Raw genomic sequence first — 110848 nt, forward strand, 5'->3', positions numbered from 1 at the left:
GGGCAAGCGCAACTCGCTCGACGCGCTGTGCGACCGCTTTGGTGTCGACCGTTCGAACCGTACCTTCCACGGCGCCAAGCTCGACGCGCAGCTGCTGGCCGACGTCTACATCAACCTCACGCGCGGGCAGGACGCGCTGCTCATCGACGTAGCCGCCGCGGAGCCTGTGCAGGGCACCACCGTGGTGGCTGTCGACCTGAGCCAGTTCGAGTTGCCGGTGATCATGGCGGCCGAGCATGAGCTCACCGCACACGAGGCCGTGCTGGTCCAGCTCGATAAATCGAGTGGCGGCCGGACGCTGTTTCGAGAAAACGTCTGAGTTTCTTGAAAGCAGCTGAAAAGCTATGGCATAATCTGAGGCTTCGCAGAACGCGATACGTTTTCTAGGCACCGAGGCAAAAAGCAGCGGTGCCGAGGGCGGTTAGCTCAGGGGTAGAGCACAGCATTCACACTGCTGGGGTCGGAGGTTCGAAGCCTCCACCGCCCACCAATCAAAAAGCGACCTGGATTTCCAGGTCGCTTTTTTGTTTTGTGCGCCGAGAGGGGCTTCGGTTCGCCTCTCTCTCTGCTTCTCTATCCGTTGACTACTTCGCGGTGCCGAAGAGGTCGCCGCAGTTGTCGCACGCGAAGTACAGCTTCTGCTCTGCGCACTGCACCGAACCCGTCGCGCCGGCGCGGATCTGCCAGTCGCACGATTTGCCCTGCCTCACAAGCGTGCCCTCGGCGTAGCAGGGTGCCAGTTCGTAGTTGTCGTGCAGCGTCTTGTAGTCGACCTCGCGTGCCTTCGAGAAGAACTCGCGCGCCTGTCCATGGCTGCGTGGCACGTCGGAGCTGCGGCAGGTGGCCGGCGAGTCGGAGTGGAAGTCCGCAACGTAGATGTTGCTGAAAGCGGTGTCGCGAGTCGTCGCGCAAGAGGAAAGCAGCAAGGCCCCGATTGCGAGACCCACCGCGCGGAGTCTCACTTCCATATCGCCGAACTCGCTTCGCCAGGGTTCTTGTACGACACCGTCGGATGCCGGTAGACATCTTCCGGCTTGAGATTGAACTGCGCATACAGCACCTCGATGAGCCACTGCAGCGAGCTGTTCTGCGCAGCGGTCACGGCCTCGTAGTTCTTGTCGTCGATGTGCATGCCGACCAGCTCGATGCCGATCGAGTCGCTGTTCACCGGATAGCGGTCCGGATACGGCTTCGCGCGCTCGTGCGCGTCGATGGCGTTGATCTGGTTGACCCACGACATCGCCAGCATCTTTGCCATTGCACCCGTGTCGCAACTGCTCTTGTTGATGGTCAGGCACTTCGACTTGATCAGCTTGCCGACGTGATAGCAACGCGCGAGAACGCTCGCCGTCTGGTAGATCTGGCCGTTCTTGTCGATGAGGAAGTGGGCGCCATTGCCGCCCGCCTGGTAGCCGTTGAGGCTGGATTCGGCGGTGCCCGAGTCGGTCTGGTGAACGACGATGGCGAGCACGCTGGGGAGGGTGCCGTGTTCGATTCCCGGTGATCGTCGCAGGATCACCTTGGGGTCGATCAGCATCCCGTTTGCATCGATGGTGGACATTTCTCTCCCTGAAGAAAGTGACGCGATGACGGTCGCCTGCCGTGCTCCGGCAGCACGGGCCAGTACAACACATCCACCGTCGATGCCCAAGTCGCAGGAAGTAGTAACGCGACCTCCGGGCGACGATCCTGCAACAGTCGTCATTACCGTGTCACGAAGCTCGTGTTGCCCGTTGTCGGCCCGCGCCGACGGCAGATGCAGCCCGCAGCTGTCGAATTTCTCGCACCGATGACCTAGAACCATTTGGAAAGGAGCGCAGCCATGGCCACTCATCCCGACATTCCACCGCCCGTCGCGCCCGACCTGCCCGTCGAGCCCGACGAAGGACCCGAGACGCCGCCCGACGAGCCCACCGATCCCGAGCCGCCCCCGTCCGCGCACTGAGATAGCGAAGCTCCCGCGCAAGCCGCGCTAAGCTCGCGCGATGGACGAAATTGATTGCGCCGTCATCGGCGGTGGTGTGGTGGGCTTGGCAGTGGCACGCGCCTTGGCGCTCGCGGGCCGGGAGGTGCTGGTGCTCGAATCCGAAGGAGCCATCGGCACAGGAACGAGTTCGCGCAACAGCGAAGTCATTCATGCCGGCATCTACTACCCGCAGGGCTCGCTCAAGGCGAAGCTGTGCGTCGAGGGCAAGCAGTTGCTTTACGCCTACGCGGCCGAGCGCGGCGTGCCACACCAGCGCTGCGGCAAGCTGATCGTCGCCACCTCGCCCGAGCAGGCCGGCCAGCTCGAAGCCATCCAGCAGAAGGCGGCGGCGAACGGCGTCGATGACCTTGTCCTGCTCACGGCACAGCAGGCCATTGCGATGGAGCCGCAGCTGCACTGCGTGGCTGCGCTGCATTCGCCCAGCACCGGCATCGTCGACAGTCATGCCCTCATGCTGAGCTTGCTGGGCGATCTGGAGAACGCGGGCGGGATGCTGGCGCTGAAGTCGCCGATCACGCGCGCGGAGTGCGGTGATGGCGCCATCGTGCTGGCGGCCGAAGACGGCACCGTGCTGCGCTGCCGCAGCGTGGTCAATGCGGCGGGCCTCGGGGCCCCGGCATTGGCCCGGCGCTTCGAGGGCCTGCCGCCGTCGTCGGTGCCGAAGGAGTACTTCGCCAAGGGCAACTACTTCACCCTGTCGGGGCGTGCGCCGTTCGGCCGGCTCGTCTACCCCGTGCCCGAGCCGGGCGGGCTGGGCGTGCATCTCACGATCGACCTGGGCGGCCAGGCCAAGTTCGGGCCGGACGTGCAATGGGTTTCATCGCCCGGCGAACTGGTGGTGGATCCCTCGCGCGGCGAGGGTTTCTACTCCGAAGTCCGCAAGTACTGGCCCGCGCTGCCGGATGGCGCGCTGATTCCGGGCTATGCGGGCATGCGGCCCAAGATTTCGGGGCCCGGCGAGCCGGCCGCCGACTTCATGATCGACGGGCCCGCATCGCACGGCGTGCGGGGGCTGGTGAACCTGTTCGGCATCGAGTCGCCCGGCCTAACGAGCAGCCTGGCCATCGGGCTGTACGTCGCCCGGCTGCTGGCCGAGGCATGACTGCGGAGGGGTGCAGGCGTCAGCCGATACCCATCGTGCGACAAAGTCTGCACATCTGTAGCGCCTGAGGGCCTTTCGAGCCTGTAACATGACAGCACGCCACTTGCTGGCGCGAAGCCGCCGGCGCGGTGCCGGTGTCATCACGGAGGAAAGTTTCCAATGAGTGCATCCCAAAATCTTGAAGCGGCAGCCGAAGACATTGCAAGCGACGTGCGCGGCGTGCTGGCGAGCAAGGACCTGGATTCGGTTCCCCACATCAAGGCGCTGCGCCAGCGCATCGACACCAAGCTGGCCATCGCACGCGAACTCGCGGCGGAGAAGAGCAAGCTCGCCGCCAAGAAGGCCCGCGAAGCGGCCAGCTCCGCCAACGCCTACGCCCACGACGAACCATGGCAGATCGCCGGCGCCGCATTGGCCGTCGGCGTGCTGGTGGGCCTGCTGCTTGGCCGCCGCTGACCCGGTAGTGCACGGCAGCAGCGGCGTTCCCGTTCACCCGGGCATGACAGGGGCCAGCCGATGAGGCTGCTCTCCCTGTTCGGACTGAACGCCCGCATCCGCCGGCTGCGCATTGCCGCGGCCGAGGGCGCCCTGGCGGCCGAGGACCGGGTGCAACTGCTGCGCATGGCCTGGGAAGACGAGAAGCAGCGGCTAAAGCTGATGCTCGTCCTCGGCCTGGCCGTGCTGGGGCTGACCACGGTCACGGTGGCTCTGCTGTCCGTGGCGGTGGTGGTGAACTTCTGGGACACGCCTCACCGCGTCACCGCCGCATGGTCGGTGGCTGGCGTATGGATCGCGCTCTGGCTGGCGGCAGTCATCGGGCTGCTGCTGACCCTGCGCAATGCGTCCAACAGTTTCGTGCCTGCTCGCCGGGAGTTCGAGCGTGACTGGGCCTGGGCCCAGGAGCGTTTCGGCCTCGGCAAGGACCCAGGGGAGGACAAGGAAGCACCGCGCCGCGTCCGCCGTCCGGCCACGCGCGAAGAACTGCTTGCTCGCATGGAGATCCAGCGCCAGCGCATCGCGACGATGCAGGGCGGACGCGAGACTCAGCCCGCGCCCGAGGCGGATGCCCCTCCGCCCAACGAGTCCGCCGCCGCGGCCGCGCTGCGCATCGCGCGTGCGCACCCGGTGGCCACCGGCGTCGTCGCGGCGGCTGCCGTGGTGGTGATCCGGCCGAAGCGTCTGCTGCGCTGGGCTGCGGTCATTGCGCCAGTGCTCTGGCGCATGCGCTGAGAGACTGAAGAGAAAAGGCGCTCAGGCCTTGCTGCCGCGATCGCGCAGCAGCGCCTGGGCCGCTTCGCGGACCAGCGCCGGGCCGCGATAGATCAGGCCGGTGTAGATCTGCACCACGTCCGCGCCTGCGGCGATCTTCGCCTTGGCATCGGCGCCGCTGAGGATGCCCCCCACGCCGATGATCGGAAAGTCCTTGCCCAGCGCCGCACGCAGCTGCGCGACCACGCGGTTGCTGGCCTCGCGCACCGGCGCGCCCGACAGCCCGCCCGCTTCCTCCGCGTGCGGCAAGCCCTTTACCGCATCGCGCGCCAGCGTGGTGTTGGTGGCGATCACGCCGTCCATGCCGTGGCGCTTGAGCGTGGCGGCGATCACCGAGACCTGTGCTTCGTCGAGGTCGGGCGCGATCTTCACGAAGAGCGGCGATCGCTTGCCGCCATGGCGCGTGGTCAGGGTTTCGCGCCGATCGGCCACTGCGCCGAGCAGGGCGTCGAGGGCTTCGTCGCTCTGAAGCGAGCGCAGGTTGGCGGTGTTGGGGCTGGAGATGTTGATCGTCACGTAGTCGGCATGCGGGTACACGCCGTCGAGGCAGGCCAGGTAGTCGTCCACCGCGCGCTCGATGGGCGTGGCGGCGTTCTTGCCGATGTTGAGGCCCAGCAGCATCGGCGACTTGGCACTGCTGGCGTTCTTGCGGAAGCGTGCCTTCTGCACGTTGGCCAGGAAGGCGTCCAGCCCCTCGTTGTTGAAGCCCAGCCGGTTGATCAGCGCGTCGCGCTGGGGCAGCCGGAACATGCGCGGCTTGGGGTTGCCCGGCTGGGCCTTCGGCGTCACCGTACCGACCTCGACGAAACCGAAGCCCATGGCGGAGAAGGCGTCGATGCAGCGGGCGTTCTTGTCCAGCCCGGCCGCCAGGCCCACGCGGTTGGGAAAGGTCAGGCCGGCGAGCTCGACGGGATCGTCGACGCGCGGTGCCGAATAGGCGCAGGCCAGGGGAGTGTTCTGGGTGCGCGCCAGCCCGTCCAGCGTGATTTCATGGGCGTGTTCGGGGTCGAAGCCGAACAGGAAGGGGCGGGCCAGGCCGTAGAGCGAGGAGGGCATCAGCAGGGGCATCGGATAATTCGGGGCTTCAATGAGCCAAGGATTGTCCGTGATGACCGCACCCGCCTCCCCAACCCCCTCCAAACCGCTTTCCCAGGACGAACTCAAGGCCCAGGTCGGCCGTGCCGCGCTGGCCTACGTGGTCAAGGGCGAAATCGTCGGCGTCGGTACCGGATCGACGGTGAACAAGTTCATCGACGCGCTGGCCACGATCAAGGACGAGATCAAGGGCGCCGTCTCCAGCTCGGTCGCCTCGACCGAACGCCTGCGCGCGCTGGGCATTCCGGTGTTCGACAGCAACGAGGTTGAGGAACTGTCGGTCTACATCGACGGCGCCGACGAGATCGATCACCGCGGTTTCATGGTCAAGGGCGGCGGCGCCGCGCTCACGCGCGAGAAGATCGTCGCGGCGCAGTCGCGCAAGTTCGTCTGCATTGCCGACGAGTCGAAGCTGGTGCAGGTGCTGGGCGCCTTCCCGCTGCCGGTGGAGGTGATCCCGATGGCCGCGCAACGCGTGATGCGCCAGTTCGCGGCCATGGGCGGCATCGCCCAGGTGCGCGAGAAGGACGGCCTGCCGCTGGTCACCGACAACGGCCAGCACATCGTCGACGTGACGGGGCTGCGCATCACCGATCCGCTGGCGTTCGAGTCGACCGTGAGCCAATGGCCGGGCGTGGTGACGGTCGGCGTCTTCGCGCACCAGAAGGCCGACGTGTGCCTGCTGGGCACCGCGGCCGGTGTGAAGACGATGGAGTTCGCGGGCTGAGGTTGAAGCCCAGGCCGTGGGGGCCTAGAACTTGATGCCGGCCGGGTTGCTCGGCGTCGGCTCGCTCGAGGCCGGAGGCGGTGGTGCGGGTTGCGCGGCCGGGGCGGGCGCTTCGGCCCCCCGGGGCGCCGGCGTCGCTTGCGGGGCCACCAGCGGCCGGACCGGGCCGTTGCGGTAGCCCGCGGGCAGGCTGTTGCTCTTGGGATAGCCGGCCGCGTCGAGGTACTGCGACCATTCCACGTCCGAGAAGCCCTTGAGCTGCTGCGAACCGATCGTCAGCAGCGGCAACGCATTCTGGTTGCTCAGGCGCTGCAGGGCTTCGATGTCCGCGTTGCTCTTGACGGTGCGCTCCTCGAAAGGAATGCCGCGCGTCGTGAGCAGGGTGCGCGCCGCGCCGCAGGGGCCGCATTCGTCCCCGCTGTAGAGGGTGACGGGATAGCGCTGCGCCACCTGGCGCAGTTCATAGGGCAGGCCGGCGGCGTTGGCGCCGGAAGGGGCCGTCGCGCCTTGCTGGCCGGCCGACGCCGGCTCGGTGCTCGCGCTCGGGGCGCGGTCGGAGAAGGTGACCTTGCCGTTCTTGTCCACCTGGCGGTAGATGGGTTGCGCCATCGCGCCCGCGGCAACGAGCACGAGGGCAAGGCCGGTCAGGCGATGCAATGGTGAGATTTTGTAAATCGTATGCATCGCCCGAGTATCGCAAGCTTCAGCGCCGCATCAAGCGGGCTGGGCCTGCGCCATGCCCTGGTGTCGCAGCAGCGCATCAAGCTGGGGCTCGCGGCCGCGGAACGCCTTGAACGAGTCCATCGCGCTGCGGCTGCCGCCAGCCTCCAGGATGGCCTGGCGGTACTTGCGGCCGGTCTCGATGTTCGGCTCGCCGTCGGCCCCCACGGTTTCCTCGAAGGCCGCGTAGGCATCGGCGCTCAGCACCTCGGCCCACTTGTAGCTGTAGTAGCCGGCCGCATAGCCGCCCGCGAAGATGTGGCTGAACGTGTTCGGTGTACGGCTGAAGGGCGGCGACGGCATCACCGCGACTTCGGCACGCACGCGGCCCAGCAGGGCCATCACTTCGCCGGGCCTGGCGGTGGCGGCGTGGTACTCGGTGTGCAGCAGCATGTCGAACAGCGAGAATTCGATCTGGCGCAGCGTCTGCAGGCCGCTCTGGAAGTTCTTCGCGGCCGTCATCTTGTCGAAGAGGGCGCGCGGCAGCGGCTCGCCGGTGTCGACGTGGGCCGTCATGTGCTTGAGCACGTCCCACTCCCAGCAGAAGTTCTCCATGAACTGGCTCGGCAGCTCGACCGCATCCCATTCGACGCCGCTGATGCCCGAGACGTCGCGCTCGTTCACCTGGGTGAGCATGTGGTGCAGGCCGTGGCCGAACTCGTGGAAGAGGGTGGTCACGTCGTCATGCGTGAGCAGCGGCGGCTTGCCGTCGACGCCGCTGGCGAAGTTGCACACCAGCTGAGCGACGGGCGTCTGCAGCACGCCGTTGTCGGGGCGCAGCCAGCGGGCGCGCACGTCGTCCATCCAGGCACCGCCGCGCTTGGCTGCACGGGCGGAGGGGTCGAGGTAGAACTGGCCGACTTTCTGGCCGGCGCGCTCGATGCGATAGAACTCCACGCTCGGATGCCAGGTGGGCGCCGAGTCGCGGCGGATCGACACCTCGAACAGCGTCTCGACGATCTTGAACAGGCCGGCCATGACCTTCGGCGCCGGGAAGTACTGCTTCACCTCCTGCTCGCTGAAGGCATAGCGCGCCTCCTTGAGCTTCTCGCCGATGTAGCTCCAGTCCCAGGGCTGCGGATCGGTGATGCTCAGCTGCTCGGCCGCGAAGACGCGCAAGTCGGCAAGGTCGCGCTCGCCGTAGGGCTTGGCCTTGGCAGCGAGGTCGCGCAGGAACTTCACGACCTGCTCGGGCGACTCGGCCATCTTCGGCACGACCGACAGCTCGCCGTAGTTCTTGTAGCCCAGCAGCCCGGCTTCTTCCTCGCGCAGCGCGAGGATCTCGGTGATGAGGGAAGTGTTGTCGAAGGCCGTATCGCCGAACTCGCTGGCTCGCGTGACGTAGGCGCGATAGAGCTTCTCGCGCAGCGCGCTGCTTTTGGCGAACTGCATCACCGGCAGGTAGCAGGGCATCTTCAGCGTGAGCTTGTAGCCCTCCTTGCCGTCGGCCTCGGCGGCCGCGCGCGCGGCGCTCACCACGTCCTCGGGCACGCCTTCGAGCTCACCGAGAGCGGCGTAGTAGGCGAAGGCGTCGGTCGCGTCGAGTGCGTTCTCGCTGAACTTCTGGCTCAGCTCGGCCAGGCGTTCCTGGATGTCGGCGAAGCGCTTCTTGGCCTCGCCCTGCAGCTCGGCCCCGCCCAGCACGAAGTTGCGCACCGCATTGCTGTGGGCCTGGCGCTGCTCGGCATTGAGCGTCGTGGCGTCGATGGCCTTGTACTTGGCGTACAGGCGCTCGTCGGAGCCCAGGCGGGTCCAGAAGGCGGTAACGCGCGGCATGGCCTCGTTGTAGGCGGCGCGCAGCTCGGGCGTGTCGGCCACGGCGTTGAGGTGGCCGACGGCACCCCAGGCGCGGCTGAAGCGCTCCGAAGCCACGTCGAGCACCTTGGAGATCGCGTTCCAGTCAGCGGGAAAGTCGGGCGCGGTGACGGTCTGCAGCGCGGCCTCGGCATCGGCCAACAGTGCATCGACGGCAGGAGCGACGTGCTCGGGCTTGACTCGGTCGAACAGCGGGAGATCGGTGAAATCGAGAAGCGGGTTGGTCATATGGGGGATCCTGTTCGAACGTGGCGAGACCATTTTTCGGGGGCCACCGCGGAACCGGCTCTGCCGGGCCGCCGGTGGCGCCCCTCGAGGGGGAGGCGGCTGCACGAAGTGAGCAAGCAACGGGGTGGTTCTCATGTTGCGGCGCGCTCGGCCGCTTCAAGGGTGTTGACTAGCAGCATGGCGCGCGTCATCGGGCCGACGCCGCCGGGCACGGGCGTGATCCAGCCGGCCACTTCCTTCACGCCGTCGAAGTCGACGTCGCCGGCGAGCTTGCCGTCGGGCCGGCGGTTCATGCCCACGTCGATGACGACCGCGCCAGGCTTCACCATGTCGGCGCTCAGCAGGTCGAGCTTGCCCACCGCGGCGACGATCACGTCGGCCTGGCGCGTGATGGCGCCCAGGTCCTTGGTGGCGCTGTGGCAGATGGTCACGGTGGCGCTCTTGGCGAGCAGCATCATGGCCATTGGCTTGCCGACGATGTTGCTGCGGCCGATGACCACCGCATGCTTGCCGCGCAGGTCGTAGCCGATCGATTCGAGCATCTTCATGCAGCCGTGCGGCGTGCAGGGCCAGAAACCGGGAGCGCCGGTCATCAACGCGCCGGCGCTGGCGACGTGGAAGCCGTCGACGTCCTTGGCGGGCGAGATGGTCTCGATGACTTTCTGGCTGTCCATGTGCTTGGGCAGGGGCAGCTGCACCAGGATGCCATGCACCTTCGGGTCGTCGTTGAGCGTGCGGATGCGGGCCAGCAGGTCGGCCTCGCTCATGTCGGCGGGGTAGGTCTCCAGCGTGGCGTCGAGGCCGGTCTGCGCGCTGTCGTTGACCTTGTGCTTGGTATAGACCTGGCTGGCCGGGTCCTCGCCCACGAGGATGATGGAAAGGGCAGGGTTCACGCCACGGGCCTTGAGCGCCGCGGTGCGGCCGGACACCTCGGCGCGGATGGTTTTGGCGAGGGCGTTGCCGTCGATCAGTTGGGCGGTCATCGGTTTCGATTTTCCAAGTAAAAACGCCCGCTTTCGCAGGCGTGGGGTTCATTCGTCGCTATCGGGCGGATAGCTGTTTCTAGGCCTTGGCTGCTGGCGCCGCCTGCCCCAGCGCGATCTTGAGCAGATCGGCCACGGTGTTGGCGTTGAGCTTTTCCATGATGTTGGCGCGATGCGCCTCGACCGTCTTGATGCTGATGCCCAGGTCGTCGGCGATCTGCTTGTTCAGGCGGCCGGCGACGATGCGTTCGAGCACCTGCGCCTCGCGGCCCGTGAGCTTGGACAGCAGCGCGTCGCGGCTGGCCGACTGCTGGTGCTGCGTGAAGGCGCCGCGCGCATGTTCGAGCATGCGCTCGACCAGCGTGACGAGTTCCTCGTCGTTGAAGGGCTTCTGGATGAAATCCATCGCGCCCTTCTTCATGCTGTCGACGGCCATCGGCACGTCGCCGTGGCCGGTGATGACCACGATCGGCAGCGGGGAGCGTCGCTCGATGAGCCGGTCCTGCAGTTCAAGGCCGGTCATGCCCGCCATGCGGATGTCGACGATCAGACAGGCGACTTCGCGCGGGTCGTATCGGGAGAGAAAGGATTCGGCGGAATCGAAACAGCGGACTCTGTAGTCCTTGCCTTCGAGCAGCCATTGCAGCGAATCGCGTACGGCTTCGTCGTCGTCGACGACATAGACCGTGCCCTTCTTCGGAATCAAACTCATGCAGGTACCTTTGCCTCGTCGCTAGCTACGGAACTGATAGCGTCCAACACCGGAATCCAGAAGGAAAAACGGCATCCGATCACATCCGGGCCATTGTAGATGTTCTCCGCCTGCATCCGGCCGCGGTGCGACTCGACGATGGTGCGGCACAAATTGAGCCCGATGCCCATGCCCTCGGGCTTGGTGGAGAAGAAGGCTTCGTAGAGCCGGTCCATCACTTCCGGGGCCAGGCCCTTGCCGGTGTCCTGCACCGAGAACTCGATGGCGTTGTGGCCCTCGATCACCTTGGGCAGCACGCGCAGTTCCACGCTGCGGCGCGCCAGCGGGCGGTCGGCGAGGTCGATGGATTCGGCGGCATTCTTGAGCAGGTTGACCATCACTTGCTCGATGAGGATGGGGTCGACGCGCACCACCGGCAGCCGCGCCGCCACGTAGTGGTTAAGGCGCACGTTGCGCCGGCGCAGCTCGATGCCGGCGAGCTCGACAGCCTCGCTCACCATGGTGGCCACGTCGGCCGGCGTGCGGTTGGGCTCGCTGCGTTTCACGAAGGAGCGGATGCGCTGGATGATCTGGCCCGCGCGCTGGGCCTGCTTCGACGTCTTCTCGAGCGCGGCGAGCAGGGCGTCGTTGTCGATCGACTGGCCCTTGATGCGCGACATCATCCCGTTGCAGTAGTTGGTGATGGCGGTCAGCGGCTGGTTGAGCTCGTGCGCCACGCTGGAGGCCATCTCGCCCATGGTGATGAGGCGGCTGGCGGCCTGGGCCTTGTCGGCCTGCGCGGCGGCCTGCTCCTCGGCGTCGCGGCGCGGCGTGATGTCGGTGGCGATCACCAGCTGCGCGAGGCGGCCGTCCACCCAGGTCAGGTAGCGCGAGCGCACTTCGAGCCACTTGCCGAGGTGGGGCACGAAGATCTCGTTGTTGGCGGTCTGTGCGGCGGTGAGGGTGTCGATCGGCAGGCCGGCGTACGGGTCGACGTCGTCCAGGCCCTCGTCGTGTGCGTTCGACGCCGGCACGCCGGCCTGCGCGACCATGCCCAGGTGGCCCACGGTGTCCGAACCGAACCAGAGCCGGTACAGCTTGTTGGCAAAGAGCAGTTCCTCGCTGCCGATGGGGGCCACCGACACGGCCGCGTCGAGCGCTTCCAGCACGGTGGTGAAGCGCTCGTAGGAGGCCGAGAGCTGCTCGCGGATGCGCGTGGGCTCGGTGATGTCGGTCATCGACGTCATCCAGCCGGTCTGGTGGCCGCGCGCGTCGATCAGCGGCGACACATAGAGGCGCGCGTTGAACACGCTGCCGTTCTTGCGCTTCACCCGCACCTGGAAGCCGCCGGGCAGGGCGCGGCCATGCAGCTCTTCTTCGAGCCGCTCGTTCATCACCTCGCGGTCTGATTCGAGCCAGTAGGGGAAGGGCGGCGACTGGCCGACCAGTTCTTCCTCGCTCCAGCCGGTCATGGCGCAGAAGGCGGCGTTGACGTAGGTGATGCGGCCCTGCAGGTCGAGCACGCGCATGCCGGTGAGCATGGAGTTCTCCATCGCCCGGCGGAAGTTGGTCTCGGCCACCAGCCGCTGCTGCGCCTGCAGCCGCCGACGCGTGTGGCGCCAGGTGCCGATCAGCATCCAGCTGGTGAGCACGCTCAGCGCGCAGACCAGCCAGAAGAGCCCGTTGCCGACCACGCCCTGCGAAGTGCGGTAGGCCTGAGCCCGCAGCACCAGCGCATTGCCGACGGGCGACACCGGCACTTCATATTCGTTGGTGCGCTCCGACCAGGGCAGCAGGCGCGTGCCGCTTTCCTTCAGGTTGGCGGTGTTGCCGGCGATCACATGCCCCTTGGCGTCGAGCAGCGACACCGCGTAGCGCGCCTGCACCTCGGACGGCATGCCGTAGCGCAGCAGGCCGTCGACCGAGAACTCGCCCAGCACCACGCCGGCGAACAGGCCCTGGTCGAAAAGGGGAATGTGCAACTGCAGCATCGCCGGCGGGTCTCCGCCGGCCACGGGCTGCGAGAAGACGGGCTGGCGCAGTTCGCGGGCCAGCGCATAGTTGCTCTCGATGTCGCCAGGGCGCAGCACGTCGCCGATCAGGTGCTGCTGCGCCGGGTGCACGCTGGGCGCCGCGTAGCCTGCCTTGAAGCGGCGGCGGTCGTCGATCCAGGTGATGGTCTGCAGCTCTGGGAACTGGCTCACCAGCGACTCGGCGCGGCTGGTGAATTCGATCGGGTCGATCTCGCGGTTGGAGGCGTCGCGCGCGATGCGCATCAGCTGTTCCTGGCGCTCGAGCAGCCGCAGGCGCATGCGCTGCTGCGCGTACTCGACGTCGCGGCGCACCGACTCCTGCTCGCGCTCGACCTCCTCGGTGCGCAGGTACCAGAAGGCGGAAACGATGGCGGCAAGGAACAGCAGCACGGCGGCCATCGGCGCGAGCATCGCGACCGCGTCCTGCAGCACCGGTGTCTGGCGTCGCCACCACCTGCGCCACCAGGACAGCGGCGAGGCGTTCACGGCACTGCGGGCAACCGCCAGCGGGGAGGAGAGAGGCATGGGGCGGATTCTAGGCTTGCCCCCTCGGCTTGCCATGTCCCGTGCGGACATCCGTTCCTGCTCTGATTTCTTTCGAATTTCACATTGAAAAATCAATGAGCACTATTTGAAATTGCGATGTTTCTATGAGAAACTCCGCCGCGTTCGCTGCACAGCGCACTTAAATTACTGCCACAGCCCTAAAAGGAGACACAAGCATGTCGGCAAATCCCGAGAACCTGTTCGGCTCGGCCGCTAACGACGCGGACGCCCAGGAGACCCGTGAATGGATGGATGCACTGTCTTCCGTCATCCAGAGCGAGGGGCCTGAGCGGGCTCACTTCCTTCTCGAGCAGCTGCTCGAACATGCCCGCCAGAACACGGTCGACATGCCGTTCTCGGCCAACACCGGCTACGTCAACACCATCGAACCCTCGCAGGAAGCCCGAAGCCCCGGCAACCTCGAGATCGAACAGCGCCTGCGCGCCTACATGCGCTGGAACGCGATGGCCATGGTGGTCAAGGCCAACCGCCACCATCCGGCAGAAGGCGGCGACCTGGGCGGCCACATCGGCTCCTTCGCTTCGCTGGCCAGCATGTTCGGAGCCGGCTTCAACCACTTCTGGCACGCCGAGAGCGAGAACCACGGCGGCGACCTGCTCTACATCCAGGGCCACGTTTCTCCAGGCATCTATGCCCGCGCCTATCTCGAAGGCCGCCTTTCCGAAGAGCAGCTGCTGAACTTCCGCCAGGAAGTCGACGGCAAGGGCCTCTCCAGCTACCCCCACCCCAAGCTGATGCCGGAGTTCTGGCAGTTCCCCACCGTGTCGATGGGCCTGGGCCCGCTGATGGCCATCTACCAGGCGCGCTTCCTCAAGTACCTGCACGCACGCGGCATCGCCAACACCGAGAACCGCAAGGTCTGGGTCTTCTGCGGCGACGGTGAAATGGACGAGGTCGAATCGCTGGGCGCCATCGGCCTGGCTGCGCGCGAGAACCTCGACAACCTGATCTTCGTCATCAACTGCAACCTGCAGCGCCTGGACGGCCCGGTGCGCGGCAACGGCAAGATCATCCAGGAGCTCGAAGGCGAGTTCCGCGGCGCCAACTGGAACGTCGTCAAGCTGGTCTGGGGCAAGGGCTGGGACGCCCTGCTCGAGAAGGACCACGACGGCGCGCTGCGCAAGATCATGATGGAGTGCAACGACGGCGACTACCAGTCGTTCAAGGCCAACGACGGCGCCTACGTCCGCAAGAACTTCTTCGGCCGCGATCCGCGCACGCTGAAGATGGTCGAGCACATGACCGACGACGAGATCTGGAACCTGCAGCGCGGCGGCCACGATTCGCAGAAGGTGTATGCCGCCTTCCACGCCGCCCAGAACCACAAGGGCCAGCCCACCGTGCTGCTCGTGAAGACCGTCAAGGGCTTCGGCATGGGCAAGATCGGCGAGGGCAAGAACACGGTCCACCAGACCAAGAAGCTCGGCGATGAGGACATCAAGGCCTTCCGCGACCGCTTCAACATCCCGATTCCCGACAGCCAGATCGCCGAGCTGCCGTTCTACAAGCCGGCCGACGACACGCCGGAAATGAAGTACCTGCACGAGCGCCGCAAGGCCCTGGGCGGCTACCTGCCGCACCGCCGCGTGAAGAGCGACGAGAGCTTCACCGTGCCCGCGCTCGACACCTTCAAGGCGGTGCTCGAACCCACGGCCGAAGGCCGCGAGATCTCGACCACGCAGGCCTACGTGCGCTTCCTCACGCAGCTGCTGCGCGACAAGGCGCTCGGCCCGCGCGTCGTGCCCATCCTGGTCGACGAGGCCCGCACCTTCGGCATGGAAGGCCTGTTCCGCCAGGTCGGCATCTACAACCCGCACGGTCAGCAGTACACCCCGGTCGACAAGGACCAAGTCATGTACTACAAGGAAGACAAGGCCGGCCAGATCCTGCAGGAAGGCATCAACGAAGCCGGCGGCATGTCGAGCTGGATCGCTGCCGCCACCTCGTACAGCACGAACAACCGCATCATGGTGCCGTTCTACGTGTACTACTCGATGTTCGGCTTCCAGCGCATCGGCGACCTGGCATGGGCTGCCGGCGACATGCAGGCGCGCGGCTTCCTGCTGGGCGGCACCTCGGGGCGCACCACGCTGAACGGCGAAGGCCTGCAGCACGAAGACGGCCACAGCCACATCCTGGCCAACACCATCCCGAACTGCGTGAGCTACGACCCGACCTTCGCGCATGAAGTCGGCGTGATCCTGCACCATGGCCTCAAGCGCATGGTCGAGAAGCAGGACAACGTCTACTACTACCTCACGCTGCTCAACGAGAACTACGCGATGCCCGGCCTCCAGCCCGGCACCGAAGAGCAGATCATCAAGGGCATGTACCTGTCGAAGCAGGGCCCCACGCTGAAGGCCAAGGCACCCACGGTGCAACTGCTGGGCAGCGGCACGATCCTGCGCGAGAGCTTTGCCGCGCAGGAACTGCTCGAGAAGGACTGGGGCGTGTCGGCTTCGGTGTGGAGCTGCCCGAGCTTCAACGAACTCACCCGCGACGGCCAGGACGCCGACCGCTGGAACCTGCTGCACCCCGACCAGACTCCGCGCGTGCCCTTCGTGGCCGAGCAGCTCGGCGCCACCACCGGCCCGGTGGTCGCATCGACCGACTACATGAAGGCCTATGCCGAGCAGATCCGCCCCTTCATCCCGAAGGGCCGCAACTACAAGGTGCTGGGCACCGACGGCTTCGGCCGCAGCGACTTCCGCAGCAAGCTGCGCGAGCACTTCGAGGTCAACCGCCACTACATCGTGGTGGCGGCGCTCAAGGCGCTGAGCGAAGATGGCACCGTGCCGGTGGCCAAGGTGGTGGAAGCGATCAAGAAGTACGGCATCAATGTCGACAAGGTCAACCCGCTCTACGCCTGATCCCCAATCAACAACCAATCAACGAACGAACGGCGCCTGACGGCGGGAGACAACGATATGGCAGCAGTGGAAGTGAAGGTGCCGGACATCGGCGATTTCGATGAAGTCGCGGTGATCGAGGTGCTCGTGAAGGTGGGCGACACGGTGAAGGCCGAGCAGTCGCTCATCACGGTCGAATCGGACAAGGCGTCGATGGAGATCCCGTCGTCGGCCGCCGGTGTGGTCAAGGAACTGAAGGTCGAAGTCGGCAGCAAGGTGAAAGAGGGCTCGGTGGTCCTCGTGCTCGAAGCCGAGGGAGCGGGTGCCGCGGCGGCTCCGGCCCCTGCGCCTGCAGCGGCTCCCGCGGCCGCCGCGCCTGCGCCGGCCGCGGCTGCGCCCGCACCGGCCCCTGCTGCAGCTCCGGCGGCTTCGGGCCCGGTCGAGGTCAAGGTGCCCGACATCGGCGACTTCAAGGACGTCGCCGTCATCGAAGTGCTGGTGAAGCCGGGCGACACGATCAAGGCCGAGCAGTCGCTGATCACGGTCGAGTCGGACAAGGCCTCGATGGAGATCCCATCGTCGGCCGCCGGCGTGCTCAAGGAACTCAAGGTCAAGGTCGGCGACACGGTCAACATCGGCGACCTGATCGCCGTGCTCGAAGGCGCGGCCGGTGCGGCCGCACCGGCGCCTGCGCAGGCAGCGGCAGCCGCAGCTCCTGCAGCCGCCACGGCGAGCGCTCCCGCCCCGGCAGCCCCGTCACCGGCGCCCGCAGCAGCAGCCCCGGCCCACAACCCGACGGCCGCTCCCAGCGGCAACCTGCCGCATGCCTCTCCCTCGGTGCGCAAGTTCGCCCGCGAGCTTGGCGTGCCGCTCGAGGAGGTCAAGGGCTCCGGTCCCAAGGGCCGCATCACGCAGGAAGACATCCAGAACTTCACCAAGGCCGTGATGAGCGGCCAGGCCAGCACCAAGGCCTCGGCGGCCAAGGCGCCGGCCGGTGGCGGCGGTGGCGACGGCGCGGCGCTGGGCCTCATCCCGTGGCCCAAGGTCGACTTCACCAAGTTCGGCACGGTCGAGCGCAAGGAGCTGTCGCGCATCAAGAAGCTCAGCGGCGCGAACCTGCACCGCAACTGGGTGATGATCCCGCACGTCACCAACAATGACGAGGCCGACATCACCGAGCTCGAAGCCTTCCGCGTCTCCACCAACAAGGAGAACGAGAAGTCGGGCGTGAAGGTGACCATGCTGGCCTTCGTCATCAAGGCGGTGGTCGCGGCCCTGAAGAAATTCCCCGAGTTCAACACCAGCCTGGACGGCGACCAGCTCGTCTACAAGCAGTACTACCACATCGGCTTCGCGGCCGACACGCCCAACGGCCTGGTGGTGCCCGTGCTGAAGGACGCCGACAAGAAGGGCATCCTGCAGATCAGCGCCGAGATGGGCGAGCTCGCCAAGAAGGCGCGCGACGGCAAGCTCGGCTCGGCCGACATGCAGGGCGGCTGCTTCTCGATCAGCTCGCTCGGCGGCATCGGCGGCACGCACTTCACGCCGATCATCAACGCGCCCGAGGTGGCCATCCTCGGCCTCTCGAAGAGCGCGATGAAGCCGGTGTGGGACGGCAAGCAGTTCGTGCCGCGCCTGACGCTGCCGCTGTCGCTGTCGTACGACCACCGCGTGATCGACGGCGCCCTGGCTGCGCGTTTCAACGCCTACCTGGGCCAGGTGCTCGCGGACTACCGTCGAATCCTCCTATGACCACGGTAGTGGCCGTCCGCAAGGGCGGCCAGGTCACGATGGCAGCGGACTCTCTGGTGACCTTCGGCGACACGCGGCTCTCGCACCGCGCCGAGACGAACCAGAAGATCTTCACCGTCGAGGACGCGGCGGGCACCAGCCTGTTCGCCCTGGCCGGCGCCGCCGCGCACTTCCTGGTGCTGCAGCACGCGCTGGCCGCGCAGCCGCGCGAGCAGCTGTTGTTCGGCAGCAAGCACGAGATCTTCCGCACCTTCACGATGCTGCATCCGGTGCTCAAGGACTCGTTCTTCATGCAGACCAAGGAAGACGACCACGAGCCCTACGAGTCGAGCCAGTTCACGATGCTGATGGCCAACCACAGCGGCATCTACGGCATCTACAGCTACCGCGAGGTGTTCGAGTTCAAGGAGTTCTGGGCCATCGGCTCGGGACGCAGCTTTGCGCTCGGCGCCATGCACGCGGCCTATGACATCAAGTCGCGCAATTCGCGCGACGTGGCGGAAGCGGGGATCGCCGCCGCCTGCGAATTCGATCGCAATTCGGCCCCACCGGTCGACGTTCTCACACTCAAACTGAAAGTGTCCAAATGAGCGAACAACAAATCAAGGTGCCCGACATCGGCGACTTCGACGAAGTCGCGGTCATCGAGGTGCTGGTCAACGTCGGAGACACGGTCAAGGCCGAGCAGTCGCTGATCACGGTCGAATCGGACAAGGCCTCGATGGAGATTCCGTCGTCCGCCGCCGGCGTGGTGAAGGCACTCGCGGTGAAGGTGGGCGACAAGGTCAGCGAAGGTTCGGTGGTGCTGACGCTGGAAGTCGACGGTGCCGCGGCACCCGCGCCCGCCGCGGCTGCGCCTGCCCCGGCTGCTGCCGCTCCCGCGGCGAAGGCTGCAGCACCCGCACCGGCCCCTGCCGCGCCGGCCGTGGCTGTGTCCAGCTACGGCGGCAAGGTCGACGTCGAGTGCGACGTGATCGTGCTCGGCGCCGGCCCCGGCGGCTACTCGGCCGCCTTCCGTGCCGCCGACCTCGGCCTGAAGGTCGTGCTGATCGAGCGCTACGCCACCCTCGGCGGCGTGTGCCTGAACGTCGGCTGCATCCCGTCGAAGGCGCTGCTGCACGTGGCTTCGGTCATGGACGAGGTCAAGCACTTCGCCGACCTCGGCGTGAGCTTCGGCGCGCCCACGGTCGACCGCGCCAAGCTGCTCGGCCACAAGAACAAGGTGGTGGGCAAGCTCACCAGCGGCCTCACCGCCATGGCCAAGATGCGCAAGGTGACGGTGCTGCGCGGCGTCGGCAACTTCATCGACCCGCACCACATCGAGGTCGAGGAAACCTCCGGCACCAGTTGGGACACCACCGGCAGCAAGCAGACCGTCAAGTTCCGCAGCGCGATCATCGCGGCCGGCTCGCAGGCCGTGAGCCTGCCCTTCATGCCGAAGGACCCGCGCGTGGTCGACTCGACCGGTGCGCTGGAAATGGGCACCGACCCCAAGCGCATGCTGATCCTGGGCGGCGGCATCATCGGCCTCGAAATGGGCACGGTGTATTCCACGCTGGGCGCGCGCCTGGACGTGGTCGAAATGCTCGACGGCCTGATGCAGGGCGCGGATCGCGACCTGGTGAAGGTCTGGCAGAAGATGAACGCGCCGCGCTTCGACAACATCATGCTCAAGACCAAGACGGTCGGCGCCGAGGCCACGAAGGAAGGCATCAAGGTCACCTTCGAGGGCGAGAACGCTCCGAAGGAGCCGCAGGTGTACGACCTGGTGCTTCAGGCCGTGGGTCGCAGCCCCAACGGCAAGAAGATCGGCGCCGAGAAGGCCGGCGTGACGGTGAGCGACCGCGGCTTCATCCCGGTCGACATCCAGATGCGCACCAACGTCCCGCACATCTTCGCCATCGGCGACATCGTGGGCCAGCCCATGCTGGCGCACAAGGCGGTGCACGAGGCCCACGTGGCGGCCGAAGTCATCGCCGGCGAACTCAAGGGCGACAAGGAGCTTTCGAGCGCGGCCTTCAACGCCCGCGTGATCCCGAGCGTGGCCTACACCGACCCCGAAGTGGCGTGGGTCGGCCTGACCGAAGACCAGGCGAAGGCCGAAGGCATCAAGGTCAAGAAGGGCCATTTCCCGTGGACGGCTTCGGGCCGCGCCATCGCCAACGGCCGCGACGAAGGCTTCACCAAGCTGCTGTTCGACGCCGAGACACACCGCATCCTGGGTGGCGGCATCGTGGGCACGCATGCCGGCGACATGCTGGGCGAGATTGCGCTGGCCATCGAGATGGGCGCGGACGAAATCGACATCGGCAAGACCATCCATCCGCACCCGACGCTGGGCGAAAGCATCGGCATGGCGGCGGAAGTGGCGCACGGCACCTGCACGGACCTGCCGCCGCAGAAGAAGGGCTGAGAAGCCGAAAAGAGCGCCCGTCGATCGATCGGGCGCCCATAAAAAATCCCGCCTAGGCGGGATTTTTTTCGTCCTTGATCGGGAAGCGAGGCTCAGTTGCCGGTGTTCGCGACGGCCGCAGCCTTCACTTCGTCCGCCGATCCGCCCATCACGCGGCGCGCGCCGTCGAAGCGGCGCTGCCAGTAGCTGCCGTTCATGTCTTCGACACGAACCTGGGCGCCCGAGCGGGGGGAATGGATGAACTTGCCTTCACCGACGTAGATGCCGACATGGCTGAAGGCGCGCCGCATGGTGTTGAAGAACACGAGGTCGCCGGGCTTGAGTTGGCTGCGGTCGATCTTCTCGGTGGCTGCGGCCTGCTCTTCGGCGCGGCGGGGGAGCATGTGGCCGACCGTCTCGTTGTACATGGCACGGACGAAGCCGCTGCAGTCGAAACCCGATTCGGCGGTGTTGCCGCCACGACGGTAGGGGACGCCGAGAAATCCGATGGCGGTGACGACCAGATCGGAGGTGCGTTCCGTGACGGTTTGACGAACCTGCTTGAGTTGTCCGATCAGGCCTTTGTCGGCAAGCATTCGTGCCAGCTCGTCATCGGTTTTTTCCTGTTGGGGGGCTGCATGGACTGCAACGGCAAAGAGGAGGGATGCGGGTAGGACGAAAAAACGCATGGCGCGTAGGATATTGATGACGCGCGGTTATGTCAATTTAAACAGAATTAGCGGATCCCTCTGTAAGTCATTGATTTACATAGAAAATTCCGATCCGGTCAAAGAAAAAATGTAACGGCGAACGTTTATGGTCCATAAACGGTTGACGGCCGAAAGGCCTTCGAACCTCGGGTGGATCGGTGCTCACGCTGGATTTGGTCGCTATTTCTCGTCAAGATCGCCTCAACTTCACGGAAAAGCCATGAACTTGCCGCGCTTGCCTCTTCCCTCATCCCTTTGTCGTTGGGCATTTGTCACAGTAATCGGGTTCTGCGGACTCGCCGCCGCGCAGCCGCGACCCGAAACCGTGGCGACAGGGCTCGAAAACCCGTGGGGCGTCACCTTCCTTTCGGGCGGCCGTTTCGTGGTGACCGAGCGGCCGGGCCGCATGCGGCTGGTCGGTGCCGACGGCAAGATCGTTGCACCCATCGCAGGCCTGCCGCCCATCGCGGCGGGCGGGCAGGGCGGTTTGCTCGACGTGCTCGCCGACTCCGGCTTCGAAAGGAACCGCACGCTGTATTTCTGCTTCTCCGAACCGGATGCCGGCGGCTCTGCCAACAGCACGGCGCTGGCGCGCGCCAACCTGTCGGCCGACGGCACGAGGCTGGAGGAGCTGAAGATCATCTTCAGCCAGCAGCCCAAGGTGGCGAGCCGCGCCCACTTCGGCTGCCGCATCGTCGAGGCGCGCGACGGAACGCTCTTTCTCACGCTCGGCGACCGCTTCAGCCGCAAGGAAGACGCGCAGAAGCTCGACAACCACCTCGGCAAGATCGTGCGCATCGGCAAGGATGGCTCGGTGCCCAAAGACAACCCCTTTGTCGGCAAGGCAGGCGCGCTGCCCGAGATCTGGAGCTACGGCCACCGAAACGGGCAGGGCGCAACGCTCGCGCCCGACGGCCGCCTCTGGATGACGGAGCACGGCCCGCAAGGCGGCGACGAAGTCAACATTCCGCAGGCCGGCCGCAACTACGGCTGGCCCGTGATCACCTACGGCGAGAACTACGGCGGCGGAAAGATCGGCGACGGCATCACGGCCAAGGAGGGCATGGAGCAGCCGCTGCACTACTGGGTGCCGTCGATCGCTCCGTCGGGCATGGCCTTCCTGACCAGCGACCGCTACGGCGCGGCCTGGAAGGGCAGCCTGTTCGTGGGTTCGCTGAAGTTCGGCTACCTGGATCGCATCGAACTCAAGGGCGGCAAGGTGGCGGCCGAGCAGAAGCTGCTGGCGGAAGGCCGGGCCCGCATCCGCGACGTGAAGCAGGGGCCGGACGGACTCCTCTACGTGCTGACCGACGAGGCCGACGGCAAGCTGCTGCGCCTGCGGCCGAACTGATTCAGCCGGGGCAGCCTGGCAGCGGCAATGTCGGCAGCATCCGGCGCCAGAGCCGGTTCCACTCGGGCCAGTCGTGGCCGCCTTCGGTCGTGAAGACGCGTTCGGGCGGCAGCACGCCCGCCAGCAGCCGGTTGCTGAAGGCGAAGCGGTCGTCCACGCCATAGCCCAGATATAGCGGCGGCCGTGCGCCCGCCGTGTCCGTGAAGCCCGCATAGCCGCGCAGCCATTGCCAGAGCTGCGTTTCGTTGGGTGTCCGGGGAGGCTCGGCGGCCGGGTCGGTCAGCGGCCCCTTCCATTTGGCGAGCCCGCCGGCGTTGGCGATGTCCGTGCCGAGCGCGCGCTCGCCGAGGTAGGGGGCCAGCGTCACCAGCCCTGCAAGATCGCCGGGGTGCGTCTGCGCATAGAGCATGCCGCCGAAGCCGCCGAGGGAAATGCCGACGAACCAGATGTGGTGGTAGCCCTGGCTGCGCGCGGGCGCCACCACGTCGGCGTCCAGGCGGTCGAGGATGGTCTTGTCGTTGAAGTAGCCGAGATGGGCGTCGACCAGCATCACGTCCGCCGCGATGCGGTTTTCGGCGACCGCGCGGACGAAGCCCTCGCGCTCGAACTCGTCTGGCGTCGAATAGGCGCCCGGCAGCATGACCAGCAGCGTGTCGACCTTCCCGCGCGCGCAACTGCTCTTTTCGAGCGAGGTCGCCATCGGCACCGTGGTCTTGCGCACCGCACCGCAGGCCGTGACGAGGAGGGCGGCGCCGATTCCCAGCGCGGCGAGGCAGAACCGTTTCGAGAAGAGCTTCTTCATCCGCCGGAGTCTAGGCGCGCCGCGAGAGGGGCAGCTCGACCATCACGGCCTGGCCGGGCGCGGTGCAGCCGGTGTCGCAGCACTTGCCGGGCTGGCGGTTGCGGGTGATCGCGCGGGCCGGGTCGTGCGGCGCGGCGGCGGGCGAGCCGTCGGCCGCGATGCCGCGCTCCAGGATGCGTTCGACCAGCTCGACCTTGGAGCCGACCGGGTAGTTGCGCCAGATCTCCTGCTTCATCGCCGCGGGCGAGCCGCCGCCGTGCAGGCTGATCACGCTGTACCAGCCGCCCTGGTAGCCGGCCGTCAGGTCCTCGATGAAGCGGGCGGTCTCGATGCGCTGCTCGTAGGGAATGGCCGGGTTGGCGCGCAGCACGTCGGACAGGCGGGCCGCGGTCTCGGGGTTGTGGTCTTCGTCAGGGCCGGGCAGGGTGACGATCAGGCCGCCGCTCACGTAGTGCGCAATGCGGTGCATGTCGTAGATCTTCGTGGCCAGCAGCAGCTTGCCGATGTTGCTGAACACCGGGTCGGGCATGAACACTTCGCAGTGCTCATCGGCCTTGCCATAGACGCTGGCCGCCACGCCGCAGGCGAAGAAGCTCTCGGTGATGGTGATGAGCTCCACCATCTGCTCACGCAGGTGGCTTTCCTTGCCCGGGTCGAAGCCGTTGGCCTCGCACATCAGCGCCCCCGCGCCGATCAGCAGGTCGCCGAAGCCGGCGCGCGCGCCGATGCAGCTGTGGCGGTGGTGCGTGGCGTAGCTGTAGGTAAGGTGGCCGGAATGCTCCCACTCGCCCGCGTAGAACACGCGCTCCCAGGGCACGAAGACGCGGTCGAACATGCACACGCCGGTGCTCTGGCCGTACTTGCGGCTGAAGAGGGCGTCGCCGTGCTCCAGTTTCTCGCCGGGCCGGCCCGCCGGCCGCGCGACGATGGTGAGGCCGGGCGCATCCAGCGGCACGGCGCAGCAGACGGCGAAGTCGGCGTCTTCCTTGCCCATGTTGCGGCAGGGCATGACCAGCAACTCGTGCACGTAAGGCGCGCCGGTCACGATGGCCTTGGTGCCCGAGATGACGATGCCGCGCGCGTTGCGCTCCACCACGTGCAGGTAGCTGTCGACGTTCGCCTGCTCGTGCGGCCGGCGGCTGCGGTCGCCCTTGGCATCGGTCATGGCCACGCCCAGGGTCAGGTCCTGGTCCTGCACGCGGTGGAGGTACTCGTGGAAGCGCGCGGTGTGTTCGGTGCTGCCACGCGCGTCGTCGATGCGGGCCGATACCTGGGCGATGGCGTTGAGCGCGTCGTGCGTCAGGTAGCGCTGGGCGCAGCCTGTTTCCTGGCAGACCAGCCGCACGGCTTCGAGCTTGTTGAGCAGGTCGCCCGCGCTCTTGTTGATGTGGGACAGCCGGTTGACCCGCTTGCCGCTGGTGTGCTGCACGGCGGTCATCAGCGGCTCGTGCTCGCTCCTGAGGGCGTAGTCGTAGGTGAGGGCGATGGCATTGATGCCGGGCTGGAAGGCGGCTTCGTCGGCCACGCTGTCGACGCGGCGGCCGTCGACGAACACGGTGGGCTTGTAGCGGCGCAGCGATTCGCGGTAGTCGGCGCCGGACATGAGGGAGGTGCCGGGGAGCGGGGCGTTCATCGTGTCTGTCTCCTGATCGGGTGGGTTTTATCGAGATTTAAACACTGTTCAATTTTTCAATCAACGATCAAAAAATTGGGCGTGCGATCAATCGAGGGCTATAGTCCCGTCCATGGAAGCCAAGACCCAGCGCCGCCAGGCGCTCAGCGACGCCCGCCGCACCCTCGTGCTCGATGCCGCCCGCGCGGTCTTTCTGGAAGCCGGCATCGAGGGCGCCAGCGTCCGGGAGATCGCCAGGAAGGCCGGCTATACGCCGGGCGCCATCTATTCGTACTTCGAGAGCAAGGAGGCGATCTACGCGGCCCTGCTGAACGAGTCCATCCAGCGGCTGCAGGCCGCGGTGGCCGAGGCCTCCGCGCCGCAGGACGGCCCCGGCCAGGCCCTCGCCGCGAGGGCCCAGGCCTGGTTCGACTTCTATGCCGCGAACCCACGCGAGCTCGACCTGGGCTTCTACCTGGTGCAGGGCATGCGCCCGCGCGGGCTGACCAGCGAGCTCGACCACGAGTTGAACGACCATCTCTACCAGGCCCTGCGGCCCTGCGAAGAGGCGCTGCAGGACATGGGGCTCGACGCCGACGCAGCCCTGCGCGAGAACACCGCGCTCTTCGCGCACGGCGTCGGCCTGCTGCTGATGCAGCACACAGGGCGCATCCGCATGTTCAGGCAGTCGGCCGACGCGCTGTTCAAGGCCTACGTGGCGCAGCTCGTGGAGCGCGTTGCCGGCGGCGCGCGCCAACCGGGTCTTTTCGGTGGTACGGTTCAGTCCGATTCAACCGATTCCTGAAAAAGAAAGAACCCGTTCATGCTGCTCGACGCCTCGCAATCCCAACTCGTCCTGGTCGATTACCAGGCACGCCTGATGCCGGCGATCTTCGAGGGGGAAGCGGTCGCGCAGAACGCCGTGCGGCTCGGCAGGATGGCCAAGCTGTTCCAGGTGCCGGTGTTCGGCACCGAGCACAACCCCTCCAAGCTGGGCCAGAACCTGCCCGACATCCGCGCGCAGTGCCAGCGCACCATGTCGAAGATGCATTTCAGCGGCGTGGAAGAGGGCCTGGGCGAGTGGCTGCGCGTGCCGGCCAAGGCACCGCAGGGCAATGCGCGCAGCCTGCCCAAGCACCTGCAGAAGCCCGCGGCGCCCGCCGAGGAGCGCAACAGCATCGTGATCGCTGGCTGCGAAGCCCATGTCTGCCTGCTGCAGACGGCGCTCGACCTGCTGGAAGACGAGTTCGAGGTCTGGGTCGTCACCGACGCCTGCAGCTCGCGCACCGAGCGCAACCGCGATGCCGCCTTCGACCGGCTGGCCGGTGCCGGCGCCGAGCTGGTGACGACCGAGATGGTCGGCTTCGAGTGGCTGCGTACGGCGGAGCATCCCGCGTTTCCTGAAGTGCTCTCGCTCGTCCGCTGAGCCGGGCGGCGGAGTAAAGCCGGGTTGCCCCGGCTGTCAGCTTGCTGCAAGATCGGTCTCCATAATTATGAATTCAGTTTTGGCGCCTGCCAGGACTGGACGAATAACAGGAGACAACCGAGATGAGCCGCTACGAAGAGTTCTATCGCCAATCCGTCGACGCGCCCGAGGCCTTCTGGGCCGAGCAGGCGAAGCTGATCGACTGGCAGACGCCCGCGCAACAGATCCTCGACGCCAGCCAGCCGCCTTTCGCGCGCTGGTTCGTGGGCGGCACCACCAACCTCTGCCACAACGCCGTCGACCGGCACCTGCCGGCGCGGGGCGACCAGCCGGCGCTGATCTTCGTGTCCACCGAAACCGGCGTCGAGAAGAGCTACAGCTTCGCCGAGCTGCACGCCGAAGTGCAGCGCACCGCCGCCAGCCTCCTCGAGCTGGGCGTGGGCAAGGGCGACCGCGTGCTCATCTACATGCCGATGATTCCGGAGGCCGCCTTCGCGATGCTGGCCTGCGCGCGCATCGGTGCCATCCACTGCGTGGTGTTCGGCGGCTTCGCCAGCGGCTCGCTCGCCACGCGCATCGAGGACGCGGAGCCCAAGGTGATCGTGAGCGCCGACGCGGGATCGCGCGGCAACAAGGTCATCGCGTACAAGCCGCTGCTCGACGAGGCGATCCGGCTGTCGAAGCACAAGCCATCGGCCGTGCTGCTCACCGACCGGGGGCTGGCGCCGATGGACCTGACGGCGGGGCGCGACCACCTGGCCGCCGAGCTGCGCCGCAAGCACCTCGACGCCAAGGTGCCCTGCACCTGGCTGGCCTCTACCGACATCAGCTACACCATCTACACGAGCGGCACCACCGGCAAGCCCAAGGGCGTGCAGCGCGACGTGGGTGGGTACGCGGTAGCGCTGGCTGCGAGCATGAAGCACATCTTCGATGGGCGGCCCGGCGAAACCTACTTCTCGACCAGCGACATCGGCTGGGTGGTGGGCCACAGCTACATCGTCTACGGCCCGCTGATCGCAGGCATGTCGACGATCATGTACGAGGGCCTGCCCACGCAGGGCATCGACCGCGGGCCCGACGGCGGCATCTGGTGGCGCCTCGTCGAGAAATACAAAGTGACGGTGATGTTCAGCGCGCCCACGGCGGTGCGCGTGCTCAAGAAGCAGGACCCGGCGCTGCTGAAGAAATACGACCTCTCCACGTTGCGCGCGCTGTTCCTGGCCGGCGAGCCGCTCGACGAGCCCACCGCCCGATGGATCAGCGAGGGCCTGGGCGTGCCGATCATCGACAACTACTGGCAGACCGAATCGGGCTGGCCGATGATCACCATCGCCAACGGCGTCGAGCCCAAGCCCAGCAAGTTCGGCAGCCCCGGGGTGCCGATGTACGGCTACCGCATCAGGATCGTGCATGAGTCCACCGGCGAGGAGTTGACCGGCGCGAACGAGAAGGGCGTGGTCGTGGTCGAGGGGCCGACCCCGCCGGGCTTCATGCAGACCGTGTGGAAGGACGACGCGCGCTTCGTCAACACCTACTGGAAGAGCGTGCCGGGCAAGATGGTCTATTCGACCTTCGACTGGGGCATCCGCGACGAGGACGGCTATTTCTACATCCTCGGGCGCACCGACGACGTGATCAACGTGGCGGGCCACCGGCTGGGCACGCGCGAGATCGAGGAAAGCATCTCGGGCCATTCCAACGTCGCCGAAGTGGCGGTGGTCGGCGTGGCCGATGCGCTGAAGGGACAGGTCGCAATGGCCTTCGTCGTGCCCAGGGACGGCAAGGCCGTGACCGATGCCGACGTGGCGCTGAAGCTCGAAGGCGAGATCATGAAGCTGGTGGCCGACCAGCTCGGTGCCCTGGCCCGGCCGGCCCGGGTGCGCTTCGTCTCCGGCCTGCCGAAGACCCGCAGCGGCAAGCTGCTGCGCCGGGCCATCCAGGCCGTCTGCGAGCAGCGCGACCCCGGCGACCTGACCACCATCGACGACCCCGCCACGCTGCAGCAGATCAAACAGTTACTTTCTTGAGTCGAATGAGCGGGGAATGAGCAACAGCGGGGGGTTGCGAAGCCGGGTTGGACCGTCATATGGTTGACGTGGCACAATGCCAAGGTACTCAGGCCCTTCCCCAGCCACAGTCGCATCCGCCAATCGGTTCAGCCGTGTCGCGGAAGGTTTCTTAAACCAGCTAGTGCTTCCCTCAGGGAAGCGAAGGTCAGCGGATCATGAGCGATTCTTCTACGCCCACGGCGTACACCGCCTATCAAGGCAACACGTACCTCTTCGGCGGCAATGCGCCGTACGTCGAGGAAATGTACGAAAACTACCTCGCCAACCCAGGCAGCGTTCCCGACAACTGGCGTTCGTACTTCGACGCGCTGCAGAACGTTCCCGCCGCCGACGGCACGAACACCCGCGACGTCCCCCACCAGCCGGTCATCAACGCCTTCGCCGAACTCGCGAAGCAAGGCACGACCAAGGTCGTGCAGGCCAGCGGCGCCGACTCCGAACTCGGCCGCAAGCGCACCGCGGTCCAGCAACTGATCGCCGCCTACCGCAACGTCGGCGCCCGCTGGGCCGACCTCGATCCGCTCAAGCGCGCCGAGCGTCCCTCCATTCCTGAACTCGAGCCCTCGTTCTACGGCTTCGCCGACGCCGACCTCGAGACGGTGTTCAACACCAGCAACACTTTCTTCGGCAAGGACACCATGTCCTTGCGCGAACTGCTCAACGCACTGCGCGAAACGTACTGCGGCACCATCGGCGCCGAGTACATGTACACCACCGACCAGAACCACAAGCGCTGGTGGCAGCAGAAGCTCGAGAGCGCCCGCACCAATCCCAAGCTGAACGCCGACCAGAAGAAGCGCGTTCTCGACCGCCTGACCGCGGCCGAAGGCCTGGAGCGCTTCCTCCACACCAAGTACGTCGGCCAGAAGCGCTTCTCGCTCGAAGGCGGCGAGAGCTTCATCGTCGCGATGGACGAACTCATCAACCGCGCCGGTGAGAAGGGCGTGCAGGAAATCGTGATCGGCATGGCCCACCGCGGCCGCCTGAACGTGCTGGTGAACTCGCTGGGCAAGATGCCTGCCGACCTGTTCGCCGAGTTCGACCACACCGCCCCCGAAGAGCTGCCCAGCGGCGACGTGAAGTACCACCAGGGCTTCAGCTCCGACGTCAGCACCCCTGGCGGCCCGGTGCACCTGTCGCTGGCCTTCAACCCCTCCCACCTCGAGATCGTCAACCCGGTCGTCGAAGGCTCGGTGCGCGCCCGCATGGACCGCCGCGGCGACAAGGAAGGCGACTCGGTGCTGCCGGTGCTCGTGCACGGCGACGCCGCCTTCGCCGGCCAGGGCGTGGTCATGGAAACGCTGGCGCTGGCCGAAACCCGCGGCTACTACACCGGCGGCACGGTCCACATCGTCATCAACAACCAGATCGGCTTCACCACCAGCGACCCGCGCGACAGCCGCTCGACGCTGTATTGCACGGACATCGTCAAGATGATCGACGCGCCGGTGCTGCACGTGAACGGCGACGATCCCGAAGCCGTGGTGCTGTGCATGCAGCTCGCGCTGGAGTTCCGCCAGGAATTCAACAAGGACGTGGTCATCGACATCGTCTGCTATCGCAAGCTGGGCCACAACGAGCAGGACACCCCCTCGCTCACCCAGCCGCTGATGTACAAGAAGATCGCCCAGCACCCCGGCACCCGCCGCCTGTACGCAGACAAGCTGGCCGCGCAAGGCCTGGGCGAGACGCTCGGCGACGACATGGTCAAGGCCTACCGCGCCGCCATGGATGCCGGCAAGCACACCATCGACCCGGTGCTGACCAACTTCAAGAGCAAGTACGCGGTCGACTGGAGCCCCTTCCTCAACAAGAAGTGGACCGACGCCGGCGACACCGCCATCCCCACCACCGAGTGGAAGCGGCTGGCCGAGAAGATCACCACCGTGCCGCAAGGCTTCACCGTGCACCCGCTGGTGAAGAAGGTGCTGGACGACCGCGCTGCCATGGGCCGCGGCGACGTCAACGTCGACTGGGGCATGGGCGAGCACATGGCCTTCGCCTCGCTGGTGGCCAGCGGCTACCCGGTGCGCCTGTCGGGTGAAGACTCCGGCCGCGGCACCTTCACGCACCGCCACGCGGTGCTGCACGACCAGAACCGCGAGAAGTTCGACGAAGGCACCTACGTGCCGCTGCAGAACGTGGCCGACAACCAGGCTCCGTTCGTCGTGATCGACTCGATCCTCTCGGAAGAAGCGGTGCTGGCCTTCGAATACGGCTACGCCTCGAACGACCCGAACACCCTGGTGATCTGGGAGGCGCAGTTCGGCGACTTTGTCAACGGCGCGCAAGTGGTGATCGACCAGTTCATCGCCTCGGGCGAAGTGAAGTGGGGCCGCGTCAACGGCATCACCATGATGCTGCCGCACGGCTACGAAGGCCAGGGCCCCGAGCACAGCTCGGCCCGCCTGGAGCGCTTCATGCAGCTGGCCGCCGACGCCAACATGCAGATCGTGCAGCCCACCACGGCCAGCCAGATCTTCCACGTGCTGCGCCGCCAGATGGTGCGCAGCCTGCGCAAGCCGCTGATCATCATGACGCCGAAGTCGCTGTTGCGTAACAAGGACGCGACCTCCCCGCTGTCCGAGTTCGTCAAGGGCGGCTTCCAGACCGTGATCCCCGACAGCCGCGACCTGAAGGCCGAGAAGGTCAAGCGCCTGATCGCCTGCTCGGGCAAGGTCTACTACGACCTGGCCAAGAAGCGCGAGGAGAAGGAAGCCGACGACGTGGCGATCATCCGCGTCGAGCAGCTCTATCCGTTCCCGCACAAGGCATTCGCCGCCGAGATCAAGAAGTACCCGAATCTCGTCGACGTGGTGTGGTGCCAGGACGAGCCGCAGAACCAGGGCGCCTGGTTCTTCGTGCAGCACTACATCCACGAAAACATGCAGGAAGGCCAGAAGCTCGGCTATTCCGGCCGTGCCGCCTCGGCATCGCCGGCGGTGGGCTACTCGCACCTGCACCAGGAACAGCAGAAGGCGCTGGTCGACGGCGCGTTCGCCAAGCTCAAGGGCTTCGTGCTGACCAAGTAAACCTGTCCTCTTTCACACGAACACCCTGAAGAACAAATCGGAGCCCACTCCAAATGTCTATCGTTGAAGTCAAAGTCCCCCAGCTTTCCGAATCCGTGGCCGAAGCCACCATGCTCACCTGGAAGAAGAAGGCCGGCGAAGCCGTCGCCGTCGATGAAATCCTGATCGAGATCGAGACCGACAAGGTCGTGCTCGAAGTGCCCGCTCCCTCGGCCGGCGTTCTGTCCGAAATCATCCAGCCCGACGGTGCCACCGTGGTCGCCGACCAGCTGATCGCCAAGATCGACACCGAAGGCAAGGCCGGCGCGGCCGCTCCCGCGGCGGCACCCGCCGCCGCGGCGGCCCCGGCGCCCGCGGCCGCTCCGGCAGCGGCTGCTGCAGCCACCGGCGGCTCGAAGGCCGACGTCGCGATGCCCGCCGCCGCCAAGCTGCTGGCCGACAACAACCTCAAGACCGGCGACGTGGCCGGCACCGGCAAGGACGGCCGTGTGACCAAGGGCGACGTGCTCGCCGCAGTCGCCTCTGGCGCCAAGCCCGCCACGGCCGTGGCTGCCACCGTTTCCGTGCCGGCCGGCAAGCCCGCGCTGCCGCAGGTTGCCGCACCGGCCAGCGCCCCCGACCTGGGCGAGCGCCCCGAGCAGCGCGTGCCGATGAGCCGCCTGCGCGCCCGCATCGCCGAGCGCCTGATCCAGTCGCAGTCGACCAACGCCATCCTGACGACCTTCAACGAAGTCAACATGGCGCCCGTCATGGAACTGCGCAAGCGCTTCCAGGACAGCTTCACCAAGGAACACGGCGTGAAGCTCGGCTTCATGTCCTTCTTCGTGAAGGCTGCCGTGCATGCCCTCAAGAAGTACCCGGTGCTCAACGCCTCGGTGGACGGCAACGACATCCTGTACCACGGCTACTTCGACATCGGCATCGCCGTCGGTTCGCCGCGCGGCCTGGTGGTGCCGATCCTGCGCAATGCCGACCAGATGAGCTTCGCCGACATCGAGAAGAAGATCGCCGAATACGGCAAGAAGGCACAGGACGGCAAGCTGGGCATCGAAGAGATGACCGGCGGCACGTTCTCCATCTCGAACGGCGGCACTTTCGGCTCGATGCTCTCGACCCCGATCATCAACCCGCCCCAGTCGGCCATCCTGGGCGTGCACGCCACGAAGGACCGCGCCGTGGTCGAGAACGGCCAGATCGTGGTCCGCCCGATGAACTACCTGGCCATGAGCTATGACCACCGCATCATCGACGGCCGCGAAGCCGTGCTGGGCCTGGTCGCCATGAAGGAGGCGCTGGAAGACCCGTCGCGCCTGCTGTTCGATATCTGACCACCCCCGTTGCTTGCTCACTTCGTGTAGCCGCCTCCCCCCTCGAGGGGGTGCACCCGGCGGCCCGGCAGAGCCGGTACCGCGGGTGCCTGCGAACCGGCCGGCGCTTCGCGCGGCCCTGATCAGAGGCGGTGACACACGAGACCATGAAAGAACCTATGTCCAAACAATTTGACGTGATCGTCATCGGCGGCGGCCCTGGCGGCTACATCGCTGCCATCCGCGCCGCGCAACTCGGCTTCAACGTCGCCTGCATCGACGAGTGGAAGAACGGCAAGGGCGGCCCCGCACCGGGCGGCACCTGCACCAACGTGGGCTGCATTCCCTCGAAGGCGCTGCTGCAGTCGTCTGAGCACTTCGAGCAGGCCGGCCACCACTTCGCCGACCACGGCATCAAGGTCGAAGGCCTGGGCCTCGACATCGACAAGATGCTGGCCCGCAAGGACCAGGTCGTGAAGCAGAACAACGACGGCATCTTGTACCTCTTCAAGAAGAACAAGATCTCGTTCTTCCACGGCCGTGGCTCGTTCGTGAAGGCAGACGCCGGCGGCTACGAGATCAAGGTGGCCGGCGCCGCCGAAGAGTCGATCGTCGGCAAGCACATCATCGTGGCCACGGGCTCCAACGCCCGCGCGCTGCCGGGCACGCCGTTCGACGAGGAGAACATCCTCTCGAACGACGGCGCGCTGCGCATCGGCGCGGTGCCGAAGAAGCTGGGCCTGATCGGCTCGGGCGTCATCGGCCTGGAAATGGGCTCGGTGTGGCGTCGCCTCGGTGCGGAAGTCACGGTGCTCGAAGCGCTGCCGACCTTCCTCGGCGCGGTGGACGAGCAGATCGCCAAGGAAGCCAAGAAGGCCTTCGACAAGCAGAAGCTCAAGATCGAACTCGGCGTGAAGGTCGGCGAGATCAAGTCGTCGAAGAAGGGCGTGAGCGTTGCCTGGACCGACGCCAAGGGCGAAGCCCAGACGCTGGAAGTCGACAAGCTGATCGTGTCGATCGGCCGAGTGCCCAACACCATCGGCCTGAACGCCGAAGCCGTGGGCCTGAAGCTCGACGAGCGCGGCGCCATCGCGGTGGACGACGAGTGCAAGACCAGCCTGCCCAACGTGTGGGCCATCGGCGACGTGGTGCGTGGCCCGATGCTGGCGCACAAGGCCGAGGAAGAGGGCGTTGCCGTGGCCGAGCGCATTGCCGGCCAGCATGGTCACGTCAACTTCAACACGATCCCGTGGGTGATCTACACCAGCCCCGAGATCGCGTGGGTCGGCCAGACCGAGCAGCAGCTCAAGGCCTCGGGCCGCGCCTACAAGGCCGGCACCTTCCCGTTCCTGGCGAACGGCCGCGCACGCGCGCTGGGCGACACGACCGGCATGGTCAAGTTCCTGGCCGACGCCGCGACCGACGAGATCCTGGGCGTGCACATCGTGGGCCCGCAGGCCAGCGAGCTGATCTCCGAAGCCGTTGTGGCGATGGAGTTCAAGGCCAGCGCCGAGGACATCGCGCGCATCTGCCACGCGCACCCGTCGCTGTCGGAAGCCACGAAGGAAGCGGCACTCGCCGTGGACAAGCGCACGCTGAACTTCTGATCCCACCGATCTTTTGACCAGCGTCAAACAGGCCTACGAGGCGGAACTCGCTGCGCGCGGGTTCAAGAGCGATCCCGCGCAGCTGCGCGCCGTGGAGGCGCTGGATCGCTGCGCCAGCGAATGGGCCGAGTACAAGGCCCAGCGCTCGAATGCGCTGAAGAAGTTCATCAACAGGCCGGAGCTCCCGCGCGGCGTCTACATGTACGGCGGCGTCGGGCGGGGCAAGAGCTTCCTGATGGACCTGTTCTTCAACGCCGTGCCGCTGCGGCGCAAGACGCGCCTGCACTTCCACGAGTTCATGCGCGAGGTGCACCGCGAGCTGCGTGAGCTGCAGGGCACGGTGAACCCGCTCGACGAACTGGGGCTGCGCATCTCGAAGCGCTACAAGCTGATCTGCTTCGACGAGTTCCACGTGGCGGACATCACCGACGCGATGATTCTCCATCGCCTGCTGGTGTCGCTCTTCGACAACGGCGTGGGGTTCGTCACCACCTCGAACTTCAAGCCCGACGACCTGTACCCGGGCGGCCTGCACCGCGACCGCATCCTGCCTGCCATCGAGCTGCTGAACGAAAAGCTCGAGGTGCTGAGCGTGGACAACGGCACCGACTACCGGCGCCGCACGCTGGAGCAGCTGCGCATGTATCTCACGCCCAACGACGCGGCGGCCGAGAAGGAGATGCGCAAGGCCTTCGAGAAGCTCGCCGAGACGGCGGACGAGAACCCGATCCTGCACATCGAGCAGCGCGAGATCCGCGCGCTGCGCAAGGCCGGCGGCGTGGTCTGGTTCGATTTCAAGACGCTGTGCGGTGGTCCGCGCTCGCAGAACGACTATCTGGAGATTGCGAGCCAGTTCCACACCATCCTGCTGTCCGACGTGCCACACATGCCGGTGCGCATGGCTTCCGAAGCACGCCGTTTCACATGGCTGGTCGACGTCTTGTACGACCGGCGATGCAAGCTCATCATGTCGGCTGAGGTTCCGCCCGAGGCGTTGTACACCGAGGGCCCGCTGTCGCATGAGTTTCCGCGCACGGTCTCCCGGCTCACCGAGATGCAATCGAGCGAGTTCCTTGCCCTGGAACGCCGCGTCGTCGATACCCGACTTACATGAAAAAAATCGTTCTTGCCCTGTTCATGGCGTTGGCCAGCCTGCCGCTGTGGGCGCAGTCCAACGCCACGGCGGGCAACGCCGACCTCGACGCCGAGAAGCGCCGGCTGTCGGCCGAGCGAGAGGCCATAGAGAAGCGCTACGTCGAGGAGCGGGCCGCCTGCTACAAGAAGTTCGCGGTGGAAGACTGCCTGCGCGAGAGCCGCACCCGTCGCCGCGCCGAAACGGACAACATCAAGCGGCAGGAAACCGCGATCAACGACATCCAGCGCCAGCGCAGCGGTGCGGCCGAGCTGAGGAAGCTCGACGAAAAGGCGGGCACGCAGCGTTCGGTGGACACGCCCGAGAAGCAGCAGCAATCCATCCAGAACCAGAAGGACCGCGAGCAGCGCGCCGCCGACCACGCGGCCAGCCGTGCCTCCACGGCAGCCGAAGCTGCCGAGCGCGAGCGCCAGTTCCAGTCCAAGCAGCAGTCGCACGCCGACGAGCAGGCCAAGGCAGCCCAGCGTCGCGCCGAAGCGCCAGAGGCCGTTCGGCGCTTCGAGGAGAAGCAGCGCCGTGCAGCGGAACACAGGGCCGATCGCGAGCGGCGCAACGCCCAGCAGCGCGACAAGCCGCGCGGGGCGCCGTTGCCCCCGCCGCCTTCCGAGCCGGAACCGGCCAAGCCCTGACAGGCAAAGAGAGAGGGTGGCGCCTGCTGCCCGCGCTCAGGCGGCAGCGGGGAGCGGATCGAGCTTCAGGACCGCGATCGAGATGTTGTCGCCCGTGCCCCGGGCCCGGCGGCGCGCTTCGCCCACCAGGATTTCCACCGCGTCGCGCGGCGGCTGCGCATAAAGCACGCTCGCCAGTTCCTCGGGGCTGAAGTAGTGCCAGAGCCCGTCACTGCAGGCCATCAGCAGGTCGCCCGGTGCCATCTTCGGGATGTAGTAGGGGTCGATGGGCGGCGGCGTGGTCGTCATGCCCAGGCAGCCCAGCAGGATGTTGCCCTGCGGATGGATGTTGGCCTCGGCCTCGGTGATCTGGCCCCGGTCGATCAGCACCTGCACGTACGAGTGGTCGCGCGTGCGCTTGAGGAGCTCTCCGTCGTGGAAGTGGTAGATGCGCGAATCGCCGGCGTGGATCCAGGCGCAGTCGCCCTTCGGGTTCATGAGGAAGGCCGCGATCGTGCTGTGCGGTTCCTGCTCGGCGGAAACGGCGGTGAGCTTGATGACCGTGTGCGAGTCCTCGAGGATCTGCTTGAGCAAGGCTTCCGGGTCTTCCTTGCCGGGCTGGTAGCGCGTGAAGAGCTGGCGCGCCGTCATGAGCACCTGGTCGGAGGCCTTGCGCCCGCCGCTGCGCCCACCCATGCCATCGGCCACAACGCCCAGCACGCAGCCGGGCACGCGCGGGTGGCTCATCAGCAGGACCTGGTCCTGCTGGTACGGGCGGTCTCCCTTGTGGAGTCCGGTGGCCGCTGCGAGTCGAAAGCCTTGGGTCATGAAGCAATGGGCGCCTGAAGCGCGGGTTCCTGTCTTCTCGGAGATTCGTGTCAGGACGTATTATCGAATGAACATGCGGCGCGAAAACCAGGCGTGCGCTCCCCACCGTTGGACTCCAATCTTCACTCCCTTTCCCGCCAGCTGATCGAACTGCGCATCGAGCACGCAGACCTCGATGCCACCATCGACCGTCTGGCCGAAGGCTCGCCGCAGGACGAGCTGCTGCTTCGGCGCCTCAAGAAGCGCCGCCTCGCGCTGCGCGACCAGATCGCCCGCCTGGAAAACATCCTTGATCCGAAAGAGCCGGCGTGACGGGGTCGCTCGAAGACAAGGTGCGCGACGCCTTCGCGCAGGACGGTGGCCTTTCGCGCGCCGCGGAGCAGTTCCGCGAACGCTCGGGGCAGACCGAGATGGCGATGGCCGTGGCCCGCACCATCGACAAGGGCGGTGTGCTGGTGGTCGAGGCCGGCACCGGCGTCGGCAAGACCTTTTCCTACCTCGTGCCGGCGCTCCTGAGCGGCGAGCGCGTGCTGCTCTCCACTGCCACCAAGACCCTGCAGGACCAGCTCTTCGGCCGCGACCTGCCGCGTCTCGTCGAAGCCTTCGGCCTGCCGGTGCGTACGGCGCTGCTCAAGGGCCGCGCCAGCTACCTGTGCCTGCACCGGCTCGACATGGCGCGCCACGATGCTTCCCTGCCAGAGCGCGGCAGCCTGCGCACGCTCGCCAAGATCGAGCAATGGTCCAAGGCCACGCGCACCGGCGACCTGGCCGAGCTGCCGGGGCTCGACGAGCGCTCGCCGCTCATTCCGCTGATCACCTCCACGCGCGAGAACTGCCTGGGCGCCCAATGCCCGCAGTTCAAGCCCTGCCACGTCAACCTGGCGCGGCGCGAGGCGCTGGCGGCCGACATCGTCGTCATCAACCACCATCTCTTCTTTGCCGACCTCGCGGTGCGCGAGACCGGCATGGCGGAGCTGCTGCCGACGGTAAGCGTGGTGGTGTTCGATGAGGCGCATCAACTCAACGAGACCGGCGTGCAGTTCCTTGGCGCCCAGCTCGGAACCGGCCAGGCGCTCGACTTCGCGCACGACATGCTGGCCGCGGGCCTGCAGCATGCGCGCGGCCTGGTCGACTGGCAGCAGCTGGTTTCCACCACCGAGCGCGCCGCGCGCGATCTGCGGCTGGTTGTCGGCAAGCAATGGCCGGGCGCGAAGCTGCGCTGGCTGGGGCCGTCGCCCGAGGGCATCGACCCGGCGGCGTGGCAGGGGGCGCTCGACGACCTGCTGGATGCATTCCGGGCGGCGGCGGAAGGGCTGGACACCGTCAGCGAAATCTCGCCCGACTTCGTGCGGCTGCACGAGCGGGCTCGCCAGCTCGCGAAACGCACCGCGCGCTTCGCCTTGCCGTGCGAACTCGATTCCGTGCGCTGGGTGGATGTGGGCACGCAACTGCGGCTCATCGAATCGCCTCTGGACATTGCCGATGCGATGCGCAAGCGGGTGCTCAAGATCGCCGACGAGGCCGGCGAGGCCGATGAGGCCGGGATCGACGGTGGCGAGCAGGAAGACGGCCTGGACGCCTACGGCGAGCAGCCAGCGCGTTCGGGCGCTGCACACGAAGAGGGCGGCCGCGCCTGGGTCTTCACGTCGGCCACGCTGGGCGACGAGCCCACGCTGCGCTGGTTCACCGAGCCCTGCGGCCTGCAGGATGCCGAAGTGCTGCGCGTGCAGAGCCCCTTCGACTACGCCTCCCAGGCCGCGATCTACGTGCCGCGCGCCTTTCCCAAACCCAACGATCCGTCGCACAGCCAGCGCGTCGCGCAGCTCGCGGCGCGCGGGGCGGCGGAGCTTGGCGGCCGCACGCTGGTGCTGACGACCACGCTGCGCGCATTGCGCACCATCGGCGACGAGATGAGGCAGCAGTTCGAACTGCTCGACGCACAAGTTCGGCCCGAAGTGCTCGTGCAGGGCGAACTGCCCAAGCGCGTGCTGATGGACCGCTTCCGCGAAGGCTCGAGCGCCGGGCGCGCGGGCTGCGTGCTGGTGGCGTCGGCGTCGTTCTGGGAGGGGTTCGATGCACCGGGAGACGTGCTTCAGCTGGTGGTGATCGACAAGCTGCCGTTTCCGCCGCCCAACGATCCGCTGGTCGAGGCGCGCTCGCAGCGGCTGGAGGCGCAGGGGCGGAGTTCGTTCGCCGACTATTCGCTGCCCGAGGCGGCGGTGGCGCTCAAGCAGGGTGCGGGGCGCCTGATCAGGCGCGAGACCGACAGCGGCGTGCTGGCGATCTGCGATACGCGGCTGGTGGCGATGGGCTATGGCCGCCGTCTGCTGGCAGCCTTGCCTCCGATGCGGCGGCTCGAGAACGAGGCCGATTTCGATGCCGCGCTGGAGGCGCTCAGGAACTGAGCGGGAGGCTTCGGCAGGGCGCTTGCGGCCCTACCGTTTCAGGAAGGTCGTCTGGCTTACCAGACCTTCCACCAAGGGTCGTCCTTGCCCTTGAAGCCGTTGGCGAGGAAGGTGCTCTGCGGGTAGTTGGTGGTCAGCACGCGCTGGGCGTCGTCGCGCAGATCCTTCATGCCGAGTGCGTCGTACGACTTGACCATGATGTACAGGGCCTCTTCGAGCGCCGGCACTTCGCGGTAGTCGGCCAGCGCGACCTGGGCGCGGTTGATGGCCGCCAGGTAGGCGCCGCGCGTGTAGTAGTAGCGTGCCACGTGAACCTCGTACTGCGCGAGCGAGTTCACGATGTAGTTCATGCGCTGGCGTGCGTCGGGGGCATAGCGCGAGTCGGGGAAGCGCGTGGCCAGGTCCTTGAACGCCTCGAACGATTCCTTGGCGGCCTTCTGGTCGCGCTCCGACAGGTCCTGGCGCGTCAGGAATGCGAACATGCCGAGGTCGTCGTTGAAGTTGATCACGCCCTTGAGGTAGAGCGCGTAGTCCATGGCCGGGCTCGCCGGGTGCAGCTTCATGAAGCGGTCGACGGTGGCGATGGCGGCCGCCTTCTCTCCGGACTTGTACTGGGCGTAGGCCTTTTCCAGCTGTGCCTGCTGGGCCAGCGGGGTGCCGGCTGCGCGGCCTTCGAGCTTCTCGTAGAGCGGAATGGCCTTGTCGTAGGCGCCCGATCCGGCCTCGTCCTTGGCTTCCGAATAGATGCGGTTGGGGCTCCAGGTGGCGGTCTTGTCGGCGGTCGGGGTCGACGAGCAGCCAGCTGCCAGCAGAGCCGCCGCGCTGAGCGCGATCCAGGCGGGGACCGATAATTTGGCGCGAATCATCACATACGGCTTTCGTGAAACAGTTGCCCTCAATTATATCGACCGACCCTCTGGGCAATATCCCCGACAGCCCGGAGGTGGCCGAGCACGAAGAGGGCGCCGACCCGGCCGAGGCCAGCGAGCAGCGGCCCTTCGTCATCGACCCGGCCCAGCACGGCCAGCGGCTCGATCGGGCCCTGGCGGCGCTGGTGCCCGAGTTTTCCCGCAGCTATCTGCAGCAGCTGATCGAGGCAGGCGTCGTCGAGTTGCAGGGGCGCACCGTTACCAAGGCCTCGGCGCCGGTGAAGGCGGGGCAGTCCGGGCGCATCGAATTGCGCCCCACGCCCCAGAGCCAGGCCTTTAGGCCGGAGGCGATGGACATCGTCACCGTGTACGAGGACGAGCATCTGCGCATCGTCGACAAGCCCGCCGGCCTCGTGGTGCACCCGGCACCGGGGCACTGGAGCGGCACGCTGCTGAACGGCCTGCTGGCGCTCGACCCCAAGGCGGTGCTGCTGCCGCGCGCCGGCATCGTGCACCGGCTCGACCGAGATACAAGCGGCCTGATGGTGGTGGCGCGCACGCGCCCCGCCATGGATGCGATGGTGGCGCTGATCGCCGCGCGCGAGGTCAAGCGGCAGTACCTGGCCATCGGCCACAGGCAGTGGGAGGGCGCCCCTGCACGGCATGTCGACGCCCCCATCGGGCGCGATCCGCGCAACCGGCTGCGCATGGCGGTGGTCGATCTGGAGCGCCATGCGGGCAAGACCGCCCGCACGCTGATCGAGCGGCTTGACAGCAACGCCGAGGGCTGTGCCGTGCGCTGCACGCTCGAAACCGGGCGCACCCACCAGATCCGCGTGCACATGGCCTCCATCGGCCACCCGCTGGTGGGCGACGCGCTCTACGGCGGCGCGCCGGCCGCGGGGCTGTCGCGGCAGGCGCTGCATGCATTCAGGCTGGCCTTCGTGCATCCCGTCACGCAAGCGGCGCTGGAGTTCCGCTCGCCGTTGCCGGGGGACCTCGTCCAGGCTTTGCAGGCCTGGGGGCTGGATTACAATCGCGCTTGACGGCCCGAGGGCCGCGCCGGTCGCCCGAGACCGGCCTTGCGTTGCATTCGCCGCGTGCCTGCAGCGCCTACTCCTTCCATCCTTCTGAACAAGCGCCCCCAGGCGCCTTTTCCCGGATAACGCGAACCATGAATACGGCGGATGCCAAGCGCATTCTCGAAACCGCCTTGATCTGTTCGAGCCAGCCGTTGCCGGTGCGCGATATGCGCGTGCTGTTCGACGACGAGCTGGGTGCGGACACCATCAAGGCGCTGCTGCTCGAACTGCAGGAAGACTGGGCGCAACGTGGCCTGGAGCTGGTGAGCGTCGGCAGCGGCTGGCGCTTCCAGAGCCGGCCGGAAATGCGCGACCACCTCGATCGCCTGCATCCCGAAAAGCCGCCGCGCTACACGCGCGCGGCGCTCGAGACGCTGGCCATCATCGCCTACCGACAGCCCGCCACGCGCGGCGACATGGAAGACATCCGCGGCGTGACGATCAACTCGCTGATCCTCAAGCAGCTGGAAGATCGCGGCTGGGTCGAGGTCATCGGCCACCGTGAAACGGTCGGCCGCCCGGCGCTCTACGCGACCACGCGCCAGTTCCTCGACGACCTGGGCCTGGCCTCGCTCGACCAGCTGCCGCTGATCGAGACGCCCGCGCAGCAGGCGGCGCTGGTCGACGCGCTCGAGCAGGCCTCGGGCGAGCAGCAGGGGCTGCCGATCGATGCGGCGCCGGAGGGCGATGCAGATGCGTCCGGATCGGCGGAGCTGGAACTCTCCTTGGCCGGCGTGCCGGCGGCGGACGCCGAGATTGCTGCTGCGCAACAAGGCGAAGAAGCCGTTGCCGAGACGGCTGAAGCGCCGGAGATGCCTGCCCGGGAGCCCGCGGTCGTCGACACCGCGCCCGAAGTCGTGGAAGCAGTCAAGGCAGCCGAAGCTGCCGAAGCGATCGAGGCCGCCCAGGCACAGTTCGCCGAGAACGAAGCGGGCGCCGAATCTGCCCCCGCCGAGCCAGAACAAGAACCCGCGTCAGAGCCCGATGCCCCGTCCGAGGACGAGACCGACCCTGACGCTCCCTCCCCCGGAAAAACCTCATGAGCACAACCGACACCGAAGACGCAGCGATGCTGCCGGTCGAGCCCGAAGTCAAGAAGAAGAAAAGGGCGACCCCGGCCAGGAAGGTGGTCGATGCAGTCGAGGCGGTAGCGCCGGCCGAGGCCGAAGTCGAGGCACCGAAGAAGCCGCGTGCACCACGCAAGAAGAAGGTGGTCGAGCAGGTTGCGCCCGAAGCCGAGGCTGTGGCCGCGCCCGTGGCGGAGGCGCCCCGGCAAGTGGGCGAGCCGGAAGTTGTCGCGGCCGTCGTCGAAGAGGCGCCTGTTGCAGTCGTCGCGGAGGTGGTGCGTGATCCGGAGCCTGTCGAGGCGCATCGGGCCGAGCGCCTCGATGACCGCGACGATGACTCCCGTGACGAAGACGAGGAAGACGAAGAGCCGGACGAGGAAGAGGACGACCTCGACCGCGCCCGCCGCGCCGCCGAGCGCGAGCAGCGCAACGCGCCGCCGCCGGAGCCGATCCGCTTCGCGGACGTCATCTCCGGCCAGTTCGACGCCGACGAGGAAAGCCCCGAAGTCCCGCCGCTCAAGCGCGTGCTGCTCCCTGAGGCCGATTCGCCCAAATTGCACAAGGTGCTGGCGCAGGCCGGCCTGGGCTCGCGGCTCGAAATGGAGCAGCTCATCCTGCAGGGCCGCATTTCCGTCAACAACGAGCCGGCCCACATCGGCCAGCGCATCCAGTACGGCGACCAGGTCAAGATCAACGGCAAGCCGATCCGCTATCGCATCGCGCCACCGCCGCCGCGCGTGATCGCGTACCACAAGCCCGTGGGCGAGGTGGTCACGCACGACGATCCACAGAACCGCCCGACCGTGTTCCGCAAGCTGCCGCGCCTGCAGCAGGGCAAGTGGCAGTCGGTGGGCCGTCTCGACCTGAATACCGAGGGCCTGCTGCTGTTCAGCAGCTCCGGCGACCTGGCCAACCAGCTCATGCACCCTCGTTTCGGCCTGGAGCGCGAGTACGCGGTGCGCGTGCTGGGTGCGCTCACCGCCGAAGAGAAGCAGAAGCTGCTGGACGGCGTGCGCCTCGACGATGGCATGGCGCAGTTCGGTGCCATCGAGGACGGTGGCGGCGAAGGCTCCAACTGCTGGTATCGCGTGACGATCTCCGAAGGCCGCAACCGCGAGGTGCGCCGGCTGTTCGAGTCGGTGGGCCACGCGGTCAGCCGGCTGATCCGCATCCGCTACGGCGCGATGGTGCTGCCGCGCGGCCTGAAGCGCGGCGCCTGGATGGAACTCGACGACCGCGACATCCGTGCGCTGTTCCAGGCCTCGGGTGGCGCGGTCGCCCGTCCGGGCCAGCAGCAGCGTGGCCCGGGCCAGGAGGGCGGTGGCGGCAACGGCCGCGGCGGCCGCAACAAGAAGCGCCGTGGCAATCGCAACGGCGGCGGCCAGCAGCAGCCGCGCGACATGCGCGAAGCTCGTGATGACGGCGGGCGCGAGGCGCCGATCCCGAATCCGCTTGGCGACGGCCGTCCGCCGCGCGGCGAGCGGGGAGGACGTTCCAACCGTGGCGGCGGGCAGCCCCAGGGGCAGGGACGCCGCGGCAACGGCAACCGCCAGGGCGGCGATCGCCAGCAGCAGGGTGGCGGTGGCAATCAGCCCGATCCGATGAAGACCTCGCTGGGCTACATCGGCGCCGACAGCTTCTCGCGCCAGCGCAAGGAGCAGCGCGGAGGAGGTCAGCGCCGCGGAGGCGGCGGGGGCGGGGGCGGCTTCGCAGGCCAGGGCGGCGGACGCCGCCGCGGGCGCTGAAAGTCTGCCGTCGCAGCGCGGCCTTTCGCGGGGTTTTCACCAATCCGCAAGGCTGCGCCGGTTAAAATCAGAGGCTTTGTCGACATGTGACGCAACAAACTCGTTGCAGTTGTGACAAAACACTTCAAAATCAAAGCTCCAGGAAGCATTTCAATGGCTATCGAACGTACCCTTTCCATCATCAAGCCCGACGCAGTTGCCAAGAACGTCATCGGCAAGATCGTTTCCCGCTTCGAGGCCGCTGGCCTGAAGATCGTCGCCGCCAAGCTGGTGCACCTGTCGCGCAACGAAGCCGAGCAGTTCTACGCCGTGCACAAGGAGCGTCCCTTCTTCAAGGACCTCGTCGAGTTCATGATCTCGGGCCCCGTGTTCGTGCAAGTGCTCGAAGGCGAGAACGCCATCGCCAAGAACCGCGACCTGATGGGCGCCACGGACCCCAAGAAGGCAGCCGCCGGCACCATCCGCGCCGACTTCGCCGACAGCATCGACGCCAACGCCGTTCACGGTTCGGACGCTCCCGAAACCGCCGCGAACGAAGTGGCCTTCTTCTTCGCCGGCCTCAACGTCTACGCACGCTGAAACCCGGATCTCGCCCCGATTCCATGACCACGGCCAATCTGCTCGATTTCGATCTCGAGGGGTTGGCTGCGTTCTGCGAAAAACTCGGCGAGAAGAAATTCCGCGCCACGCAGCTGTTACGCTGGATCCACCAGCGTGGCGCCAGCGACTTCACCCAGATGACAGATCTGGCGAAGTCGCTGCGCGAGAAGCTCGCGACCACCGCTCGCGTCGAGGCCCTGCCGGTCATCACGCAGCACGAATCAAAGGACGGCACGATCAAGTGGCTGTTCGACGTCGGTGACGGCAATGCCGTCGAAGCCGTATTCATTCCCGAGGACGACCGCGGCACTCTTTGCGTGTCGTCCCAGGCCGGCTGTGCGGTCGGTTGCCGCTTTTGCTCGACGGGGCATCAGGGCTTCAGCCGCAACCTCAGCACGGGCGAAATCGTCGCCCAGCTCTGGTTTGCCGAACACTTCCTTCGCAAGCATCTCAAGCGCGACGAGCGCGTCATCTCCAACGTGGTGATGATGGGCATGGGCGAGCCGCTGCAGAACTACTCGGCGCTCGTGCCTGCGCTGCGCACGATGCTCGACGACAACGCCTATGGGCTGTCGCGCCGCCGCGTGACGGTGTCGACCTCCGGCGTGGTGCCGATGATCGATCGTCTCGGCGACGATTGCGCCGTGGCGCTCGCGGTTTCGCTGCACGCGCCCAACGATCCGCTGCGCGACGACCTCGTTCCGCTGAATCGCAAGTACCCGATCGACGAACTCATCGAGGCCTGCAAGCGCTACCTGGCCCATGCGCCGCGCGACTTCATCACCTTCGAGTACTGCATGCTCGACGGCGTGAACGACCAGCCAGAGCATGCACGCCAACTGGTCGAACTGGTGCGCAGGCACGGCATCTCGTGCAAGTTCAACCTGATCCCGTTCAACCCGTTTCCGGCCTCGGGCCTGCTGCGTTCGCCGCAGCCGCGCGTCCTGGCGTTCGCCAAGGCGCTGAGCGAGGCCGGTCTCGTGACCACCGTGCGCAAGACGCGCGGCGACGACATCGATGCCGCCTGTGGCCAGCTCGCCGGCGACGTCAAGGACCGTACCCGCGCGGCCGAGCGCATGGCGCAGCGCCGTGCGGCCGAGCAGCGCCCCGTTGTTTTGCATCCGGTCCGCAAGACCGCCTCCCAGGAGCATTGAACCGATGAGCATGGCCATTTCGATGACGACCGCGAACGTGCAGCGGATGCTGACGGTGGGTTTCGCGGGCGTCGCCGTGTCGCTGCTGCTTGGGGGCTGCGTGAGCACGCGCACCACCACCACCAGCCTGGCCGACAGCAGCAACTCGTCCAAGGGCACCGAGATCGTCACCGAGTCCGACGAGTCCAGCCGCCAGCGCCGCGCGCGCCTGCGCATGGAACTGGCCGCCGGCTACTTCGAGCACGGCCAGACCACCGTCGCGCTCGACGAAATCAAGCAGGCGCTGGCCGCCGACCCGAACAACGCCGACGCCTACAACCTGCGCGGCCTGGTCTACATGCGGCTCGACGACGCCGCCCTGGCCGAAGACAGCTTCCGCCGTGCCATCGCGATCAATCCGCGCGACCCGAACACGCGCCACAACTATGGCTGGCTGCTGTGCCAGCAGAACCGCTATGGCGACGCGGCCGCCCAGTTCGGCGAGGCCCTGGCCGTACCGACCTACACCGAGCGCGCCAAGACGCTCATGACACAGGGCGTGTGCGAGCTCAAGGCCGGCCAGCGCGACAAGGCCGAGCGCACCCTCATGCAGGCCTACGAGATCGACGCCAGCAACCCGGTGGTCGCCTTCAACCTGGCTTCCGTGCTGGCGCAGCGCGAGGAATGGTCGCGCGCGCAGTTCTACATCCGCCGCGTCAACAACAGCGCCGCGGCCAGCGCAGAGACGCTCTGGCTGGGCATCAAGATCGAACGTAAGCTGAACAACCGCGAGGCAGTCGCGCAGTTGGGAGGCCAACTGCAACGACGCTTCCCCCAGTCGCGGGAGGCAACAGCGTACGAGCGCGGGAATTTCAATGACTGATCGGGTTTCGGAGTTCGGCACTTCCGCAGCATTGCCACTGGAAGCTGGCGATATCGCGAACAAGACGGCCGGTGACCTGCTGCGCGAGGCGCGCGAGGCCCATGGCCTGCACATCGAGATGGTGGCCGCGGCCCTGAAGGTCCCGCCGCAGAAGCTCATGGCGCTCGAGGCGGACGACATCGCCTCGTTGCCCGACCCGGTCTTCGCCCGCGCACTGGCCAGCAGCGTCTGCCGCGCCCTGCGCATCGACCCGGCCCCCGTGCTCGCGAAGCTGCCCAGCACGCAGAAGGTGTCGCTCGCCGAAACCGACCGCACCCTCCGCTCGAACATCAATTCGGGCACGCCGCGCTGGAACGGCAACGGCCGCTCCAGCGGGCTGCCTTCGCGGCCACTGCTGATCGTCGTGCTGCTGCTGCTGATCGGCGCGGGTGCGCTGTTCTGGCTGCCGCAGTCGGTGTTCGACCAGCTCGGCGCTTCCGTGTCCCGCCTTGCGGCGCGCGGCGATTCCGGTGCGGAATCGCCGTCCACCAACGGTCCGGCCTCGGCCGGCGGATCCGTGGCCGAAACCGTGCCCACACAGGCCGTGGCGCCCAGTGGTCCGGTGGCCAGCGAGGCTCCGGCCGCGGCGCCTGCTTCCGGTGCGCCCGCGGCTACCGCTGCCGCGCCGGCTGCCACGGCTGCTGCACCTGCGGCCACGCCCGTGGCTGCAGCCTCGAGCAGCCAGCAGCTGGTCTTCGTGGCTCGAGAGGAATGCTGGATCACCGTGGCCGAAGCCGGCGGCAAGCAGTTGCTGCGCCGCAGCCTGCAGGCAGGCGAAACGGTGGGGCTGTCGGGCACGCTGCCGCTGTCGGTCGTGGTCGGCCGCGCTTCGAGCGTCGACGTGCAGGTCCGTGGCCAGCCCTTTGACCTGAAGCCCTTCACCAAGGGTGGTGGCGTGGCGCGTTTCGAGGTGAAGTCGTGACCTCCACTGGCAATTGCCTTCCCGTTCCGATCGAGGCCGCGGCTCCCAAGGCCCGCCGCTCGCGCCAGGCCAGCGTGGTCTGGGGGCCGCGCGTGGTCACCGTGGGCGGCGACGCCCCGGTGCGCGTGCAGTCGATGACCAACACCGACACCGTCGATGCCATCGGCACGGCGATCCAGGTGAAGGAGCTGGCCCAGGCCGGCTCCGAGATGGTCCGCATCACGGTCAACACGCCCGAAGCTGCCGCGCAGGTCCCTTACATCCGCGAGCAGCTCGACCGCATGGGCATCGACGTGCCGCTGGTGGGAGATTTCCACTACAACGGCCACCGCCTGCTGACCGAATATCCGGCCTGCGCCGAGGCGCTGAGCAAGTACCGCATCAACCCCGGCAACGTGGGCAAGGGCGACAAGAAGGACAGGCAGTTCGGCCAGATGATCGATGCCGCCATGCGCTGGAACAAGCCCGTGCGCATCGGCGTCAACTGGGGCAGCCTCGACCAGGAACTGCTCGCCAGCCTGATGGACGCCAACAGCCGGCGCGCCGAGCCCTGGGACGCCAAGCAGGTGATGTACGAGGCGCTGATCACCTCTGCCATCGAGTCCGCCAGGCTGGCCGAGTCGATGGGCATGGCCGGCAACCAGATCATTCTTTCGTGCAAGGTGAGCGGCGTGCAGGACCTGATCTCGGTCTACCGCGAGCTGGCCCGCCGCTGCGACTATCCGCTGCACCTGGGCCTCACCGAGGCCGGCATGGGCACCAAGGGCACCGTGGCGTCGGCCGCGGCGCTGTCGATCCTGCTGCAGGAGGGCATCGGCGACACGATCCGCGTGTCGCTCACGCCGCAGCCGGGCGAGCCGCGCACGCAGGAGGTGGTGATTGCCTCCGAGATCCTGCAGGCGCTGGGCCTGCGCGTGTTCGTGCCGAGCGTCACCGCCTGCCCGGGCTGCGGCCGTACCACCAGCACCACCTTCCAGGAGCTTGCCAAGCAGATCGACGACTACCTGCGCATGCAGATGCCGGTCTGGCGCAAGAAATATCCGGGCGTGGAGACGCTGAAGGTGGCCGTCATGGGCTGCATCGTCAACGGCCCTGGCGAGAGCAAGCACGCCGACATCGGCATCAGCCTGCCCGGCACGGGCGAGGCGCCTGCGGCACCGGTCTTCATCGACGGCGAAAAGGCCCTCACGCTGCGCGGCGACAATATCGCCAACGAGTTCCATCAGCTCGTCGAAAACTACATTGAAAAGCGCTTCGGCCAGCCGCTGGCTGCCGACGTCGCCTGACCGCTTTCTCCTATGGCTGACAAGATCAATGCCGTCAAAGGCATGAACGACATATTGCCGGCGAGCGTGCCGCGCACCGACCGCCTGCCCGATTCGGCGCTGTGGTCGTGGTTCGAACAGAAGGTGCGGCAACTGCTGGCCCGCTACGGCTACCACTACATCGTGACGCCCGTGGTCGAACCTACCGCACTGTTCGTGCGCGGTCTCGGCGAGGTCACCGACATCGTCGAGAAGGAGATGTACTCCTTCACCGACTCGATGAACGGCGACAAGCTCACGCTGCGTCCGGAGGCCACGGCCGGCATCGTGCGCGCGATGGTCGAGCACAACGCGCTCTACAACGGCCCGCTGCGCCTGTGGACCATGGGGGCGATGTTCCGCCACGAGAGGCCGCAGAAGGGGCGCTACCGCCAGTTCCACCAGCTCGACGTCGAAGCGCTCGGCTTCCCGGGCCCGGACGTGGACGCCGAACTGATCCTCATGGTGCGCGCGCTCTGGCGCGAGCTCGGCCTGGTCGAGGGCGAGCATGTGCGCCTAGAGATCAACAGCCTCGGCCAGCCGGCGGAGCGCCAGGCGCACCGTGATGCGCTGATCCGCCATTTCGAGGCGCATGCCGACGTGCTCGACGCCGATGCGAAGCGGCGCCTTCACAGCAACCCGCTGCGCATCCTCGACACGAAGAATCCGGCGATGCAGGCCATCGTCGAGGCCGCGCCCCAGCTGATGGACTTCCTCGGCGAGGAATCGCGCGCTCACTTCGACGCCGTTCGGGCCGTGCTCGACGCCGCGGGCCTGGCCTATCGCGTGAATCCGCGCCTGGTGCGCGGCATGGACTACTACAACCTCACCGTCTTCGAGTGGGTCACCGACCAGCTCGGCTCGCAGGGCACCGTCTGCGGAGGCGGGCGCTACGACGGGCTCATCGGACAGATGGGTGGCAAGCCGGCGCCGGCCGTGGGCTTCGGCCTCGGCATCGAGCGGCTGCTGCTGCTGATCCAGGAACTGGGCCTGCCGGTGCCGTCCGCGGCGCCCGCGGCCTATGCCGTCGTTCCCTCGGCCGCGGTGCTGCCGCAGGTCATGGTGGTGCTCGAGCAACTGCGCGCCGCGGGCGTCAGCGTGCTGCAGCACGCGGGCGGCGGCAACATGAAGGCGCAGTTCAAGAAGGCCGACGCGAGCGGTGCGCGCTACGCACTGATCTTCGGCGAAGACGAACTGGCGCGCGGCGAGGTCACCGTCAAGTCGCTGCGCGACGCAGGCGGTGCCCAAGTCGCCCGGTCTCTTTCGGAAGTGGCCGCCTGGGCCGCCACCCTACAATCGCCGGCTCCCAATACCTGACACGCATGGCAACCCATCTCGACCTCGAAGAACAGGAACAGCTCGACCAGCTCAAGCATTTCTGGAATACCTACGGCACCCTGATCACCTCGGTCGTGCTGCTCGTTGCCGGCGCCTTCGTGGCCTGGAACGGCTGGCAATGGTATGGCCGCAACAAGGCGGCGCAGGCCTCGTCGCTCTACGACGAGATCGAGAAGACCGCGCAGGCGGGCGACCCGGCGCGCATCGCGCTCGTGCTCGACGACATGAAGAAGCGCTTCGCGGGCACCACCTACGCGCAGCAGGCCGGCCTGCTGGTCGCCAAGACGCTGTACGAGAAGGGCAATGCCGCGGGTTCGCGCGCCGAGCTCGAATGGGTGGCCCAGAACGCCATCGACCCCGGCTACAAGGCCGTTGCCCGGCTGCGGCTGGCGGCCGAGCTGCTCGACGGCAAGTCCTACGACGAGGCCCTGAAGCAGCTCGACGGCGGCGTGCCGAAGGAATTCGAACCCCTGGTGGCCGACCGCAAGGGCGACATCTACCTGGCCCAGGGCAAGCGCGCAGAGGCTCAGACCGAATACCGCAAGGCCTGGACTGGCCTCGGCGCCACTTCCGACTACCGCCGCCTGGTGGAGATCAAGCTCAACGCGGTCGGCGTCGACCCCAAGAGCCTGGCTCCTGTAGTCACCGTCACTCCCGCAGCTCCCAAGACTCCCTGACCGCATCATGAATTTCAAGCGCCTCATGCCTGAATCGTCCGCCCTGCGTGCGGGATCAGCTCTCGTTTTGGTAGCGCTCCTGGCTGCCTGCTCGGGTTCGTCCAAGCCGAAGCCGGACGAGCTTCCCGCCAACCCGGCCCTGATGGGCGTGCGCCAGGCGTGGACGGTGCGCATCCCCGAGGTGAAGTTCCCCCTGACCACCGACGTCAGCGGCGACACGGTCACCGTGGCCGGCAGCGACGGCACGGTGGTTGCCATCGACGCGCGCGCCGGCCGTGAAGTCTGGCGCGCCAGCGCTGGCGCTCCGCTGGCGGCCGGTGTGGGCAGCGACGGATCGGTGGCGGCAGTCGTCACCACCGGCAACGAGCTGGTCGCCATCGAGAACGGCAAGGTGCTCTGGAAGCAGAAGCTCTCGGCGCAGGCCTTCACCGCGCCCCTGGTGGCGGGCCGCCGCGTGTTCGTGCAGACCGCCGACCGCAGCATCAGCGCCTGGGACGGCCAGAGCGGCCGCCGCCTGTGGATCCAGCAGCGCGCGGGCGAGAACCTGGTGCTGCGCAAGTCGGGCGTGCTGCTCGCCGTGGGCGATACGCTGGTGGCCGGCATCGGTGGCCGGCTGGTGGGCATCAACCCCGCCAACGGCACTTCGCGCTGGGAATCGCCCATTGCGGCGCCGCGAGGCACCAACGATGTGGAGCGCCTGGTCGACCTGACCGGCAGCGTGAGCCGCTTCGGCGACACGATCTGCGCGCGTGCGTACTACGCGAGCGTCGGCTGCGTCGAAACGGTGCGCGGTTCGCTGGTCTGGAGCAAGCCTGCCTCGGGCGCAGACGGCGTCAGCGGCAACGAGAGCTTCGTCTACGGTACCGAGTCCGACGGCAGCGTCGTGGCCTGGCGCCGTGCCGACGGCGAGCGCGCCTGGCAGATGTCGCGCCTCAAGAACCGCGTGCTGACTTCGCCGCTGGCCGTGGGCCGCTCGTTGATCATCGGCGAGGACACCGGCACCCTGCATTTCGTCTCGCGTGAAGACGGCGCGTTGCTCAACCGCATCACGCCGGACGGCTCGGCCATCACCGTTGCGCCGGCACTGGCCGGCAACACGGTGGTCGTGGTGACCGCCAAGGGTGGCGTGTTTGGCTATCGCCCCGAGTAACCCTCTTTCTTCTTTCCTTCTCTCTTTCCAAGGCCCGACCATGAAAACCGCGCCCTCGAAAGGCCGGCCATGAAGCCGGTCGTGGCCCTGGTCGGGCGGCCGAACGTCGGCAAGTCGACCCTCTTCAACAGGCTCACGCAGACGCGCGACGCCATCGTCGCCGACTTCGCCGGCCTCACGCGCGACCGCCACTACGGCAACGGCCGCCTGGGCAAGCGCGAATTCATCGTCATCGATACCGGCGGTTTCGAGCCTGACGCCGGCAGCGGCATCTACAAGGAGATGGCCAAGCAGACGCGACAGGCCGTCGCCGAGGCCGACGTCGTGATCTTCGTGGTCGATGCACGAGAAGGACTCTCCGCGCAGGACCATGACATCGCCAACGAGCTGCGCCGTATCGGCAAGCCCTGCGTGCTGGTGGCCAACAAGGCCGAGGGCATGCACGACGGCACCAAGCTGGTGGACTTCTACGAGCTCGGGCTGGGCGAGGTGCACGGCGTGTCCGCGGCGCACGGGCAGGGCATGCGCGGCCTGGTCGAGCTGGCGCTGGCGCCGCTGAACCTTCCCGACCCCGATGACGAGGAGGAAGAGGACGACGTCAACAAGCCGATCAAGCTGGCTGTGGCAGGTCGTCCCAACGTGGGCAAGTCGACGCTGATCAACACCTGGCTGGGCGAAGAGCGCCTCGTGGCCTTCGACATGCCGGGCACCACGCGCGACGCAATATCCGTACCCTTCGAGCGCAACGGCCAGCGCTTCGAGCTGATCGATACGGCAGGCCTGCGCCGCAAGGGCAGGGTGTTCGAGGCGATCGAGAAGTTCTCGGTGGTCAAGACGCTGCAGGCCATCGAGTCGGCCAACGTGGTGCTGCTGCTGCTCGACGCCACGCAGGGCGTGACCGACCAGGACGCGCACATCGCGGGCTACATCCTCGAAAGCGGCCGCGCGGTGGTGATCGCCATCAACAAATGGGACGCGGTCGACAGCTACCAGCGCGAGCAGATCCAGCGGCAGATCGAGACCCGCCTCGCGTTCCTGAAGTTCGCGGCGCTGCATTTCATCTCGGCCATCAAGCGCCAGGGCCTGGGTCCGGTGTGGCAGGCCATCGCGCAGGCTCACAAGTCGGCCACGCGCAAGATGTCGACGCCGGTGCTGACGAGGTTGTTGCTGGAGGCGGTGCAGTTCCAGGCGCCCAAGCGAAGCGGGATGTTCCGTCCCAAGCTGCGTTATGCGCACCAGGGGGGCATGAACCCGCCGGTGATCGTGATCCACGGGAATTCGCTCGAACATGTGACCGATGCTTACAAGCGCTTCCTCGAGGGACGCTTCCGCAAGGAGTTCGATCTCGTGGGTACCCCCTTGCGCATCGAGTTCAAGAGCTCCCACAATCCCTTCGTCGACAAGGACGACTGACTGAATTTGGCGGCGGATGGCCGCCGTTGAGTTCCGACCGGGGTGGAAGTTCCGGCTTTTGAGAGACGTTATTTTTCAAAGGCTTTTGGGTGCGATTGCTGCGGCGCGGAAACCCTGTGTTAAGGTCTTCTCCTCCAACAACTACTCTTGAACACGGAGAATATCGTGAGCAATAAAGGGCAACTTCTACAAGACCCATTTCTGAACACCTTGCGTCGCGAGCATGTGCCGGTCTCCATTTACCTGGTGAACGGTATCAAGCTGCAGGGCCAGATCGAGTCTTTCGACCAGTACGTCGTGCTGCTTCGCAACACGGTGACGCAGATGGTCTACAAGCACGCCATTTCCACCATCGTGCCAGGTCGTGCCGTCAACTTCTCGGCTACCGAGAACGACGACAACGCCGCCTGATCGCGCGGAGCGCGGCGGCACCGCTGCCGCGCTTTTCCCTATTTCTGATCCCGCTTGTCTGAACTGACTTCCCGCCAGGAAGGCGCCGCCGTTCTCGTCGGCGTCGATTTCGGGCTGCCCCATTTCGACAGCGAACTCGAGGAACTCGGCCTGCTTGCGCAGACCGCGGGCCTCACGCCCGTCGCCCGCCTCGCGTGCAAGCGCAAGGCGCCCGACGCGGCATTGTTCGTTGGCAGCGGCAAGGCCGAAGAAATCAAGGAACTGGCTGCCCTGCACAGGGCGAGCGAGGTCATCTTCGACCAGGCCCTGAGCCCTGCGCAGCAGCGCAACCTCGAGCGCCAGCTCGACGTCGCTGTCTACGACCGGACCTTCCTCATCCTCGAAATCTTCGCCCAGCGCGCGCGTTCGCACGAAGGCAAGCTGCAGGTGGAGCTCGCCCGCCTGCAGTACCTCAGCACGCGGCTGGTTCGTCGCTGGTCGCACCTCGAGCGCCAGACCGGCGGCGCAGGCGTGCGCGGCGGCCCGGGCGAGAAGCAGATCGAGCTCGACCGCCGGATGATCGGCGAGTCGATCAAGCGCACGCGCGAGCGCCTTTCCAAGGTGCAGAAGCAGCGCGGCACGCAGCGCCGCCAGCGCGAGCGCCGCGACGCCTTCAACATCTCGCTGGTGGGCTACACCAACGCGGGCAAGTCGTCGCTTTTCAATGCGATGGTGAAGGCGCGCGCCTATGCGGCCGACCAGCTGTTCGCAACGCTCGATACCACCACGCGCCATCTCTACCTGGGCGATGCGCGCAGGCAGGTGTCGATCTCCGATACGGTGGGCTTCATTCGCGACCTGCCGCACGGGCTGGTCGATGCCTTCAAGGCCACGCTGCAGGAGGCGGTCGATGCCGACCTGCTGCTGCACGTGGTCGATGCCTCCAACCCGCACTACCCCGAGCAGATGGCCGAGGTGCAGTCGGTGCTGCGCGAGATCGGCGCGGACGCCGTGCCGCAGCTTCTGGTCTTCAACAAGCTCGACGCCCTTGAAAGCACGCAGCATCCGCTGCATCTGCAGGACGAGATGGAAATCGACGGCGTGCAGGTTCCCCGCATCTTCCTCAGCGCCAGGACCGGCGAGGGCGTGCCGCTGCTCCGAGCCGAGCTTGCCCGGCAGTCAGGCTCCGCACCCGATACGATGACCCCTGCTGCGGACGCTGAATTGCACGATGCAACCGATGGATTGGGCACAATCCCGCCACTGACAAGAGAACGAAGCGAATGAATTCAAAGCCAGCGCGGAGAGGGTTTCTGGGCATGTTCAACCTGAACGACGGCCGATGGGGGCGCGGCGACGAGCCGTCCTCCTCCAACGGCGACCGCCCGGCCGGCAACCGGCCCCCCGATGCCAATCCCCCCGGCGGCCCCACGCCTCCGCCCCAAGGCAACAACGGCAACGACAACCGTCCCCGCGGCCAGGGCCCCAACCAGGGCCCGCCCGACCTCGATGAACTCTGGCGCGACCTCAACCGCAAGCTCGGCGGCTTCTTCGGCGGCAAGGGCGGCGGCAACCGCCCCAATGGCGGCGGCGGCAACGGCTACAAGCCCGACATGAAGAACGCAGGCTTCGGCATCGGCCTCGTGGCGGCGGTGGCCGTGCTGATCTGGCTCGGCACCGGCTTCTTCATCGTGAACGAAGGCCAGCAGGCCGTCATCACCCAGTTCGGCAAGTACAAGAGCACCGTGGGCGCAGGCTTCAACTGGCGCCTGCCTTATCCCATCCAGCGCCACGAAGTCGTGGTGACCACGCAGATCCGTTCGGCCGACGTGGGCCGCGACGCCATCGTGCGTTCCACCGGCCTGCGCGAATCGGCCATGCTGACCGAAGACGAGAACATCGTCGAGATCAAGTTCGCCGTTCAGTACCGCCTGAGCGACCCGCGCGCCTGGCTGTACGAGAGCAAGTCGCCCGCCGACACCGTCGTGCAGGTGGCCGAGACTTCCGTGCGCGAGGTGGTCGGCAAGATGAAGATGGACGCCGCGCTCGCCGAGGAGCGCGACCAGATCGCGCCGCGCGTGCGCGCGCTGATGCAGACCATACTCGACCGCTACAAGATCGGCGTCGAAGTCGTCGGCATCAACCTGCAACAAGGCGGTGTGCGCCCGCCCGAGCAGGTGCAGGCCGCGTTCGACGATGTGCTCAAGGCTGGCCAGGAGCGCGAGCGCACCAAGAACGATGCGCAGGCCTACGCCAACAACGTGGTGCCCCTGGCCACCGGTACGGCCTCGCGCCTGAAGGAAGAGTCCGAGGCCTACAAGGCGCGGATCGTGGCTCAGGCCCAGGGTGACGCGGGCCGCTTCAGCGCCGTGCTGTCGGAGTACCAGAAGGCCCCACAGGTGACGCGCGACCGCATGTACACCGACGCTATGCAGCAGATCTACGCCAGTACCACCAAGGTTCTGGTCGACAGCAAGCAGGGCTCGAACCTGCTGTACCTCCCGCTCGACAAGCTCATGCAGCTGAGCGGCGGCAACGCGGCAACGCCGGTCGATGCGGCCAGCCCCAGCGTCGCCGGCACCGCGCCGGCACAGTCCTCGGTCATCCCGGTGGCCCCTGCCACGAACGACGTGCGCGGCCGCGACGGCCGCTCGCGTGACCGCGACGTGCGTTGAGAAAGGCCCGCAAGAACATGAACAGAATCGGATTCATCGCAACCTCGATCCTCGTGCTGCTGGTACTGGCAAGCTCGACGCTCTTCGTGGTCGACCAGCGCCAGTTCGGCGTGGTCTATGCCCTCGGCCAGATCAAGCAGGTCATCACCGAGCCCGGCCTCAACTTCAAGCTGCCGCCGCCGTTCCAGAACGTGTCGTACATCGACAAGCGCCTGCTGACGCTCTCCAGCGTGGACACCGAGCCCATGCTCACCGCGGAGAAGCAGCGCGTGGTGATCGACTGGTACGTGCGCTGGCGCATCAGCGACCCGCAGGCCTACATCCGCAACGTCGGCCTCGACGAGAACGCCGGTGCCATGCAGCTCAACCGCGTGGTCCGCAACGCCTTCCAGGAAAACATCAACAAGCGCACGGTGCGCGACCTGATCTCGGTGCGCCGCGAGGCCCTGATGGCCGACGTGCAGCGCGAGGTGCTCTCGGTGGTGAAGGGCAGCAAGCCCTGGGGCGTGGACGTGGTGGATGTGCGCATCACGCGCGTCGACTACGTGGAAGCCATCACCGAGTCGGTCTACCGCCGCATGGAAGCCGAGCGCAAGCGCGTGGCCAACGAACTGCGCTCCACCGGCACGGCCGAGGGCGAGAAGATTCGCGCAGACGCCGACCGCCAGCGCGAAGTGATCGTGGCGAACGCCTACCGCGATGCCCAGAAGATCAAGGGCGAAGGGGATGCCCAGGCTGCCGCCACCTACAGCGAGGCCTTCGGCCGCGACCCGCAGTTCGCGCAGTTCTACCGCAGCCTCGAGGCCTACAAGCAGAGCTTCAACAAGAAGAGCGACGTGATGGTGCTCGACCCGTCGTCGGACTTCTTCCGCGCCATGCAGGGCTCGGGCTCGACCACCAACGCGCCTCGCCGTTGATCACTTCCGGCCGCAGCCGACTTCAGGAGCCGTGAGCGCCGACACTTTCTGGAGCGCGCTGGCGCTCGTCCTGGTGATCGAGGGCATCCTGCCTTTCGTGTCGCCGGGAGGGTGGCGGCGCGGCTTCGGGCAGCTCATGCAGCTGCGCGACGGCCAGCTGCGTTTCTTCGGGCTCTGCAGCATCGTTCTGGGTCTGATCCTGCTCTGGATCCTGGGCTGATCCGGCCCGCCGATTGACGCCCGTGCCGGACCGGGTGCCCGGTGCCGGTAGAATCCCGTTTTAACCACGCCCCCGATCCCCATGTCCGCCTGGGTCCTTCCGGATCACATTGCCGATGTGCTGCCCTCCGAGGCGCGCCACATCGAAGAACTTCGACGCCAGCTGCTCGATACCGCCCGTGGCTACGGCTACGAGCTGGTGATGCCGCCGCTGCTCGAGCATCTCGAATCGCTGCTCTCCGGTACCGGCGAGGCGCTCGACCTCCAGACTTTCAAGCTCGTCGACCAGCTTTCCGGCCGCAGCATGGGCCTTCGCGCGGACACCACCCCCCAGGTGGCGCGCATCGATGCCCACCTGCTGAACCGCGACGGCGTGGCCCGCCTGTGCTACTGCGGCCCGGTGCTCCACACCCGGCCCGACCGCCCGCATGCCACCCGCGAGCCCTTGCAGTTCGGCGCCGAGATCTACGGCCACGCCGGCCTCGAGGCCGACACCGAAACCCTGCTGCTGGCGCTCGACTGCCTCGATGCCGCCGGCTTGCGCGAGGGCGTGATCGTCGACCTGGCCGATGCCCGCATCGTGCGTGCCCTGTTCGCCGGCGTGCCGGTCGACGGCGCCACCCTGGCGCAGGTGCATGCAGCACTGGCGGCCAAGGACGCGAGCGAGCTCGAGTCGCTCACCAGGAACTTCCCCGCCGCCTCGCGCGAGGGGCTGCGCGCGTTGATCCAGCTCTACGGCGACGAGGCCGTGCTCGACGAGGCCGCCAAGGCCCTGAAGGGCACACCCGCGGTCGGTGCGGCGCTGGCCGACCTGAAGCAGCTTGCCGCCGGCCTGCAGGGCGTGGCCGGCCGCCAGATCAGCTTCGACCTGGCCGACCTGCGCGGCTATGCGTACTACAGCGGCATGCGCTTCGGCATCTACGTGCCCGGCGCGGCCGATTCGCTGGTGCGCGGCGGCCGCTACGACGAGGTGGGGGCCGTGTTCGGCCGCAACCGCCCGGCCGTCGGCTTCAGCCTCGACGTGCGCGAACTGGTCGGTGTGCTGCCGGCCCGCCCGCTGCGCGCCGCCATCCGCGCGCCCTGGAGCGACGCGGCCGGCCTGAGTCAGGCCATTGCCCAATTGCGCAAGGCCGGTGAAACGGTAGTCTGCGTGCTGCCGGGCCATGGCAGCGAAATCGATGAATTCCACTGCGACCGCGAGCTCGTCGAGCAGGCCGGCCAGTGGAGTGTCCGTGCGATCTGATTTTTTGAAGTAATGGAACGAGCATGAGCGTAACCACCGGAAGAAACGTGGTCGTCGTCGGCACCCAGTGGGGCGACGAGGGCAAGGGCAAGCTGGTCGACTGGCTGACGGAGAGCGCCCAGGGCGTGGTCCGCTTCCAGGGCGGCCACAACGCGGGCCACACGCTGGTCATCAACGGGGTGAAGACCGCGTTGCACCTGATCCCGAGCGGCATCATGCGGCCCGGCGTCAAGTGCTACATCGGCAACGGCGTGGTGCTTTCGGCCGCAAAGCTGTTCGAGGAAATCGAGGGGCTTGAAAAGGCCGGTGTCGAAGTGCGCTCGCGCCTGCGCATCAGCGAGGCCTGCCCGCTGATCCTGCCGTTCCACGCCGCGCTGGACATCGCGCGCGAGGCCTACCGCGAGAAGGGCGGCATCGAGAAGATCGGCACCACCGGCCGCGGCATCGGCCCGGCCTATGAAGACAAGATCGCCCGCCGCGCGCTGCGCGTGCAGGACCTGAAGCACCCCGATCGCTTCGCCGCCAAGCTGCGCGTGCTGCTCGAGCTGCACAACCACGTGCTGACCCAGGTGCTGGGCGCGCCCGCCATCGACTTCGACGAAGTCTTCAACGAGGCGATGAAGCACGCCGAGCTGCTCAAGCCCATGATGGCCGACGTTTCGCGCGAGCTGAACGATGCCAACCGCGACGGCGCCAACCTGCTGTTCGAAGGTGCGCAGGGCACGCTGCTGGACGTGGACCACGGCACCTATCCGTACGTCACCTCCAGCAACTGCGTGGCCGGCAACGCCGCCGCCGGTTCGGGCGTGGGCCCGGGCATGCTGCACTACATCCTGGGCATCACCAAGGCCTACTGCACCCGCGTGGGCGGCGGTCCGTTCCCCACCGAACTCGACTGGGCCACGCCCGGCACCCCCGGCTACCACATGAGCACCGTGGGCGCCGAGAAGGGCGTGACCACCGGCCGCAGCCGCCGCTGCGGCTGGTTCGACGCCGCGCTGCTCAAGCGCTCGGCACAGGTCAATGGCCTGTCGGGCCTGTGCATCACCAAGCTCGACGTGCTGGACGGCTTGGAGAAGCTGGAGCTGTGCACCGGCTACGAACTCGACGGCGAGACCACCGACATCCTGCCCATGGGCGCGGACGAGATCGAGCGCTGCACGCCGATCTACGAAACGCTGGAAGGCTGGAGCGAAAGCACCGTGGGCGTCACGCAATACGACAAGCTGCCGATCAATGCGCGGCTGTACCTGCAGCGCATCGAGCAGGTCACGGGCGTGCCGATCCACATGGTGTCCACCAGCCCCGATCGCGACCACACGATCATGATGCGCCACCCCTACCTGGCCGACTGATCAGGCTAACCCCCAGGCTTGCCCACTTCGTGTGGCCGCCAACCCCCTTGCAGGGGGCAACACCAGCGGCCCGGCGAAGCCGGTTCCGCGGTGTTCCCCAGAAGAAGAGACATTGAAGGAAAAACCACGCTATGTTGACTGAAGACGGCAAGCATCTCTACGTCAGCTACGACGAGTACCACAACCTGATCGAGAAGCTCGCGATCAAGGTGCACCAGTCGGGCTGGCAGTTCGACACCATCCTGTGCCTGGCGCGCGGCGGCATGCGCCCGGGCGACGTGCTCTCGCGCATCTTCGACAAGCCGCTGGCGATCATGTCGACCAGCTCGTACCGCGCCGATGCCGGCACGGTGCAGGGCCATCTCGACATCGCCCGCTACATCACCACGCCCAAGGGCGAGATCGCCGGCAAGGTGCTGCTGGTGGACGACCTGGCCGACTCGGGCCACACGCTGCACGCGGTGATGGACATGCTGCGCAACAACTACAAGCCCATCACCGAGCTGCGCAGCGCCGTGATCTGGACCAAGGCGCTGTCGACCTTCACGCCCGACTACTCGGTCGAGTACCTGGCCACCAACCCCTGGATCCACCAGCCCTTCGAGGGCTACGACTCGCTCGGCGCCGAGAAGCTGATCGAGAAGTGGTCGGTCTGATCCGGCAATGCCGGCGCCGGATCACCCGGCGTCGGTGAACATGGCGGTGTAGCGCCGCTGCATTTCCTCCGGCGTCAGCTTCTCGATGCTGTGCCCCACGTTCCAGCGATGGCCGAACGGGTCATGGAAGACGCCGGAGCGTTCCCCATAGAACTGGTCCTGTGGCGCCATGTCCAGCGTGGCGCCCGCGGCGACCGCGCGCGCCACCACCGCGTCGGCGTCGTCCACGTGCAGATGCAGCGAGACTGCGCTGCCGCCCAGCGTCTTCGCGCTGAGGATGTCGAACTCGGGGAATTCCTCCGAGATCATGAGGATCGCGCCGTTGTGGAAGTCCAGCTCGGCGTGGCCGATGCGGCCGCTGGGCTCGGTCAGGCGGAAGATCTCCTTCACCTCGAAGACCTTGCAGTAGAACTCGATGGCTGCGTTGGCGTCGTTGACGCAGAGGTACGGAAACAGTTCGTGGATGGCCATGGCGTCGTTGTCCCTTCGGGTTGTGATGGGCGCGATTCTGGTGCTCGCGCTCCGCGTCGTCTTGAACAAATTTGACCTGCTGCGCGCCGCCTGCTCCGGCGCTCGGCTCAGATGCGCACGTGCCGTGAAGAAACCGGTGCCGCCCGCCGGTAGGCCTGCGGCGACATGCCGGCAATGGCCAGGAAGTCGCGGTTGAAATGCGCCTGGTCACTGTAGCCGGCCTCCAGCGCCAGCTCGACCCAGGGCCGGGCGGGCTGGATGGCGAATTGCCCGAGCACATGGTCGAAGCGCAGCATGCGCGCGTACTGCTTGGGCGCCAGCCCGGTCATGCCGCGAAAGAGAGCGATGAAGCGCCGGTGGCTGTAGCCGCTTTGCTTCACGAGCTGGCCGATGGCGCCGGCCTGTCCGTCGTCGTCGTTGGCGCTCGCGCCGGACATGCGCGCCAATGCCTGCGCCACCGCGGGGTGCAGGCCATGCATCGCGGACGAGGCAAGGCGTGCTTCGAGCAGCGCGACGACGATGGCAAGCTGCCGCGGCAGCGAGTCGGTGCCGTGCAGCTGTTCGAGCGCGAAGTTCGCGTCCGCGCCCCAGAGCGCTTCGAGCGGGGTATGCCGCTCGGCCAGAGCGTCTTCGGGAGCGCCGAGGAGGGCCCGGGCCGCCCCCGGCTGCAGCATGACGCCGACCGAGTGCGTCGTCACCGACACGTCGCGCACGAAGAAGGCCGAGCGGGTTCCGCCCACCATCGCGTAGCCCACTGTGAATCCCCGCACGTCGGCGCCGTCGTGGAAGAGGCGCAACGACGGCCCCGAAAGCCTGAAGACCAGATGCATGCCCCCGGTGGGCAGCACATGCTCGCGTGCGCCCGGCTGCTCGACGGGCGTGCCGTCGGGCGACGAGGCCCACATCAGCCGCACGAAGGGCCGCAGGTGGGGAGGGGCGAGGCGTGTCAGCTGCACTGTCTCGGGCTTCTTCCATGAAACGGGATGAAGGGGAGGACCGGTCCGCGCATTGTGCGACGGAAGCTCCGCGCAAGGCCCCGAATGCGGGTCGCGCTAGCATGCACCCATGAGCAAGCCTTCCACGAACCTGATCCACCACCCCTACGTTCCGCCCGCCACCTTCGCCGCGCCGCAGCCCGGCGTGTTCAAGGCATCGACCGTGTTCTTCGCCGACGTCGCCGCCATGCGCGCGCGCGACTGGCGCACCAAGGCCGGCTACACCTACGGCCTGCACGGCACGCCCACCACCTTCACGCTGGAGGAGCGCCTGGCCACGCTCGAAGGCGGTACCGAGTGCCTGCTCGTGCCCAGCGGTCTGGCGGCCATCTCGCTGGTCTCGTTCGCCTTCCTGAAGACCGGCGACGAAGTGCTGATTCCCGACAACGCCTACGGCCCGAACAAGGCGCTGGCAACCGGCGAACTGGCGAACTTCGGCGTCACGCACCGCCTGTACGACGCGATGAACCCGGCCGACCTCGCGGCCAAGTTCTCGGAGCGCACGAGGCTGGTATGGCTGGAAGCGGCGGGCTCGGTGACCATGGAGTTCCCCGACCTGCCGGCGCTGGCCAGCATCTGCCGTGCGCGCGGCGTGATGACGGTGCTCGACAACACCTGGGGCGCAGGCCTGGCCTTCGCGCCCTTCGATTTCAACGGCAGCGGGCAGGGCGTCGACATTTCCGTGCACGCGCTCACCAAGTACCCCAGCGGCGGCGGCGACGTGCTCATGGGCAGCGTGACCACGCGCGACGAGCGCCTGCACCGTGCGCTCAAGCTCACGCACATGCGCATGGGCTTCGGCATCGGCGTGGGCGACGTCGAGACGCTGCTGCGCTCGCTGCCCAGCATCGCGCTGCGCTATGCCGCGCACGACCGCGCCGCGCGCGAGTTGGCCGGCTGGCTCAACGGCTGCGAGGAGATCGCGCAGGTGCTGCATCCCGCGCTCGAGGATTCCCCGGGCCATACCCACTGGCGCGCGCTGTGCGGCGAAACCAACCTGGCCGCCGGCCTGTTCTCGGTGGTGTTCGACGAGCGCTACAGCACCGAGCAGGTCGACCGCTTCTGCGACAGCCTGCAGTTGTTCCGCCTCGGCTATTCGTGGGGCGGACCGATCAGCCTCGTGGTGCCCTACGACATCGGCCTGATGCGCGATGCCAGCGTGGCGCGCTGGCCGTACAAGGGCACGCTCGTGCGTTTTTCCATCGGCCTCGAAGACGTGGAAGACCTGCGCGCCGATCTTCAGCAGGCGCTGGCTCGGATGTAAGAAATCGCATCCTGCCGTCGCTCCTGTCGCCTCGAGCGCGTCATGGGGTACCTCCTCGAGACTGCAGCTTTATCGCTTACAGTAGGCCACGGCAGTCAACCCGACTGCCTCGCCTCAAGGAGATCCAGTGGCAACACCCAACTACGGCTACGAAAAGCGTCAGAAAGAGCTGGCCAAGAAGAAGAAGAAGGAAGACAAGCTCCGCGAAAAGGCGAACCGCAAGCTCAATCCCAGCAGCGACGGGCTGGCACCTGGCGATCCCGAAACCGACGTTGCCTCGCTCGAACGCGATCCGCCCACGGTGCCGGACCTGCCCACCAAGAACGGCTGATCCGATCCAGGCTCGCCGGTCCATCGACAAAAGCCGCCGCAGGCACCAGCCCGCGGCGGCTTTTTCATTGCTTGGGCAACAGCTTGCGCAGCTCGGCCCAGACGTTGTCCAGCAGTTGCGGCTGGGCGGCCGCCGTCGGGTGGATGCGGTCGGCCTGGAACAGCGAGAGCGCGTCGGGCGCATCCGCCACGCCCTTGAGCAGGAAGGGCACGAGCGCCGACTTGGTCGCGCTCGCCACCTTGGAGAACACCGCCTCGAAGCGCCGCGTGTAGTCGCCGCCATAGTTGGGCGGCACCTGGATGCCGACGATCAGCACCTTCGCGCCCGCGGCCTGCGCGGCCTTGGTGATCTGCATCAGGTTGCTTTCGGTGTCGGACAGCGGCAGGCCTCGCAGCGCGTCGTTGGCCCCGAGTTCGAGCACCACCAGGCTGGGCTTGTGCTGCGCGAGCAGCGGCGCGAAGCGGGCACGGCCGCCGGAGCTGGTGTCGCCGCTGATGCTGGCGTTGACCACCGTGGCGGAGATCTTCTGCTGCACAAGCCTTTTCTCGAGCAAGGGTACCCAGCCCTCGCCGCGCTTGAGGCCGTACTCTGCGCTCAGCGAATCGCCCAGCACCAGGATCACCGGCTTGCCCGAAGAGGCCGCCGTGGAAGACGATGCCTGGGCCTGCGCCGTCGTCGTCCATATCCCCGCGCTGCCGAGCGCGGTGGTGGTCAAGATAAAGTCACGTCGATTCAAAACCAGAGCCTTTCCATGTCCCAACCCCCGTCTGATGCCATTGTCGCCGTCGAGCATGTGTTCAAGTCCGTCACCGATTCGGCAGGCACGCTGGACATTCTGCAGGACATCGATTTCACCCTCGGCGCGCGGGAAACCGCCGCCATCGTCGGCGCCTCGGGCTCCGGCAAGAGCACGCTGCTGTCGATCATCGCCGGGCTGGACACGCCCACCCGCGGGACGGTGAAGCTCGCGGGGCAGGACATCTTCGCCATCGACGAGGACGAGCGCGCCGCCGTGCGCGCGCAGCGCGTGGGCTTCGTGTTCCAGAGTTTCCAGCTGCTGGGCAACCTGAGTGCTCTGGAAAACGTGATGCTCCCGCTGGAGCTGGCCAACCGCAAGGACGCCCGCAAGGCCGCCACCGAGATGCTCGGCCGTGTCGGTCTGGGCCAGCGCCTGGGCCACTACCCGAAGGTGCTCTCCGGCGGCGAGCAGCAGCGCGTGGCGCTGGCCCGTGCCTTCGTCGTGCAGCCCGCGCTGCTGCTGGCCGACGAACCGACCGGCAGCCTGGACTTCGCCACCGGCGAGCAGGTCATGCAGCTGATGTTCGACCTCAACCGCGAGCTGGGCACCACGCTCGTGCTCGTCACCCATGACCGTGGCATCGCCGCGCGTTGCGAACGACGTATCACGATCGAGGCCGGTCGCGTCGCGCTTAATGAAAAAGTGGCTCTGGCGCCTGCCTGACAAGAGCAATAAGCTATTAAATAAATAGCAAGCCACATTCAAGGAGATGTTCATGGAGGAACTTCCGCCCGACGCCGTCCTGGCGCTGCAGCGCGGCAGGATGATCGAGGCCATCAAGATCGTGCGCGCCCGCACGGGCATGGACCTCAAGTCGGCCAAGGAAGCCGTCGATCGTTTCGCCGATCGGCAGGAAGCGGGAGACGACGACAGCAGCGCCATGGGCGGGCGCTGCGTGCCCACGGCGGCCAGGCAGGACCGCGGCTTCGCATCGATGCCCTCCACCGCGCTCACGGCGCTGGCGCAGGGCAACAAGATCGAGGCCATACGCCTCACGCGCGAGGCCACCGGGCTGAGCCTGGCGGCGGCCAAGCGGCTGGTCGACAACCATGACGACCCCACACTGGGCGGCTTCGGCCCCCTGACCCAGCACATGCCCCGCCGTCCCATGGACGAGCCGGGCCGTGTGTACGGCGGCGGCTACAAATGGCTGCCGGTGCTCATCATCCTGCTGGCGGCGGTCATGGTCTGGCTGCTGTTCGGACAGAAGGCTTGAGCCAAGAAAAAACAAATCGATGATCGTTCCCCAGTACTGGGCCGAAGGCCGCATCCAAGAGCGCGTGGCCGGCAAGCAGATCACCGTGCGGCGCTACGGCTGGTCCGACGAGAGCCCCGTGGCGGCACAGGCGCACGCCAACCAGCGCACCCGCGACGCCTTCGACCGCATCGCCCACAAGGGCGAGAAGCTCGAGCGCCGCGAACGCAAGCTCGCCTACAACGGTGCCGAGGGCGTGCCGATCCGCGAGGAAATCGTCGAGCGGCACGGCGATACCGTCGTCACCCGCAACGGCTACGGCGCGCGCTGCCTCAACACGCCCGACGTGCTCTTCGTCGACATCGACTTCGAGGAGCCCCTGCGCGGCAGCGTGTTCGGCTTCGCGCTGGTGCCTGCACTGATCGCGGGCGTGGTCGGCGGCTGGGCCGCCAGGACCTGGCTGGGCGGGTTGATCGCGGGCATCGTGGTCTTCGCTGTGGCCTGGGTCATCGGCCAGCGCAAGAAGCGCGGCGAGCACAGCGGCAACCCGGCACCCGAGAAACGGGCCGCGGAGCGCATCGCGCGCTTCATGCAGCAGCATCCCGACTGGAACCTGCGCATCTACCGCACGCCGGGGGGCTTCCGGCTGCTGGCGATGCACGACGTGTTCAACCCGTCCGACATGGCGGTGGCCGACTGCTTCCACGCCCTGGGCGTCGACAAGGTCTACGCGCGCATGTGCCGCAATCAGAACTGCTTTCGCGCCCGGGTGAGTGCCAAGCCCTGGCGCGTCGGCATCGGCGACCACATGCGGCCCCGTCCGGGCGTGTGGCCGGTGTCGCCCGACAAGCTGCCCGCGCGCGATGCCTGGATCGCGCGCTACGAGAAGGCCGCCGAGGGGCACGCCGCCTGCCAGTACCTGGAGAGCGTGGGCAACGCCGCGAAGGTGCATCCGAGGGCGCTGGCGGTGCAGGAACTGCACGACGAGCGCACCCGCGCGCTCAGCGGCCTGCCGCTGGCCTGAGCGGGCGGGTGGGGCCGGCCCCGAGGGGGCAGGGATAATCCACGGATGTCTTCCCCCAAAGTGATCTTCGGCTTCCATGCCGTGGGCGTGCGCCTCAAGACCGCGCCCAAGTCGGTGCTCGAAGTGCTGTTCGACGCCAGCCGGCGCGATGCGCGCATGAAACAGTTCCTGGCCCGCGCGCAGGAAACAGGCGTTCGGCTCATCGAGGCCGACGGCGCGCGGCTTTCCAAGCTCAGCGGCAGCCACGGCCACCAGGGCGTGGTGGCGCGGGTCGAGCCCGTGGCCCAGGTCCGCTCCCTCGACGAACTGCTCGAAGGCCTCGAAGAGGCCGGCACCGTGCCTCTGCTGCTGGTGCTCGACGGCGTGACCGATCCGCACAACCTCGGCGCCTGCCTGCGCGTGGCCGACGGTGCCGGCGCGCACGCGGTCATCGCGCCGAAGGACCACGCGGCCGGCATCAACGCCACCGTCGCCAAGGTGGCCAGCGGTGCGGCCGAGACGGTGCCGTACTTCATGGTCACCAACCTCGCGCGCACGCTGAACGAGCTCAAGGAGCGCAGCATCTGGTGCGTGGGCACCAGCGACGACGCACCAGGCACCATCTACCAGAGCGACTTCAAGCGCCCGCTGGCGCTGGTGCTGGGCGCCGAGGGCGAGGGCATGCGGCAGCTCACGCGCAAGACCTGCGACGAGCTCGTGAGCATTCCGATGGCCGGCGCGGTCGAGAGCCTCAACGTCTCGGTGGCCAGCGGCGTGTGCCTGTACGAGGCCCTGCGCCAGCGCAGCGCCTAGCTCCCCGGCGATCCACCCTTGCGGTGGAAATAGATCAGTTCCGCCACCCGCCGCATCTGCGGCGTGCCGAGCAGGTGGTTGAACATCCAGTCGTTCTGGAAGTGGTCGAAGGCCCAGCGCAGTGCGCGCTTGAGCCTGAAACCCGGATACCCGCGCACGAACCACGTGGCCGGATCGCCCGCTTCCCTCCGGATGAAGCGCGCCACCGCCTCGCCTGCGCGCTGCCCGTGCAGCAGGGCGGTGTGGATGCCGCCTGCGGTCACCGGCGACACCATGCCCGCCGCATCGCCCACCAGCAGCGCACGTTCGCGCGCCACCACGGGCAGCACGCCGCCGCAGGGGATCATTCCCGCGCGCACCGCGACCGGCGGCGCATCGCCGGGCGTAACTGCCGGGGCGATCTTGCGAAGCAGCGGATCGAGCTTCAGCGCGCCCGGGTCTCCGTGCCCCACGCGGCGCGCCAGCCCGATCTGGCTCACGCCCACGCCTTCGAGCGCCCAGCCGATGTAGCCGGGCGCCAGCTTGCGATCGATGAAGCAGTGCAGCAGGTCGGGCGCCATCCTCGCGCCCTGGTATTCGTGCTCCACGCCATAGAGAAAGCGCGTGTTGCGCGACAGGCCCAGTGCCTTCGCGACGCGCGAATGCGGGCCGTCGGCGCCGACAAGATATGTGGCCGTGATGCAGGGACCGCGCGTCAGCGGCACTTCCCAGCGGCCATTGAGCCACAGCGCCTGCTCGAACAGCGTGCCGAGTTGCACGTCGACGCCGCAGGCCCGGGCCGAGTCCACCATCCAGTCGAGCAGGGCGGGCGCATCGGTGGCCCAGAACCAGTAACCCGGCGCATGCAGGTCGACGTGATGCATGTCGGGGGCATAGAGCCGTACGCCCTCGATGCGCCGCACCAGCGCGGGCGGCACATCGGCCAGCCAGGGCACGCTGTCGACCGCGTCCTTGACGATGATGCCGGTGGTGTGAAGCTTGGTGCCCGCGGCGGTCTTCTTCTCCAGCACCACCACGCTCAGGCCTGCGAGTGCCGCGGCCCTGGCGCAGGCAAGGCCCGCGAAGCTCGCGCCGACGACGAGCAGGTCGACCTTGATGTTGCCCGTGCCGCTGCCGGCGGAAGAGGCCGGTGCGGGCGCCGTCGAAGCGGCGGAGGGAAGAAGCGGAGCGAAGAGGCTTGGTGATGTATGCATGGGGCCGCTGACTTGAAGCAATGCGCACCGCTTGCCGCGGCGCGCTGCGAAGTTAGCGGCCCTCTGTGCGGGCGGCGTGAAGCCCGCGTGAACTCAGGACGCTCAGGACGGGTCCTTGCCGCGCGTGCGGCCCACCGCGCTGAAGATGCCGATGCCCAGCAGGATCACCGCACCGATCCCGATGTAGAGCGTGGGCACGCCGGCCACGGAGGCGCCCCATGCGACGCCGGCCAGGAAGATCAGGAAACCGATCATGTAGAGCGCGAAAGACATCGTCGTTCCTCCGAAAGTCTGGATGCCTTGCAGTATTCAGGACGAGGCCGCCCGCAGCACCGGCGCGCGCCGGATGTGCATGTGGGAGCCTGCCTACCGCGTGGGTACGCCGATTCCGCGCGTCGTCGGCTATTCCGGGCTTGCCACCAGCAGATAGCGGCAGGCGCCGCGCCCCAGCGCCTTGAAGACCAGCGGCCGGTCCACGCCGAAGTCCAGGCAGTCGCCCGGCGCGAGTTCGAAGCGCTCGTCGCCGTAGTCCACCCGCAGCTCGCCTTCGAGCATCCACAGGCATTGCCGGTATGGCTTGCCGCTCCAGCGTGGGTAGTCGACCTGCACCGAGCGCGGCAACTCGATCTCGACCATCTCCACGCCGCTGCCCGCCTGGCGCTCGGCTACCTGCCGCCGCAGGTAGCCGGCCTGCGGGTCGCGCCATACCTCCTGCTCGGCGCGCGTGCGCAGCCGCTTCGGTTGCCCTTTCTCCTCGGTCAGCAACTGCGCCAATGGCACGCCGAGCCCGGCGGCCAGCTTGCCCAGCAGCACGGCCGTGGGGCTGCTCTGGGCGCGCTCCACCTTGGAAATCATGGCCTTGCTCACGCCCGAGCGTTCGGCCAGGTCCGCGAGGCTCAAGCCCTGCGACTGGCGCAGCGCCAGCAGGCGGGTGGCGATGAGCAGGTCGATGTTCTGGCCGGAAACTTCGGCGGGAGATGGTTCAGGAGATGAGTCGTTTCTCATATGAGATTATTATTCTCCTATATTGAACGAAATTTCAACGAAGGCCAGCACCATGCGTCTCATCTCCTGCACCGAAGAAGCCCACGCCGCCGCCATCCTGGCCATCCTCAACGAGGCCATCGTCACCTCCACCGCGCTGTACGACTACAAGCCTCGCACGCCCGAGAACATGGTCACGTGGTTCGCCACCAAGCGTGCCAACGGCTTCCCGGTGATCGGTGCCGAGGACGAGAGCGGCAAGCTGCTGGGCTTCGCGAGCTACGGCAGCTTCCGCGCCTTTCCCGCCTACAAGTACACGGTGGAGCACTCGGTCTACGTCGACAGCGCGCACCGCGGCAAGGGACTGGGCCGCACGCTGATGGAGGCGGTCATCGCCGAGGCGGTGGCGCGCGACGTGCACGTGATGGTCGGCGCCATCGACGCGGCCAACGCGGGCAGCATCGCGCTGCACCAGAGCCTGGGCTTCGAACACTCGGGCACGGTGCGCCAGGCGGGCTTCAAGTTCGGGCGCTGGCTCGACGTGGCCTTCTATCAGCGCATCCTCTCGACGCCGCTGAACCCCGTCGACGGTTAGGGCCTGTTCACACTATTTCCGGGGTCGCGTTGGTGCTCCAAGGGGCTGGATGCAAGGCGCCCGTGCGCAGCAAGGCTGGCGCCTTGCAAGCGCGGGCAACGCCGCAGACGGCCCCTTGGAGCACCAACCCTGCGGGAAGGGCAGCCAGGGCGGGCCACTCGGCGTTGCGTTCCTAGCGTGTGCGCATGCACACGCGTCGTCGCGCGCCTTGATTGGCCCGCCCTGGCTGCCCTTCGCGACCCCGGAAATAGTGTGAACAGGCCCTAATTCAACGCGAAGAAGCGCATCACCACCTCGGCCGGATGGCGCACGCCGGCTCCGGTGAACATGCGCTCGTTGATCCATTTCAGCGAAGCCGAGGCAGTTTCGAAGCGCGGGCTGCAGCGGAAGTACACCTGCGACGGGTCGACCGGCTCGCCGCGCAGCAGCCTGCCCATCACCTCGGGCGGGGCGCTGCGCATTGCGCTGTTGTGCACGTAGACCAGGTCGCCCGCATCGGTCTCCAGACCATAGCGCGCGTCGAGTTCCGAGAGCGTGTCGCTCACGATCAGCTGGAAGTCGCTGCCGCCCGGCAGCACGCGTGCCCGCCACCCGTGGCCGATGGCTTCGCCGCCGATGATCGGCACCACGCGGCGCAATCCGCGCGGGCTGTTGCCCAGCACCTGTGGCACGCCCACCTCGATGCGCAGGTCGGCGAAATGCTCCAGCGTGGGGGCGGCGATGGAATTGAACGCGCTCATCAGGCTGCGGGCTTAGCGGTCTCGGCGCTGGCGCGGTCGAGCATCTCGATGGTGCCTGCGTCCAGCTTCAGCTGCGTCGCGACCACGAGTTCCTCGAGCTGCGCGACGGAGGTCGCGCTGGCAATGGGCGCCGTCACGCCCGGGCGCGCGATCTGCCACGCGATGGCGACCTGGCCCGGCTTGGCGTTGTACTGCTGGGCCACCTTGTCGAGCGCGTCGAGGATGCGCAGGCCGCGCTCGTTGAGGTACTTCTTCGTGGTGTTGGCGCCGCGCGCGCTCTTGGCCGCATCGGCCTCGATGCGGTACTTGCCGGTGAGGAAGCCGGCGGCCAGCGCGTAGAAGTTGATCACGCCCACTTCGCGCTTGATGCACAGTGGCTCCAACTCGTCCTCGAACACGGCGCGGTCGTACAGGTTGTACAGCGGCTGCAGGCTCTCGTAGCGGGCGATGCCCAGGCGCTCCGACACGTCGAGCGCCTCGGCCAGGCGCGGCGCCGTGTAGTTCGACGCGCCGATCGCGCGCACCTTGCCTTCCTTGATCAGTTTGTCGAAGGCGCCGAGCGTTTCTTCCAGCGGGGTGCTGGCGTCGTCGTCGTGCGACTGGTAGAGGTCGATGTAGTCCGTCTGCAGGCGCTTGAGCGAGGCCTCGACGGCTTCGCGGATGTATTTGGGCGCGAGGCCCACCTTGCCTTCGCCCATCGGCTTGCCGACCTTGGTGGCCAGCACCACGCGGTTGCGCTTGCCGCTTTGCCTGAGCCACTTGCCGATGATGGTCTCCGACTCGCCGCCGGTATGGCCCGGCACCCATGCCGAATACACGTCCGCGGTGTCGACGAAGTTGAAGCCGGCGTCCAGCCAGGCATCGAGCAGCTTGAACGAGGCCGCCTCGTCGACGGTCCAGCCGAACACGTTGCCGCCGAAGGCGAGCGGAGAAACCTGGAGGCCGGAGCGGCCGAGCGGGCGAAGTTGCGACATGTCGATGTGTTCCTGTTGAAAGGGGAAGGAAGAACGGTCAGACGAAGCCCACGGCGCCCAGCACAGCCCCGGCGCCGAGCAGCCAGAGCAGGTGGATGCGCGTGCGCCAGACGATAAGCGCGGCGGCGCCGGTCAGCAGCCACAGGTGCCACGCGGGCGCATCGCCGGCATGGTTTCCTGCCGCCAGCACCCAGCCGGTGGCGATCAGCAGCCCCACCACCACGGGCGCCATGCCCTGCTTGAAGGCGCGAACCTCGCGGCGCGTGCGATTGCGGTGGCCCCAGCGGGTGGCGAAGTAGGTGAGGGTGGTGCTCGGCAGCATGATGCCCAGCATCGTGACCAGCAGTCCGAAGAGGCCGAGCACCCAGGCGTGCGGCCCGGCGCCGATTCCGCCGCCCGCGTTGAGCCCCACGTTCCAGCCCATCAGCGCCACGAACAGCACGTTGGGTCCGGGGGCGGCCTGCGCGATGGCGACCGAGGAGCTGAACTGCGCATCGGTTAGCCAGCCGTGCTGCGTGACGAGGTAGCGGTGCATGTCGGGCACCGTGGTGATGGCGCCGCTGATCGACAGCAGCGACAGCAGCATGTACTGCCCGAAGAGGGCCAGCCAGTCGTGCCATTGCATGGCGATGGTCATGGGGCGATCCTCTTCCAGGTCCAGATGCAGGCCACGCCGCCGACCACCAGCAGCACCCAGCCCAGCGGAATCTTCAGCACCGCGATGGCCACGAACACCAGCGCCATGATGACCAGGCAGGTCGCGAAGCCCAGCGGGTGCTTGCGCAACTGGGGCACCAGCTTGACGCCCGTGGCGGCGATGAGCCCGCCCGACACCGCCCCCATGCCCCGCAGCGCGGCCGCCACCTGCGGGTTGCCGGCATAGTGCGCGTACAGCACGGCCAGCGCGAGGATCACCACCAGCGGAATGGTCAGCATGCCCGCCACCGCCGCCAGCGCGCCGCGCAGGCCGAAGTAGCGGTCGCCGATCATCAGCGCAAGATTGATCACGTTGGGCCCCGGCATCACCTGCGCCACGGCCCAGTCCTCGAGGAACTGCTCGGGCGTGAGCCATTTCTTCTTCTCGACCATCTCGCGCTGGACGATGGCGAGAACCCCGCCGAAGCCCTGCAGCGCGAGCCATGTGAACGAAACGAAAAGGTCGCGCGGCGACTGGGGATGGGCTGCGGGGGGAGACGGTTGCATGTCGAGCGATTATCGTAGGCGGGCATCCAGCTGCTTCAAGCGTTTCACGGAGGACATTCCAGCATGGTCACGCAAATGGTCACGCAACTGCGCGCGCTCTTCGATCTCTGCCGCCGGGCCTTCAATTCGTGGTCCAACGACTACGCTCCGAGCATGGGCGCGGCGCTGGCCTACTACACGGTGTTCTCGATCGCGCCACTGCTCTTGATCGTGATCGCTGTGGCGGGCCTGGTCTTCGGGCAGGAGGCCGCGCGCGGCGAGATCTTCGCGCAGCTCTCGGGCCTGATGGGCGAGCAGGGCGCGGCCGCGGTGCAGGGCATGCTCAAGGCCGTGAACAAGCCGGCCGAGGGCATCGTGGCCACGGTGGTCGGCATCGGGCTGCTGGTGGTCGGCGCCACCACGGTCTTCGGCGAACTGCAGGATGCGCTCGACCGAATCTGGCGCGCGCCGGCGCGCACCAACACCAAGGGGCTGTTCAACATGCTGCGCGTGCGGCTGCTGTCGTTCAGCATGATCATGGGCATCGGCTTCCTGCTGATGGTGTCGCTGGTGGCGAGCGCGGCGCTCGCGGCGCTGGGCAAGTGGTGGTCGCCGATGTTCGGCGCCTGGGAGACGACGGCGCAGGTCGTCAACTTCGTCTTCAGCTTCGCGATGGTGACGGTGATCTTCGCGATGATCTACAAGATCATGCCGCGCGTGAAGGTGCAGTGGCGCGACGTGTGGGTGGGCGCGGCGGTGACGGCGCTGCTGTTCACCGTGGGCAAGCACCTGATCGGCCTGTACATCGGCAAGAGCAGCGTGGCCTCGGGCTATGGCGCGGCGGGGTCGCTGGTGGTGGTGCTGGTGTGGGTGTACTACTCGGCGCAGATCTTCCTGCTGGGCGCGGAGTTCACCTGGGTCTATGCGCGCACCTATGGCTCGATGAAGGACATGAAGGACCTGCCCGAGCTGAACCCGTCCCCCACGCGCGAAGCCCCGCTGCCGCACAACGACGACTGACCGGCGCTGCCTTGCGGGCGGCTCAGCCTGCGAAGCCGCCTTCGTCCAGGAACTTCTGTTCTTCCGGTGTGCTGGCGCGCCCCAGCATCCTGTTGCGGTGCGGAAAGCGGCCGAAGCGCGCGACGATGTCGCGGTGCAGCACGGCGAAGCGCTGGGTGTTGTCGTCGAGCGCGGCGTTGAGTTCCACCGAGCGCTCCTGCTCGGCCAGCACTTCCGAGTGCATGAAGGGCAGGTAGAAGAAACGTTGCAGCACGGGCTCGCACTGGCGATCGAAGCCCGCCTCGATCGCGGCCTTTGCCACGGCCAGCGCCCGGCCATCGGTGGCCAGCATGTGCGGATTGCCGCGCCAGGCGTTGCGCGGGAACTGGTCGAGCAGCACCAGCAGGGCCAGCGTACCCTGGGCATCGGCCGCCCAGTGGTCGAGCTCGCCGCGGGCTGCGGCCTGGTGGGCTTCGGCGAAGCGGGAGATGAAGTCGGCGTCGAAGGCGTCGTCCTTGGCGAACCAGCGCTCGGGGCCGGCTTCGCTCCAGAAACCGACCACGTCGCGGGCTGAAGGGACTGCAGGGGCTGAAGAAGTCATCGACACATTCTCTTTCAGGTTGTGCACGCCGGGCCAAGTCGGGGCGATGGCCGACAGGAAAGGGCCCAGGGAGCTGCCTATGCTGTGGACGCTTTCACAACCAGGAGATCAAGCTCATGACCCAATATCGCTCTCTTTTGCGTGCGGCTCTCGTCGCCGGCGTTGCCAGCGCCGTGCTGGCCGGCTGCGGAATGATGTCGAAGTCGAACGTCGCGAGCTTCAGCGGTGCGATGAACGCGGCCAGCGAAGTCCCGCCGAACATGACGCGCGGCACCGGCATGGCCGAGGCCTGGCTCAACCGCGACACCAACGTGCTCAAGTACAAGATCACCTACTCCGGCCTGAGCGGCCCGGCCACCATGGCGCACTTCCACGGCCCGGCCGCGGCGGGTGCCAATGCCGGCGTGGTGCTGCCTTTCGCAAACCCGGCCAGCCCGATCGAGGGCCAGGCCACGCTCACGCCGGCACAGGCGGCCGACCTGTCGGCGGGCAAGTGGTACGCCAACATCCATACGGCCGCGAATCCGGGCGGCGAGATCCGCGGGCAGATGCTGCCGAAGATGTGAAATCGTTCCAGGGGCAACAACCCCTGGTCAGGTTTGTGTCTCGGGGGTGGTGTCAAATGAACGCATGACGACGACACCACCGAAGAAGAAAACCCGTGCCGCCTCCACCGCTTCCAGGAAGCCCCTCGACCCCTTCGCCTCGCGCCGCGAGGACATGCGCACCGCCCGCAAGGCGCTGGTGCTGCAGGGCGGGGGCGCGCTCGGCGCCTACCAGGCCGGCGTGTACGCGGCGCTCAGCGAGACCGAGCTGCAGCCGCACTGGATCGCGGGCGTCTCCATCGGCGCCATCAATGCAGCGCTGATCGCGGGCAACGCGCAGGAAAACAGGGTCGACCGGCTGCGCGAGTTCTGGCACCTCGTGTCTTCGGGGCCTTCGCAGCGACTGCCTTCGTGGCTGGGCGACCGGGCCACGCAGAACCAGTACAGCGCCACCATGGCCTCGCTGGTGGGCATTCCTGGCTTCTTCGAACCGCGCTATTCGCCAGCCTTCCTGATGGGCGGCGCCGCGCCGCTTCTGAGCTACTACGACACCTCGCCGCTGAAGTCCACGCTGGAGCGGCTCGTCGACTTCGACCGCATCAACGCCTGCGAGGCCCGCTTCAGCGTGGGCGCGGTGAACGTGCGCACCGGCAACTCGGTGTACTTCGACAACACGCGCCAGCGCATCGGGCCCGAGCACATCATGGCCAGCGGCGCGCTGCCGCCGGGCTTCGCGCCGGTGAGCATCGACGGCGACTACTACTGGGACGGCGGCATCGTCTCGAACACGCCGCTGCAATACGTGCTCGACACGCACCCGCGCAACGAGCCGCTGGTGGTGCTGCAGGTCGACCTGTTCAACGCGCGCGGCGAGATGCCCCGCACCATGGCGGGCGTGCTGGAGCGGCAGAAGGACATCACCTACTCGAGCCGCACGCGCATGAACACCGACGCGCTGGCCGCCAACATGAACCTGCAGCAGGCGATTGCCGACCTGATTTCCAAGCTGCCCGCCAGCCTGCGCAACGACCCGAGCGTGCACGAGGTGCAGTCGCAGCTCACGCACGAGCCCATCGACATCTTCCACCTGATCTACCGCGACAAGCCCTACGAGCTGGAGTCGAAGGACTACGAGTTCTCGCGCGCCGCGGTGGAAGAGCACTGGGAGGCCGGCGCGCGCGACATGCGCGTGACGCTGGCGCACCCGGAGACGCTGCGCGCCGACGCCACGGTCAACGGCGTGACCACCTTCGACCTCGGCGAGCACGGCTCGGGGCGCGTCAAGCGGCCGGGGTTGTCGCGCTGACTTGTCGGGTCGAGTCGCGCGGCGATTCAGCCCCGGCTAAGAAACCAGCGCGAGACTGGGCCGTCATTTCACTGCTTCAGCTTCACCAGGAGGAAATGTTTGCATCATGAACATTGAAGACGTGCGACGAACGGCATTCGCAATGCCGCTGACCAGTCCGGCCTTTCCGCCAGGGCCTTACCGCTTCATCAGGCGCGAATTCCTGATCATCACGTACCGCACCGACATGGATGCCCTGCGCGCCGTGGTGCCCGAGCCGCTCGAAGTGGTCGAGCCGCTGGTCAAGTACGAATTCATCCGCATGCCCGATTCGACCGGCTTCGGCGACTACACCGAGTCGGGCCAGGTCATCCCGGTGCAACTGCGCACCGCCAAGGGCGTGGAGAAGGGGGCGTACGTGCACGCGATGTACCTGAACGACCATCCGCCCATTGCCGGCGGGCGCGAGCTCTGGGGCTTTCCGAAGAAGCTCGCCTCGCCGGTGCTCGACTACGAGACCGACGTGGTGGTCGGCACGCTCGACTACGGCAAGGTGCGCGTGGCCAAGGCCACGATGGGCTTCAAGCACCGCACGCTCGACCCCGCGCCCATCCTCGCGGGCATCGCGCAGCCGAACTTCCTGCTCAAGATCATTCCGCACGTCGACGGCACGGCGCGCATCTGCCAGCTGGTGCGCTATCACATGGTCGACGTGACGCTGCACGGCGCGTGGGGCGGGCCCGGCTCGCTCGAACTGCATCCGCATGCGCTCGCGCCGGTGGCCGACCTGCCTGTGCGCAAGGTGGAGTCGGCGGTGCACTACATCGCGGACATGACGCTCGCGCTCGGCACCGTCGAACACGATTACCTCGCCTGATTCTTGCTGGCGGCTCCAGGTCGCCGGCTTTCCAACCCCAACCCTCAAGGAAGACTCACCATGCAACTCAAGGACAAGGTCGCCTACATCACCGGCTCGGCCAGCGGCATCGGCAAGGAAATCGCCATCCTGTTCGCGCAGGAAGGCGCCAAGATCATCATCGCCGACCTCAACAAGGAAGCGGCCGACGCCACGGCGGCCGAGCTCAAGGCCACTGGCGCGCAAGCCATCGGCGTGGGCGTGGACGTGACGAACGAAGACCAGGTCAACGCCTCGGTGGAAGAGGGCGCCGCGGCCTTCGGCGGCATCGACATCCTCATCAGCAACGCCGGCATCCAGATCGTGCATCCGGTGGAGGAGTTCAGCTTCGCCGACTGGAAGAAGATGCTGGCCATCCACCTCGACGGCGCCTTCCTCACCACCAAGGCCTGCCTGAAGCACATGTACGCACAGGGCCGCGGCGGCAGCGTGATCTACATGGGCTCGGTGCACTCCAAGGAGGCTTCGCTGCTGAAGGCGCCCTACGTGACGGCCAAGCACGGCCTCATCGGCCTGGCCAAGACGGTCGCGAAGGAAGGCGCCAAGCACGGCGTTCGCGCCAACGTGATCTGCCCGGGCTTCGTGCGCACGCCGCTCGTCGAGAAGCAGATTCCCGAACAGGCGAAGACGCTGGGCATCACCGAGCAGGAAGTCATCAAGAACGTGATGCTGAAGGAGACGGTCGACGGCGAGTTCACGACCACGGAAGACGTGGCGCGCGTGGCGCTGCTGTTCGCGGGCTTCCCCACCAATGCGCTCACAGGCCAGTCGCTCGTCGTGAGCCACGGCTGGTTCATGCAATAAGCGGCAGACGCTACAGCTTCAGCTCCCAGGTCTCGCCCACCAGCGGCGTGCCGTATCCCTCATGCGGCTCGGAACCTGTGAGCTCGAAGCCGCGGCTGGCGTAGATGCCGCGTGCAGCGGTCAGGCAGCTGTTGGTCCACAGCACCATCTTGCGGTAGCCCTTCAGGCGCGCGAAGGCGATGCACTCGTCCACCAGCTTGCCGCCCAGCCCCAGCCCGCGCGCTGCGGGCGTGAGGATCAAGAGTCGTAGTTGCGCCACTGTGGCCGACTTGCGCACCACGAAGATCGAGCCGACCCGCTCGCCATTGAGCTCGGCGATCCAGCAGCGCTCCCATTCGGGCTGGAACTTGAGCAGGAACTCGCCTGCGATGTTCGCGACGAGCGCCTCGAAGGTGCTGTTCCAGCCGTATTCGCGCGCATAGATCTCGCCGTGCTGCTGCACGACCCAGCCGATGTCGCCGGGCGCCGGGTCGCGCAGGACGGCGGCCTGCGGCTTCGCGGGCGGCGCCTCGGGGTCGAGCAGCGATTGCACCGTGCCCATGGCGTGCACCAGCTGCTGGCGCTGCGCAGGTGCGAGCGTGGCGAGCAGGGCGGCAGCCTCCTCGCGTGATTTCTGCTGCAGCGGCGCGAACGCGGCATGGCCCGCGTCGGTCAGGCGCAGCACGCTCTGGCGCGCGTCGCGCGGATGCGGCTCGCGCACCAGCCAGCCCTCGTTCTCGAAGCGGCGCAGGATGCGGCTGAGGTAGCCGGCGTCCAGCCCGAGGTCTCGCCCGATCTCGCTCGCGACGGCCATTTCGCGGTGCGCCAGCTCGTACAGCACGCGCACATCGGTCAGCGACATGGCGCTGCCAAGGTAGGGGTCCAAGGCGCCGATGCGGCGGGTGTAGAAGCGGTTGAACTGCCGGACCGCCTTGACGGCAGTGGTATCGATGGGCGGCGAAGATGCGGACATAGTTGCCATTGTCATTCAGTTATTTGACTTTGGCAATCAAATTGGCGGGGCATGAGTCCTTCGGGAAAGTCCGGTCACAGGTCACACGGGGCGACAGGCATGGTGGAAAACCCTAAAATCGAGGGTTGCCCACAACGGCGCTCCCGAGGCGCTGTCAACTCCCACCGATGAACGCTCCCGTCGACGTCTCCTTCTTCGCGCGTGCCGCCAAGCCGCTGACCAGCTACCGCAAGTACTGGGCGGCGCGTTTCGGCACGGCGAAATTCCTGCCGACCTCGCGCAAGGAGATGGAAGCGCTCGGCTGGGACAGCTGCGACATCATCGTCGTCACGGGCGACGCCTACGTCGACCATCCCAGCTTCGGCATGTCGGTCATCGGCCGCATGCTGGAAGCGCAGGGCTTCCGCGTGGGCATCATCGCGCAGCCCGACTGGCAGAGCGCCGAGCCTTTCAAGGCGCTGGGCAAGCCGAACCTGTTCTTCGGCGTCACCGCCGGCAACATGGATTCGATGATCAACCGCTACACGGCCGACCGGAAGATCCGCAGCGACGATGCCTACACGCCCGGCGACGTCGGCGGCGCTCGCCCCGACCGTGCGGCCATCGTGTATTCGCAGCGCTGCAAGGAAGCCTGGAACGACGTGCCGATCATCCTCGGCGGCATCGAAGGCTCGCTGCGCCGCATCGCCCACTACGACTACTGGTCGGACAAGGTGCGCCGCTCCATCGTGGTCGACGCCAAGTGCGACCTGCTGCTGTACGGCAACGCCGAGCGCGCCATCGTCGAGATCGCGCACCGCCTGGCGGCCAAGGAGCCGGTGCAGCAGATCACCGACGTGCGCGGCACCGCCTTCGTGCGCCGCGAAACGCCTGAGGGCTGGTTCGAGATCGACTCCACCAGCGTCGACGAGCCCGGCCGCGTCGAGGCGCACGTCAATCCGTACCTGATGGTGTCCGACCAGGCCAAGGCCAACGGCGCCACCTGTGCCAAGGAAGACGAGGCCGAGGCGGTGGCCAAGGCGGCCGAAGCCGCCGGCTCATCCGTGGTCAATCTCGCCATCAAGCCGCTGAACTTCGTGCCCAACCCCGCGCTGCAGGGCAAGGGCAAGACCAAGGTGCCGCCGCGCGAGCGGTCGGTGATCCGCCTGCCTTCGTACGAGCAGGTGCGCAGCGACCCGGTGCTCTATGCGCACGCCAACCGCGTGCTGCACCTGGAGACCAACCCCGGCAACGCCCGCGCGCTGGTGCAGGCGCACGGCGAAGGCACCACGGCGCGCGACGTGTGGATCAACCCGCCGCCCATTCCGCTGACCACGGCCGAGATGGACCACGTGTTCGACCTGCCGTACGCGCGCAGCCCGCATCCGCGCTACGCCGACGAGAACGGCAGCCATGATGGCGCGACCAAGATCCCCGCGTGGGAAATGATCCGCTTCAGCGTGAACATCATGCGCGGCTGCTTCGGCGGCTGCACCTTCTGCTCGATCACCGAGCACGAGGGCCGCATCATCCAGAGCCGCTCGGAAGACTCGATCATCAAGGAGGTCGAGGCCATCCGCGACTCGGTGAAGGGCTTCACCGGCACCATCTCCGACCTCGGCGGCCCCACGGCCAACATGTACCGCATCGGCTGCAAGTCGCCCGAGATCGAGGCCGCCTGCCGCAAGCCGAGCTGCGTGTACCCGGGCATCTGCCAGAACCTCAACACCAACCACGATCCGCTCATCAAGATCTACCGCCGGGCGCGTGCGCTCAGGGGCATCAAGAAGATCCTGATCGGTTCCGGCCTGCGCTACGACCTGGCCGTGCAGTCGCCCGAGTACGTGAAGGAGCTGGTGCAGCACCACGTCGGCGGCTATCTCAAGATCGCGCCCGAGCACACCGAGCAGGGCCCGCTCACGAAGATGATGAAGCCCGGCATCGGCAGCTACGACAAGTTCAAGCAGATGTTCGAGAAGTACTCGGCCGAGGCGGGCAAGAAGCAGTACCTCATCCCGTACTTCATCGCCGCGCATCCGGGCACGAGCGACGAGGACATGATGAACCTCGCGATCTGGCTCAAGAAGAACGGCTTCCGCGCCGACCAGGTGCAGACCTTCTACCCGAGCCCGATGGCCACGGCCACCGCGATGTACCACTCCAACCGCAACCCGCTGCGCAAGATCACGCGCGAGAGCGAGACGGTGGACATCGTGCGCGGCGACAAGCGCCGCCGCCTGCACAAGGCCTTCCTGCGCTACCACGACGCCAACAACTGGCCGCTGCTGCGCGAGGCGCTGAAGTCGATGGGCCGCGCCGACCTGATCGGCAACGGCAAGCACCACCTCATCCCAACCTGGCAGCCACTGACCGATGGCGGCTACACCAGCGCGCGGCGTAAGAATTCGACGAGCGCGCCGGCCGCCAAGTCGGCCCCCGTCAAGCTGGCGCCAGTGAAGCCCTCGAAGGGCCGCATCCTCACGCAGCACACCGGCCTGCCGCCGCGCGACAACGGCTCGGGCACGGGTACGGCCGGGCGCAAGCCCGCGGGTCCGGTGCGCGGCAACATCCGCAAGCCGCGCTGAGCGGCGCCTACAGCCCCGGCACGAGCTTGCCGACCCAGGCTCCAACGGCCGCCAAGTGCGCCAGCACGGTGGCCCAGTAGACGGCCATGAAATTCGTTTTGCTCACCTTGTGGCGGAACAGCCGCTGCGCGATCCACGCGCCCGGCCAGCCGCCGGCCAGCGATAGCAGGTGCAAGGTGTTCTCCGCAGTACGCCAGCGGCCCGCCTGAGCCGCGTTCTTGTCGAAGCCGTAGACGAAGAAGGTCAGCAGGCTGAGCAGCAGCAACACGCCGAGCGCGATCGGCGGGATTCGCCCGGTCCACACACCGTAGCCGAGCAGCGCGGCGTAACCGGCGAGCAGCAGCGCCATCGGCAGCGAGGACGAGGCTGAACGGGGAGAGCGACGTTGCGGTTGCTGCTGCTGGCGTCGTTGCGGGCGCTGCTGCTGTGCTCCGGCTGCTCGGACCGCCACCGCGCGCGGCCCCTTGCCGCCCACATGGATCTCCTCGAAGTCCAGCCGCATGCCGACCTGCGGCGCGGTGCCACGTTCCGAGAAGTCGCGCAGGTGCACGAACACGTCGGCGGAGATTTCGGGACAGCGGATGAAGCCGAAGCCCCGGTCCTTCTCCCATCGAACGAGCGTGCCCTGGCGTTTCATCGCCGGGATTCTCGCCGCTATGCGTACTGCATCTCCCCATTGCCGAAGGACCAGTTCTCCTTCGCCACTTCGACAAGGTTGATGAACACGTCCTCGCGCCGGATGCCCAGCTGGCCGTGCAGGTCGTCGGCCACGCGCCTGTAGAAGGCCTTCTTCATCTCGGTGGTGCGCCCCTGGTTCAGCGTGATCTGGATCAGCACGAAGCCCGGCGAATACGTCACGCCGAGGTAGCTCGCCGGATGCACCAGTTCGTGTGGGGCATGCCGCGTGATGACCTGGAACTTGTCGTGCTCCGGCACGTTGATGGTGTCCCGCATGGCCTGGTAGACGAGGTCCCCGATGGCCGGGCCCAGGGTTTCGGGGCTGTCGCTGGAAAGCTCGATCCGCACGAGTGGCATGTGCTGTTCCTTGAAAAAGTCTTGGACGCATAAGATACGCGACATGGTCCGCCATCTTTCTCCCCCGTCCGTCGTCCGCTGCTGAAGCGCGCCTCGCGCTCAGACCCAAGCGGTTGCCGCCAGCCCCGTGCCTCCTCAGCCGGCCGGCGGCTCGGATGGTCACGCCCGCTGCCTGAACCCCGGTCCTGAAGCGACCGGCCATGGCGGGGCGTCATGGAGAAAGAACTTTCATCAATGAACGCAAGAACGTCTGCCGCCCTGGCCTGGGGCGGCGTGCTGCTGGCTGGCGCCCTCTGGGGCGGTGGTGCGCTGGTGGCGCAATTCCTGATCGATGGCGGCATCGCGCCGCAGAGCCTGTCGCTGGCGCGCTTCGCCCTCGGGCTGCCGTTGCTGTGGTGGCTGCATTGGCGGGCGCCGGCGATGCCCGGTGCCGGCTGGGCCGATCTGAGCAGCCGGGAGCGGTCGCAGATGCTCGCCACGGGCGCCGCAATGGCGCTCAACGTGAGCTGCTGGTTCGCCGGCATCGTGCACCTGGGGGCGGCGCTGCCAACCGTCATCTCGATCTGCTGCGCGCCGGTGATCGTCACGCTGGTGTCGGTGCTGCGCGGCTATGAGCGCCTCGGCCGCAGGCTGATCGCCGGCCTGCTGCTCGCGCTGGCCGGCGTGCTGCTGCTGGTGATGCCCGCCGGAGGATGGGGCCCGCTGGCCCCGGGGCATGCGGCCGGCGTCGCCTGGTCGCTGGGCTCGGCTTTCTGCTACGCGATGGTGGTGCTGGGCAACGCGCGCATGCCGGCGCGGGTGCCGGCCGTCACGGCCTCCGCCTGGGGGATGACGGCCGCGGCGTTCTGCATGCTGGCCGTGGCGCTGCCTTCGGGCATCACCTGGCCGTCCGGCGGCGCTCAATGGCTGGGCGTGGGCTACACGGGCGTGGTGACGACCTCGGTGGCCTACCTGGCCTTCGCCTGGGGCGCGCGGCGCCTGTCGCCGACGGCGGCGGTGGTCGGCACGCTGATCGAGCCGCTGATGGCCGCCTTGCTGGCGGCGGCACTGTTCTCGCAGGCGATGACGCCGCGCCAGTGGGCCGGAGCCTTGCTGCTGGCTGGCGCGATGCTGCTGCTGGTGCGGCGCAGCAAGCCCGCGCAGTCCGACTGAAGGCGAGGGCGGGGCGGTCCGTTGTATGGTGTGGCCCCATGAGCAGCACCATGAGCACCGTGAGCAGTTCGCCCCACCCGCCGGCTCCATGGACACGCATCCTGGCCGCCGCGGCGCTGCTGCTTTTCGCGGCCTGCCCGATGCAGTCTTCGTTCGCGGCCCCGGCGGAGAACTCTTCCGCCCAGGCGCTGCGCGCCACCTACCAGCGCCTGAGCGACAAGCTGAACCGCAGCAGCTTCGGCCGGCCCGTGCAGCTCGATTCCATGGAGACGGCGGACGGCCTCCAGGGCGACGTCTACGCCGTCGTCGAGCATCCGCTCGCCGAGATCAGCACTGCACTCAAAGGCTCCGCGCATTGGTGCGAGGTGCTGACCCTGCACGTCAACAACCGGCGCTGCAGCGTCGCCAGCGGCCCTCAGGGAAGCGAGATGCTCACGCTCTATGTGGTGCGGCGCTACGACAAGCCTGTCGACCAGGCCTTCGAACTGCCCTTCGTCTACCGGGTCAGCGGCAATTCGCCCGATCACCTGCTGGTGGAGCTTTCCGCCGAAAGCGGCCCGCTGGGCACCAGCAACTACCGAGTGACGCTCGAGGCGGTAGCGCTCGACGAGCGCAAGAGCTTCCTGCACTTCAGCTACAGCTACGACCACAACACGATGGTGCGGCTGGGCACCATGGCCTATCTGGCGACCTTCGGCAGCGACAAGGTGGGCTTCACCGTGGTCGGCAAGACGCCCGAGGGCCAGCCCGACTACATCCGCGGCCTGCGCGGGCTGGTGGAGCGCAATGCGATGCGCTACTTCCTGACGCTCGACGCCTACCTCTCGGCGCCGGGGCCGGACCAGGCCGAGCGCCGCCAGCGCCGATGGTTCGCGGGTGCCGAGCAGTACCCGCGCCAGCTGCACGAGATCGATCTGGACACGTATCTCGCGCTCAAGCGCGAAGACCGGCAGCGCGACGGCGCCGCCCGCTGAGCCCGATCGGCCGGATCAGTCGGCCAGCGTGAGCAGCGGCACGTCGCGCTCGCGGCTCATGGCCTCGAGTTCGGCGCGCGTGCGCGTCAGCAGCCAGGCCGCCAGCGCCTCGCGCGTGGCCGGCGCCAGCATGTCGCGCGAGGCGATCTGCGCGGCCTCGCAGAGCCGGTCGGCGAAATGCGGCTCCAGCGCCGCCACCGCCACGCGGCCGTCGGCGCAGGGATAGACGCGGTAGCCTGCATGCGCGCCGCCGACCGTGCCCGAAGGCTGCGTCAGGCCCCAGGTGCGCGGCAGGGCGAGCCAGTCGGCCGAGGCGTTCAGCGCCACCTCCAGGTACACGCCGCCCGCCTTTCGCGAGCGCAGCAGCATGGCCTTGAGCACCGCCTCGCTGGCGAGCAAGGCGCCGCCCATGTCGGCGTAGAGCGTGGGCGGCAGTTCGGTGCCGGTGACGAGGCCGCTTTCGGCGAGATAGGTCAGGTCGTGGCCCGGCTCCTCGGCGCGCTCGCCCGGCGCGCCGACGATGGCCACCTGCGACAGCGAGGGATGGCGCGCCTGCAGCGCGGCCCAGTCGAGCTTCAGCTTGGCGAGCGCCGAGGGGCGGAACGAGGTGAGCAGCACGTCGGTGGAGGCAAGCTCGGCGTGCAGCAGCTGCTGGCCGGCCTCGGTCTTCAGGTCGAGGGTCCGGATCTCGATGCCCTCGTGCAGCGCGGCGTAGGCAGGGCGGTTGTAGAGCCCCATCGGATCGCCCCCCGGCGGCTCCAGCTTCAGGCAGGTGGCGCCCATTCGGCGGCAGCGCAGCAGCGCGGCGGGCCCGGGCAGGTTCAGTGCGAGGCTGAGGACGCGAACGCCCTCCAGCGGTGCGAAGGCTTGATCGTCGGCGGGGCTCGGCATCGGTCGTCGTCTCCGGAAGAATCGTTTCGCGCATTCTCGCCCGAGGGGCGGAGCCACCTCACGCAAGCCGCGAAAGCACGGCACGCGTAGCATGTGCCGGTGGCGGCGCGTGCCGCCTCTCATCGACCAAGGAGACGAATCATGTTCGAAGCTTCCCTCATGAGCGGCCAGCACATCCTGGTGACCGGCGGCGGCACCGGCCTCGGCCGCGCAATGGCCGAGCGCTTCCTGAGCCTCGGCGCCGACGTGGCCATCTGCGGCCGGCGCCAGTCGGTCTGCGAGGAGACCGCGGCCGAATGGCGCAAGCAGTTTCCGCAGCGGCGCATCGACACCTTCGGCGTGGACATCCGCATCGCCCAGCAGGTCGACGAGATGGTCGAGAGCCTGTTCCAGAGCGGCGGCCTCACGGGGCTGGTGAACAACGCGGCGGGCAATTTCGTCTCGCCCACCGAGGCCCTCTCGCCGCGCGCCTTCGACGCCATCGCCAACATCGTGTTCCACGGCAGCTTCTACGTGACACAGGCGGTGGGCAAGCGCTGGGTGGCGCAGGCCAAGTCGGGCGAATGGAAGCCGGGCGATGCTTTCCGCAGCGTGATGAGCATCATCGTCACCTGGGTCGACAACGGCAGCCCGTACGTGGTGCCCTCGGCCATGAGCAAGGCCGGCATCGAGGTCATGACCAAGTCGCTCGCGGTCGAATGGGCGCGCCACGGCATCCGCCTGAACGCCGTCGGGCCCGGCGAGATTCCGACGGAAGGCATGAGCAAGCGCCTGAACCCCGGCGAGGAGCCCGGCGCGCGCAGCAAGCAGAACAACCCGATGGCGCGCACCGGCCGCATGAGCGAGCTGCAGAACCTCGCTTCCTTCCTGATGGCGCCGGGCCAGTGCGACTGGCTCACCGGCCAGAGCATCATGATGGACGGCGGCAATGCGCTGGCCACCGGCGGCAACTTCTACGAACTGCGCCAGTGGAGCGACGCCGATTGGTTGGCCGCGCGCGAGCGCATCGAGGCGCAGAACCAGAAGGACAAGGCGCAGCGCTGAAGGCTGCCGTCTATTGCTTATTTCTTCGGCGGCCTGGCCGCGTGCACGGTGACCCGCTTGTTCACCGGACTGGACAGCACCAGCGAAGTCGTCACCGAGCCATCGACCGCCAGCGCGTCAACCACGCGCTCCAGGTCGGCCGGCTCGGCGATCGCGCAGCGCACGAAGAAGCAGTCTTCGCCGGTCACGCGGTCGGCGCTCAGCACCTCGGGCATCGATTCGAACAGCTTCAGGTAACTGGCGATGCCCGCGTGCGTGGTGTCGATGCGGATGATGGCCTGCAGCCCCACGCCCAGCGCGCGCAGGTTAACGCGCGCGCCGTAGCCCTCGATCACGCCCGCCTCCTCGAGCTTGCGCACACGCTCGCTCATGGCCGGCTGCGACAGGCCGATGCGCTTGCCGATGGCGGCCAGGCTCTGGCGCGCGTCGGTCTGCAGCGCTTCGAGGATCAGGCGGTCTTTCTTGTCGATGTTCATGGAGCGGAGTCGGCAGGGCGCATGGCCGCCGATGGTTGATCGGTTTGCGGCGCTGATTTTCGATGGATTGCCATTCGGCGCCGTCGATGCTGCCGGTATCGTGAGCCGGTCTTCCAGGAGAACCCATCCCATGCAACTCGTCGGCATGCTCGACTCGCCCTACGTTCGGCGCACCGCCATTTCTCTTCGCCTGCTCGGCGTTCCCTTCGAGCACCACTCGATCTCCGTCTTCAGCACCTTCGAGCAGTTCAGCGCCATCAACCCGGTGGTGAAGGCGCCCACGCTGGTGTGCGACGACGGCTCGGTGCTGATGGACTCGACGCTGATCATCGACTACGCCCAGGCGCTCAGCGGGCGCAGCCTGCTGCCGGCAGACCCGGCGCGGCGGTTGCGGGAGCTGCGCCTCACGGGGCTCGCGCTCGCGGCCTGCGAGAAGACGGTGCAGATCGTCTACGAGCGCAAGCTGCGTCCGGCCGAGAAGCTGCACCAGCCGTGGATGGACCGTGTGCAGGGCCAGCTCGCCGCTGCGTATTCGGCGCTCGAACGCGAGATCGCTGCCGAGCCGCTGCCGGCCAGCGAAGAGACGATGACGCAGGCCGGCATTTCGACGGCCGTGGCCTGGGCGTTCACGCAGTTGCTGACGCCCGATGCGATTTCGCCGACCGACTTCCCTGTGCTGGCTGCGTACTCCGCGCAGGCAGAGCGGCTGCCGGTTTTCGTCGGCGCGCCGATGGTCTGAGCGGAATCAGTCGACGATCTTCGCGCCGCGCTCCGCGAGCAGGCTGCGCAGCACCGAGCGGTGGCAGCGCGATTCTTCCTCGCAGTAGCAGCCCACCGAGAGCGACGCGCCGTGCGACAGCGCGGCCAGCAGGTCGAGGCTGCGGCTCGCATCGGGTTCGGCCATCTCGGACTTGAACTTGCGCACGAAGGCGTTCCACTGCGCGGGCGATTCCTCTTTCTGGGCTTCCTGTGCCTGCTTCATCGCCTCGACGGAGGGCGCGAGGTTGGGATACCACACGTCGTACCAGTCCTGCGAAGCGAACTCGGTCTTCGGAACGCCGCGCGGCGGACGGCGCACGGTGCCGACGCGCAAGCCTTCGCCGGGAGCGCGGGGAGTGCCGAGGCGGACGATGCGGATGCTCATGGTGGGTTTCCCTTTTCTCTGCTGGTGCTTGTCTCAGGTGCCGACGATACCGCCGTCGCGCCGCCGTATCGCCAGCGTCGCCGAGCGCGGCCGGGCGCTGCCCGGCGTGGTGCCATCGGGCCAGGCGCTGTTGGGTTTTGTGTCGCCGTCGTCGCGCGCCTCGCCCGGATGCTGAATGTTGACGAACAGCGTGCGGCGGTCAGGCGTGACCACGCAGCCGGTGATCTCGCAGCCGTTGGGCCCCGTCAGGAAGCGCTTGATGCGGCCCGAGGCCGGGTCGGCGCACAGCATCTGGTTGTTGCCCAGCGCGGTGTAGGGCGGCTTGCCGATCACCTGGCCGCTCATGTCGGTCTGGATCCAGAGCAGGCCGCCGCGGTCGAAGTGCAGGCCATCGGGGGCGCCGAAGGCGTCGGCGCTGGCCGAGGGGTAGCGCGCACCGCTGCCGGGTTGCGCGGGGTCGCCCGCCAGCGCGAAGTGGTCCCAGGCGAAGCCCGTGGCGGCGGCATCGCCCGCGTCCTCGCGCCAGCGCAGGATGCCGCCGAAGAGGTTGTTGGCACGCGGGTTGGCCGCATCGGGAGCGGGCTTGCCGGCGTCGCCGCGCTGGCTGTTGTTGGTGAGCGTGACGTAGACCTCGCCGCTTTGCGGATGGATGGCGATCCATTCGGGGCGGTCCATCTTCGTGGCGCCGACCTGGTCGCCGGCCAGCCGCGCGTGGATCAGCACCTCCGCCTGGTCGGCGAAGCCGTTGGCCGCGTCCAGGCCGTTGCGTCCGTGCGTGAGCTCGAGCCACTGGCCGCGGCCGCCGGCGTCGTAGCGCGCGGCATAGAGCGTGCCTTCGTCGAGCAGGTGCCGGTTGGCCGCTCGCGCGGCAGCGTCGGTGCCGGGGCGCACCTTGTCGCGGCTGATGAACTTGTAGATGTATTCGAAGCGCGAGTCGTCGCCCATGTAGACCACCAGGCGGCCGTCCTTCGCGACGGTGCAGGTGGCGCTTTCCTGGCGCTTGCGGCCCAGCGCGGTGCGCTTGACGGGCGTGGCCGTGGGGTCGAAGGGGTCGATCTCGACCACCCAGCCGAAGCGGTGCGGCTCGTTCGGATGGCGGCTCACGTCGAAGCGCTCGTCGAAGCGCCAGTACTCGACCCACTGCGAGCCGGCCACCGTGCCGTAGCGGCGCTGGGCCGGCGTCGCGTTGCGGGCCGCGTCCTTCGGGCCGCCGAAGTAGCCGTGGAAGTTCTCCTCGCAGGTCAGGTAGGTGCCCCACGGCGTGACGCCCATCGCGCAGTTGGCGAAGGTGCCGAAGACCGCGTCGCCCGCCGGATTGGCCGTGGTGCGCATCAGCGGCGTGCCTGCGGCGGGGCCTGCAATGCGCATCGGCGTGCTGCCGTGCACGCGTCGTGCGAAGGGCGAGGGCAGCACCTGCTGCCAGCCCTTGTCGGTGCGCCGGATCTCGATCACCGAGACGCCCATGGCATGCAGCGACTTGCGGACCTTGTCGGCGGTCCATTCCTTCACGCCGTCGGTGTGCAGCAGCTGCTCGTCGGTGTACTCGTGGTTCATCACCAGCAGGCCGCGCTCGCCGCTCGCATCGAGCGCGAAGAAGTGCATGCCGTCGTGGTGCATGCCGGCCTGCACGGCCTGGTCGTCGGCGCTGTTGCTCGCGTCGGGCGCGAAGCTCGGCATGCGGTTCGCGACGCCGGTGGGCGAGCCCCAGGGGTAGAGCAGCTGCCATTCGTATTCGGGGGGCACCACGATGCCGTCGCGCAGGGAGGCTGGCACGCCAGTGAAGCCGAGCACCTCACCGGAGCCCATGGCTGTGGGCGTGGACGGCGAGGCGCAGCCCTGCCCGAACAGCGCGACCACGGCGGCGGCCGAACCCGATTGAATGAGAAAGTGGCGGCGGTCCAGGGGCATGGCGGAGATGTTTGCGGTGTTGTGTTGGCGACAGGCGCCATCATCGCCTGAGCCCGTGCCCGGCGATACTGGTGCGGCAACCGCCCAGGAGACATCGAATGACCGATCGCATCGAACGCACCCGCCACGCCGACGGCGTGGTCGAACTGCATCTTTCGCGCGCCGACAAGATGAACGCGCTCGATCCTGCGATGTTCGATGCGCTCATCGAGGCCGGCGAGGCGCTGCGTGAAGACAAGGCGGTGCGCGCGGTGGTGATCTCGGGCCGCGGCAAGGCCTTCTGCGCGGGGCTCGACATGGCTTCGTTCGAACGCATGCAGCAGCAGGACGCGGGCGCCAGCGTGCTGGGCGAGGGCGCCGCCGGCGCCGACCTGGTGGTGCGCACGCACGGCATCTCGAATGCCGCGCAGCAGGTCGCGATGGTCTGGCGCGAGGTGCCGGTGCCGATGATTGCCGCAGTGCACGGCGTGGCCTTCGGCGGCGGCCTGCAGGTGGCGCTGGGGGCCGACATCCGCATCGTCGCGCCCGACACCAAGCTCTCGGTGATGGAGATCAAATGGGGCCTGGTGCCCGACATGGCCGGCATGGTGCTGATGCGCGAACTCGCGCGCAGCGACGTGGTGCGCGAGCTCACCTTCACCGGCCGTATCTTCTCGGGCGAGGAGGCGCTGCGCCTGGGCTTCGCCACCCGCGTCAGCGCGGACCCGCTGGCCGAGGCGCTGCAGATGGCGCACGAGATTGCCGGCAAGAGCCCGGACGCGATCCGCGCGGGCAAGCGGCTGCTGAACGCATCGCTCTCGCAGAGCGCGGCCGAGCTGCTGCTGGCCGAGTCGGTGGAGCAGAAGGCGCTGATCGGCAGCCCAAACCAGGTCGAGGCCGTGAAGGCCAACATCGAGCGGCGCGCGCCGCGCTTCAGCGCGCCGGGTTGACGGCCGGCGGGGCGCCCCGCATGAAATCCATCGCTGCCAGGTGAACGGCCGGGCGGGTATTCCCCAGCCCGCCGACGCCGTTCTTCGCGCACCCTCGCATCCCCCGTCTTGCGCGGGCGCGGTTACATCTGCGCCTTCTGTTCGGCCGACCCTTCAATTCGGGCCGGAACAGCCGAAAACATCAAAAATCCCACTCGGTGTATCTTTATGTAAGAATAAAGTGGTTGTTTTATGGGGCAAAACCATACGGATCGAGACAATTTGTGTGCAGAAGGTCACGTCTCCTCCGCTGATAGCTCCTGCGGAGGATGGCTCCAGACAGCTCACTCATTAACAATTGAACGCTTTGCCTAGCGACGGCGATCCTGCATGTCGACGACCACGTTTTTCTGTAACCTCAGCGTGCCCATCCTGGTGGGCGAGGATCGCTACAAGTACGTCCCCATCGTGGGAGTCTTCCGAAGCATTCCGTTCGATCAAGTCGATGAATGGGTGATGCACCCCGACGGCCGGCCGCGCAGCGACCGCGAACTGGCGGCCGAAGTCCTTGTCGAGATCCGCAAGCCGCTCGGCTCGAGTGGACGCACGGCGCCACACGCCTTCGACGTCGCGGACATCCTGCAGCTCGACCGGGCCGCGGCGATCGTCGTGTCCACCTTCCTTGCGGCGCTCCCGCGCGTCTGAAGACGCCGCAGAGCCTTCAATTCCCTCGATCCTTCTTCAGTCGCACCTGAAGAGCACGCCGCTGCCCGGCGTGGTCGGTGCGTCGGCCTGTGTCAGGAACCGGATCGGGTTCCCGTCGATACGGCAATAGGCCTCCGCTTCCTGCTGGCTCGCAGCCCTGAAGACACCATCGTTGAGACGCTGCACGCCCGTTTGCGGCGTTGCGCAGCTGACGATGAGGAATAGGAGAGAGGCTGGCAGCAGGCGGCGCATGAAGCAAACGGGTCCGTTGGAGAACCCGAGACTTTAAGCGCTCCCCACCGCCCAGTAGAAAGTCGGCCTCGCCCCGTTGAGCAGGTGGTTGCCCACCACGCGCCCCTTGTAGATGGTCGGGTTGTGCGAGGCGAGCGTGCGCGCGTTGCGCCAGTGCCGGTCGAGCCGCCGGTCTTCCTGCAGCGCCGAAGCGCCGCCCACGTCGAAGAGCCGCGTGCCCGCCTGCAGCACCGCATCGACGATTCCGGCCTGCGCCTTGGCGGTGTTCAACTCCACCTCGAACAGCAGGCTCTCGGGCACGGCCTCGCCGCGCTGGCGGAAGCGGTCGACCTCGCCCAGGCCGCGCGCCACCGCCTGCACGGTCGATGCCGCGATGAAGGCCGTGCTCGCGAGCTGGCCGACGACCTGCTGCACCAGCGGGTCTTCACGCGGCGTGTCGCCGCTGCCATGGCTGTAGATGCGCTTGCGCGGCTGCACGAAGGCCACCGCGTCGCGCACGATGGCGCGCGCGATGCCAGCCAGCGTGGCCAGGTGCGTGAGCTGGAAATGCGCGGTCAGCGGCGTGGGCTGGTCGCGCACGTACAGCAGCACGTTCTCGGGCTTCACGCGCACGTTGCGAAAGCGCGTGGTGCCCGATGCGCTCAGCCGCTGGCCGAAGCCGCGCCAGTCGTCCACGCGCTCCACGCCCTGCGCCTCGGCCGGCACGAGCGCGATCACGCGGTCGCTGCTGCCGTCGTCGTTCAGGCGCTGGGCCGAGACCGAGATCCAGTCGGCGTACAGCGTGCCGGTGCTGTAGAACTTTTCGCCGTCGAGCCGCCAGGCATCGCCGTCGCGCCGCAGCGTGGTCTGCAGCTCGCCGAGCGGGCCCTCGCCGAGCTCGGTGGTGGCGTTGCCGAAGATCACGCCCTCGGCCGCTAGCCGCATCCACGGGCCGTGCAGCGCGGGGTCGATCTCGGCGAAGAGCCGTTCGATGAAGCCGAAGTGCGCGCGCAGGATCTGCGGCAGGTTGGAGTCGGCCTCGCCGAGTTCGATCAGCAGGTCGTAGAGCTGCTCCACCGATCCGCCCAGGCCGCCGTGCTCGATGGGCACGCGCAGCGCGCCGAAGCGCTCGGCGTTGAGCCAGGCCACGGGCTCGTAGGCGAGCTCGCGCTCGTTCTCGCGCTGGGTGGAGCGCTCGGCGATGCGCTGGAAGACAGGACGAAAGCGGGCGGCAAGCTGTTGGAAGGATGGCGCCTGAGCGCCTGGCGCGTGCGCCGCGGGGCGCGTCGTTGCTTGGATGGATTCCATGGGGCGGGGCGGCCCCGAAAGGCACGCCCGGGAGAAGAGGGACAGCGCTCGACTGTCCCCCGCGGTACGACGCTTGTGAAATACGCTTTTCGAGTTTTCTTATGCCTCTATCGCCTGCCGCGCGCGTCCACCGGCCAGATGGCGACCAGCGTGCCGCCTTCGACCACGTGATAGGCGTCGTGCAGGTTCACCGTCGGATCGCAGTGCGGGGTGACGAACTCCACACGCGAGCCCAATGCCGGTCTTTGCGCCTGCGAACCTTGCGAGCCCGCTGGCGGCATCAGCTTGCCGTGCTCGTCGCCGAAGAAGGCGTAGCGGCTCGCGGCGTCGGCGCCCTTGGCCACCAGCGGCACGCCGCTGTCGGTGGAGAAGCACTTGGTGCCGCCGTCCACCGTCACCCAGTCGGCCGCGTTCGTGCTGACCACCGCCGTCTGCACGAAGAGCGATGTCTCGAAGGGCGAGGGCCGGTCGCCGTCGGCCAGCACGCGGCTGTATTCGGCGTCCATGAAGACGTACGAGCCGGCCTGCAGCTCGGTGAAGGCGTTTTCCTGCGAATCGAGGTCGTGCGTGCCGGTGCCCGCGCCGGTGACGATGTCGAAGTTCAGGCCCTGGCGCCGCGCCGCCGCGACGATGCCCGCCACGGTCTCGCGCAGGCCGGCGGCCGCCGCGCTGCGCTCCTCGCGCGCCACGATGTGCTGCAGGTTGCCCGCATAGGCCTGCAGCCCGCGCAGCCGCAGGCGCGGCTCGGCGGCGGCCAGTGCGGCCAGCTCGAGCACCTTGGCCTGCGTGGCGGCGCCGGTGCGGTTGTAGCCCGCGCCGTAGTCCACCAGCACGTCCAGCGGATGGGTGAGTTCGCTGGCGGCGCGCGCAAGCTCGGCGAGGTTCTGCGGGTTGTCGACCACCACCATCACGTCGCCCGGGCGCGCCTGCTGCGCCAGCCTGATGAGCCGCGCGATCTTGCTCGGCGTGACCGCCGGCGAGGTGATGAGCACACCCGGAATGCCGCCCTGGACCATCACTTCCGCCTCGCCCAGCGTGACGCAGCTCACGCCGATGGCACCCGCGGCCACCTGGCGGCGCGCGATCTCGACCGACTTGTGCGTCTTCACGTGCGGGCGCAGGTTCACGCCGCGCGACCTGGCGAAAGCGGCCATGCGTTCGATGTTGCGCGTCATCGCGGGCAGGTCGATCAGCAGGGCGGGGGTGTCGAGAAGATGGCGGCCGCCGGGAACGCCGATCAGCGGCGTGTTGACTTGCTGCAGGGCTTGGGGCATCGGGAAAAGCCTTTGTCTCGGTTCTTGTTGTGGGACAGGCACCGGGCGCCCGGTGTTCCGGGGCGAGATGATCGCACCGATTCGCCCGGACCGATCAGGCCGGGTCAGGCCGGATGCGAGGGCCCGTGCCGCCCGGGCCGCCGCAGCGCCAGCCACCACAGCAGCGCGGCGTTCACCGACCAGCTCGCGGCGAGCATCAGCAGGGCCGTGTCGGCCACCCCGGGCGACAGGCCCAGCGTCAGCAGGCTCAGCGACCAAGGCAGCCCGCCCGCGATGGCGATCAGAAGGCTCACGTCGCTGTCGGGGGCGACGGCGCAGCCCAGGATGCAGACGACGCCGGCGACCGTGTAGATCAGCGCGGCGACGCGCCATCCGGAGCGCGCTGGTGAACGTGAATTTGCGATCGGCATGCCCTGAGCATCGCCGATCCCCCGCCGCCGCGTGAAGGCCTTCCGGACGAAAGGATGTAGTGTTTTCGAGCAGTCGAACACGAAGCCGAACGTTCATGTTTACTTCTTGGGCCTGTCATTCGAGCGCGCCACCATGCGCGGCATGGCTGGCCAACTTATCTCCATCGCCCTGACCGTCGACCAACACGACGAGGGCCATTACTTCTGGGTGCTGCTGGAGTCCTTCGACAACTCCATGGAGTTCGAGCCACTGATGGAGGCGGCCAAGGGTTTCCACACCTACGCCGAGGCGCTGCAGGCGGGCTACGTCGTCCTGAAGGGGCTCTCGGAAGACCTGAATGTCGGACCTCGGGAGGAGGTCGACGACACCATCGCCGCGGAACAGGAAAACGCCTTCGGCGGCATCCGCTGAGCGGCGTCGGCACACCCGCCGAATGCCCGGCGGCTGTCAGCTGCGAGCGATTTCGACTGACACGCGACCGACACGCCTCCGACGAGATTGAGTCGAACGGTCAACGGCGTTGCGTCTTCCGCTCTTGTCGAGCGGGCTGCGGCGACCTTGATCGAACGATTACAAACAAAGTCAGGGATTTCGCATGGTCGAGTATTTCCGCGTGGGCCTCCCATACATCCGGATGCGCTTCAGGGTGCCCGCACGGCGTGGCGGCAGGGTCGAGCTTCGGGGACGGTTCGGAGCCATCACCGGTGCCAGCGGCGAATATCTGCTGGTGCGCTTCGACGGCGAGCCGGCGGCGTCAATCGTTCATCCGATCGAGCTCAACTATGTCGAGGCGGGGGAGGCGGCGGAGCCGCCCCGTGCATCGCGCAACGGGGCGAGACCGACTTCCGGCGAGTAGGGTGCCGGGCGCCGGGCGCCGGGTGCCGGCGAGGGTAAATCCCCGCGATTTTTGTCTTCGGCAGGTCTATCTTGAATTGGTGACCAACTGCTGGAGACGATCATGTTGATGGTTACAAAAGTGGTGGCGGTCAGCGTGACTGCACTCGTCATCGGCGGCACTCCGTCGCCGGGCAGCGATCCTGCCGATCTTTCCCTCCTCGCATCATCCGTCGTGGCCGCACAGGCGAACCCCGGCCCGGTGGCGCCTTCGTGCCCGAGCGGATGCAACATGTGGCGAATGATCCACGACCGCCGTTGAGTCGTCGGACGATCGGCAACGCCGAGCCTTCGCAGGCTGGTTAACAGTCGCCAAAGACTGTATATTCATCCAGTCTTTGGCCACGAGCCCGGATCGGCGCGTACCTGCGCGCCGGGGCGATGAACCATGAACCAGTTCGAGCTTTTCTTTCCGCGGGGTGCTGCCGCAGCAGCGGCCTCAGCCTTTCCGGTTGCCTTGTCGCAGCCACAGCCGCAACCGCATGCGCCGGTGCTGTTGCCGGAGCCCTCGTTTTCGCGCGCGCAGTCCGAGGAGCCGTTCCGCTTCGAGGACGTCGAAGTCGAGGAGCGGGTCGCGTACACCGTGAGGCTTGCCGACTATTCGCACCCGGCGGCCGATGCGGTGAAGGTGGCGCAGCAGCGTTTCAGGCGCGAGATCGACCGGCAGCTCGGCGGCGACGTGGTCGAGGCGCTGCGGGCGTTCCAGAACGCAAGCGAATCGAGCGAGAGCGATCTTTCGAAGGCGGAGATCGCCCTGGCCAAGCGATGGGCCAAGGCCTACGACGCGGCGCGCACGGCGGGCTTTCGCGACCTGGGCGACACGGACGAGGCGTTCTTCGACGTTCGGCCGGTCTGAGCCGGCCGGGCCCTACTTCAGGGCCGGCAGCAGGCGGCCGCACCGGGTTGCTGCATATCCGGCCGCAGATGTGTCAAAGTCGGCGAGGCGCTTCAGACATCGTTGCCTCGAAAGCAGATCTTGTTTCGTCGACCTTCCATCATCTTCCGGACCACGGCCTTCGTCGCCGTCGTCTGTCTCGCCCTTGTCGCGCTCGACTGCTGGAACAGCTGGCAGTCGCGCACGGTCCAGCTCAAGCAGATGAGCGTTGCCACGGCGAACCTGGCTCGTGCGATGGCGCAGCAGGCGGACGACACGATCAAGGAGACCGACACCGCCCTGATCGGCGTCGTCGAGCGCGTCGAGTACGACGGCACCGGGCCCGCGGCCCTCGAGAGGCTCCACAAGGTGCTCGCGATGCGGGTGGCCGAGCTCCCGCAGCTCGATGCGATCCACGTCTACGACAAGGAGGGCAACTGGGTCGTGAACTCGCGGAAGGTGCAGCCGCAGAACCTGAACAACGCCGAGCGCGAATACTTCATCTTCCATCGCGACCACGAGGACCGCGGACCGCACATCGGCATACCGGTGAAGAGCCGCACCAACGGCAAGCTGCTCGTGCCCGTCTCGCGGCGCATCGACAACCCCGACGGCAGCTTCGGCGGCGTGGCGCTCGCGACCATCGACGTCGAGTTCTTCACCAGGTTCTATGACAGCCTGGACATCGGCCAGGCCGGCGCCGTCGCGCTCATCCTCGACACCGGCACCATGATGACCCGCCGCCCGTTCAGCCCCGAGATGGTCGGTCGGAACATGCTGGACACCTCGCTCTACCGCGCCTACAGGACCCTGGGGCCGGTCGGAACGGCCGAGATCAAGTCGGCGCAGGACGGCGTCACGCGGCTGAACAGCTTCAGGCGCCTTTCCAACTATCCGCTCTTCGTCGGGGCGGCTCTCTCCAAGGACGAGATCCTGGCCGAATGGTGGAACGAAACGCTCTGGCACACAGGCGGCGTCGTCCTGCTGGTCTTGATCGTCGGCTCCGTGGGCTGGCGGCTGGTCAGGCAGATGGAGCTGCAGAACAAGACCGAGGCCGAGCTGCGGGGCGCGCGCGACGCGCTGGAAAAGCTCAACAAGACGCTGAACACGCTCGCCATGGAAGACGGCCTCACCGGCCTGGCGAACCGCCGGCAGTTCGACGTGACGCTCGACACCGAATTCAGCCGCGCCATGCGCGACGCGAGCACGCTGGCGCTGATCCTGCTCGATGTGGACTGCTTCAAGCAGTACAACGACATCTACGGCCACACGGCCGGAGACGAGTGCCTGCAGACGATCGGCCGCACCATCTCGAACCTCGCGGCCCGGCGCCCGGGTGACCTCGCCGCCCGCTACGGCGGGGAGGAACTCGCCGTGCTGCTGCCGAATACCGACGTGGCGGCCGCGGCGGTGCTCGCGGAAAAGATCCGCAGCGCGGTGCGCGACCTGGAGATCGTGCACGCCGGTGCGCCGGACGGCTTCGTCACGTTGAGCGCCGGGGTGGATGCCCTGAGCCCTGCCGGCACCCGGCAGCCGCCGAAGGAACTGATCCAGGCTGCGGACAGGGCGCTGTACGCGGCCAAGATGAATGGGCGCAACCGCGTCTGCACCGCCGCAGACCGGCCAACGGCCGAATGAACGGTCGAATGAACGGGCGATACGCGCAAAGCGCATAAGCAAGCGCGATAACCGGATTTCCCTCGGGCGGCATCCCGCGCAAGACTCGAAGGCCAGTCACAACGCAGCCTTCTCTTCCGGATGCCCGGCATTCCCCACAAATCACCGCGCCCGCTTCGCCTCGGCTTCTTCAGCCGCCTGCTCGACGACGTGCCAGCCGCGGAACGCTACCGCCTCGTCGCGGCGCAGATCGCCCATGCCGAGGCCGCGGGCTTCGATTCGGCCTGGGTGGCGCAGCATCACTTCCACCAGCACGAGGGCGGCCTGCCATCGCCATTCGTCTTCCTGGCCTACGTGGCGTCGCGCACGCGGCGCATCCGCCTGGGCACCGGCATCGTCACGCTGCCGCTGGAGAACGCCGTGCGCGTCGCCGAAGACGCGATCGTGCTCGATCTTCTCTCGGGCGGCCGGCTCGAGGTGGGTGTGGGAACCGGCGGCACGCCAGAGTCCTTCGCTGCCTTCGGGCTGGACGGCAACGACCGCTCGGCCATCTTCGCGAAGCAGTTGGCCGCGGTGCGCTCGGCCTGGGCAGGCCGGCCGCTGGCGGGCGGCGACGCGCTGTACCCCTCGGGCGAGCAGCTGCTCGGGCGCATCTGGCAGGCCACGTTCTCGGTGAGCGGCGGTACGCGGGCAGGGGAGGCCGGCGACGGATTGATGCTTTCGCGCACGCAGCCTCGCTCGGAGCATGCGCCGGATGCATCGCTCGCCGAGATCCAGAACCCGATCGTCGATGCCTATCTGGCCGCATTGCCGGCGGGCCGCACGCCGCGCATCGTGGGTTCACGAAGCGTCTTCGTGGCGGATACCCGCAAGGAAGCGCTGCGCCTGGCCGACGTCGGCCTGCGCCGCTCGGCCGCGCGCTTCGCCGCTTCAGGGCAGGCCGGCCTCGCCGGTCGGGCCGGGCCCGATGCGCCGCTCGAAGAGCTGATTGCCGCCTACGACGTGCACGTCGGCTCGCCCGACGACGTGATCGCCTCGCTGCGTGCCGACAGCACGCTCGCGCGCGTGACCGATCTCGTGTGCCAGGTGCACTCCGTCGATCCGCCGCACGAGGCGACCCTGCGCTCCATCGAACTGACCGCCACCGCAGTCGCGCCTGCCCTTGGCTGGACGAGCGGAGCGAGCGCGTCCGACCTGCGATCGCTTGCGCTTCTCTAGCTGCGCTCTTTTTTCCCCTTTTTTTGTCATGAACGCCATCGTCGCTTCTCCCATCGCACCCGTGGTGCCCGATGTCATCGACCGGCTCGTCGGCATCGAGCCCGGCAGCCATCTCGATCGCATCCGTGCGCATCGTGAACAGTCACGCACACATGCGCAGCAGAGCTATCTCGCGCTGTTTGCGCCGGCGCCGCCCGTGTTCGGGAATTTCGGGACCGCGGACAGGTTCGCCGTCGCGGCCTTCGTCACGGGGCTGCACGGGCAGGCCGACGTGGCGCGCTTCTATGCCGATGCGCTGGCGGGGCAAGGCGCTCGCGCCGGCGTGGCGGATGCGATCGCCATCGAAACGCGGCGAGGCGCCGCGCAAGGCCCCGATGGACCCTATGGCCGCTATCCCCCGGGGCCGCTCAGCGCGGAGGATGCAAGCGGGCCTTCATACGAGGTGAGCGAAGCCGGGCGCGCGGTGCTGGGCGAGAAGCTCTCCGCCGCGCTGGCGCATGCGCACCTGCTCGTCTTCCATCCGCGCGACGCGAGCGCCGCGGCGCTGCAATCGCTGCTTGATGCGGGATGGACCGGCACCGAGGCCGTGACGCTGTCGCAGCTCGTGGCTTTCCTTGCTTTCCAGATCCGCGTCGTCGCCGGCCTGCGGGCACTGGCACAGCGGCCCGTCACCCTTGTCGATTGAGCAGAGAAAGACAGCGAGAAACACCGCCATGAGCGCCGAATCCGTGCTGAGCCACCCCGAGAACCACCATCCGAACGCCTTCACGCAGGCGCAGCTCGAGTGGCTGCCCTGGCTGGAGCCTTTGCCCGAGGCCGAACTGACAGCGCGGCATTTCGAAGGCTTGGTCGATGCAGCGCGCGCCAAGTCGCCGTACTTCCGCCTGCTGGCGCGCGACCCGGACATCCTCGGGGCGCGCACGCGCACCGACAAGGACATCTTCTACAACCCCGAAGCCGGCCTGCCGCGCGCCGAGCGCGAGCTCTCGGCCGCTGCGGCTTCGCGCTACAACGGCTGCATCTACTGCGCGTCGGTGCACGCGCGCTTCGCCTCGCATTTCTCGCAGCGCACGCAGGACGTGCAGAGGCTGCTCGACGAAGGCGTGAACGCCGACCTGGGCGAGCGCTGGAACGCGATCGTGGCGGCTTCGGTCGCGCTGTCGTCCACGCCCTCGGCGTTCGGGGCGGAGCATGTGGCACAGCTGCGGGCACAGGGGCTGGACGACCTCGCGATTGCCGATGTCGTGCATGGCGCGGCGTTCTTCAACTGGGCGAATCGGCTGATGTTGTCGCTGGGGGAGCCGCAGCAGCCCTCGGGCGGCTGACCCTCCACGCTCAGGACAGCAGCGTCAGCAGCCAGGCCAGCAAGTGACCGATGGCAACCAGTGCGGCCCACAAGGCCCGTAGTGCGTCGAGCAAATTCGGTGTCCTGCCGGAAAGGCCGTTCGTTTTTTCGGGTCAGCGAAGGCCGAAGCCCGGCCCCGGCTCTCCATGGCCGCAGTGGCTGAAGAAGGCGCCGGGTACGCACGACAGGGCGACGAGGGTGGCAGTGGTGGCAGTGGTGGCAGTGGTGAGTTTCCGGGTGGGGTATCGCATTCGGGGCGGCTTCCCTCGACGTTGAAGAAGCCCAGCCTAAGGCGCGACCTGGGGAGAAATTGGGAGGGCGGGAAAGGACCGGCGGCGACGGGCCCGTCGTCGCCGGTCTCCTCGTTTCAGCTCAGCTCGCCCGGGCCGTCAGCCACTTGTCGGAAGTCAGGGGCACGCCGACGATGCGGATTTCGCCGATGCTTCCAAGGAAGCCCGTGGACATGTTCCCGGCCCATTGCCCGCAGCCGATGGCGAGCTGCTGCGTCGGGGCGACGTACTGGATGCCCTGCATGTTCGTGTTGTTGCGCAGCACGGGCGCTCCCTCCAGGTACATGGTGGTCGCATACGAAGCCGCGGGATCGTTGACGATGGCAACGTGCAGCCATTGGCCGGCCGATACGCCGCCCGACCAGCAGGTGAGGTTGGTTGCCTGGTTCACGGGAGCGACTTCCCATTGGAATTCCATCAGGTTCGAGAAGGCGAACATCAGGGCGCAGTCGCCATCGTCCGAGGCGAAGCCGGGCAGGTTCGAGCGTGCCCCCAGGCGATACAGGATGCCCATCCATCCATTCTTCGTCGCGTCGAAGCCGGCGTCGATGTACACGAACGCTTCGATGGTGTAGCCCTTGGCGAAGGTCTCCACGTTCAGTGCCGAATTCGCGTCGGTCGTGAAGTAGGAGAACCTGGTCTTGGTGGCGTTCAGGAAGCGCAGGCTGCCGGGCGCGGCCGACAGCGGATGATGGCTCTTCGACCAGACCAGGTCGCCGGACTGCCCCGCCCACGTGTTCACCGAGACGGGGTTCTTGCCTCCCGGGGAAACGTCCTGGATCTGCTGCCCAGGCTGATAGGGAAAGAGATCTCCCTCGGCCGCCGCCGCATTGAAGAAGCGCCAGTGGGCGAGCGTGTTGTCGACCTTCGGATAGTCGTCGGGGCCGGAAGGAAGCGCGGCTGCCTTCTGCGGGGGCTGGCTGTAGTTCGTCAGGATGAGCTTCTTCGCCACGTCCGTCAGGCTGCTGTCCGACGAACCGTCGGGCACCGAGAAATCCGGATTGAAGGAGGCGAATCTCTTGACGAAGTCCATGTCCAGCGCGAAGGACTGGTTCGAATCCGACAGCCATGCGGCGTCGAACTCGTTGAGCGTTGCGGCTGGCTTCAGGGGCACCCACGGGGAGAACGAGCTGGCGATGATCTTCCTGTTGGTCAGGTCGAACTCGAACATGCGCATGAGGCCGTTGCCGCCCATGTAGGCCATCTGGTAGTCCACCACCATCAGGTGCACGTCGTTGCCGCGGGAGTTCTTCTTCGTGCTGGTGCACGAGCCGTGGTAGTGGCCGCTGACGGCCATGAAGATCTGGTCGTTGTCCTTGATCAGCTTGTCCCACATGTAGTTCGAGTAGGCGGTGTCCGCGGCGGTCTTGCCGTCGCTGCCGATGCCGACCAGCTGGTGATTGACGAGGATGACCGGGGTCGTCTTGTTGGACTGGATGACCTGGTTGGCCCAGCCGATCGCGTCGTCCGACGCCCGCCACGACATCGACAGCACCAGGAACCTGTTTCCCTCGGCTTCGAAGACGTGGTACTCGTGAAAGCCCGATGAGTGCCTTCCTCCGAAGGTGGCCTGCCGCTTCGCGCGCTCCGTGGGAAACACCTGCAGGTAGGGCTCGAACAGGCCGACGCGGTGGCTGCCTCCGTCCTGGTAGCCGTCGTTGTTGGCGAAACCGGTGACCCCCACGCCCCAGTCGGGACCCCACTGCATGTCGGAATCGATGGCTCCCACGTCGTGGTTGCCCGCGCAGATGGAGTAAGGGCATCTGGCCGCCTCCAGCACCTGCATCGCCTGGCTCGCGAGCTCCCATTCCTTCGTGACCTGTCCGTTGCCGATCTGGCCGTTGCCCACGAGATCGGTGGAGGCGCTCCAGGGCGAGGAGCCTTCCGATGTGTAGTACCACGACTGATCGACGATATCGCCCAGATGCATGGTGAACGGCATCTTCAGCAGCCTGGCGTTCTGGGCAATCCACTGCGTCTGGGTCTTGAAGGGGTTGTCGTATTTCGGGTCGATGCCCGAGTAAAGCTTCTGGTAGAGCTCGCCCATCTTTTCCGATGCATAGCGCGGATAGAACTGGGTATCGGGAAGCACCGAGATCGTGAAGCTCGAAATTTTTTGGGCGGTGACGCCCTGGCTCGCCGGCGGCGGCGCGCCGGTGGGCGATCCGGCTGTCGAAGGCCCGTTCGTCCCAGCCACCGGGAACGCCCCGGCACCGGCGCCACTGCCGCCGCCGCACCCGGGCAGCGCGACCGCGAGTCCCGTGACCGAGCCCGCCAGCATCAGCTTCAGCAATTCCCGGCGCCTGTTCTCCGGAACGGAAGCCAATTGAGCCAAGTCGATTTTTTCTTCATTGGAAAGAGTCTGCTTTTTCATGGTATTTGAATTCGTAGTGCATCAAATTCTTTTCTGAAATTGCCGGCAACTTCGGAAAGCGCAGACTCTATGCATTGAATATGATGTTCTCGTGAATTTATTGCCGCGAAAAATGCAGGTATTCGTTCCTCATTGCATCGATAGACAAGGCAATCAATTTTCCGGGTGGCCTGGAAATTTCAAGGGGACGCCGATTTTTCCGGAATTGCATGGATGTGTTCGGCCGCTGGGCATCGCGCCTCGTCGACTCGGGCTCGCACGGAGCGCCGCCACGGACGCCCGGGGTGTCGCCGGGGTTTGCTTTCAAAATTCTTTCAACGGGTATTGCTAATTTTCTTCTAATTCTGAAGTCAGTCGGTGGTCAGGTTTATTTGAGCGGGAATTCGATTGATCTGTTTTTCGAGGTATTGACGGTGCACTGGCGGAAATTGACACATAAATGTCACCGGCCATTTCTACATTCCTCCCTGATCCGCGCTTTCTTAATGGGAAAGCAGCATCTCCCAAGTTTTCTCTCGCAGCTTGCTCAAAACCATCAATAACTCACTGCCCCACGATATGACGATATTCGACAAGAAAATCCTGCTTTCGTCCTTGACGACGGTCGCGGCCTGCGTGCTCGCCGCCTGCGGAGGAGGTGGCGGCGGAAGCAGCGGCTTCTTCCCGATCACCACCCCGCCCACCAGCACGACGGGCGCCACCCCCACGACCTTCAGCGGCGTGGTCGCGGCCAGCGGCTATGTGCCGGGCAGCAGCACGGGCAATCCGACGCTCAAGGCCGGCTACTACCAGAAGGCAACGGTCTTCGTCGATGCCAACGGCAACGGCGTGCTCGACGGCGGCGAAGCCTCGACCGTCACCGACGCGAACGGCAAGTTCACGCTGACGACCACCCAGACCGGGCAGCTGGTGGCCGACATCGGCGCCTCCGCGATCAACACCGCGACCGGCGCGGCCGCGGGCAGCCACCTGATCCTGCGCGCTTCGGCTGCCCAGGTCGCCGACCAGGGCACGGACAAGATCGTCATCAGCCCGATGTCGAGCGAGGCCCAGCGCCTCGTGGAAGCCAACGGCAGCAGCTACGCCGCCGAGAAGGCCAACCTCGTCGCCCGTCTCAACGGGCCGGCCTTCAACCTCGGCACGGCCGCTTTCACCGATCCGCTGGCGGACGTCAACACGCTGAGCGGCGCCACCCAGTACGCGGCGCTGTATGAGGACAACCAGCTGACCAACCGCTACACCTACGCGACGGCCAAGCTCGACCGCAAGGACCTGTTCCCCGACAACCTGGCCGTCGCGGGCGGCGACCCGCGCCTCGTCGGCCTGTCGGGCGTGACGCTCACCAACAGGGACGGCAGCCAGGCCACTCCCACGTTGCCCTCGCAGAAGCAGGCGCCCATCACCTTCGCGCAGGCACAGCAGGCGGCCTTCAATGTGGAAGGCGTTCCGGCCTACGACAACATCTTCATCATCGTCGAGGAGAACAAGTCGACCGACGTGATCGTCGGCAATCCGCGTGCGGCGAACATCAACTACATCCTGAACAACTACAACCAGCTCAAGACGTACTACTCGACCGGCAATCCGTCCGAGCCCAACTACACCGCGCTGGGCGGCGGCGACGACTTCGGCATCCACGACGACAACTGGTTCGGCTGCGGCGCTGTCGCCCCCTACGACATCAAGGACGTCGCATTCGCCGGCGGAACGGCCTCCGACGGCCAAGTCATGCCCATGCAGGGCGCACTCCCGCCGGCGACCCCACAAGCTCGCTCCCAGTACGTCCCGGCGGACACGACCTGCGGCGACCACCCGACCGGGGGCACCGTGCACAACGTCCCGGGCAGCAATCTGTTCACGGCGATGTCCAAGGCGGGCCTCACCATCCGCACCTACAGCGAGTCGATGAACCCCGGCCAGGACGTGCGCGCCGACAGCATCCTGGACAACTCCGTCACCGCCACCTACGACTCCAGCAAGCTCAAGGGCGCCACCAACCTCGACGGCTCGGCACCGCCAACCCTGGTCGGCTCGCCCAGTTTCCCCGCGCAAGGCGGCCTCTACAAGGTCAAGCACGGTCCCTCGATCGCCTTCCAGGGCGCGCGCAGCCTGCCCGATTTCGTGGCCAACAACCGCACCATCTTCGGCACGCAGTACCAGGAAGCGGACTGGCTCAATTCGTCGATCTACCCGGTTCCGAAAGGCTGGATCTACGACCAGTTCGGCAAGGACCTGGACGTCGGTGACGTGGGCAACATCAACTTCATCGTTCCGGACCAGTGCGACGACATGCATGGCGTTGGCAAGGACACCAGCTGCGCGAACACCAACAACGACGGCCAGGCCGCCGGCACCACGCGCGCCGACATCTACCTGGGCATGGTGATCAACAAGATCCGGAGTTCGGCGCTGTGGAAGAACCCGCAGAAGCGCGTCGCGATCGTCGTGATGTACGACGAAGGCGAAGGCGGCAGCAATGGCTCCTGCTGCGGCTGGAACGCGGGTGGCCCGAACTCTGGTGCGGCGCCGGTGACCGTGGATGCGAGCGGCAAGGCGACGGCCACCACGCCGCCGCCCAACTATGCGGGGGGCAACTTCGGCCACGGCAATTCGATCTTCGGCATCATGACCAACCAGCAGGACGTCGGCACGGCGAAGAAGCAGGTGGCGGACAGCGACTCGTACAGCCACTTCTCGTTCCTGCGCACCCTGCAGGACATGTTCCAGATTGCCGACCCGGCCGTGGATGCGTCGTACCTGAACCGCACCAAATACACGGAAGCGTTCATCACGGCCAACATCCTTGCATTGCCGGAATACCAGGGCAGCGCGGACACGCACTTCGACTCGGTGCGGCCGATCAACCATGCCTACGTGATCCCGGCCAACTACACCCAGAAGCTGTACGCGAACGACATCGTAGGTGTGCAGGACCCCGTCACAGGCAAGCTGGAAGGCCAGATCACTCCTCAGGTCGGTCCTGATACGAGCCAGAACAACGTCTGGGCAACCAGGTAGCCGGATTGCGGCAGCAAGCCGGGGGGACGGTTGGAAGAGGTTTCTTCCGCCGTCCCGCAGGCTCCTCGAATCCCGCAAGGTGAGCAGGTCCGGCGCGACTTGCCGCTCTTGGGGAACAACAGCGAATGATGAATCCGGCAATGGAAAAAGTGGTCCCGCTCGCCATGGCGCTCTCGGTTGCGCTGTGGTGTCTCGTGGCCTGTGATGACAAGGGCGCGGCGATGGCGGGCAACACCGTCCCGCGCGCGGCTGCACTGAGCCCGGCGGCCCAGGTGGGGCAACTGGCCTTCTTCGACAAGAACCTGTCGGGTGGCCGGAACATGTCGTGCGCAAGCTGCCACGACCCGCAATACGCCTATGGCCCGCCGAACAGCATTTCAGTGCAGCTGGGCTCCGACGTCACAAAAATCGGCGCACGTGCCGTGCCTTCGCTGCGCTACAGCTCGGCGACGCCGCCCTACAGCGATGACGCACCCAACCCCGACGGAGTGACATCCAGCTCGCCGGGCGGCGGCCTCATGTGGGACGGCCGCGCGGCAACACTGGCGATACAGGCCGGCATGCCGCTGCTCAACCCGGTCGAGATGAACAACACCTCGAAGGAAGCTGTCGTGAAGGTGGTTCAGGCCAGCACCTATGCGGGCTTGTTCAAGCAGGCTTTCGGTGCCGATGTGTTCAACGACACCGATGCAGCCTTCAACGCCCTGGGCACCGCGATACAGGCGCTCGAGACGGAAGACCTGAGCTTCCATCCGTACAGCAGCAAGTACGACCTTTATGTCTTCAACAAGGCCGGCGGCACGCTGACGCCGGCCGAGCGGCGTGGCGAAGTGCTGTTCCACAGCAGCGCCGTCGCCAATTGTTCGGGCTGCCACTACACCGGCGCCAACTTCAACGGCAACACGGGCCTGATGACGGACTTCACCTACCAGGCCCTGGGTGCACCGCGCAACGACAGGTCGATTCCCAACAACCCTGATCCCATTCCGGCCAACGACGATCCGAAGTACTTCGACATGGGGCTGTGCGGCCCATTCCGCACCGACCACATGCCCGCCACGCCGGATACGGCGAATCCGTACTGCGGCATGTTCAAGGTGCCGGTACTGCGCAACGTGGCGTCGCGAGGCGCTTTCTTCCACAACGGCGTGTTCCACTCGCTGGAGCAGGTCGTCAATTTCTACAACACGCGGGACACAAACCCGGAGTACTGGTATCCCGCCAGCAACGACGGCAGCGGCGCGCCGCAGGCCAACCCGGCCTGGGCGCTGCAGCCCACGCACGTGCCGGGTGCGACGCTCGACAAGTACAACGACCTGCCGCAATCGCAGCACGGCAGCCTCGACGAGGAAGTGCCGCTGGGCACCGGCGAGGGTGGCGAAAAGACCCTTGCCAGCGGCACGCGCCCGCGCCAGCCTGGCTCCGCCCCGGCGATGACGCAGCAGCAGATCGCCGACCTGGTCTGCTTCCTGGGCACGCTGAGCGATGGCTATCAGCCGTCCGCCAGGGCATCGGCCACCGACAGGTGCACGAAATGAAGGCCGATCGTCGAGCGATGCGCCGCCTCGGCGGCATCCAGGTCCTGCTGGCGATGCTGCTCGCGGTCTTCCTGGCCGGTTGCGACAACGAAGAGGCGCGCTTTCCGAGCCGCGACAACTTCACCGCTGCAACCAACGACTACCTCGCGCAGCGCGGCCATGTGTGCCTGGCCAAGTACGCCTGGCCGATCACCGTGGCTGCCGGATCGCACGAGCCCGATGCGCAGCAGATGCCGGTGCTGGAGAAGCTGGGATTGGTAAGCGGCAAGGATGTCGTCGCCGCTCAGCCCCCAGCCCGCGAATACGCGCTGACCGAGGCGGGGCGCAAGTACTACCTGCAGGTGCCCGTGGTGATACGCACGACGACGCAGACGATCACGCACCCGGCCGACTTCTGCGTGGCCACCCTGAGCCTGGATCGTCTGATCGGCTGGGATCCGCCGCAAACGCGCGATGGCCGCACCGCGACCTCGCTGCTGTTCACCTACCGCATCGCGCCCGAGCCGTGGGCCTCGACGCCCGAAGTGCTGCAAGCCTTCCCGCTGCTGGCGCGTGCCATCCAGCGCGAGGGAACGATGCAGGTGCGCCTCGGCGTTCACCTGACGCGCCACGGCTGGGTTGCTGACGAACTCGACGAGCACTGAGCCGGCGATTCGCCGCTGACATTCAAGAAAGCCAACCAGAAATCCCATGAATCTCCGTTTCATCGAACCGAGCCTGCGCATCCTGAATTCGCTCAAGACCCTGGCGGGCCTCGCCGTCATCTGTGCACTGGCCGCGTGCAGTGCCGGCCGTGACGCCAATGCGCCCACCGCCGAGAATCTCGCCGCCCCGCTGGATGACTACCTCGCCCGGCGCGGCGACATCTGCCTTGCCATGTTCGACTGGCCGATCGACCTGACCGAAGCCGAAGCCGGCTCCGGTGCGCGCCACGCGGTCCAGTTCCCGGTGATGGAACAACTGGGGCTGGTGCAGAGCACCATCGTCGCTGCACCGAAGAGCAAGGAAAACCCCGACGGTGCGATCAAGCGATTCGATCTGACCGAAGCCGGCCGCCAGTTCTACAAGCCGCATCCGCACGCGAGCCATGGCACCGAACACGCCAGCGACTTCTGCGTGGCGCATCTCAAGCGCGAGAAGATCGTCGACGTCAAGGTCGACGCCTCCGACGCACGGCATCCACTGGCGGTGGTCAGCTACACCTACCAGGTCGATACGGCGCCGTGGATGCGCAACGCCGACGCGCAGCGCGTGTTTCCGATGATCACGCGCATCATGAACGGCGCGGGTGGCCCGCTGCAGCTGCGCCAGGGCTTCCGGCGCGACGACAGGGGCTGGGTCGCCCAGATGGGGCCGGTCTGAGGCGCGGTACGGCGAACACACGAGTTCCCATGAGCACCGTCGTCCGCTTCTCGCCCGATCTGGGCCGCTGGCTCACGCACAACCTGGATGCGGGTCTGGCGCCGCAGGCGGTGTTGGCCACGATGCTGAAGCAGGGAATGAGCGAGCGGGCCGCGCACGCCATCGTCGCGGCGTTTGTCGATGCGCGGCGGCAGGGCGGGGCGATGCCGGACGGCGCCGTCGAACTTCCGGACGAAGCGTCGTCCAGGCCGGTGGCGCGGCTCGCGCCGGGCACTCGGATAGTGGCCGCCGATCGCGAGATCGTCGTGCATTCGCGTGGCGAAGATCCGGTCTTTGCTGTGCTGGGCAACGTGGTCGACGCCGAGGAGTGCAAGGCCATCATCGAGATGGCGCGACCGCGGTTGAAGCCCTCCACCCTGGTCGACCCGATGAGCGGCCGCGACGTGGTGAGCGACAAGCGCGCAAGCTGGGGCATGTTCTTCCGTCCGGGCGAGAACGACCTGGTCGCCCGTCTCGACCGGCGGCTCTCGGCGCTGATGAACCTTCCGCTGGAAAACGGCGAGGGACTGCAGGTGCTGCACTATCCGACCGGTGCCGGCAGCGAGCCTCATTACGACTACCTGGCACCCACCAACGCCGCCAACCGCGAATCCGTCGCGCGAAGCGGCCAGCGCGTGAGCACGCTGGTGACCTATCTCGACGACGTGCCCGAAGGCGGCCAGACCGTCTTTCCGCAGTTCGGCCTTGCGGTATCGCCGATTCGCGGGAATGCCTGCTACTTCGAATATTGCGACGACCGCGGCCGCGTCGATGCGCGGTCTCTGCATGCGAGCGCGGCGGTGACCCGGGGGG

General features: G+C 67.2%; 110 protein-coding genes and 1 tRNA gene (2 of these 111 cut by a window edge). 74 read left to right on the plus strand and 37 right to left on the minus strand.

Features of this window, described 5'->3' with window-relative positions; translation table 11 throughout:
* On the plus strand, window positions 1-319 hold the 3' end of the coding sequence (gene dnaQ / locus ABL843_RS12950; RefSeq protein ID WP_418120131.1) for a DNA polymerase III subunit epsilon. Its footprint begins 389 nt before the window's first position; 319 of the gene's 708 nt are visible here — the last part of the coding sequence; the start codon falls outside the window, past its left edge; the stop codon is at window positions 317-319.
* Between the two features lie 96 nt (window positions 320-415).
* A tRNA-Val gene (locus tag ABL843_RS12955) sits at window positions 416-490 on the plus strand.
* A gap of 94 nt (window positions 491-584) precedes the next feature.
* Here ABL843_RS12955 and ABL843_RS12960 read toward each other — a convergent pair.
* Both ABL843_RS12960 and ABL843_RS12965 read right to left on the minus strand, forming a co-directional pair.
* Entirely contained in the window at window positions 585-968 is a 384-nt protein-coding gene (locus tag ABL843_RS12960; protein ID WP_418120132.1) for a hypothetical protein, read from the minus strand.
* Window positions 959-1561 (minus strand): N-acetylmuramoyl-L-alanine amidase, encoded by a 603-nt coding sequence (locus ABL843_RS12965; RefSeq protein WP_184638629.1) that lies wholly within the window; start codon window positions 1559-1561, stop codon window positions 959-961. The genes ABL843_RS12960 and ABL843_RS12965 overlap by 10 nt, the downstream gene beginning before the upstream one ends.
* Window positions 1562-1822: 261 nt before the next feature.
* Here ABL843_RS12965 and ABL843_RS12970 point away from each other — a divergent pair, with 261 nt between their 5' ends.
* The 4 genes from ABL843_RS12970 (at window position 1823) to ABL843_RS12985 (ending at window position 4319) form a co-directional block, all read left to right on the plus strand.
* Window positions 1823-1945 (plus strand): stereocilin, encoded by a 123-nt coding sequence (locus tag ABL843_RS12970; RefSeq protein WP_126018747.1) that lies wholly within the window; start codon window positions 1823-1825, stop codon window positions 1943-1945.
* A 40-nt stretch (window positions 1946-1985) separates the two neighbouring features.
* A complete protein-coding gene (locus tag ABL843_RS12975; protein ID WP_418120133.1) occupies window positions 1986-3089 on the plus strand; it encodes an NAD(P)/FAD-dependent oxidoreductase in 1104 nt (367 codons plus the stop codon).
* A 159-nt stretch (window positions 3090-3248) separates the two neighbouring features.
* Window positions 3249-3545, plus strand: a complete 297-nt coding sequence (locus tag ABL843_RS12980) for a glycine zipper domain-containing protein (protein WP_125949733.1) — start codon at window positions 3249-3251, stop codon at window positions 3543-3545.
* 60 nt (window positions 3546-3605) lie between these two features.
* On the plus strand, window positions 3606-4319 hold the full coding sequence (locus tag ABL843_RS12985) for a phage holin family protein (protein WP_418120134.1): 714 nt from the start codon (window positions 3606-3608) through the stop codon (window positions 4317-4319).
* A gap of 21 nt (window positions 4320-4340) precedes the next feature.
* On the opposite strand, the gene ABL843_RS12990 is transcribed toward ABL843_RS12985, so the two are convergent.
* Complete coding sequence (locus tag ABL843_RS12990) at window positions 4341-5426, minus strand: quinone-dependent dihydroorotate dehydrogenase (RefSeq protein ID WP_184638623.1); 1086 nt, start codon at window positions 5424-5426, stop codon at window positions 4341-4343.
* Between the two features lie 40 nt (window positions 5427-5466).
* Here ABL843_RS12990 and rpiA point away from each other — a divergent pair, with 40 nt between their 5' ends.
* Window positions 5467-6180: a ribose-5-phosphate isomerase RpiA gene (gene rpiA / locus ABL843_RS12995; protein WP_369658480.1), complete on the plus strand. Its 714-nt coding sequence runs from the start codon at window positions 5467-5469 to the stop codon at window positions 6178-6180.
* A gap of 24 nt (window positions 6181-6204) precedes the next feature.
* Here the strand turns inward: rpiA and ABL843_RS13000 are convergent, their stop codons facing one another.
* The 5 genes from ABL843_RS13000 to ABL843_RS13020 form a co-directional block, all read right to left on the minus strand.
* Window positions 6205-6864, minus strand: a complete 660-nt coding sequence (locus ABL843_RS13000) for a glutaredoxin family protein (protein WP_418120135.1) — start codon at window positions 6862-6864, stop codon at window positions 6205-6207.
* Between the two features lie 30 nt (window positions 6865-6894).
* A complete protein-coding gene (locus ABL843_RS13005; protein WP_418120136.1) occupies window positions 6895-8943 on the minus strand; it encodes a M3 family metallopeptidase in 2049 nt (682 codons plus the stop codon).
* A 131-nt stretch (window positions 8944-9074) separates the two neighbouring features.
* On the minus strand, window positions 9075-9926 hold the full coding sequence (folD, locus tag ABL843_RS13010; RefSeq protein WP_418120137.1) for a bifunctional methylenetetrahydrofolate dehydrogenase/methenyltetrahydrofolate cyclohydrolase FolD: 852 nt from the start codon (window positions 9924-9926) through the stop codon (window positions 9075-9077).
* A gap of 79 nt (window positions 9927-10005) precedes the next feature.
* Window positions 10006-10638 (minus strand): response regulator transcription factor, encoded by a 633-nt coding sequence (locus ABL843_RS13015; protein ID WP_012747279.1) that lies wholly within the window; start codon window positions 10636-10638, stop codon window positions 10006-10008.
* Complete coding sequence (locus ABL843_RS13020) at window positions 10635-13175, minus strand: PAS domain S-box protein (protein ID WP_126018766.1); 2541 nt, start codon at window positions 13173-13175, stop codon at window positions 10635-10637. The genes ABL843_RS13015 and ABL843_RS13020 overlap by 4 nt, the downstream gene beginning before the upstream one ends.
* A 197-nt stretch (window positions 13176-13372) precedes the next feature.
* Between ABL843_RS13020 and aceE the strand changes: the two genes are divergently transcribed.
* Genes aceE through lpdA (ABL843_RS13040) form a run of 4 tightly spaced genes read left to right on the plus strand, consistent with a single transcriptional unit; the run spans window position 13373 to window position 20231 of the window.
* Window positions 13373-16087 carry a pyruvate dehydrogenase (acetyl-transferring), homodimeric type gene (gene aceE, locus ABL843_RS13025; RefSeq protein WP_418120138.1) on the plus strand — a complete coding sequence of 905 codons (2715 nt, stop codon included), beginning with the start codon at window positions 13373-13375 and terminating at the stop codon, window positions 16085-16087.
* Between the two features lie 57 nt (window positions 16088-16144).
* The gene (gene aceF, locus ABL843_RS13030) at window positions 16145-17818 is read left to right on the plus strand and encodes a dihydrolipoyllysine-residue acetyltransferase (protein ID WP_418120139.1); all 1674 of its coding nucleotides are present in this window, start codon (window positions 16145-16147) and stop codon (window positions 17816-17818) included.
* Complete coding sequence (locus tag ABL843_RS13035; protein WP_418120140.1) at window positions 17815-18408, plus strand: MFS transporter; 594 nt, start codon at window positions 17815-17817, stop codon at window positions 18406-18408. Before aceF ends, ABL843_RS13035 begins: the two co-directional genes overlap by 4 nt.
* Window positions 18405-20231 (plus strand): dihydrolipoyl dehydrogenase, encoded by a 1827-nt coding sequence (lpdA, locus tag ABL843_RS13040; RefSeq protein WP_418120141.1) that lies wholly within the window; start codon window positions 18405-18407, stop codon window positions 20229-20231. The genes ABL843_RS13035 and lpdA (ABL843_RS13040) overlap by 4 nt, the downstream gene beginning before the upstream one ends.
* Before the next feature lie 92 nt (window positions 20232-20323).
* Here the strand turns inward: lpdA (ABL843_RS13040) and ABL843_RS13045 are convergent, their stop codons facing one another.
* The gene (locus tag ABL843_RS13045; protein WP_126018778.1) at window positions 20324-20899 is read right to left on the minus strand and encodes a C40 family peptidase; all 576 of its coding nucleotides are present in this window, start codon (window positions 20897-20899) and stop codon (window positions 20324-20326) included.
* Between the two features lie 241 nt (window positions 20900-21140).
* Here ABL843_RS13045 and ABL843_RS13050 point away from each other — a divergent pair, with 241 nt between their 5' ends.
* Window positions 21141-22271, plus strand: coding sequence for a PQQ-dependent sugar dehydrogenase (locus tag ABL843_RS13050; RefSeq protein WP_418120142.1), 1131 nt, complete (start codon window positions 21141-21143; stop codon window positions 22269-22271).
* Between the two features lies 1 nt (window position 22272).
* Here ABL843_RS13050 and ABL843_RS13055 read toward each other — a convergent pair whose 3' ends face one another.
* Entirely contained in the window at window positions 22273-23073 is an 801-nt protein-coding gene (locus tag ABL843_RS13055) for an alpha/beta hydrolase (protein WP_369658473.1), read from the minus strand.
* Between the two features lie 10 nt (window positions 23074-23083).
* The gene (locus ABL843_RS13060; protein ID WP_418120143.1) at window positions 23084-24706 is read right to left on the minus strand and encodes a 4-hydroxyphenylacetate 3-hydroxylase family protein; all 1623 of its coding nucleotides are present in this window, start codon (window positions 24704-24706) and stop codon (window positions 23084-23086) included.
* Window positions 24707-24818: 112 nt separating this feature from the next.
* Here ABL843_RS13060 and ABL843_RS13065 point away from each other — a divergent pair, with 112 nt between their 5' ends.
* From ABL843_RS13065 to ABL843_RS13100, 8 genes are all read left to right on the plus strand, one after another.
* Window positions 24819-25490 (plus strand): TetR/AcrR family transcriptional regulator, encoded by a 672-nt coding sequence (locus ABL843_RS13065; protein WP_418120144.1) that lies wholly within the window; start codon window positions 24819-24821, stop codon window positions 25488-25490.
* An 18-nt stretch (window positions 25491-25508) separates the two neighbouring features.
* Window positions 25509-26111 carry an isochorismatase family protein gene (locus tag ABL843_RS13070; RefSeq protein WP_184638599.1) on the plus strand — a complete coding sequence of 201 codons (603 nt, stop codon included), beginning with the start codon at window positions 25509-25511 and terminating at the stop codon, window positions 26109-26111.
* A 122-nt stretch (window positions 26112-26233) separates the two neighbouring features.
* Entirely contained in the window at window positions 26234-28141 is a 1908-nt protein-coding gene (locus ABL843_RS13075) for a propionate--CoA ligase (protein WP_418120145.1), read from the plus strand.
* 197 nt (window positions 28142-28338) lie between these two features.
* Window positions 28339-31215 carry a 2-oxoglutarate dehydrogenase E1 component gene (locus tag ABL843_RS13080; protein ID WP_369658468.1) on the plus strand — a complete coding sequence of 959 codons (2877 nt, stop codon included), beginning with the start codon at window positions 28339-28341 and terminating at the stop codon, window positions 31213-31215.
* 53 nt (window positions 31216-31268) lie between these two features.
* Window positions 31269-32543 (plus strand): 2-oxoglutarate dehydrogenase complex dihydrolipoyllysine-residue succinyltransferase, encoded by a 1275-nt coding sequence (gene odhB / locus ABL843_RS13085; RefSeq protein ID WP_418120146.1) that lies wholly within the window; start codon window positions 31269-31271, stop codon window positions 32541-32543.
* A 158-nt stretch (window positions 32544-32701) separates the two neighbouring features.
* Complete coding sequence (gene lpdA, locus ABL843_RS13090) at window positions 32702-34129, plus strand: dihydrolipoyl dehydrogenase (RefSeq protein ID WP_126018801.1); 1428 nt, start codon at window positions 32702-32704, stop codon at window positions 34127-34129.
* Window positions 34130-34142: 13 nt separating this feature from the next.
* The gene (gene zapE, locus ABL843_RS13095; protein ID WP_184638592.1) at window positions 34143-35243 is read left to right on the plus strand and encodes a cell division protein ZapE; all 1101 of its coding nucleotides are present in this window, start codon (window positions 34143-34145) and stop codon (window positions 35241-35243) included.
* Window positions 35240-35911, plus strand: coding sequence for a hypothetical protein (locus ABL843_RS13100; RefSeq protein ID WP_418120147.1), 672 nt, complete (start codon window positions 35240-35242; stop codon window positions 35909-35911). Before zapE ends, ABL843_RS13100 begins: the two co-directional genes overlap by 4 nt.
* 36 nt (window positions 35912-35947) lie before the next feature.
* On the opposite strand, the gene ABL843_RS13105 is transcribed toward ABL843_RS13100, so the two are convergent.
* Window positions 35948-36718, minus strand: coding sequence for a PP2C family protein-serine/threonine phosphatase (locus ABL843_RS13105; RefSeq protein ID WP_418120148.1), 771 nt, complete (start codon window positions 36716-36718; stop codon window positions 35948-35950).
* Between the two features lie 108 nt (window positions 36719-36826).
* On the opposite strand from ABL843_RS13105, the gene ABL843_RS13110 reads away from it, so the two are divergent.
* Together ABL843_RS13110 and ABL843_RS13115 are read left to right on the plus strand one after the other, a co-directional pair.
* Complete coding sequence (locus ABL843_RS13110; RefSeq protein WP_093201587.1) at window positions 36827-37030, plus strand: YdcH family protein; 204 nt, start codon at window positions 36827-36829, stop codon at window positions 37028-37030.
* Window positions 37027-39123, plus strand: coding sequence for an ATP-dependent DNA helicase (locus ABL843_RS13115; RefSeq protein ID WP_418120149.1), 2097 nt, complete (start codon window positions 37027-37029; stop codon window positions 39121-39123). Before ABL843_RS13110 ends, ABL843_RS13115 begins: the two co-directional genes overlap by 4 nt.
* A gap of 56 nt (window positions 39124-39179) precedes the next feature.
* Here the strand turns inward: ABL843_RS13115 and ABL843_RS13120 are convergent, their stop codons facing one another.
* On the minus strand, window positions 39180-39989 hold the full coding sequence (locus ABL843_RS13120; protein ID WP_126018814.1) for an outer membrane protein assembly factor BamD: 810 nt from the start codon (window positions 39987-39989) through the stop codon (window positions 39180-39182).
* Between the two features lie 23 nt (window positions 39990-40012).
* Between ABL843_RS13120 and ABL843_RS13125 the strand changes: the two genes are divergently transcribed.
* The 20 genes from ABL843_RS13125 to ABL843_RS13220 all read left to right on the plus strand — a co-directional run bounded on the left by ABL843_RS13125 (window position 40013) and on the right by ABL843_RS13220 (window position 60800).
* Window positions 40013-41038 carry an RluA family pseudouridine synthase gene (locus ABL843_RS13125; RefSeq protein ID WP_418120466.1) on the plus strand — a complete coding sequence of 342 codons (1026 nt, stop codon included), beginning with the start codon at window positions 40013-40015 and terminating at the stop codon, window positions 41036-41038.
* 128 nt (window positions 41039-41166) lie between these two features.
* Window positions 41167-42117 carry an SMC-Scp complex subunit ScpB gene (gene scpB, locus ABL843_RS13130; protein ID WP_369658464.1) on the plus strand — a complete coding sequence of 317 codons (951 nt, stop codon included), beginning with the start codon at window positions 41167-41169 and terminating at the stop codon, window positions 42115-42117.
* Window positions 42114-43886 carry a pseudouridine synthase gene (locus ABL843_RS13135; protein ID WP_418120150.1) on the plus strand — a complete coding sequence of 591 codons (1773 nt, stop codon included), beginning with the start codon at window positions 42114-42116 and terminating at the stop codon, window positions 43884-43886. Before scpB ends, ABL843_RS13135 begins: the two co-directional genes overlap by 4 nt.
* Window positions 43887-44039: 153 nt before the next feature.
* Window positions 44040-44465: a nucleoside-diphosphate kinase gene (ndk, locus tag ABL843_RS13140; protein WP_019653122.1), complete on the plus strand. Its 426-nt coding sequence runs from the start codon at window positions 44040-44042 to the stop codon at window positions 44463-44465.
* A gap of 23 nt (window positions 44466-44488) precedes the next feature.
* Window positions 44489-45640, plus strand: coding sequence for a 23S rRNA (adenine(2503)-C(2))-methyltransferase RlmN (rlmN, locus tag ABL843_RS13145; protein WP_418120151.1), 1152 nt, complete (start codon window positions 44489-44491; stop codon window positions 45638-45640).
* Between the two features lie 4 nt (window positions 45641-45644).
* On the plus strand, window positions 45645-46502 hold the full coding sequence (pilW, locus tag ABL843_RS13150; protein ID WP_126018822.1) for a type IV pilus biogenesis/stability protein PilW: 858 nt from the start codon (window positions 45645-45647) through the stop codon (window positions 46500-46502).
* Entirely contained in the window at window positions 46495-47463 is a 969-nt protein-coding gene (locus tag ABL843_RS13155; RefSeq protein WP_418120152.1) for a helix-turn-helix domain-containing protein, read from the plus strand. Before pilW ends, ABL843_RS13155 begins: the two co-directional genes overlap by 8 nt.
* The gene (ispG, locus tag ABL843_RS13160) at window positions 47460-48749 is read left to right on the plus strand and encodes a flavodoxin-dependent (E)-4-hydroxy-3-methylbut-2-enyl-diphosphate synthase (protein WP_418120153.1); all 1290 of its coding nucleotides are present in this window, start codon (window positions 47460-47462) and stop codon (window positions 48747-48749) included. The genes ABL843_RS13155 and ispG overlap by 4 nt, the downstream gene beginning before the upstream one ends.
* A gap of 12 nt (window positions 48750-48761) precedes the next feature.
* The gene (gene hisS, locus ABL843_RS13165; protein WP_418120154.1) at window positions 48762-50084 is read left to right on the plus strand and encodes a histidine--tRNA ligase; all 1323 of its coding nucleotides are present in this window, start codon (window positions 48762-48764) and stop codon (window positions 50082-50084) included.
* 5 nt (window positions 50085-50089) lie between these two features.
* Window positions 50090-50782 (plus strand): YfgM family protein, encoded by a 693-nt coding sequence (locus ABL843_RS13170; protein ID WP_369658458.1) that lies wholly within the window; start codon window positions 50090-50092, stop codon window positions 50780-50782.
* A gap of 7 nt (window positions 50783-50789) precedes the next feature.
* Entirely contained in the window at window positions 50790-51932 is a 1143-nt protein-coding gene (gene bamB / locus ABL843_RS13175) for an outer membrane protein assembly factor BamB (RefSeq protein WP_418120155.1), read from the plus strand.
* Between the two features lie 69 nt (window positions 51933-52001).
* The gene (gene der / locus ABL843_RS13180) at window positions 52002-53345 is read left to right on the plus strand and encodes a ribosome biogenesis GTPase Der (protein ID WP_184638572.1); all 1344 of its coding nucleotides are present in this window, start codon (window positions 52002-52004) and stop codon (window positions 53343-53345) included.
* Between the two features lie 165 nt (window positions 53346-53510).
* A complete protein-coding gene (hfq, locus tag ABL843_RS13185; protein WP_026346229.1) occupies window positions 53511-53756 on the plus strand; it encodes an RNA chaperone Hfq in 246 nt (81 codons plus the stop codon).
* Window positions 53757-53810: 54 nt separating this feature from the next.
* Window positions 53811-55022, plus strand: a complete 1212-nt coding sequence (hflX, locus tag ABL843_RS13190; protein WP_184638570.1) for a GTPase HflX — start codon at window positions 53811-53813, stop codon at window positions 55020-55022.
* Between the two features lie 32 nt (window positions 55023-55054).
* A complete protein-coding gene (gene hflK / locus ABL843_RS13195; RefSeq protein WP_418120156.1) occupies window positions 55055-56410 on the plus strand; it encodes an FtsH protease activity modulator HflK in 1356 nt (451 codons plus the stop codon).
* Between the two features lie 17 nt (window positions 56411-56427).
* Complete coding sequence (gene hflC, locus ABL843_RS13200; RefSeq protein ID WP_184638568.1) at window positions 56428-57327, plus strand: protease modulator HflC; 900 nt, start codon at window positions 56428-56430, stop codon at window positions 57325-57327.
* A 31-nt stretch (window positions 57328-57358) separates the two neighbouring features.
* Window positions 57359-57547: a DUF2065 domain-containing protein gene (locus ABL843_RS13205; protein WP_418120157.1), complete on the plus strand. Its 189-nt coding sequence runs from the start codon at window positions 57359-57361 to the stop codon at window positions 57545-57547.
* Window positions 57548-57628: 81 nt separating this feature from the next.
* The gene (locus tag ABL843_RS13210) at window positions 57629-58789 is read left to right on the plus strand and encodes an ATP phosphoribosyltransferase regulatory subunit (protein WP_184638566.1); all 1161 of its coding nucleotides are present in this window, start codon (window positions 57629-57631) and stop codon (window positions 58787-58789) included.
* Between the two features lie 23 nt (window positions 58790-58812).
* Complete coding sequence (locus ABL843_RS13215) at window positions 58813-60144, plus strand: adenylosuccinate synthase (RefSeq protein ID WP_126018849.1); 1332 nt, start codon at window positions 58813-58815, stop codon at window positions 60142-60144.
* 131 nt (window positions 60145-60275) lie between these two features.
* On the plus strand, window positions 60276-60800 hold the full coding sequence (locus ABL843_RS13220; RefSeq protein WP_126018851.1) for a phosphoribosyltransferase: 525 nt from the start codon (window positions 60276-60278) through the stop codon (window positions 60798-60800).
* A 21-nt stretch (window positions 60801-60821) separates the two neighbouring features.
* Here the strand turns inward: ABL843_RS13220 and ABL843_RS13225 are convergent, their stop codons facing one another.
* A complete protein-coding gene (locus ABL843_RS13225; protein ID WP_184638564.1) occupies window positions 60822-61271 on the minus strand; it encodes a VOC family protein in 450 nt (149 codons plus the stop codon).
* 107 nt (window positions 61272-61378) lie between these two features.
* Window positions 61379-62227, minus strand: a complete 849-nt coding sequence (locus ABL843_RS13230; RefSeq protein ID WP_418120158.1) for a helix-turn-helix domain-containing protein — start codon at window positions 62225-62227, stop codon at window positions 61379-61381.
* Window positions 62228-62336: 109 nt separating this feature from the next.
* On the opposite strand from ABL843_RS13230, the gene ABL843_RS13235 reads away from it, so the two are divergent.
* Window positions 62337-63530: a PLP-dependent transferase gene (locus ABL843_RS13235; RefSeq protein ID WP_418120159.1), complete on the plus strand. Its 1194-nt coding sequence runs from the start codon at window positions 62337-62339 to the stop codon at window positions 63528-63530.
* 127 nt (window positions 63531-63657) lie between these two features.
* The gene (locus ABL843_RS13240; RefSeq protein WP_126018857.1) at window positions 63658-63861 is read left to right on the plus strand and encodes a hypothetical protein; all 204 of its coding nucleotides are present in this window, start codon (window positions 63658-63660) and stop codon (window positions 63859-63861) included.
* Window positions 63862-63925: 64 nt separating this feature from the next.
* Here ABL843_RS13240 and ABL843_RS13245 read toward each other — a convergent pair whose 3' ends face one another.
* Window positions 63926-64576: an arylesterase gene (locus ABL843_RS13245; RefSeq protein ID WP_221297486.1), complete on the minus strand. Its 651-nt coding sequence runs from the start codon at window positions 64574-64576 to the stop codon at window positions 63926-63928.
* A 36-nt stretch (window positions 64577-64612) separates the two neighbouring features.
* Between ABL843_RS13245 and ABL843_RS13250 the strand changes: the two genes are divergently transcribed.
* Genes ABL843_RS13250 through rlmB form a run of 4 tightly spaced genes read left to right on the plus strand, consistent with a single transcriptional unit; the run spans window position 64613 to window position 67671 of the window.
* Window positions 64613-65323, plus strand: a complete 711-nt coding sequence (locus ABL843_RS13250; protein ID WP_026346226.1) for an ABC transporter ATP-binding protein — start codon at window positions 64613-64615, stop codon at window positions 65321-65323.
* Between the two features lie 52 nt (window positions 65324-65375).
* A complete protein-coding gene (locus tag ABL843_RS13255; protein ID WP_240650468.1) occupies window positions 65376-65876 on the plus strand; it encodes a ribosomal protein L7/L12 in 501 nt (166 codons plus the stop codon).
* A 19-nt stretch (window positions 65877-65895) separates the two neighbouring features.
* Window positions 65896-66879 carry a hypothetical protein gene (locus ABL843_RS13260; protein ID WP_418120160.1) on the plus strand — a complete coding sequence of 328 codons (984 nt, stop codon included), beginning with the start codon at window positions 65896-65898 and terminating at the stop codon, window positions 66877-66879.
* A gap of 45 nt (window positions 66880-66924) precedes the next feature.
* Complete coding sequence (rlmB, locus tag ABL843_RS13265) at window positions 66925-67671, plus strand: 23S rRNA (guanosine(2251)-2'-O)-methyltransferase RlmB (RefSeq protein ID WP_295986805.1); 747 nt, start codon at window positions 66925-66927, stop codon at window positions 67669-67671.
* Here rlmB and ABL843_RS13270 read toward each other — a convergent pair.
* The 3 genes from ABL843_RS13270 to ABL843_RS13280 form a co-directional block, all read right to left on the minus strand.
* Window positions 67668-68864: an NAD(P)/FAD-dependent oxidoreductase gene (locus ABL843_RS13270; RefSeq protein ID WP_418120161.1), complete on the minus strand. Its 1197-nt coding sequence runs from the start codon at window positions 68862-68864 to the stop codon at window positions 67668-67670. The two genes, rlmB and ABL843_RS13270, sit on opposite strands and share 4 nt — an antisense overlap.
* Window positions 68865-68966: 102 nt before the next feature.
* Window positions 68967-69137, minus strand: a complete 171-nt coding sequence (locus ABL843_RS13275; RefSeq protein WP_019653095.1) for a hypothetical protein — start codon at window positions 69135-69137, stop codon at window positions 68967-68969.
* Window positions 69138-69266: 129 nt separating this feature from the next.
* Window positions 69267-69869 carry a helix-turn-helix domain-containing protein gene (locus ABL843_RS13280; protein ID WP_418120162.1) on the minus strand — a complete coding sequence of 201 codons (603 nt, stop codon included), beginning with the start codon at window positions 69867-69869 and terminating at the stop codon, window positions 69267-69269.
* A gap of 52 nt (window positions 69870-69921) precedes the next feature.
* Between ABL843_RS13280 and ABL843_RS13285 the strand changes: the two genes are divergently transcribed.
* Complete coding sequence (locus ABL843_RS13285) at window positions 69922-70443, plus strand: GNAT family N-acetyltransferase (protein ID WP_184638549.1); 522 nt, start codon at window positions 69922-69924, stop codon at window positions 70441-70443.
* A 263-nt stretch (window positions 70444-70706) separates the two neighbouring features.
* Here the strand turns inward: ABL843_RS13285 and ABL843_RS13290 are convergent, their stop codons facing one another.
* From ABL843_RS13290 to ABL843_RS13305, 4 genes are read right to left on the minus strand one after another with little or no spacing between them, the layout of a single operon-like run.
* Window positions 70707-71183, minus strand: a complete 477-nt coding sequence (locus ABL843_RS13290; RefSeq protein WP_418120163.1) for a DUF3237 domain-containing protein — start codon at window positions 71181-71183, stop codon at window positions 70707-70709.
* Window positions 71183-72157: an aldo/keto reductase gene (locus ABL843_RS13295; protein WP_418120164.1), complete on the minus strand. Its 975-nt coding sequence runs from the start codon at window positions 72155-72157 to the stop codon at window positions 71183-71185. Before ABL843_RS13295 ends, ABL843_RS13290 begins: the two co-directional genes overlap by 1 nt.
* A gap of 37 nt (window positions 72158-72194) precedes the next feature.
* Window positions 72195-72794 (minus strand): chromate transporter, encoded by a 600-nt coding sequence (locus tag ABL843_RS13300; RefSeq protein WP_176668909.1) that lies wholly within the window; start codon window positions 72792-72794, stop codon window positions 72195-72197.
* Window positions 72791-73360, minus strand: coding sequence for a chromate transporter (locus tag ABL843_RS13305; RefSeq protein WP_184638541.1), 570 nt, complete (start codon window positions 73358-73360; stop codon window positions 72791-72793). Before ABL843_RS13305 ends, ABL843_RS13300 begins: the two co-directional genes overlap by 4 nt.
* A 75-nt stretch (window positions 73361-73435) precedes the next feature.
* On the opposite strand from ABL843_RS13305, the gene ABL843_RS13310 reads away from it, so the two are divergent.
* Window positions 73436-74359: a YihY/virulence factor BrkB family protein gene (locus tag ABL843_RS13310; RefSeq protein ID WP_418120467.1), complete on the plus strand. Its 924-nt coding sequence runs from the start codon at window positions 73436-73438 to the stop codon at window positions 74357-74359.
* 22 nt (window positions 74360-74381) lie between these two features.
* Here the strand turns inward: ABL843_RS13310 and ABL843_RS13315 are convergent, their stop codons facing one another.
* Window positions 74382-74939 carry a DUF924 family protein gene (locus tag ABL843_RS13315; protein WP_418120165.1) on the minus strand — a complete coding sequence of 186 codons (558 nt, stop codon included), beginning with the start codon at window positions 74937-74939 and terminating at the stop codon, window positions 74382-74384.
* A gap of 116 nt (window positions 74940-75055) precedes the next feature.
* Between ABL843_RS13315 and ABL843_RS13320 the strand changes: the two genes are divergently transcribed.
* The 4 genes from ABL843_RS13320 to ABL843_RS13335 all read left to right on the plus strand — a co-directional run bounded on the left by ABL843_RS13320 (window position 75056) and on the right by ABL843_RS13335 (window position 78489).
* Window positions 75056-75505, plus strand: coding sequence for a CHRD domain-containing protein (locus ABL843_RS13320; protein WP_418120166.1), 450 nt, complete (start codon window positions 75056-75058; stop codon window positions 75503-75505).
* Window positions 75506-75569: 64 nt separating this feature from the next.
* Entirely contained in the window at window positions 75570-76790 is a 1221-nt protein-coding gene (locus tag ABL843_RS13325) for a patatin-like phospholipase family protein (protein WP_418120167.1), read from the plus strand.
* A gap of 106 nt (window positions 76791-76896) precedes the next feature.
* Window positions 76897-77646 (plus strand): acetoacetate decarboxylase, encoded by a 750-nt coding sequence (locus tag ABL843_RS13330; RefSeq protein ID WP_418120168.1) that lies wholly within the window; start codon window positions 76897-76899, stop codon window positions 77644-77646.
* A 60-nt stretch (window positions 77647-77706) separates the two neighbouring features.
* Window positions 77707-78489 carry a 3-hydroxybutyrate dehydrogenase gene (locus tag ABL843_RS13335; RefSeq protein WP_019653083.1) on the plus strand — a complete coding sequence of 261 codons (783 nt, stop codon included), beginning with the start codon at window positions 77707-77709 and terminating at the stop codon, window positions 78487-78489.
* A gap of 10 nt (window positions 78490-78499) precedes the next feature.
* Here ABL843_RS13335 and ABL843_RS13340 read toward each other — a convergent pair whose 3' ends face one another.
* On the minus strand, window positions 78500-79450 hold the full coding sequence (locus ABL843_RS13340; protein ID WP_184638802.1) for a bifunctional helix-turn-helix transcriptional regulator/GNAT family N-acetyltransferase: 951 nt from the start codon (window positions 79448-79450) through the stop codon (window positions 78500-78502).
* Window positions 79451-79608: 158 nt separating this feature from the next.
* Between ABL843_RS13340 and ABL843_RS13345 the strand changes: the two genes are divergently transcribed.
* Window positions 79609-82005: a YgiQ family radical SAM protein gene (locus ABL843_RS13345; RefSeq protein WP_418120169.1), complete on the plus strand. Its 2397-nt coding sequence runs from the start codon at window positions 79609-79611 to the stop codon at window positions 82003-82005.
* A 7-nt stretch (window positions 82006-82012) separates the two neighbouring features.
* Here the strand turns inward: ABL843_RS13345 and ABL843_RS13350 are convergent, their stop codons facing one another.
* The gene (locus ABL843_RS13350) at window positions 82013-82642 is read right to left on the minus strand and encodes a DUF1294 domain-containing protein (protein WP_418120170.1); all 630 of its coding nucleotides are present in this window, start codon (window positions 82640-82642) and stop codon (window positions 82013-82015) included.
* A gap of 17 nt (window positions 82643-82659) precedes the next feature.
* Entirely contained in the window at window positions 82660-83040 is a 381-nt protein-coding gene (locus tag ABL843_RS13355) for a tautomerase family protein (RefSeq protein WP_126018897.1), read from the minus strand.
* A gap of 234 nt (window positions 83041-83274) precedes the next feature.
* Here ABL843_RS13355 and ABL843_RS13360 point away from each other — a divergent pair, with 234 nt between their 5' ends.
* Together ABL843_RS13360 and ABL843_RS13365 are read left to right on the plus strand one after the other, a co-directional pair.
* Complete coding sequence (locus ABL843_RS13360) at window positions 83275-84192, plus strand: DMT family transporter (protein WP_418120171.1); 918 nt, start codon at window positions 83275-83277, stop codon at window positions 84190-84192.
* A 38-nt stretch (window positions 84193-84230) separates the two neighbouring features.
* Entirely contained in the window at window positions 84231-85166 is a 936-nt protein-coding gene (locus ABL843_RS13365) for a hypothetical protein (protein ID WP_369658442.1), read from the plus strand.
* Between the two features lie 15 nt (window positions 85167-85181).
* On the opposite strand, the gene ABL843_RS13370 is transcribed toward ABL843_RS13365, so the two are convergent.
* Complete coding sequence (locus ABL843_RS13370) at window positions 85182-86057, minus strand: CoA transferase (protein WP_418120172.1); 876 nt, start codon at window positions 86055-86057, stop codon at window positions 85182-85184.
* A gap of 141 nt (window positions 86058-86198) precedes the next feature.
* Here ABL843_RS13370 and ABL843_RS13375 point away from each other — a divergent pair, with 141 nt between their 5' ends.
* Window positions 86199-87101, plus strand: coding sequence for an SDR family oxidoreductase (locus ABL843_RS13375; protein ID WP_418120173.1), 903 nt, complete (start codon window positions 86199-86201; stop codon window positions 87099-87101).
* 17 nt (window positions 87102-87118) lie between these two features.
* Here the strand turns inward: ABL843_RS13375 and ABL843_RS13380 are convergent, their stop codons facing one another.
* Window positions 87119-87577, minus strand: coding sequence for an Lrp/AsnC family transcriptional regulator (locus ABL843_RS13380; RefSeq protein ID WP_418120174.1), 459 nt, complete (start codon window positions 87575-87577; stop codon window positions 87119-87121).
* Window positions 87578-87707: 130 nt separating this feature from the next.
* On the opposite strand from ABL843_RS13380, the gene ABL843_RS13385 reads away from it, so the two are divergent.
* Window positions 87708-88316 (plus strand): glutathione S-transferase, encoded by a 609-nt coding sequence (locus tag ABL843_RS13385; protein WP_418120175.1) that lies wholly within the window; start codon window positions 87708-87710, stop codon window positions 88314-88316.
* Window positions 88317-88322: 6 nt separating this feature from the next.
* Here ABL843_RS13385 and ABL843_RS13390 read toward each other — a convergent pair whose 3' ends face one another.
* Window positions 88323-88721: a DUF488 domain-containing protein gene (locus ABL843_RS13390; RefSeq protein ID WP_126018909.1), complete on the minus strand. Its 399-nt coding sequence runs from the start codon at window positions 88719-88721 to the stop codon at window positions 88323-88325.
* A gap of 33 nt (window positions 88722-88754) precedes the next feature.
* Window positions 88755-90629, minus strand: a complete 1875-nt coding sequence (locus ABL843_RS13395) for a PhoX family protein (protein ID WP_418120176.1) — start codon at window positions 90627-90629, stop codon at window positions 88755-88757.
* 98 nt (window positions 90630-90727) lie between these two features.
* Here ABL843_RS13395 and ABL843_RS13400 point away from each other — a divergent pair, with 98 nt between their 5' ends.
* Both ABL843_RS13400 and ABL843_RS13405 read left to right on the plus strand, forming a co-directional pair.
* A complete protein-coding gene (locus ABL843_RS13400) occupies window positions 90728-91558 on the plus strand; it encodes a crotonase/enoyl-CoA hydratase family protein (protein ID WP_418120177.1) in 831 nt (276 codons plus the stop codon).
* Window positions 91559-91927: 369 nt separating this feature from the next.
* Window positions 91928-92242: a hypothetical protein gene (locus ABL843_RS13405; RefSeq protein WP_019653070.1), complete on the plus strand. Its 315-nt coding sequence runs from the start codon at window positions 91928-91930 to the stop codon at window positions 92240-92242.
* A gap of 36 nt (window positions 92243-92278) precedes the next feature.
* Here ABL843_RS13405 and ABL843_RS13410 read toward each other — a convergent pair whose 3' ends face one another.
* The 4 genes from ABL843_RS13410 to ABL843_RS13425 all read right to left on the minus strand — a co-directional run bounded on the left by ABL843_RS13410 (window position 92279) and on the right by ABL843_RS13425 (window position 95465).
* Window positions 92279-92494: a hypothetical protein gene (locus ABL843_RS13410; protein ID WP_418120178.1), complete on the minus strand. Its 216-nt coding sequence runs from the start codon at window positions 92492-92494 to the stop codon at window positions 92279-92281.
* A gap of 33 nt (window positions 92495-92527) precedes the next feature.
* Window positions 92528-93781, minus strand: coding sequence for an acyl-CoA dehydrogenase family protein (locus ABL843_RS13415; protein ID WP_418120179.1), 1254 nt, complete (start codon window positions 93779-93781; stop codon window positions 92528-92530).
* 107 nt (window positions 93782-93888) lie between these two features.
* On the minus strand, window positions 93889-95055 hold the full coding sequence (locus tag ABL843_RS13420) for a DSD1 family PLP-dependent enzyme (RefSeq protein ID WP_418120180.1): 1167 nt from the start codon (window positions 95053-95055) through the stop codon (window positions 93889-93891).
* Between the two features lie 104 nt (window positions 95056-95159).
* Window positions 95160-95465: a hypothetical protein gene (locus tag ABL843_RS13425; protein ID WP_126018922.1), complete on the minus strand. Its 306-nt coding sequence runs from the start codon at window positions 95463-95465 to the stop codon at window positions 95160-95162.
* A 142-nt stretch (window positions 95466-95607) separates the two neighbouring features.
* On the opposite strand from ABL843_RS13425, the gene ABL843_RS13430 reads away from it, so the two are divergent.
* The 8 genes from ABL843_RS13430 (at window position 95608) to ABL843_RS13465 (ending at window position 101394) form a co-directional block, all read left to right on the plus strand.
* Complete coding sequence (locus ABL843_RS13430) at window positions 95608-95877, plus strand: hypothetical protein (protein ID WP_126018924.1); 270 nt, start codon at window positions 95608-95610, stop codon at window positions 95875-95877.
* A gap of 184 nt (window positions 95878-96061) precedes the next feature.
* Window positions 96062-96322 carry a hypothetical protein gene (locus tag ABL843_RS13435; protein WP_369658431.1) on the plus strand — a complete coding sequence of 87 codons (261 nt, stop codon included), beginning with the start codon at window positions 96062-96064 and terminating at the stop codon, window positions 96320-96322.
* A 102-nt stretch (window positions 96323-96424) separates the two neighbouring features.
* Window positions 96425-96622, plus strand: a complete 198-nt coding sequence (locus ABL843_RS13440; protein ID WP_418120181.1) for a hypothetical protein — start codon at window positions 96425-96427, stop codon at window positions 96620-96622.
* A 126-nt stretch (window positions 96623-96748) separates the two neighbouring features.
* Window positions 96749-97216 (plus strand): hypothetical protein, encoded by a 468-nt coding sequence (locus ABL843_RS13445; RefSeq protein ID WP_369658429.1) that lies wholly within the window; start codon window positions 96749-96751, stop codon window positions 97214-97216.
* 120 nt (window positions 97217-97336) lie between these two features.
* A complete protein-coding gene (locus ABL843_RS13450; RefSeq protein ID WP_184638481.1) occupies window positions 97337-98872 on the plus strand; it encodes a sensor domain-containing diguanylate cyclase in 1536 nt (511 codons plus the stop codon).
* 120 nt (window positions 98873-98992) lie between these two features.
* Entirely contained in the window at window positions 98993-100069 is a 1077-nt protein-coding gene (locus ABL843_RS13455) for a putative FMN-dependent luciferase-like monooxygenase (protein WP_418120182.1), read from the plus strand.
* 28 nt (window positions 100070-100097) lie between these two features.
* Window positions 100098-100754 (plus strand): CMD domain protein, encoded by a 657-nt coding sequence (locus ABL843_RS13460; RefSeq protein ID WP_418120183.1) that lies wholly within the window; start codon window positions 100098-100100, stop codon window positions 100752-100754.
* Window positions 100755-100782: 28 nt separating this feature from the next.
* Entirely contained in the window at window positions 100783-101394 is a 612-nt protein-coding gene (locus ABL843_RS13465) for an alkylhydroperoxidase domain protein (RefSeq protein ID WP_418120184.1), read from the plus strand.
* 133 nt (window positions 101395-101527) lie between these two features.
* Here the strand turns inward: ABL843_RS13465 and ABL843_RS13470 are convergent, their stop codons facing one another.
* Complete coding sequence (locus ABL843_RS13470) at window positions 101528-101665, minus strand: hypothetical protein (protein WP_418120185.1); 138 nt, start codon at window positions 101663-101665, stop codon at window positions 101528-101530.
* Between the two features lie 121 nt (window positions 101666-101786).
* The gene (locus ABL843_RS13475; RefSeq protein ID WP_418120186.1) at window positions 101787-103997 is read right to left on the minus strand and encodes a LamG-like jellyroll fold domain-containing protein; all 2211 of its coding nucleotides are present in this window, start codon (window positions 103995-103997) and stop codon (window positions 101787-101789) included.
* 639 nt (window positions 103998-104636) lie between these two features.
* On the opposite strand from ABL843_RS13475, the gene ABL843_RS13480 reads away from it, so the two are divergent.
* From ABL843_RS13480 to ABL843_RS13500, 5 genes are all read left to right on the plus strand, one after another.
* Window positions 104637-107096, plus strand: a complete 2460-nt coding sequence (locus ABL843_RS13480) for a phosphoesterase (RefSeq protein ID WP_418120187.1) — start codon at window positions 104637-104639, stop codon at window positions 107094-107096.
* Window positions 107097-107236: 140 nt separating this feature from the next.
* Complete coding sequence (locus ABL843_RS13485; RefSeq protein WP_418120188.1) at window positions 107237-108634, plus strand: cytochrome-c peroxidase; 1398 nt, start codon at window positions 107237-107239, stop codon at window positions 108632-108634.
* Window positions 108631-109278, plus strand: coding sequence for a PadR family transcriptional regulator (locus ABL843_RS13490; RefSeq protein WP_260319282.1), 648 nt, complete (start codon window positions 108631-108633; stop codon window positions 109276-109278). Before ABL843_RS13485 ends, ABL843_RS13490 begins: the two co-directional genes overlap by 4 nt.
* A 46-nt stretch (window positions 109279-109324) precedes the next feature.
* On the plus strand, window positions 109325-109996 hold the full coding sequence (locus ABL843_RS13495) for a hypothetical protein (protein ID WP_369658420.1): 672 nt from the start codon (window positions 109325-109327) through the stop codon (window positions 109994-109996).
* 29 nt (window positions 109997-110025) lie between these two features.
* Window positions 110026-110848: the 5' portion of a 2OG-Fe(II) oxygenase gene (locus tag ABL843_RS13500; RefSeq protein WP_418120189.1), read on the plus strand. The gene runs 65 nt beyond the window's last position; only the first 823 of its 888 coding nucleotides appear in the window; it begins with the start codon at window positions 110026-110028; its stop codon lies off the right edge, out of view.

The sequence above is a fragment of the Variovorax sp. 350MFTsu5.1 genome (assembly GCF_048302515.1).
Lineage (GTDB): Bacteria > Pseudomonadota > Gammaproteobacteria > Burkholderiales > Burkholderiaceae_C > Variovorax > Variovorax guangxiensis.

Bases quoted from the DNA above. Each gene is read 5' to 3' on its own strand.
- ABL843_RS12960 (WP_418120132.1), bottom strand. From the start codon at position 968: ATGGAAGTGAGACTCCGCGCGGTGGGTCTCGCAATCGGGGCCTTGCTG.
- ABL843_RS12965 (WP_184638629.1), bottom strand. From the start codon at position 1,561: ATGTCCACCATCGATGCAAACGGGATGCTGATCGACCCCAAGGTGATC.
- ABL843_RS12970 (WP_126018747.1), top strand. From the start codon at position 1,823: ATGGCCACTCATCCCGACATTCCACCGCCCGTCGCGCCCGACCTGCCC.
- ABL843_RS12975 (WP_418120133.1), top strand. From the start codon at position 1,986: ATGGACGAAATTGATTGCGCCGTCATCGGCGGTGGTGTGGTGGGCTTG.
- ABL843_RS12980 (WP_125949733.1), top strand. From the start codon at position 3,249: ATGAGTGCATCCCAAAATCTTGAAGCGGCAGCCGAAGACATTGCAAGC.
- ABL843_RS12985 (WP_418120134.1), top strand. From the start codon at position 3,606: ATGAGGCTGCTCTCCCTGTTCGGACTGAACGCCCGCATCCGCCGGCTG.
- ABL843_RS12990 (WP_184638623.1), bottom strand. From the start codon at position 5,426: ATGCCCCTGCTGATGCCCTCCTCGCTCTACGGCCTGGCCCGCCCCTTC.
- rpiA (WP_369658480.1), top strand. From the start codon at position 5,467: ATGACCGCACCCGCCTCCCCAACCCCCTCCAAACCGCTTTCCCAGGAC.
- ABL843_RS13000 (WP_418120135.1), bottom strand. From the start codon at position 6,864: ATGCATACGATTTACAAAATCTCACCATTGCATCGCCTGACCGGCCTT.
- ABL843_RS13005 (WP_418120136.1), bottom strand. From the start codon at position 8,943: ATGACCAACCCGCTTCTCGATTTCACCGATCTCCCGCTGTTCGACCGA.
- folD (WP_418120137.1), bottom strand. From the start codon at position 9,926: ATGACCGCCCAACTGATCGACGGCAACGCCCTCGCCAAAACCATCCGC.
- ABL843_RS13015 (WP_012747279.1), bottom strand. From the start codon at position 10,638: ATGAGTTTGATTCCGAAGAAGGGCACGGTCTATGTCGTCGACGACGAC.
- ABL843_RS13020 (WP_126018766.1), bottom strand. From the start codon at position 13,175: ATGCCTCTCTCCTCCCCGCTGGCGGTTGCCCGCAGTGCCGTGAACGCC.
- aceE (WP_418120138.1), top strand. From the start codon at position 13,373: ATGTCGGCAAATCCCGAGAACCTGTTCGGCTCGGCCGCTAACGACGCG.
- aceF (WP_418120139.1), top strand. From the start codon at position 16,145: ATGGCAGCAGTGGAAGTGAAGGTGCCGGACATCGGCGATTTCGATGAA.
- ABL843_RS13035 (WP_418120140.1), top strand. From the start codon at position 17,815: ATGACCACGGTAGTGGCCGTCCGCAAGGGCGGCCAGGTCACGATGGCA.
- lpdA (WP_418120141.1), top strand. From the start codon at position 18,405: ATGAGCGAACAACAAATCAAGGTGCCCGACATCGGCGACTTCGACGAA.
- ABL843_RS13045 (WP_126018778.1), bottom strand. From the start codon at position 20,899: ATGCGTTTTTTCGTCCTACCCGCATCCCTCCTCTTTGCCGTTGCAGTC.
- ABL843_RS13050 (WP_418120142.1), top strand. From the start codon at position 21,141: ATGAACTTGCCGCGCTTGCCTCTTCCCTCATCCCTTTGTCGTTGGGCA.
- ABL843_RS13055 (WP_369658473.1), bottom strand. From the start codon at position 23,073: ATGAAGAAGCTCTTCTCGAAACGGTTCTGCCTCGCCGCGCTGGGAATC.
- ABL843_RS13060 (WP_418120143.1), bottom strand. From the start codon at position 24,706: ATGAACGCCCCGCTCCCCGGCACCTCCCTCATGTCCGGCGCCGACTAC.
- ABL843_RS13065 (WP_418120144.1), top strand. From the start codon at position 24,819: ATGGAAGCCAAGACCCAGCGCCGCCAGGCGCTCAGCGACGCCCGCCGC.
- ABL843_RS13070 (WP_184638599.1), top strand. From the start codon at position 25,509: ATGCTGCTCGACGCCTCGCAATCCCAACTCGTCCTGGTCGATTACCAG.
- ABL843_RS13075 (WP_418120145.1), top strand. From the start codon at position 26,234: ATGAGCCGCTACGAAGAGTTCTATCGCCAATCCGTCGACGCGCCCGAG.
- ABL843_RS13080 (WP_369658468.1), top strand. From the start codon at position 28,339: ATGAGCGATTCTTCTACGCCCACGGCGTACACCGCCTATCAAGGCAAC.
- odhB (WP_418120146.1), top strand. From the start codon at position 31,269: ATGTCTATCGTTGAAGTCAAAGTCCCCCAGCTTTCCGAATCCGTGGCC.
- lpdA (WP_126018801.1), top strand. From the start codon at position 32,702: ATGTCCAAACAATTTGACGTGATCGTCATCGGCGGCGGCCCTGGCGGC.
- ABL843_RS13100 (WP_418120147.1), top strand. From the start codon at position 35,240: ATGAAAAAAATCGTTCTTGCCCTGTTCATGGCGTTGGCCAGCCTGCCG.
- ABL843_RS13105 (WP_418120148.1), bottom strand. From the start codon at position 36,718: ATGACCCAAGGCTTTCGACTCGCAGCGGCCACCGGACTCCACAAGGGA.
- ABL843_RS13120 (WP_126018814.1), bottom strand. From the start codon at position 39,989: ATGATTCGCGCCAAATTATCGGTCCCCGCCTGGATCGCGCTCAGCGCG.
- scpB (WP_369658464.1), top strand. From the start codon at position 41,167: ATGAATACGGCGGATGCCAAGCGCATTCTCGAAACCGCCTTGATCTGT.
- ABL843_RS13135 (WP_418120150.1), top strand. From the start codon at position 42,114: ATGAGCACAACCGACACCGAAGACGCAGCGATGCTGCCGGTCGAGCCC.
- ndk (WP_019653122.1), top strand. From the start codon at position 44,040: ATGGCTATCGAACGTACCCTTTCCATCATCAAGCCCGACGCAGTTGCC.
- rlmN (WP_418120151.1), top strand. From the start codon at position 44,489: ATGACCACGGCCAATCTGCTCGATTTCGATCTCGAGGGGTTGGCTGCG.
- pilW (WP_126018822.1), top strand. From the start codon at position 45,645: ATGAGCATGGCCATTTCGATGACGACCGCGAACGTGCAGCGGATGCTG.
- ABL843_RS13155 (WP_418120152.1), top strand. From the start codon at position 46,495: ATGACTGATCGGGTTTCGGAGTTCGGCACTTCCGCAGCATTGCCACTG.
- hisS (WP_418120154.1), top strand. From the start codon at position 48,762: ATGGCTGACAAGATCAATGCCGTCAAAGGCATGAACGACATATTGCCG.
- ABL843_RS13170 (WP_369658458.1), top strand. From the start codon at position 50,090: ATGGCAACCCATCTCGACCTCGAAGAACAGGAACAGCTCGACCAGCTC.
- bamB (WP_418120155.1), top strand. From the start codon at position 50,790: ATGAATTTCAAGCGCCTCATGCCTGAATCGTCCGCCCTGCGTGCGGGA.
- der (WP_184638572.1), top strand. From the start codon at position 52,002: ATGAAGCCGGTCGTGGCCCTGGTCGGGCGGCCGAACGTCGGCAAGTCG.
- hflK (WP_418120156.1), top strand. From the start codon at position 55,055: ATGTTCAACCTGAACGACGGCCGATGGGGGCGCGGCGACGAGCCGTCC.
- hflC (WP_184638568.1), top strand. From the start codon at position 56,428: ATGAACAGAATCGGATTCATCGCAACCTCGATCCTCGTGCTGCTGGTA.
- ABL843_RS13210 (WP_184638566.1), top strand. From the start codon at position 57,629: ATGTCCGCCTGGGTCCTTCCGGATCACATTGCCGATGTGCTGCCCTCC.
- ABL843_RS13215 (WP_126018849.1), top strand. From the start codon at position 58,813: ATGAGCGTAACCACCGGAAGAAACGTGGTCGTCGTCGGCACCCAGTGG.
- ABL843_RS13220 (WP_126018851.1), top strand. From the start codon at position 60,276: ATGTTGACTGAAGACGGCAAGCATCTCTACGTCAGCTACGACGAGTAC.
- ABL843_RS13225 (WP_184638564.1), bottom strand. From the start codon at position 61,271: ATGGCCATCCACGAACTGTTTCCGTACCTCTGCGTCAACGACGCCAAC.
- ABL843_RS13235 (WP_418120159.1), top strand. From the start codon at position 62,337: ATGAGCAAGCCTTCCACGAACCTGATCCACCACCCCTACGTTCCGCCC.
- ABL843_RS13250 (WP_026346226.1), top strand. From the start codon at position 64,613: ATGTCCCAACCCCCGTCTGATGCCATTGTCGCCGTCGAGCATGTGTTC.
- ABL843_RS13255 (WP_240650468.1), top strand. From the start codon at position 65,376: ATGGAGGAACTTCCGCCCGACGCCGTCCTGGCGCTGCAGCGCGGCAGG.
- ABL843_RS13260 (WP_418120160.1), top strand. From the start codon at position 65,896: ATGATCGTTCCCCAGTACTGGGCCGAAGGCCGCATCCAAGAGCGCGTG.
- rlmB (WP_295986805.1), top strand. From the start codon at position 66,925: ATGTCTTCCCCCAAAGTGATCTTCGGCTTCCATGCCGTGGGCGTGCGC.
- ABL843_RS13270 (WP_418120161.1), bottom strand. From the start codon at position 68,864: ATGCATACATCACCAAGCCTCTTCGCTCCGCTTCTTCCCTCCGCCGCT.
- ABL843_RS13275 (WP_019653095.1), bottom strand. From the start codon at position 69,137: ATGTCTTTCGCGCTCTACATGATCGGTTTCCTGATCTTCCTGGCCGGC.
- ABL843_RS13280 (WP_418120162.1), bottom strand. From the start codon at position 69,869: ATGAGAAACGACTCATCTCCTGAACCATCTCCCGCCGAAGTTTCCGGC.
- ABL843_RS13285 (WP_184638549.1), top strand. From the start codon at position 69,922: ATGCGTCTCATCTCCTGCACCGAAGAAGCCCACGCCGCCGCCATCCTG.
- ABL843_RS13290 (WP_418120163.1), bottom strand. From the start codon at position 71,183: ATGAGCGCGTTCAATTCCATCGCCGCCCCCACGCTGGAGCATTTCGCC.
- ABL843_RS13295 (WP_418120164.1), bottom strand. From the start codon at position 72,157: ATGTCGCAACTTCGCCCGCTCGGCCGCTCCGGCCTCCAGGTTTCTCCG.
- ABL843_RS13300 (WP_176668909.1), bottom strand. From the start codon at position 72,794: ATGACCATCGCCATGCAATGGCACGACTGGCTGGCCCTCTTCGGGCAG.
- ABL843_RS13305 (WP_184638541.1), bottom strand. From the start codon at position 73,360: ATGCAACCGTCTCCCCCCGCAGCCCATCCCCAGTCGCCGCGCGACCTT.
- ABL843_RS13310 (WP_418120467.1), top strand. From the start codon at position 73,436: ATGGTCACGCAACTGCGCGCGCTCTTCGATCTCTGCCGCCGGGCCTTC.
- ABL843_RS13315 (WP_418120165.1), bottom strand. From the start codon at position 74,939: ATGACTTCTTCAGCCCCTGCAGTCCCTTCAGCCCGCGACGTGGTCGGT.
- ABL843_RS13320 (WP_418120166.1), top strand. From the start codon at position 75,056: ATGACCCAATATCGCTCTCTTTTGCGTGCGGCTCTCGTCGCCGGCGTT.
- ABL843_RS13325 (WP_418120167.1), top strand. From the start codon at position 75,570: ATGACGACGACACCACCGAAGAAGAAAACCCGTGCCGCCTCCACCGCT.
- ABL843_RS13330 (WP_418120168.1), top strand. From the start codon at position 76,897: ATGAACATTGAAGACGTGCGACGAACGGCATTCGCAATGCCGCTGACC.
- ABL843_RS13335 (WP_019653083.1), top strand. From the start codon at position 77,707: ATGCAACTCAAGGACAAGGTCGCCTACATCACCGGCTCGGCCAGCGGC.
- ABL843_RS13340 (WP_184638802.1), bottom strand. From the start codon at position 79,450: ATGGCAACTATGTCCGCATCTTCGCCGCCCATCGATACCACTGCCGTC.
- ABL843_RS13345 (WP_418120169.1), top strand. From the start codon at position 79,609: ATGAACGCTCCCGTCGACGTCTCCTTCTTCGCGCGTGCCGCCAAGCCG.
- ABL843_RS13350 (WP_418120170.1), bottom strand. From the start codon at position 82,642: ATGAAACGCCAGGGCACGCTCGTTCGATGGGAGAAGGACCGGGGCTTC.
- ABL843_RS13355 (WP_126018897.1), bottom strand. From the start codon at position 83,040: ATGCCACTCGTGCGGATCGAGCTTTCCAGCGACAGCCCCGAAACCCTG.
- ABL843_RS13360 (WP_418120171.1), top strand. From the start codon at position 83,275: ATGAACGCAAGAACGTCTGCCGCCCTGGCCTGGGGCGGCGTGCTGCTG.
- ABL843_RS13365 (WP_369658442.1), top strand. From the start codon at position 84,231: ATGAGCAGCACCATGAGCACCGTGAGCAGTTCGCCCCACCCGCCGGCT.
- ABL843_RS13370 (WP_418120172.1), bottom strand. From the start codon at position 86,057: ATGCCGAGCCCCGCCGACGATCAAGCCTTCGCACCGCTGGAGGGCGTT.
- ABL843_RS13375 (WP_418120173.1), top strand. From the start codon at position 86,199: ATGTTCGAAGCTTCCCTCATGAGCGGCCAGCACATCCTGGTGACCGGC.
- ABL843_RS13380 (WP_418120174.1), bottom strand. From the start codon at position 87,577: ATGAACATCGACAAGAAAGACCGCCTGATCCTCGAAGCGCTGCAGACC.
- ABL843_RS13385 (WP_418120175.1), top strand. From the start codon at position 87,708: ATGCAACTCGTCGGCATGCTCGACTCGCCCTACGTTCGGCGCACCGCC.
- ABL843_RS13390 (WP_126018909.1), bottom strand. From the start codon at position 88,721: ATGAGCATCCGCATCGTCCGCCTCGGCACTCCCCGCGCTCCCGGCGAA.
- ABL843_RS13395 (WP_418120176.1), bottom strand. From the start codon at position 90,629: ATGCCCCTGGACCGCCGCCACTTTCTCATTCAATCGGGTTCGGCCGCC.
- ABL843_RS13400 (WP_418120177.1), top strand. From the start codon at position 90,728: ATGACCGATCGCATCGAACGCACCCGCCACGCCGACGGCGTGGTCGAA.
- ABL843_RS13405 (WP_019653070.1), top strand. From the start codon at position 91,928: ATGTCGACGACCACGTTTTTCTGTAACCTCAGCGTGCCCATCCTGGTG.
- ABL843_RS13410 (WP_418120178.1), bottom strand. From the start codon at position 92,494: ATGCGCCGCCTGCTGCCAGCCTCTCTCCTATTCCTCATCGTCAGCTGC.
- ABL843_RS13415 (WP_418120179.1), bottom strand. From the start codon at position 93,781: ATGGAATCCATCCAAGCAACGACGCGCCCCGCGGCGCACGCGCCAGGC.
- ABL843_RS13420 (WP_418120180.1), bottom strand. From the start codon at position 95,055: ATGCCCCAAGCCCTGCAGCAAGTCAACACGCCGCTGATCGGCGTTCCC.
- ABL843_RS13425 (WP_126018922.1), bottom strand. From the start codon at position 95,465: ATGCCGATCGCAAATTCACGTTCACCAGCGCGCTCCGGATGGCGCGTC.
- ABL843_RS13430 (WP_126018924.1), top strand. From the start codon at position 95,608: ATGGCTGGCCAACTTATCTCCATCGCCCTGACCGTCGACCAACACGAC.
- ABL843_RS13435 (WP_369658431.1), top strand. From the start codon at position 96,062: ATGGTCGAGTATTTCCGCGTGGGCCTCCCATACATCCGGATGCGCTTC.
- ABL843_RS13440 (WP_418120181.1), top strand. From the start codon at position 96,425: ATGTTGATGGTTACAAAAGTGGTGGCGGTCAGCGTGACTGCACTCGTC.
- ABL843_RS13445 (WP_369658429.1), top strand. From the start codon at position 96,749: ATGAACCAGTTCGAGCTTTTCTTTCCGCGGGGTGCTGCCGCAGCAGCG.
- ABL843_RS13455 (WP_418120182.1), top strand. From the start codon at position 98,993: ATGCCCGGCATTCCCCACAAATCACCGCGCCCGCTTCGCCTCGGCTTC.
- ABL843_RS13460 (WP_418120183.1), top strand. From the start codon at position 100,098: ATGAACGCCATCGTCGCTTCTCCCATCGCACCCGTGGTGCCCGATGTC.
- ABL843_RS13465 (WP_418120184.1), top strand. From the start codon at position 100,783: ATGAGCGCCGAATCCGTGCTGAGCCACCCCGAGAACCACCATCCGAAC.
- ABL843_RS13470 (WP_418120185.1), bottom strand. From the start codon at position 101,665: ATGCGATACCCCACCCGGAAACTCACCACTGCCACCACTGCCACCACT.
- ABL843_RS13480 (WP_418120187.1), top strand. From the start codon at position 104,637: ATGACGATATTCGACAAGAAAATCCTGCTTTCGTCCTTGACGACGGTC.
- ABL843_RS13485 (WP_418120188.1), top strand. From the start codon at position 107,237: ATGGAAAAAGTGGTCCCGCTCGCCATGGCGCTCTCGGTTGCGCTGTGG.
- ABL843_RS13490 (WP_260319282.1), top strand. From the start codon at position 108,631: ATGAAGGCCGATCGTCGAGCGATGCGCCGCCTCGGCGGCATCCAGGTC.
- ABL843_RS13495 (WP_369658420.1), top strand. From the start codon at position 109,325: ATGAATCTCCGTTTCATCGAACCGAGCCTGCGCATCCTGAATTCGCTC.